Genomic DNA, 115,343 nt, shown 5'->3' on the forward strand with positions numbered 1-115,343 from the left:
CTATGTGCGGAAGGGATAAGTGCTGAAAGCATCTAAGCATGAAGCCCCCCTCAAGATGAGATTTCCCATAGCGTAAGCTAGTAAGATCCCTGAAAGATGATCAGGTTGATAGGTTCGAGGTGGAAGCATGGTGACATGTGGAGCTGACGAATACTAATAGATCGAGGACTTAACCATATAATATGTAGCAAATGTTATCTAGTTTTGAAGGAATATACCTTCAATAGTTTGGTGATGATGGCAGAGAGGTCACACCCGTTCCCATACCGAACACGGAAGTTAAGCTCTCTAGCGCCGATGGTAGTTGGGACCTTGTCCCTGTGAGAGTAGGACGTCGCCAAGCAAGAACCTAAGTTATTTTGACTTAGGTTTTTTTGTGTTTATTTTTATTTACCGAATGCTATAATCCGTAAATTTAATAAAGCTACAGACGAAAAAAGAATGAAGTAGAGACTCTTTAAAATAATAGTAATGATTTTTTGTGTTTCTGATTTTCCTAATGTCGCTAAAGTAATACTTAAAATAGGACACATTATTTCTATCATAAGTATATATTTTAAATAATGAGATGCTATAAATAAATATTTAATAATTACAGAAATTACTGCAATAGAGAAAAATAAATAGGATAATAGCCAAGTTCTTTCTTTAACAGTTATCCTCCTTAGAAATTAAATCGTTATAATAATACAAGAGTGTATATATTTTGATTAAAAACATACTGAAGTGCTATTTAAACGATAAATACATAAAATAGATCTCTAGAAATATATATTCTAATTCCCTTTTCTTCTTGTATATAGTTGCAATTCTTCTTTTGAATATAACTAAAACACGAACGTTATTGACTGCTAATAAAAAAACATTCGATTATTTATTGACATTGTTTATGAAATATTGTTAATATAGCCATAGAAACAATAATATAAGACCTCATATAATCGCGGGGATATGGCCTGCAAGTCTCTACCTAACGACCGTTATTCGTTAGACTATGAGGGAAAGTCACTCGGTATTTTTCTATTCACAAGGGATACGTATGCCTGAGTAGAGCGCTTTCTCTCATAGTAAAAGAGAAACTGTTCTATTTCAGGCTTTTTTTATTTGAATCGGGGGGATTCTAATATGAAATCACTAGTTGGAGTCATAATGGGAAGTACGTCAGACTGGGAAACAATGAAATATGCTTGTGACATTTTAGATGAATTAAATATACCGTATGAGAAAAAAGTTGTATCCGCTCATCGGACTCCGGATTATATGTTTGAATATGCAGAGACGGCTCGTGAACGTGGATTGAAAGTTATTATTGCTGGAGCTGGTGGAGCAGCACATTTACCAGGAATGGTTGCAGCGAAGACAAATCTTCCTGTAATTGGAGTTCCAGTTCAATCAAAAGCATTAAACGGCTTAGATTCATTATTATCCATCGCCCAAATGCCAGGAGGTGTTCCAGTTGCAACTGTTGCAATTGGTAAAGCCGGTTCAACGAATGCTGGATTACTTGCCGCACAAATACTTGGATCATTTCATGATGATATACATGATGCATTAGAATTGAGACGAGAAGCGATTGAAAAAGATGTGCGTGAAGGTAGTGAGCTAGTATGACGAGAATCATTTTACCTGGAAAAACAATCGGTATTATTGGAGGCGGCCAGCTAGGAAGAATGATGGCATTGGCAGCTAAGGAGATGGGATATAAAATTGCTGTTTTAGATCCTACAAAGCATTCGCCATGTGCACAAGTTGCTGATATTGAAATTGTTGCACCATATGATGATTTAAAAGCAATTCAGCATTTAGCAGAGATAAGTGATGTTGTCACATATGAATTTGAGAATATTGATTATAGATGTTTACAATGGCTTGAAAAACATGCGTACTTACCACAAGGTAGTCAGTTGTTAAATACAACACAAAATCGTTTTACAGAAAAGAATGCGATTGAGAAGGCTGGGTTACCAGTAGCAACGTATAGATTAGTTCAAAATCAAGATCAGCTTACAGAAGCAATTGCTGGGTTATCATTCCCTTCCGTCTTAAAAACGACGACAGGTGGATATGATGGGAAAGGACAAGTTGTTTTAAGAAGTGAAGCTGATGTTGAGGCAGCAAGGAATCTTGTGGATAAAGCAGAATGTATTTTAGAGAAATGGGTGCCTTTTGAAAAAGAAGTATCAGTTATTGTGATTCGTAGTGTAAGTGGTGAAACAAAAGTGTTTCCAGTAGCAGAAAATATTCATGTAAATAACATTTTACATGAATCTATCGTTCCAGCTCGCATTACAGAAGAGCTTTCTCAAAAAGCAATTGCGTATGCAAAGGTACTTGCGGATGAATTAGAACTTGTGGGAACACTAGCTGTAGAGATGTTTGCTACAGATAATGGTGAGATTTATATTAATGAATTAGCGCCAAGACCTCACAATTCAGGACACTATACACAGGATGCATGTGAAACGAGTCAATTTGGTCAACATATTCGAGCAATCTGTAATTTACCTCTAGGAGAAACAAATTTGTTAAAACCAGTTGTCATGGTAAACATTTTAGGCGAACATATAGAAGGGGTCCTAAGACAAGTGAATAGATTAACCGGGTGCTATTTACACTTGTATGGAAAAGAAGAAGCAAAAGCACAGCGAAAAATGGGGCATGTTAATATTTTAAATGATAATATTGAAGTCGCTCTAGAGAAAGCGAAGAGTTTGCATATTTGGGACCATCAAGAACAACTGTTGGAGGGAAAAAGATGATTAGTCGTTATACACGCCCTGAAATGGGTGCGATTTGGACGGAAGAGAACAAATTTAAAGCGTGGTTAGAAGTTGAGATTTTAGCTTGTGAAGCATGGGCTGAGCTTGGCGATATTCCAAAAGAAGATGTTAAAAAAATTCGTGAACATGCATCATTTGATATTGATCGTATTTATGAAATTGAAAAAGAAACACGTCATGACGTAGTTGCATTCACTCGTGCTGTATCAGAAACGCCAGCATTAGGCGAAGAACGTAAATGGGTTCATTACGGTTTAACATCTACAGATGTAGTAGATACAGCATTATCTTACATCTTAAAACAAGCGAATGAAATTATATTAAAAGACTTAGAGAACTTTGTAAGCATTTTAGCTAACAAAGCGAAAGAGCATAAATACACAATCATGATGGGAAGAACACACGGTGTTCATGCAGAACCAACGACATTTGGTTTAAAACTTGGTCTTTGGTATGAAGAGATGAAACGTAACGTAGAGCGTTTCAAACAAGCTGCTGATACAGTTCGTGTTGGTAAACTATCTGGTGCGGTTGGTACATATGCAAATATCGATCCATTCGTAGAAAAATATGTTTGTGAAAATTTAGGATTAGAAGCAGCACCAATTTCAACACAAACATTGCAACGTGATCGTCACGCACACTACATGTCAACACTTGCACTAATTGCAACATCTATCGAAAAGATGGCAGTTGAGATTCGTGGTTTACAAAAGAGTGAAACACGTGAAGTTGAAGAAGCTTTCGCAAAAGGTCAAAAGGGTTCTTCTGCAATGCCACATAAACGTAATCCAATTGGTTCTGAAAATATGACTGGTTTAGCTCGTGTTATCCGCGGTTATATGATGACAGCTTACGAAAATGTTCCATTATGGCATGAGCGTGACATTTCTCACTCTTCGGCAGAACGCGTAATTTTACCAGATGCTACAATCGCATTAAATTACATGTTAAATCGCTTTGGTAATATTGTTAAAAACTTAACTGTATACCCAGAGAATATGAAACGTAATATGACAAGAACATACGGCTTAATTTATTCTCAGCGCGTAATGCTTACACTAATCGACAAAGGTATGGTACGTGAAGAAGCTTATGATATCGTACAGCCTAAAGCGATGGAAGCTTGGGAAACACAAGTACAATTTAAAGAGCTTGTAGAAGCTGATGAGCGTATTACAAGCAAGTTAACACAAGAAGAAATTAATGAATGCTTCAACTATGAGCATCATATGCAACACGTTGATACAATCTTTGAACGCCTTGGATTAAACGAAGCGTAAAATTTCATATGGCACAGAATAGAGTCATTCTGTGCCATTCTTTATAAAAATATTATTCACATTTTTCAAACTACAGGGGGCTTGCGAAATGCAAAAGCTAGAATTGCTGTATGAAGGTAAGGCAAAAAGAATTTATCGTACAGAATCAGCAGATATGGTTTGGGTAGAGTACAAAGATAGTGCGACTGCTTTCAATGGGGAGAAAAAAGAGACGATTACAGGAAAAGGTCGTTTGAACAATGAAATTACAACTTTATTGTTCAGAAAGTTACAAGAAGTGGGAATTAAAACACATTTTGTTGAGAAGTTATCTGAAACAGAACAACTTGTTAAAAAAGTGAGTATTATTCCTTTAGAAGTTGTCACAAGAAATGTAATTGCAGGAAGTCTTTCAAAACGATTAGGAATGGAAGAGGGAACTGTACTTGCAGAACCAATCGTAGAATTTTACTTCAAAGATGATGATTTAGGAGATCCGCTTGTAACGGAAGATCATATTCGTGTATTAAACGTTGCATCGCCAGAGCAAGTAAGTGTATTACGAGATATGGCTCTACAAATCAATCAAGTGTTGATTGATCATTTCGCAAGCTGTCGTGTAAGATTAGTAGATTTCAAATTAGAGTTTGGTGTAACGGAAGAAGGAGAAATCATTTTAGCGGATGAAATTTCACCAGATACTTGCCGTTTATGGGATGAAACGAGCAATGAAAAGTTTGATAAAGACGTATTCCGTCGTGATCTTGGAAATTTAACAGATGCTTATGAAGAGATTTTAAAACGTTTAGGGGGAATTTCACATGTATAAAGTTAAGGTATATGTAACATTAAGAGAAAGCGTATTAGATCCACAAGGAACAGCAGTAAAAGGAGCACTTCATAGTCTTTCATTCACAGAAGTACAAGACGTTCGAATCGGAAAGTACATGGAACTAACAATTGATAAATCTGTATCTGATTTAGATAGCAAGGTAAAAGAAATGTGTGAAAAACTATTAGCGAACGTTGTAATGGAAGACTTCCGTTATGAAGTTGAGGAGGTTGTCGCACAGTGAAATTTGCCGTAATAGTATTTCCGGGTTCGAACTGTGATGTCGATATGTTCCATGCAATTAAAGATGAGCTTGGCGAAGAAGTAGATTACGTTTGGCACGATACAGAGAATTTAGATGAATATGATGCAATTCTACTACCAGGTGGATTTTCTTATGGTGACTACTTACGCTGCGGTGCTATCTCTCGCTTTGCTAATGCAATGAAAGCAGTGCAAAAAGCTGCTGAGCAAGGAAAGCCGATTTTAGGTGTATGTAATGGATTCCAGATTCTTGTTGAATCAGGATTACTACCAGGAGCGTTAATAAGAAACGAAAACTTAAAATTTATGTGTCGCACTGTTCAGTTACGTGTTGAAAATAATGAAACGATGTTTACATCACAATATGAAAAAGATGAAATAATTAATATTCCAATCGCGCATGGTGAGGGGAATTACTATTGTGATGGAGCGACTCTTAAACAATTAGAAGAGAACAATCAAATCGCATTCCGTTACGTAGAAAACCCTAACGGTAGCGTTTCAGATATTGCTGGTATTGTAAATGAAAAAGGAAATGTACTTGGTATGATGCCGCACCCAGAGCGTGCTGTAGATGAATTACTTGGCGGTGCTGAAGGGTTAAAAGTCTTTCAATCTATCTTAAAACAGTGGAGGGAAACATATGTCGTTAATGCTTGAACCAAATCCAACACAAATTAAAGAAGAGCGTATATATGCGGAAATGGGGTTAACAGACGAAGAGTTTGCCATGGTTGAAAAGATTTTAGGTCGTCTGCCAAATTATACAGAAACAGGGTTATTCTCTGTAATGTGGTCTGAACATTGTAGTTATAAAAATTCAAAACCAGTGCTTCGAAAATTCCCAACAACAGGTGAGCGTGTTCTACAAGGGCCTGGGGAAGGTGCTGGAATTGTAGATATCGGTGATAATCAAGCAGTTGTATTTAAAATGGAAAGTCATAACCATCCTTCAGCTATTGAACCATATCAAGGAGCTGCAACAGGTGTTGGTGGTATTATTCGTGACGTATTCTCTATGGGAGCACGTCCGGTAGCTCTATTAAACTCACTTCGTTTCGGTGAATTACAGTCACCACGTGTGAAATATTTATTCGAAGAAGTAGTAGCAGGAATTGCAGGATACGGTAACTGCATCGGTATTCCGACTGTTGGCGGCGAAGTACAATTTGATCCATGTTATGAAGGAAATCCACTTGTAAATGCAATGTGCGTAGGTTTGATTAACCACGAAGACATTAAAAAAGGGCAAGCACATGGTGCTGGTAACACAGTAATGTACGTAGGAGCATCAACTGGTCGTGACGGTATTCACGGTGCAACATTCGCGTCGGAAGAACTATCTGAAAGCTCAGAAGCGAAACGTCCAGCGGTTCAAGTAGGGGATCCATTTATGGAAAAACTTCTTATTGAAGCGTGTTTAGAATTAATTCAATCTGATGCACTTGTTGGAATTCAAGATATGGGTGCGGCTGGTTTAACATCATCATCTGCAGAAATGGCAAGTAAAGCAGGAATGGGTATTGAAATGTACTTAGATGATGTACCACAGCGTGAAACAGGAATGACACCATATGAAATGATGCTATCTGAATCACAAGAGCGTATGTTAATTGTCGTGAAAAAAGGTAGAGAACAAGAAATAGTAGATTTATTTGAGAAGTATGATCTTGCAGCGGTTACGATGGGGAAAGTAACAGAAGATAAAATGCTTCGTTTATTCCATAAAGGTGAAAAGGTAGCTGAAGTTCCAGCAGATGCTTTAGCAGAAGAAGCACCAATTTATCATAAGCCATCAAAAGAAGCAGCATACTTTGCTGAATTCCAAGCAATGAAAATGGAAACGCCAAAAGTAGAAAATTATAAAGAAACGTTATTCGCTTTATTACAGCAACCAACAATTGCAAGTAAAGAGTGGGTATACGATCAATACGATTACCAAGTTCGCACAAGCACAGTTGTTACGCCAGGTTCAGATGCTGCAGTTGTACGTGTACGCGGTACAGAAAAAGGATTAGCAATGACGACAGATTGTAACTCTCGCTACATTTATCTAGACCCAGAGATGGGCGGTAAAATTGCAGTAGCAGAGGCAGCGCGTAATATCGTATGTTCTGGCGGAGAGCCACTTGCAATTACAGATTGCTTAAACTTCGGTAACCCAGAAAAACCAGAAATCTTCTGGCAAATTGAGAAATCAGTAGACGGTATGAGTGAAGCTTGTCGCACATTACAAACACCAGTTATCGGCGGAAACGTATCGATGTATAACGAGCGTAGTGGTGAAGCTGTATATCCAACACCAACTGTTGGGATGGTTGGACTTGTGCATGACTTAAAACATGTAACAACACAAGAGTTTAAGCAAGCTGGTGATTTAGTGTATGTAATTGGTGAGACGAAAGCTGAGTTTGGCGGAAGTGAATTACAGAAAATGATTCACGGCAAAATTTTCGGTCAATCACCAAGTATCGATTTAGATGTAGAATTAAAACGCCAAAAACAAGTATTAGAAGCAATTCAAGCTGGTCTTGTTCAATCTGCACATGATGTTGCTGAAGGTGGTTTAGCAGTTGCGATTTCAGAAAGTGCAATTGGTGCTAAAGGCTTAGGTGCTACTGTGAAATTAGATGGAGAAGCAACAGCAGCATTATTCGCTGAATCACAGTCTCGCTTCGTGATAACTGTAAAACGTGAAAATAAAGAGGCGTTTGAGAAAGTGGTAGAAGCAATCCAAGTTGGAGAAGTAACAAGTACAAATGAAGTAACAATTCATAATGAAGAAAATGAAGTATTACTTACAGCAAATGTAGATGAAATGAGAAAGGCTTGGAAAGGGGCAATCCCATGCTTGCTGAAATAAAGGGGTTAAACGAAGAATGTGGCGTTTTCGGAATTTGGGGGCATGAAAATGCAGCACAAGTTTCATACTACGGATTGCACAGTTTACAGCACCGTGGGCAAGAAGGCGCAGGCATTGTCGTAAATAATGGGGAAAAAATCGTCGGTCACAAGGGGTTAGGTTTAATATCAGAAGTGTTTTCAAGAGGTGAGCTAGAAGGATTAAATGGAAAATCAGCGATCGGACATGTACGATATGCAACAGCTGGTGGAAGTGAAGTTGCTAACGTTCAACCATTGTTGTTCCGTTTTTCCGATCATAGTATGGCGTTAGCTCATAACGGAAATTTAATTAACGCAAAAATGCTTCGTCGTGAATTAGAAGCAGAGGGCAGTATTTTTCAAACTAGTTCAGATACAGAAGTACTTTTACATCTTATTAAACGTAGTACGAAAGATTCTTTAATTGAAAGTGTAAAAGAAGCTTTAAACAAAGTGAAAGGTGCGTTTGCGTATCTTTTACTAACTGGAAATGAAATGATCGTTGCATTAGATCCGAATGGGTTCCGTCCGCTTTCAATTGGAAAGATGGGGGATGCTTACGTTGTAGCATCTGAAACATGTGCTTTTGATGTAGTAGGTGCAACATACATTCGTGATGTAGAACCGGGTGAATTACTTATCATTAATGATGAAGGAATTCACGTAGATCGTTTCACAAACGATGTAGAACATGCAATTTGTAGTATGGAATACATTTACTTTGCACGACCAGATTCTAATATTGCAGGCGTTAACGTTCATGCAGCACGTAAGAATATGGGGAAACGTTTAGCGGCAGAAGCTCCTATTGAAGCAGATGTTGTTACTGGTGTACCAGACTCTAGTATTTCAGCTGCGATTGGCTATGCGGAGGCGACAGGTATTCCATATGAGTTAGGATTAATTAAAAATCGTTACGTTGGACGTACGTTTATTCAACCTTCTCAGGAACTGCGAGAGCAAGGGGTTAAGATGAAACTTTCCGCAGTAAGAGGTGTAGTTGAAGGGAAACGAGTTGTTATGATTGATGACTCTATCGTAAGAGGAACGACAAGTAAACGAATTGTTCGTATGCTTCGTGAAGCTGGAGCGACAGAAGTTCACGTAAGAATTGCTTCACCACCTCTGAAATATCCATGTTTCTATGGCATTGATATTCAAACGAGAAAAGAATTAATTGCAGCAAATCATACAGTAGAAGAAATCCGTGAAATGATCGGAGCAGATTCTTTAACATTTTTAAGCGAAGATGGATTAGTAGATGCAATTGGACGTCCATATGAAGGGAAATATGGTGGCCTATGCATGGCTTACTTTAATGGGGACTATCCAACAGCTCTTTATGATTATGAGCAAGAGCTTTTAGAAAGTATGAAATAAGAAAAGTGAAACAAGCTTCTACTTCTTTTGATGTAGAAGCTAGCTCCTTTCTTAAAATAGCCCGCCCTGGATGGGGAGAAATTAAAAGACGAGGTGTAAATAACGATGGCGAATGCATATAAGCAAGCAGGAGTAGATATTGAAGCTGGATATGAAGCGGTATCTCGCATGAAAAAACACGTACAAACAACTATGAGAAAAGAAGTACTAGGCGGTTTAGGCGGTTTTGGAGGTATGTTTGATCTATCAAAATTTGCATTAGAAGAACCTGTATTAGTATCTGGAACAGATGGCGTGGGAACGAAATTGATGCTCGCTTTTATGGCAGATAAACATGACACAATTGGTATTGATGCAGTAGCAATGTGTGTAAATGATATTGTTGTCCAAGGAGCAGAGCCGCTTTTCTTCCTTGATTATATTGCTTGTGGTAAAGCTGAACCTAGTAAAATTGAAAACATCGTCAAAGGTATATCAGAGGGCTGTCGCCAAGCTGGTTGTGCATTAATCGGTGGAGAAACAGCTGAAATGCCAGGAATGTATTCTACGGAAGAATATGATTTAGCTGGTTTTACAGTTGGGATTGTTGATAAAAAGAAAATTGTAACAGGTGAAAAGATTGAAGCTGGTCACGTGCTAATTGGCTTAGCATCTAGCGGTATTCATAGCAATGGTTACTCTTTAGTAAGAAAAGTGTTACTAGAAGATGGGGAACTATCTTTAGAGCGTATTTATGGCCGCTTAGAACTACCTCTTGGTGAAGAATTATTAAAACCAACGAAAATTTATGTCAAACCTATTTTAGAACTATTGAAGAAACATGAAGTATACGGTATGGCGCATATTACAGGTGGTGGATTTATTGAAAATATTCCACGCATGTTGCCAGAAGGAATCGGTGCCGAGATTGAACTAGGATCTTGGGAAATTCAGCCGATCTTTAGTTTGCTTCAAGAAGTTGGAAAACTGGAAGAAAAAGAAATGTTCAATATTTTTAACATGGGTATTGGTATGGTAGTAGCAGTGAAGGAAGAAGATGCAAAAGATGTTGTTCGTCTTCTTGAAGAGCAAGGAGAAATGGCTCGTATTATTGGACGTACTATACAAGGAGCTGGCGTTACTTTTAATGGGGGCACAGCACTATGAGTAGATTAGCAGTTTTTGCTTCTGGAAGCGGATCTAACTTTCAATCTCTCGTTAATGCGGTAGAAGAAAAAAGATTGGATGCAGAAATTAGTTTATTAGTATGTGATAAACCAGAAGCACGCGCTGTTGGACGGGCAAATTATCATCATATTCCGTGTTTTGCTTTTTCAGCGAAAGCATATGAGTCAAAAGAAGCGTTTGAAAAAGAGATATTAAAGAAGCTAGAAGAATATGAAATTGATTATGTTATTTTAGCTGGATATATGCGGTTAATCGGGCCGACGTTACTAGAAGCATACGGCGGGAAGATTATTAATATTCATCCATCATTACTACCGAGCTTTCCGGGTAAAGATGCTGTCGGTCAAGCGTTAGAAGCAGGTGTGAAAGTAACTGGAGTAACAATTCATTATGTAGATGCAGGTATGGATACAGGGCCAATTATTGCGCAAGAAGCAGTGGTTGTTTCTGAAGGGGATACGAGAGAAAGTTTACAAAAGAAAATTCAACAAGTTGAACATAAATTATACGTAAATACAGTGAATCAAATTGTTCAGTCTGTGAAAGAATCAACTGTTAACTAACATACAACCAGGGGTGAAGGATAAATGAAAAAGCGTGCATTAGTAAGTGTTTCAGATAAAACAGGAGTAGTAGAATTTGTTAAAGGGTTACTAGAACAAGGGATTGAAGTTATTTCAACAGGTGGTACGAAAAAGTTATTAGAAGAAAACGGTTTACAAGTAATTGGTATTTCTGAAGTAACTGGTTTCCCTGAAATTATGGATGGCCGTGTGAAAACGTTACATCCAAATATTCATGGTGGTCTATTAGCAGTTCGTGATAATGAAACACATGTAACACAAATGAATGAATTAGGTATGGAGCCAATTGACTTTGTTGTTGTTAACTTATATCCATTTAAAGAAACAATCGCTAAGCCTGATGTAACATTTGCTGATGCAATTGAAAATATTGATATCGGTGGCCCGACAATGATTCGCTCTGCTGCGAAAAATCATAAATTCGTATCTGTAATTGTAGATCCAGTAGATTATGATATTGTGTTAGCAGAACTGAAAGAGAACGGTGAAGTAGCAGAGGAAACAAAACGTAAACTAGCAGCGAAAGTATTCCGTCATACAGCAGCGTATGATGCGTTAATTTCTAACTACTTAACAGAGCAAATGGGTGAAGAAAGTCCAGAAACATTAACTGTGACATTTGAGAAAAAGCAAGACTTACGTTATGGCGAGAACCCACATCAAAAGGCAACTTTCTATAAAGCGCCATTCGCGGCAACTTCTTCTGTTGCATACGCAGAACAATTACACGGTAAAGAATTATCGTATAACAATATTAATGATGCAGACGCAGCACTTAGCATCGTAAAAGAATTTACAGAACCAGCAGTAGTAGCAGTAAAACATATGAATCCATGTGGTGTTGGAGTAGGAACTGATATTCACGAAGCATATACTCGCGCTTATGAAGCAGATCCAGTATCAATTTTCGGCGGTATTATTGCAGCAAATCGTGAAATTGATAAAGCTACAGCAGAAAAGTTACATGAAATTTTCTTAGAAATTGTTATCGCACCTTCGTTCTCGCAAGAAGCTTTAGAAGTGTTACAAAGTAAGAAGAACTTACGTTTATTAACTATAAATATTGAAAAAGCGACAAGTGCAAGCAAAAAACTAACTTCTGTACAAGGTGGACTTCTCGTTCAAGAAGAAGATACGTTATCATTAGATGAAAGTACAATTTCAATTCCAACGAAACGTGAACCTTCAGAGCAAGAATGGAAAGATTTAAAACTAGCTTGGAAAGTTGTAAAACATGTGAAATCAAACGCAATTGTTTTAGCGAAAGATGACATGACAATTGGCGTCGGTGCGGGACAGATGAACCGTGTAGGTTCTGCAAAAATCGCAATTACACAAGCTGGTGAAAAAGCACAAGGTAGCGCACTTGCATCTGATGCTTTCTTCCCAATGCCAGATACATTAGAAGAAGCAGCAAAAGCAGGAATTACAGCAATCATTCAACCAGGCGGATCAATCCGTGATGAAGATTCTATTAAAGTGGCAGATACTTATGGGATTGCTATGGTGTTCACTGGCGTACGTCATTTCAAACACTAATAGAGGATGTTTAAAAAGTCCGGTTAAGATAACCTTCGCATGCCGTCGTTGCATCGCCAGTGCGGTACTCATGTAGGAAAACTACACTCCGTGTCCTCCTGGCAAATGCGCCTAGACCTGCTCGGTGCTCTTGATCCTCCTTTTTAAACCTTTATTGATATGGATGTTTAAAAAGTCCGGTCGAGATAACCTTTTATTGATATGAAAAAGCAAACTAGGAGCATAGCTTCTAGTTTGTACTTATTTAATTATTGGGGGATGAAATATGAATGTTTTAGTAATTGGCCGCGGTGGGCGTGAGCATGCTTTAGCTTGGAAGTTTGCACAATCTGAAAAAGTAGAAAAGGTATATGTAGCACCAGGTAATGAAGGTATGAGAGATGTTGCAACACCAGTTGATATTGATGAAAATGATTTTGATGCATTAGTTTTATTTGCAAAAGAGAATAATGTTGAGTTAACTTTCGTTGGACCAGAAATTCCGCTTATGAATGGAATTGTTGATTGTTTTAAAGAAGAGGGACTTCGCGTATTTGGTCCGAATAAAGCGGCTGCTGTTATTGAAGGTAGTAAAGCTTTTACAAAAGAGCTTATGAAAAAGTATGATATTCCAACTGCGGCGTACGAAACTTTTACAGATTATGAAGAAGCAGTACAGTACATTCAAAAAGTTGGTGCACCAATCGTTATTAAAGCTGACGGCCTAGCTGCGGGTAAAGGGGTAACGGTAGCAATGACGCTTGAAGAGGCATTACAAGCTGTGAAAGAAATGCTACAAGATGTGAAATTCGGCGCGGCAAGTAAGAAGATCGTTATTGAAGAGTTTTTAGATGGACAAGAATTTTCATTAATGGCATTCGTGAATGGAACAACTGTACATCCAATGGTAATCGCCCAAGATCATAAAAGAGCTTTTGATGGTGATAAAGGTCCAAATACGGGCGGAATGGGTGCATATTCTCCAGTACCACAAATTCCAGAATCAGCAGTTCAAGAAGCGATTCAAACCGTATTACATCCAACTGCTAAGGCGATGATTGCAGAAAACCGTTCGTTTACAGGTATTTTATACGCAGGTCTTATTTTAACAAATGATGGTCCGAAGGTAATTGAATTTAATGCACGCTTCGGTGATCCTGAAACAGAAGTTGTATTACCTCGCTTAGAAAATGATTTAGTTGACGTATGTAACGCTGTATTAGATGAAAGTGAACTAACGTTACAATGGTCAGAAGAAGCTGTAATCGGTGTTGTACTTGCTTCTAAAGGATATCCAGAAGCATATAAAAAAGGTGATATTATTAGTGGACTAGATGCACTGCAAGATGTGATTGTTTTCCATGCAGGTACAGCAATGAAACATGGGGACTTTGTAACGAACGGTGGCCGTGTATTATTTGTTGCTTGTAAGGCAAATAGTTTACAAGAAGCAAAAGATAAAGTATATAAAGAAATCGGTAAAATTGAGAGTGATGGTCTATTTTATCGAAGTGATATAGGATATCGTGCAATTGGGCATGAGATGACGAAAAGTTAATATGTAAAAATCCCGCTGAGGAATCAGCGGGATTTTTTATGCATCTTTATCTTTTTTTAATTTCCCTTTTTGCTTTGCCATTTCTCGAAGTAAATACTCGATGTGTGCATTGACGCTACGAAATTCATCATTTGCCCATTTTTCGATGACTGCGTGTAATTCAGGATCAATACGTAATGGAAAGCTTTTCTTTTTAGCCATAATTACTTATAGCCCTTAGTATAGGCTTCCTGTATTAATAACTGGTTGCGCACCTTTATCTGAAACGATGGCAACTAATAAGTTGTTTACCATATTTGCTTTACGCTCGTCATCGAGTTCTAGTACGCCTTCTTCATCTAACATATGGATGGAATCTTTCGCCATCTTCACAGCACCTTCAACAATTTCTTTTCTAGCAGCTAATACTGCTTTTGCTTGCTGGCGTTGTAGCATTGCATGGGCAATTTCTGTTGCGTAAGCTAAGTGCGTTAAACGAGTTTCTAATACTTCTACACCAGCAATTTCAAGACGCGCCTCTAACTCACGTTTTAATTCTTCAGAGATTTCTTCAGTATTTCCGCGTAACGTAACGCAGGTTTCATCTTGGAAATTGTCATAAGGATATTTTGTTGCAACATGGCGGATTGCCGTTTCGCTTTGAATTTCTACAAATCGATCATAATGTTCAACACCAAACATTGCTTTTGCAGAATCAACAACTTTATATACGATAACAGCTGCAATTTCAATTGGATTTCCATCAACGTCATTTACTTTTAATTTTTTACTGTTAAAGTTTTCAACACGTAAAGATACAGTTTGACGGAATGCGAACGGAATCGTTAAAAATAAACCGTTTTGACGAATTGTTCCTAAATAATTACCGAAGAACGTAATAACCTTCGCTTGATTCGGTTGAACAATACCGATACCTGTAGCGAGAACTGCGGCTAATATAATAGTTAGTGCCGCTCCTATGAAAATTTCTTGGGCAAGGAAAAATACACCGATAGCAGCTAAAATCAAAATTCCAATAATACCGAGAAAACCATTTACATAAAATACTTGTTTTTCTTTCATATGATCGCCTCCTGATATAAAAATGATATCACTTTTATATCATTTTAAGCAAGAGGTATGCACCTAATTTTCTGAATTTTATTGATTGATATCTTTTATATACATTTTAAGGTCGAAAAAGAGAATGTACGTTCTGTTTTATGGTAAAATAAAGAAGACTTAACCGCCCACTGCAGCAGCTAAGTCCCTTTGAGAGCATCTTGCATCGTGACAAATGATTCAAAGCGGTTTTGCCAGGATTATATTTTCAATCGCTGACTCAATCTCTTTGTCAGAAGCGTCATAACTTCCTTTTGACTTTGGCTTGTCATGAGTGGAAGTTTGATTCACTTCTTCTTTAGCATGTCCTTTTTCAGCAAAATTCATGCTAGGCATTTTAAATGCCCCCATATTCATGTATTTTCCGAATTTCCACATTTCAACAACAGGGCAGAAACGAACAATTCCTTCTGCAACTTTCATTGCACCAATCCATAGAAAAATGTTAGACCAAGTGCACCACGGCTTGCGTACAAGTTTAGTTGCACTACATCCGAAGAGGACAAGCCCAAGTGTAATTCGAATTAGAGCGTTTATTGTCCCGATATTTTGCTTCATTAGAAAAACACTCCTTTTTATGAAAGTTGAAATAGATAATACTATTTCTTTTATTAGTATCCCGTTTGATTTTTGGGATATGTAATCCAACATTTGACGTGGAAAAAGATGTTGGAATGTGCGTGTGTGTAAGTAACTTTTTTTGTTATAATGAAAGAATGCATAAAAGGAACTTCAAAATTAAATCCTCTAGTTTAAAAAATATGGAAGAGGTAATTCCAAACTTAATTCTCCGTTTTAAACAAATATTTAAGATGAAGTTAAAACAATAATGATGAAAATAAACTGTTATTTTGAACAGAAATATATATAACTAGAGAAAAGGAAGGGTGTTTTCATGTACGATATTTCCGGATGGAAACATGTATTTAAGCTTGATCCAAATAAGGAGTTAAGCGATGAACATTTAGAAATGATTTGTGAGTCTGGAACTGATGCGGTTATTGTAGGCGGAAGTGATGGAGTTACAATTGATAACGTATTACACATGCTAGTTAGCATTCGTAGATATGCAGTTCCTTGTGTATTAGAGGTTTCTGATGTAGAAGCAATTACACCAGGATTTGATTTTTATTACATCCCAAGTGTTTTAAATAGCCGAAAAGTAGAATGGGTAACAGGTGTTCATCATGAGGCATTGAAAGAATTTGGGGATATTATGGACTGGGACGAAATTTTTATGGAAGGGTATTGTGTTTTAAATCCAGAAGCGAAAGTAGCCCAGCTTACAGAAGCGAAATGTGATTTAACAGAAGATGACGTTATTGCATATGCTCGTTTAGCAGACAAGTTATTACATTTACCGATATTTTATTTAGAATATAGCGGTACGTATGGAGATGTTGAACTTGTTAAAAATGTAAAAGCAGAATTGAAACAAGCTAAGTTATACTATGGCGGTGGTATTTCTAATGCAGAACAGGCGAAAGAAATGGCACAATATGCTGATACAGTAGTTGTTGGAAATATTATTTATGATGATATAAAATCGGCGTTAAAAACAGTTAAAGCAGTAAAAGGAGAGTAGGTGCAGGCGTATATGAGTATGACAGATAGATTATTAAACGGTTTAAATCCACAGCAACAAAAAGCAGTCCAAACAACGAATGGACCACTTCTATTAATGGCAGGTGCAGGTAGTGGTAAGACACGTGTGTTAACACATCGTATTGCGTATTTACTTGGTGAAAAAGGTGTAGCACCATGGAATGTACTGGCTATTACCTTCACAAATAAAGCAGCTCGTGAAATGCGTGAGCGTATTGATACACTTGTGGGACCAGAAGCAGAAGATATTTGGATTTCGACGTTCCACTCTATGTGTGTACGTATTTTACGACGGGATATCGATCGTATTGGTATTAATCGTAACTTTACAATCTTAGATTCAGGCGATCAGCTAACTGTAGTCAAAAAAATTATGAAAGAGCGCAATATTGATCCGAAGAAATTTGAGCCGCGCTCTATTTTAGCGGGTATTAGTAATGCGAAAAATGAACTGTTATCTGCGGATAAATATGCAAAAAAAATTACAATGGCTGATCCATATGAAAAATTAACGAGCGATGTATACACAGAGTATCAAAAACGTCTTTTGAAAAATAATTCATTAGACTTTGATGATTTAATTATGACCACGATTCAGTTATTTGAACGTGTTCCAGAAGTATTAGAGTTTTATCAGCGTAAGTTCCAATATATTCACGTTGATGAGTATCAAGATACGAACAAAGCGCAATATCTTCTTGTTAAACATTTGGCAGCGCGTTTTAAAAATCTTTGCGTTGTAGGTGACTCTGACCAGTCTATTTATCGCTGGCGTGGTGCAGATATTTCTAACATTTTGTCGTTCGAAAAAGACTATGAGAATGCACAAGTAATTTTGTTAGAACAAAACTATCGTTCGTCACAAAATATTTTAAATGCAGCGAATGCTGTTATTGAAAAAAATACGAATCGTAAGCCGAAGAAATTATGGACAGACAATCAAGTTGGAAGTAAAATCTCGTATTATCGTGCTGCAACTGAAAAGGACGAAGCGTATTTTGTTGCGAAAAAAATTCGTGACGATATTCAAATGGGGAAACGAAAATATACTGATTTTGCAGTGTTATATCGTACGAATGCTCAGTCTCGTATGGTCGAGGAGATTTTCCTTAAATCTAACATTCCGTACAAAATTGTCGGAGGTACGAAGTTCTACGATCGTAAAGAGATTAAAGATATTTTGGCGTACTTACGTTTAATCGGTAATCCAGATGATGAAATTAGTTTTGCACGTATTATTAACATGCCAAAGCGTGGTATTGGTGCGACTTCTATCGATAAAATTATTAATTACGGTGTGCAAAACGGAATTTCATTAACTGCTGTATTTGATGAAATTGAGCATGTTGGAGTAAGTGCAAAAATTACAAAGGCAGTAAAAGAATTTGCGAATTTATTAAATAACTGGGTAAATATGCAAGAGTATTTATCTGTTACAGAATTAGTAGAAGAAGTTATTGAAAAAACAGGCTATCGCGATATGTTGAAAAATGAACGTTCTTTAGAAGCGGAAGGTCGTTTAGAAAACTTAGACGAGTTCTTATCTGTTACGCAAACATTTGAATCTCAAAGCGAAGATAAGAGCCTTGTTGCATTCTTAACAGATTTAGCACTTGTTGCTGATATTGATCGTGTAGATGAAGACCCAACTGCTGGTGAAGAAGTTATTTTAATGACGATGCACTCAGCGAAAGGATTAGAGTTCCCGGTTGTGTTTATTGTTGGCTTAGAGGAAGGGATATTCCCTCATACTCGTTCTCTTATGGAAGAGGATGAAATGCAAGAAGAACGTCGTCTTGCTTATGTAGGTATTACCCGTGCAGAAGAAGAGCTATATTTATCTAACGCGCAAATGCGTACTTTATTTGGTAGAACAAGTATGAACGCTGCGTCTCGATTCATTACAGAAATCCCGACAGAACTAGTGGAATCATTAAATGAAACAGCGCCAAAGCGTGAAACATCGTTTGGTGCAAAAGGCAGAACGGCAAGTAGCGGCAAAACGACAATCACAACGACAACACGCTCTCGTTCAGCTTTCGCGCGCCCTGCAGCTAAGACGACAGGCGGCGAACAAATTGGCTGGGCAGTAGGAGATAAAGCTTCCCACCAAAAATGGGGAGTCGGTACAGTTGTAAGTGTAAAAGGTGAAGGTGATGCAAAAGAATTAGATATTGCATTCCCAAGCCCAATTGGTGTTAAACGTTTGTTAGCAAAATTTGCACCTGTGACGAAACAATAGAAAGGAATGAGGATATGTCAAAAGAGATAGCAAAAAAACGTATAGAAGAACTGCGTGATTTATTAAATACATTTAACTATCAATATCACGTATTAGACAATCCTTCTGTTTCTGATGCGGAATATGACCGTAATATGCAGGAGCTTATAAAATTAGAAGCAGAGAACCCAGAGTTTATGAGTGAAGATTCTCCCTCCGTTCGCGTTGGGGGGACTGTTCTTGATATATTTGAAAAAGTAACACATAAGTCACCAATGTTAAGTTTAGGAAATGCATTTAACGAAGGAGATTTACGTGATTTCGACAGAAGAGTACGTCAAGGAATTGATAGTGCGAATGTAAGATATATATGTGAATTAAAAATTGACGGGCTTGCCGTTTCGCTTCATTATGAAAAAGGACGCTTCATTCAAGGGGCGACACGTGGTGATGGTGTAACGGGTGAAGATATTACTCAAAATTTAAAAACGATTAAAGCTATCCCACTTCGTTTAAATGAAGAAGTAACGTTAGAAGCACGAGGCGAAGCTTATATGCCGAAGCGTTCATTCGTTAAACTAAATGAAGAAAAAGAGCAAAATGGAGAAGATGTATTTGCGAATCCGCGTAATGCAGCAGCAGGTTCAATACGTCAACTTGATCCGAAAATTGCAGCGAAGCGTAACTTATCTATGTTTGTGTATGGTCTTGCGAATGTAGAAGAAAAAACAATTCCATCACATAGTGAATCGCTTGATTTCTTAGGTGAACTTGGATTTAAGACAAATCCAAATCGCCGTACATGTGAAACAATTGAAGAAGTTATAGCTTATGTAGAAGAATGGCAAGAAAAACGTCCGCATCTTGATTATGAGATTGATGGAATCGTTATAAAAGTAGATGATGTTGCCCTTCAAGAAAGTCTAGGAACTACAGCGAAGAGTCCAAGATGGGCGATTGCTTATAAATTCCCGGCTGAAGAAGTTGTAACGAGATTAACAGGCATTGAATTAAGTGTTGGCCGAACAGGAGTTGTAACACCGACTGCAGAACTAGAGCCAGTGAGAGTTGCTGGTACGATTGTTCGTCGTGCTTCTTTACATAACGAGGATTTAATTCGTGAAAAAGACATTCGAATTGGTGACTACGTTGTTGTGAAGAAGGCTGGAGATATTATTCCTGAAGTTGTGAACGTTATTTTTGATAAGCGTACTGGTGAGGAAGAAGAATACCGCATGCCAACTCATTGTCCAGCATGTGAGAGTGAACTTGTTCGTTTAGAAGAAGAAGTAGCACTTCGTTGTATAAATCCAACTTGTCCTGCTCAAATTCGAGAAGGGTTAATCCATTTCGTTTCAAGAAATGCAATGAATATTGATGGACTTGGAGAACGTGTCATTACACAACTCTTTGATGCTGATTACATTCGTACATTTGCTGATTTATATGCATTGACGAAAGAGCAATTATTACAGTTAGAACGTTTTGGTGAAAAATCAGCAACAAATTTAATACAAGCAATTGAAAATTCTAAAGAAAACTCGTTAGAGCGATTATTATTTGGTCTTGGAATTCGCCACGTTGGAGCGAAAGCAGCACGTACATTTGCAGAGCACTTTGAAACGATGGATGAGCTTGTAAAAGCAACGGAAGAAGAACTAAAAGCAATTAATGAAATTGGCGAAAAAATGGCTCAATCTGTTGTGACATATTTTGATAATGAAGATGTATTAGAGTTATTACAGCAGTTTAAAGAGTATGGCGTGAATATGACATACAAAGGTATAAAAATTGCAGATTTACAAAATGTTGAATCTTACTTCGCAGGAAAAACGGTTGTTTTAACAGGTAAGCTAGAAGTTATGGGACGAAGTGAAGCGAAGAAGAAGATTGAGGCATTAGGTGGAAAAGTAACGGGAAGTGTTAGTAAGAGTACGGATTTAGTTGTTGCAGGTGAAGCGGCTGGTTCGAAATTAGCACAAGCGGAGAAACATAATGTTGAGGTTTGGAATGAAGAGAGGTTCTTACAAGAGCTAAATAAGTAAGAGGTGCAAACTTACCATGAAAAAAATAGCATTAGCGGTATTAAGCCTTGGCCTACTTGTAAGTGGGTGTAGTGCAGGTGCCGACAAAGATGAAAAAGTGGCTGAGAAATCGGGGAAAGCAAAAGAACAATCAGTTGTTCCAAAATACGCTATTTCGGATGAATATTATAAGACGACTATTCCATTTGATGGTGGAAATGCACGTGGTTTAGTGGTGCAAGGGTTAAATAGTCGTCTTGATATAGATGAATTTGAAACAGGGTTAATGCGAATTGCAAAAGAATCATTTAGTACGAAAGATAATTTTTTAAAAGGCGGAAAAGCTCTAGATACTCAAACTATACAGATGCTTGTTAAAAGAAAACGTACAGATGCTGAACAAAAGGAACTAGAGGACAAATTAAAAAAAGATGCAGTTAAATTTCCTAATATAGGATTAAACCCTGCATTAGGAACAGGATCCGAATCACTAGAAGTGAAAAATAAAAAAAATCCAATATATATTTCAAATATTTTAGAGCATGATTATTATGTGAAAAAAGGCGATAACGGCGAGGAACGCGTTGGTATGGTAGTTGGATTAGCAATGAATTCTGTTCAATATTTTAACGAAGAGCATGGTTATCCACGTGAAGCTGCAATCCCGGATGAAAAGATGTTAGCTGAAGGGAAAAAAATGGCGCAAGAAATTTTGAAAGTCATACATCAAAAAGAACCTGAAACCAAAAATATTCCAATAACATTTGCGATTTATCGCCAAGCTCCAAAGTCTTCGCTCGTGCCAGGTAACTTTGTTTCTTATGCAAATGCCGAAAAAGGTAGTGAAACGGTTGAAGATTGGAAACAAATTAATGAAAAATATTATTTGTTCCCATCAGAGCAAGCGAAAACAGATAATAAACGTGAAGACCTTGCAAGAGTATCCAACTTTAAGGCAAAACTAAGCGATTATTTCCAAGGCGACTATACAGCTGTTATTGGTACTGGTATGTATAGAGATGATGAATTAAGAGAAATGAAGCTTGATATTCCTGTCCAGTTTAATGGAAAAGCTGAAATAGTTGGTTTTACACAATATGTGGCAGGGCTTGTTATGGAATACTTCCCGAATTATATGAAAGTACAAGTAACGATTAAATCTGTAGAACGCCCAGAAGCTATTATTATACGTGAAGCAAAACAAGATGAACCACTTGTGAAGATTTTAGATTAAATATGAAGGCTGTTCCTCTATGGAACAGCTTTTTTTCTTATGTAATTTTGTTATAATTTAAAATGTTGTAAAAAATAGGGGTAAGGGGTAAAGCTCATGGAAGAATTAAGTTTTCAAGTCATTATTTTATTAATTGCATTCGGTTTTTTAGCAGCTTTTATTGATTCCGTTGTTGGAGGAGGAGGGTTAATTTCGCTTCCTGCGCTTATGTTTGTTGGCTTATCGCCAGCTTCGGCAATTGCAACGAATAAATTAGCGGCAACAATGGGGACGTTTACGAGTGCGATGTATTTTATTCGATCAGGAAAAGTTGATTTTAAAATTGTAGGAAAGTTAATCCCGTTAACTATTGTTGGAGCTGTTGCAGGTGCTTTAGTAGTAAAATTTATTCCACCGGATATTTTACGCCCATTAGTACTTGTAATGTTGGTATTTATTGCTATTTATATTATTGCAAAAAAGAATTGGGGAAGTGTGTCTACCTATAAGAAGATGACGCAAAGAAAAACATTAATATTTTTCTTTGCTATTTTAATGATAGGATTTTATGATGGATTTTTTGGACCAGGGACAGGGTCGTTTTTAATTTTTGCATTTTTATTAATTGGCTTGGATTTTATTCAAGCGGCAGCATCTGGAAAACTTTTGAACTTTGTTAGTAATATTGTATCTTTAATTACTTTTTTATTTTTAGATATAATTCATTTTGAATACGGTATTATCATGGGATTATCAATGATCTTAGGTGCTTATTTTGGATCGAAGTTTGCGGTTCAAAAAGGTGTTGGATATGTAAGGACTTTATTTTTATTAGTTACTATATTATTGATCGGGAAAAATGTTTTGGAATATACTCATATTTTGTAGATTCATACGCATGTATGAATCTCTTTTTTTTATTATATTTTAAAAATTTATTAATTTTTAAAATATAAGTCTAGGAATATTTGAATAAATCTAAATTATCGTGTAGAATAATGTTGTAAAATGTAAACGTTTTTCTAAGGGGAGGCTAAAAAAAATGGTAGTAGCATACAAACATGAGCCATTTACAGATTTTTCAGTGGAGGCTAACAAATTAGCGTTTGAAGAAGGTTTAAAGAAAGTAGAATCTTATCTTGGACAAGACTATCCATTAATTATTGGGGGAGAAAAAATCACTACAGAAGACAAAATTGTTTCTGTAAACCCTGCAAATAAAGAGGAACTTGTTGGTCGTGTTTCAAAAGCAAGCCGTGAGTTAGCTGAAAAAGCAATGCAAGTAGCGGATGAAACATTCCAAACTTGGAGAAAATCAAAGCCAGAAATGCGTGCAGACATTTTATTCCGTGCTGCAGCAATCGTTCGTCGCAGAAAACATGAATTCTCTGCTATTCTTGTAAAAGAAGCAGGTAAGCCATGGAATGAGGCAGATGCTGATACAGCAGAAGCAATCGACTTTATGGAATATTATGGTCGTCAAATGTTAAAATTAAAAGACGGTATTCCAGTAGAAAGCCGTCCAATTGAATATAATCGTTTCTCTTACATTCCATTAGGAGTAGGTGTTATCATTTCTCCTTGGAACTTCCCATTCGCAATTATGGCAGGTATGACAACAGCTGCTTTAGTTTCTGGTAACACAGTATTACTAAAACCAGCTAGTACAACTCCTGTAGTAGCAGCGAAATTTATGGAAGTATTAGAAGAAGCTGGCTTACCAGCTGGCGTAGTAAACTTCGTTCCAGGTAACGGTTCTGAAGTTGGTGACTACTTAGTAGATCATCCTCGTACACGTTTCGTAAGCTTCACGGGATCTCGTGATGTAGGTATCCGCATCTATGAGCGTGCAGCGAAAGTAAACCCAGGACAAATTTGGTTAAAACGCGTTATCGCTGAAATGGGCGGTAAAGATACAATCGTTGTTGATAAAGAAGCAGATCTTGAATTAGCAGCTAAGTCTATCGTTGCATCAGCATTCGGATTCTCAGGACAAAAATGTTCTGCATGTTCTCGTGCAGTAATCCATGAAGATGTATATGATCATGTATTAAATCGTGCTGTTGAATTAACAAAAGAATTAACAGTTGCTAACCCAGCAGTATTAGGTACAAACATGGGTCCTGTTAATGACCAAGCTGCATTCGATAAAGTAATGAGCTATGTTGCAATTGGTAAAGAAGAAGGTAGAATCTTAGCAGGTGGCGAAGGAGACGATTCTAAAGGCTGGTTCATCCAACCAACAATCGTTGCTGACGTTGCAGAAGATGCTCGCTTAATGAAAGAAGAAATCTTCGGACCAGTAGTAGCATTCTGTAAAGCGAAAGACTTCGATCATGCACTTGCAATTGCAAATAATACGGAATACGGTTTAACAGGTGCTGTTATTACTAACAACCGTGACCATATTGAAAAAGCACGCGAAGACTTCCACGTTGGTAACTTATACTTCAACCGTGGATGTACTGGTGCAATCGTAGGTTACCAACCATTCGGTGGCTTTAACATGTCTGGTACAGACTCTAAAGCTGGTGGACCTGATTACTTAGCACTTCACATGCAAGCAAAAACTACTTCTGAAACTTTATAAGAAATAGTAGAGGAGCTCTTCACAGAATGTGAAGAGCTCCTTTTAAAATTGAAATCCTATATATTACCATCGTTCGAAGGGAATGAGCTAAAACCTATTAATAGCGGGATAAACATGTGAACAGAAATAAAATGATGAGAAAAGTTGACTTATTAGTCATATTTTTTAGTATTCATTTTGAGAATTTCCTGTATAATACAATTTGAAAGAAAATCTATGGTTCGACAAGGAACACTCCTTTCGGTTTTGCTCACTGAAAGGAGTGTTTTTTTATGTAGCTAAAAATTCTTGCGTGCTTATTACATTTGCATATACGCCATTTAAACTAGCTAAAATTGTATTGTGAATGTAAACAGCTGGTATAGTAGCGTTCTTAAAAGACAGGTCTTTTGTAGCACAAGCATCATGTATAACGGTACATTGAAATCCAAAATCGAATGCAGCCCTTACTGTAGCATCGATACACATATGAGTCATCATCCCACATACAACGACATGTTCAATATTTAAACGTTTTAATTGCTCTAGAAGATTAGTTTCTCGGAAGCTATTTGGATAATGTTTGACTATAACTGTTTCTTCTCTAAGTGGACGGACGCTTTCGTGAATATGTACACCTTCTGTATTAGGTAGGAAAAAAGTAGCGTCATCTTTTATAGCTACGTGTTGGATATGAAAAATAGGTTCGCTGTTTGTTCTAAAGTGTTGTAATAACTGATTAGCATATTCGCTTGCTTCTACTGGATTACGCAATTCCATCTTTCCATTTGGAAAATAATCGTTTTGAATATCGATGAGTAAAAGAGCTGTTTTCATATATTTATCTTCCTCCGAGTTTCATATTCAAATAAATTTATTCAATTCGTAGAGAAGATTCTCCTGTTTAAAAATATGAGGAAGAAGAATTTTAAATAACCTTGAAAGTTACTATTTTCTCATGAATTTTCATCTGAAAATTTTAATAAAGGGATAATTAATATTTTTCTAAAAAATGTATTGACTCTTATTATTCTGAGTTCTATAATGAGAATTAATTAAACGACAATTAAATCGATACATTCTTATCCAGAGAGGTGGAGGGACTGGCCCTACGATACCTCAGCAACGGGTTTTTTTAATACCGTGCTAACTCCAGCAAGCCATATAAAGGCTTGGAAGATGAGAAGATGTGAACGAGTACATATAAGTGCTCTCCTTCTTATCTTTATGGTTGATAAGAAGGAGAGCACTTTTTATTTTACCTCGAAAGCTCTACTTCAAGTTTTTACAGCATATAGGAGGGGAAAAAATGATTTCTTTTAACAATGTAAGTAAAGTGTATGAATCAGCTGGGCAATCTGTTCATGCGGTGGAGGATGTAACATTATCAGTTGAGAAAGGCGAAATTTTTGGCATTATTGGTTTTAGTGGCGCTGGAAAGAGTACGTTATTACGCTTAGTAAATATGTTAGAGAGACCGACGGCAGGAACGATTTCAATAGATGATAAAGATATTACATCATTATCGACGAAAGAATTACGTAAACTGAGACAAAGAATTGGAATGATTTTCCAAAATTTTAATTTATTTAATTCAAGAACAGTATTTGGAAATATTGCTTATCCATTAAAGTTAGCGAAAGTACCAAAGAATGAGATAAAAGAAAGAGTAAATGAACTGCTGAAGTTTGTAGGGTTAGAAGATAAAGCAAACTATTACCCAGAGCAGCTATCAGGTGGACAAAAGCAGCGTGTGGGCATTGCTAGAGCACTTGCGACATCGCCAGATATTCTTATATGTGATGAGGCAACATCAGCCTTAGATCCAGAAACAACGACAGAAATTCTAAACTTATTAAAGAAAGTAAATAGAGAATACAATTTAACAATTCTTCTTATTACACATGAAATGCATGTTGTGAAAGAAATTTGTCACCGTGTAGCTGTAATGGAGAAGGGAAAAGTTATTGAAGAAGGAAAACTGTTTGATGTTTTCACGCAACCAAAAACAAAGACGACTCAAAACTTTGTACGTTCTGTCATTAATGATCATTTACCGGAAAGTGTTCTAGCGAAAATTCAAAATGGTGGTCAAATTTATCGTCTAACATTTACTGGTGAGGAGACAGGACAGCCGGTACTATCATATATCGCAAAAAACTATAACGTCGATGTAAATGTACTGTACGGAAATATTATTGAACTTCAAAATGTGCTATTTGGAAATCTTCTTGTAGAGTTGCAAGGTGAGCAGAGGGAAATTCAAAAAGCATTACAACATCTAAGACTGCAAGTGCAGCTGAAGGAGGTAGAAGCTCATGCGAGTTGATTGGAGTATATTTTGGCCGCGCATACTAGATGCGACGGGGGATACCCTCTTAATGGTAATTGTAACCCTTATATTTGCTACAATTCTTGGTATACCGCTAGGTTTACTTTTATATGTAACGAGAAAAGGAAACTTTTTAGAAAATAAATGGGTCTTTTCTATTCTTAACATCATAATTAATACAATTCGTCCGGTACCATTCATTATCTTTTTAGTAGCGTTAAGTCCACTAACGAGAAGTGTTATCGGAACGACGATTGGAACAGCAGCAGCAATTTTCCCGATGACGTTAGTCGCATCAATTGGTATTGCTAGAATGGTTGAAACAAACCTTGTTTCCGTTCCGAAAGGAGTAATTGAAGCAGCGCAAGCAATGGGCGCCTCGCCAATTAGAATTGTTTTTGAAATCCTTGTACCAGAAGCGTTAGTACCATTAATCTTAGGTGTCACATTTATGACAGTTGGTTTAATTGAATTTTCTGCAGTTGCTGGGCTTGTCGGTGGTGGCGGTCTTGGTGATTTAGCAATGACATATGGTTATCAACGTTTTGATACATCAGTTATGTTCGTAACGGTCGTGTTACTTATTATTCTCGTACAGATAGCTCAAAATTTAGGGAATTACTTTGCGAAAGTCTTGTTACGCAGATCATAAAAAGGAAGAGAGGAAAAGAGAATGAAGAAAATTTTAGCATTTGCATTATCAGCGATTGTAGGAGTCTCAGCATTAAGCGGCTGCTCAAGTGGAGACACGGGTGCAGGAGCGAAAGAAAAAGTAGTTCGCGTCGGTGTAACTGGAACGGATGGAGACGCTTGGGAAATTTTGAAGAAAAAAGCTGAAAAAGAAGGGATTAAGATTAAACTGGTGGAGTTCTCTGATTATACAACTCCAAATAAAGCTTTAGCTGATGGAGATATTGAATTAAACTCATTTCAGCATATTGCTTTCTTAGAGCAATTTAAATAGGAACATAAGTTAGATATTACAGCTGTTGGTACAACACAAATTGCACCAATGGGTTTATACTCTGAAAAATATAAGAAATCAAATGAAATCCCAGATGGTTCAGAAATTGCAATTCCAAACGATCCAACGAACCAAGCACGTGCATTAAAACTTCTTGATGCAGCTGGATTATTAAAGCTGAAAAAGGATTTTGGTCTATTTGGAGATCCAAGTGGTATTGCTGAAAATCCGAAGAAATTAAAAATTACACCGGTTATCGCACAGCAACCACCTCGTGTGTTAAAAGATGTAGCGGCATCAGTTATTAATAACGGTGTTGCTGGTCAAGCTGGATTAGATCCAGCGAAGGATCCTATTTTCTTAGAAGATCCAAAGAATGAAAATGCGAAGCCTTATATTAATATTTTCGCAGCTCGTACGAAAGATAAAGATGATCCAACACTGAAAAAAGTAATTGAATTATACCATTCAAAAGAAGTAACAGATGCAATTAAGAAAGAAACAAATGATGGTTCAATTTCAGTAGATCTTTCACTTGAGGAGCTTGAAAAAATCGTAAAATAATGATTGGGTTTAATGGACTAACAGAAGGAACCCCTCCGCTGTTAGTTCGTTCAACATATAAACTTAACAAACAAACCCTAATTCTGTACCTTCCAATTTTGTATAACGTAGAATCCAATGTTTGTTAAGTAGAGTAATGGACCAGGAGTTTTCCTGGTCTTTTTTTATGAATGAAAATAGCTAGCGAACAGTAAGGTAATCCAAATTATAATGGGATAAGAAAATAAGCTGAAAAGGAGTGTAATTACGAATTGCTTTTGATGAATTAAGTGTTTTTTGGATAAAAAAAAGAAAATAGAAAAGAGAGTAATGAAAAATGCTGATATTACGCCGGGGTTATAGGAGCGATAAATGAAAAACAAAATAATATGTTGAACAGAGTTAAAGAAGATGGCCCCTTGTATAAAAATAATCCAGCATATAGAAGACAAGAAGTTAAGTTGATATAGAAAGACGATAAGTAATACAAAGATTGTTAATACGGAAATGGCAATGAAAAATTGTTGGCTAGTTATAAGACGGATTGAAAATTGATTAGCAAGATATTGTGGCATTTGGAAAGCTTCTTCAAGGTTATGAATGAAAAATAATAAGGGAATGATCCAGAGTATAGTAGTGGAATGCTTTTTCATCAACTTACATCACTCCAATAAAGTATAGAAAGCCTAAAAAAGGCCCTCTATACAGAGATAGTTATTCAATTATGATATTTTTTAAATTAACTTCATGATGATCTCGTTCTTTCGGATAAGCAGCTAGCTCCTCTTGCAAAATATTTAATATTTGCTTAGCTGATTGCTGGATTGGATTAGGTAGCTCTTCTAATATATGCATCCCGACTTTTACTTTTGTACGAATTACCCTTCGTAGTAGTTCCTCATGCATGCACTACACCTCCAAACCGAATGTTTAGTATATCTTCTTCAAATTTTGCCCCTTGAATAGAAAGGTGTGTTAACGTTTTTGGCAATGTAATATTTCGTTTCACAGAGCCAGCTCGAATAATTAGCTCATCACCTTTTTGATTTAATGAAAGTTCACTTTTGTTTGAGAAGGGAATAGAAAGAATGAAAATATAATCATCGCCATCTTTTCTTACATATTGTGTGCGGCCGTTAAATTTCACTTCAGTAGGACAATGATCAGTTTTAAATAAAGCATCTCCTACACGCTCTAACATAGGTAAACCAACAACTTCTTGTTCAAACATTGGAGCTTCGTAAATAGGAAGTGGATCAAAACTATTTTGAATTAATGTTTTATATTTCTTCTGTGTATCTTTCCATGCTTGAAAATAAGGATCGGTGACGGTGTTAGGGATGACGCGATTAATCATAATGGCATCTACGTTATAATCGTATAAATTTAAATAAGTAAAGCTACGCTGAGCTTCTTTAATGACCATTTTTTCAGGATTTACAACGATGCGGATACTTGTTACTTCTCGGTTTGATAAAATATCTCTCATTTCTCCAAGCTGTTCAAGTGTATTTGTTAATTCGTCCATAATATCATCGGTTGGAAGAGGGACACCAAGGAGTGGTTGAGCTACAGGACGAACGACTTTTAAAACTTTTCTTTTAATAGGAAACAATTTTTCCATCCACCAGCCGAGCATGTCTGGAAAGCTTAGCATTGCTAATGTTTCTCCTGTTGGAGCACAATCAATAATGATAACATCATATGTGTTTTGTTTATAATAATCGAGTACGCGAAGTAAGCTAATTAAATCTTCCATACCAGGAAACATCGTTAATTCTTCTGTTGTAATATCATCGGCTGCTTTGGAAGTGAAGAGTAGTGTAATATATTTCTGTAATTTTCCCCATCCTTTTTCCATCTCATAAATCGTATTAATTTCTTGTGCCCACAAATTTTTACGAATTTCTAATGGCTCAGAAGATAGCTTTATACCAAATGAATCTCCTAAACTATGAGCGGGATCTGTACTCATGACTAAAGTTTTTAATCCTTGTTTTGCGCTTTGAATTGCTGTTGCTGCTGAAATGCTAGTTTTTCCTACGCCGCCTTTACCTGTATACAAAATAATTCTCATCATTCATATCTCCTTTGTTTCGAATATCGAATATTACGAGTGTCGAAGTAAATGATTGAATAAAAACCCAGATAGGGTTTTATTCAATCGGAATGTTTTTCATTTTAGGTGTAGAAACTTTTTCTTCTGTTTTTTGCTGTGACGTAGCAATGTGATTCATAATCTTTTGGAAGATTTGTAGTAAGAATGCTTTTTCTTCTTCTGACAATGCTTCTGTCACTAAGCTAAAGTAGTGGGCTGCATTTTGTTTTACTTCTTGAACGAGCATTACGCCGTTTTCTGTTAACCGAATTAATACAATACGTCGGTCGTTTTCATCACGGTAGCGCTCAATATATCCCTTTTTTACAAGGCGATTTACAACGCCCGTCGTTGTACTCATCGGTATATCAAGAAGGTCAGCAATTTTCGTCATTGTAATATCTGTATTTCGTTCCATCCAAAGTAAACAAAATACTTCTGTTTTAGAAAGTGTTAAATCTAGGCTTACCCATTCTTCAGGATAGAAAAGTTTCTTGGCGTTATCTAGCAGTAAGTCTAAAAAATGTTCATATTGCAACAATTAATTCCACTCCCGTATATTTCGAGGTTCGTAATATTTATTTTTATTTTATGTAGAATAGAAAAAATTGTCAATGGTTTTAATTATTTTTTCAGATTAGACAGAAAACTTTCTTTAAAATAGTATTCTTTTATGATAGATTTATAAATATAAAACTAGAATTTACATAAAAATCCATCATGGTAAATATACTTATCTATAATGGGTATACAGCTAACGAGGGGGAGAACGATGAGAAGACGTAATACGCAAGCGTTCACATTTTTAGCATGGACTTCATTTGTTTGTGCGCTTTCAGGTATGCTAATTGGGATTTATACGTTAGATGAAACGCTTAGTGTAAAAGGATACTATTTAATTGGAACATTATTTTTAACGATGTCTTGTTTTGTATTACAAAAAACAATTCGTGATAATGAAGAAGATAACGAGAGATTTCCAAAAAATAAACCGTTAGATAAAGAGTAAATTGTAAAGAAAGGCATTTGCCTTTCTTTTTTTATGTAAAAATGGCGTAAGTACTCTGTGTTGACTTGCTTGAAGTACTGAAAATTTGGTATCATCAATAGTATTGTAGATTGAACGATATATTATGGAGGTGGCCTAGCCGTGTCAAGAATTTCCGTTGAGAATGTAAAGCACGTAGCACATTTAGCACGTCTTGCAATTACTGATCAAGAAGCAGAAAAATTTCAAAAACAACTAGATGCAATTGTTACATTTGCAGAACAGTTAAATGAATTAGATACAACAGATGTAAAACCAACAACTCATGTATTAACTATGAAAAATGTTATGCGTGAAGATGTACCAGAAAAAGGTTTACCAGTTGAAGAAGTATTAAAAAATGCACCGGATCACAAAGATAATCAAATCCGTGTTCCAGCAGTATTAGAATAGAGGAGGGGAATTTCGATGTCATTATTTGATCATTCAGTATCAGAGTTACATAAGAAGTTAAACAACAAAGAAATTTCCGTTACGGATTTAGTAGAAGAATCTTACAAACGTATTGCGGATGTTGAAGATAACGTAAAAGCCTTTCTTACATTAGATGAAGAAAATGCACGCGCAAAAGCGAAAGAATTAGATGCAAAAATCGGCGCTGAAGATAATGGTTTATTATTCGGTATGCCAATTGGTGTAAAAGATAACATTGTAACTAACGGTCTTCGTACAACTTGTGCAAGCAAAATATTAGCAAACTTCGATCCAATTTATGATGCGACAGTTGTGCAAAAGCTAAAAGCTGCTGACACAATTACAATCGGTAAATTAAACATGGACGAGTTCGCAATGGGTTCTTCAAATGAAAACTCAGGATTCTACGCTACGAAAAACCCATGGAACTTAGATTACGTTCCAGGCGGATCTAGTGGTGGTTCTGCAGCAGCTGTAGCAGCAGGAGAAGTACTATTCTCTCTAGGTTCTGATACGGGTGGTTCTATCCGTCAGCCAGCTGCATATTGCGGTGTTGTAGGTTTAAAACCAACTTACGGACGCGTATCTCGTTACGGATTAGTAGCATTCGCATCTTCACTTGACCAAATCGGACCGATTACACGTACAGTAGAAGACAATGCATACTTATTACAAGCTATTTCAGGTATTGACCGCATGGATGCAACTTCTGCAAACGTTGAAGTTGGAAACTATTTAGCTGGTTTAACAGGCGATGTTAAAGGTTTACGCATTGCTGTACCGAAAGAATACTTAGGCGAAGGTGTTGGCGAAGAAGCTCGTGAGTCAGTACTAGCTGCTTTAAAAGTATTAGAAGGTATGGGCGCAACTTGGGAGGAAGTATCTCTTCCACACTCTAAATACGCTCTAGCAACGTATTACTTACTATCTTCTTCTGAAGCATCTGCTAACCTTTCACGCTTTGATGGCGTGCGTTACGGTGTTCGTTCTGATAATGTAAATAACTTATTAGATCTTTACAAAAACACACGTAGTGAAGGTTTCGGTGATGAAGTTAAACGTCGTATTATGCTTGGTACATTTGCTCTTAGCTCTGGTTACTATGATGCATATTACAAAAAAGCACAACAAGTACGTACATTAATTAAGAACGACTTTGAAAATGTATTTGCTAACTATGATGTTATTATTGGACCAACAACACCAACTCCGGCATTTAAAGTGGGAGAAAAAGTTGACGATCCAATGACAATGTATGCAAATGACATTTTAACAATTCCAGTAAACTTAGCGGGTGTTCCAGCGATTTCAGTTCCATGTGGATTCGGTGCTAACAACATGCCACTTGGTCTACAAATCATTGGTAAACACTTCGATGAAGCGACAATTTACCGCGTTGCACATGCGTTTGAGCAAGCAACAGACTATCATACAAAAAAAGCAAGTCTGTAAGGAGGCGAGCATAGATGAATTTAGAAACAATTATTGGTTTAGAGGTTCACGTTGAGTTAAAAACAAATTCGAAAATTTTCTCTGCGAGTCCAACAGAATTCGGAGCGGAGCCAAATACACAAACAAGTGTAATTGACTTAGGATACCCAGGGGTACTTCCTACTTTAAATAAAGAAGCAGTTAACTTTGCGATGAAAGCTGCAATGGCATTAAACTGTGAAATCGCAACGGAAACGAAGTTTGACCGTAAAAACTATTTCTATCCAGATAACCCGAAAGCTTACCAAATCTCTCAATTTGATAAGCCAATTGGTGAAAATGGTTGGATTGAAATCGAAGTAGACGGTAAAAAGAAACGTATCGGTATTACACGTCTTCATTTAGAAGAAGATGCTGGTAAATCAACGCATACAGCTGATGGTTCATTAGTAGACTACAACCGTCAAGGTATGCCTTTAATCGAGATCGTATCTGAGCCAGATATGCGTACGCCAGAAGAAGCATATGCATACTTAGAGAAGTTAAAATCAATCATTCAATACACTGGTGTATCTGATTGTAAGATGGAAGAAGGTTCCTTACGTTGTGATGCGAACATTTCTCTTCGTCCAGTTGGACAAGAGAAGTTCGGTACAAAAGCGGAACTGAAAAACTTAAACTCATTCACTTACGTACAAAAAGGTCTTGAGCACGAGCAAGTGCGCCAAGAAAAAGAACTGTTATCTGGTGGTATCATCCAACAAGAAACACGTCGTTATGATGAAGCAACGAAGAAAACAATCTTAATGCGTGTGAAAGAAGGATCTGACGATTACCGTTACTTCCCGGAGCCAGACTTAGTTGAACTTTACATTGATGATGAGTGGAAAGAAGCAGTTCGAGCTTCTATTCCAGAACTTCCAGATGCACGTAAAGCTCGCTACGTTGCAGAACTAGGCTTACCAGCTTATGATGCACACGTGTTAACATTAACGAAAGAGATGTCTGATTTCTTTGAAGCAACTGTTGCAGACGGTGCTGATGCGAAATTAACATCGAACTGGTTAATGGGTGAAGTACTTGCATACTTAAACAAACAACAAAAAGAATTAAAAGACGTTGCATTAACGCCTGCTGGTTTATCTAAAATGGTTCAATTAATTGAAAAAGGTACAATTTCTTCTAAAATCGCGAAGAAAGTATTTAATGAATTAATTGAAAAAGGTGGAGACCCAGAAGAAATCGTTAAAGCGAAAGGTCTTGTTCAAATTTCTGACGAGGGTACACTTCGTAAAGTTGTAACAGAAATTCTTGATAATAATGAGCAATCTATCGAAGACTTTAAAAACGGTAAAGACCGTGCAATTGGCTTCTTAGTTGGTCAAATTATGAAAGCTACAAAAGGACAAGCAAATCCACCGCTTGTTAACAAAATCTTACTTGAAGAGATTAATAAGCGATAATAGTAGTAACTTTTAAAGATTAAGCAGAAAAACACCCGTACATGGGTGTTTTTCTAGGTTAATCAAACGTTTGTTTAAATGAGACAAAATCGTTTAAACAAACGTTTGATTAACTGTCAAAAGTGGAAAAATGTTTGTATAGCAACTATGGTATGATAGTTGCAAAAAGGTGGGAATAATGATAAATCTAAACATAGAGGTTTTTTTCATCTCATGAAATAATAGATAGTTATTATTCGTTATATGTAAATTTTTATGGAAGAATGGATAGAAATAAAGTGAAACTTTAATCAGTGGGAGGTTCATCCAACACTGATTATTAGCCCTCACCAATCGGGCATTTACTGCCCGCAAATAGCGGGATAAATTTTGGGGTCAAATAAAAAACCATTGAAATGAATATTTACTTTTGATGGACTACACGAATCGGGTTCTTACTGCCTGTTTGAGCGGGATAAAAGAAGGATAGCAAGATGAGAGGAGGTAGGCATGGGAATACTGAATAGAAGTTCAGTATGTTCTTTTTCGATACATAAAGAAATTTCCTGTGCTAATAAATGATGAAGCGAGCAAGAATTATTTATAATCCTACTTCTGGGCGTGAGCTATTTAAGAAGAGCTTACCAGAAGTATTACAAAAATTAGAACAAGCTGGCTATGAGACATCTTGTCATGCGACAACGGGTCCTGGAGACGCTACTGTGGCGGCGAGGCAAGCTGCGGATCGTAAGTTTGATGTTGTTATTGCGGCTGGTGGCGACGGTACGTTAAATGAAGTAGTAAACGGTTTAGTTGGGCATGAATTCCGTCCGAAATTTGGAATTATTCCAGTTGGAACGACAAATGACTTTGCACGTGCAATTGGTGTACCTCGTTCTATTGAAGAGGCAGCAGATATTATTTGCGAAGGAAAAACAGTGCCATTAGACCTTGGTAGAGCGAACGATACATATTTTATTAACATCGCTGGTGGCGGTCGTATTACAGAATTAACATACGAAGTACCGAGTAAGTTAAAGACAGTATTAGGGCAGCTTGCTTATTACCTAAAAGGTATCGAGATGTTACCATCATTGCATCCGACATATGTTGAAATTGAGTATGATGGAAAGTTACTACAAGAAGAAATTACGATGTTTTTAATTACGAATACTCGTTCAGTAGGTGGATTTGAAAAGGTAGCACCGTATGCATCTATTAACGATGGGTTATTTGACCTATTAGTACTGAAAAAAGGTTCTATCGCTGATTTAATTAAAGCAGCAACACAAGCACAACGTGGTGAACATATTAATAATCCAAAAGTGTTATATACACAAGCGAACCGCATTAAAGTACATTCACCAGATAAACTAATGATTAATTTAGATGGTGAGTATGGTGGAGATGCACCGATGGAATTCGAAAATATATATCATTGTTTAGAACTATTTGTTCCTGAACATCAAGAGGATGCCCTGTAAAGGCATCCTTTTTTACTTTGTTAAAATGAATTGTAAATTGGGAGTTAGTTTGATTTTTATGGTATTTTTACAATTCTTTTATTTTACATCCATATTTTATTGATACACTGGAGGAGATAAGAAACGAGAGGTAGGATGCTATGGAGAAGGTAAAGGCGATATTATTTGATAAAGATGGGACATTAATGGATTTTCATTCAATATGGATAAAAGTAGCTGAAGAACTTGTAGCTGAATGTATAAGTTTATATCATTTACCAAGTACAATGCGGCAGACCTTATTAGAAGAGATTGGTGTAGAGGGAGCATTTGTTAATCCAAGGAGTGCAATAGCTGCTGGAACAAGCCTTGATGTAGCGAAGGGGCTTTGTAATTATATTGAGTCTGCTAGAGAAGAAGAGATGCATCAGTGGGTAAGTGAGAAGTTATTTTCCCTTATGTATGAGCATCGTTCGCATATGAAAATGACAGCAGACTTACCGAAAGTGTTACAGGCATTAAAAGATAAAGGATTTATATTAGGGGTTGTCACGGCGGATGATTTCGCACCAACAGAATTATTTTTAAAACAATATAAGTTGGAGAACTTTTTTGATTATATTATAGCCTCGGATACATTCCCTGCGCAAAAACCAGATAAAAAGATTATAGAAGTGTTTTGTGAGAAATTTAATTTAGAATCATGTGAGGTTGCGGTTGTTGGAGATACGCCAACTGATTTACATTTAGCTAAAAATGGCGATTGCTATGCAATTGGGGTGCTATCTGGTACAGGAGACCGTCCAACATTAGAACCACTTGCTGATTTAGTGTTAGATTCTGTTGGAGAGTTTATTTCTCAATCGGGTGAGTTTTTCTGGGAGAAAGAAAAGTCTAATGTGTAAGGAAAATAAGTCTATAAAGACTCTTAATGAGTCTTTATAGACTTATTTTTTATGCCTGGATACAAAGAATATAGGATAAATGCTAGAAAAGAAAGTTGGCATATATTTTGCAATAAAAAGAGAAAACAATGTAAAGAAAAGGATGGGGTACGCAATGAACACAAAAAAATTTGCTAAAGTAAATGAACAAATTCCAGGACCGAAAGCGGCATCTTTATTAGAACGCCGTCAAAATATAGTACCAAAAGGAGTAAGTAACGGCATCCCAACGTTTGTACAATCTGCCAATGGTGCTCTTGTAACAGATGTTGATGGCAATCAGTACATTGATTTTGCAGGAGCAATCGGGACAATTAACGTAGGGCATTGTCATCCAACGGTTAAAGAAGCGCTCCATAAACAAGTCGATCAATACATTCATACTGGATTTAACGTCATGATGTATGAGCCATATATTGAATTAGCAGAAAAGCTTGCGGCATTGGCACCAGGAAGTTTCGATAAGCAAGTCCTGTTTTTAAATAGTGGTGCAGAAGCAGTTGAGAACGCGGTGAAAATCGCTCGTAAATATACGAAGAGACCTGGTATTATCGCATTTTCTAAAGGTTTCCACGGGCGTACATTAATGACAATGACGATGACAAGTAAAGTGAAGCCATATAAATTTGGGTTTGGTCCCTTTGCTCCAGAAGTATATAAAGCGCCATTTCCATACGAATACCGTCGCCCAGAGGGATTAACGGAAGAGCAGTATGATGATTTTATTATTGAAGAGTTTAAGAACTTCTTCATATCGGAAGTAGCACCAGAAACAATTGCAGCTGTTGTAATGGAACCTGTTCAAGGGGAAGGTGGATTTATCGTCCCAAGTAAGAAATTTGTTCAAGAAGTACGCCGCATTTGTTCAGAGAACGGCATCTTATTTGTAGCGGATGAAATACAAACAGGCTTTAGTCGTACAGGAAAATATTTTGCAATTGATCACTATGATGTCGTTCCAGATTTAATTACAGTGTCTAAATCATTAGGTGCTGGTGTACCGATAAGTGGTGTCATTGGACGTAAAGAAATTATGAATGAGTCTGCACCAGGTGAACTTGGTGGAACGTATGCAGGAAGTCCATTAGGATGTGCGGCTGCATTAGCTGTTCTCGATGTAATAGAAAATGAGAAATTAAATGATAGAGCGATAGAATTAGGAAAAGTCGTAATGAACCGATTCGAAGAGATGAAAAATAAATATCATTGCATCGGTGATGTGCGTGGGTTAGGCGCAATGTGTGCATTTGAGGTCGTTCAAGATCGTAAGACGAAAGCACCTGACAAAACGTTAACGGCTAATCTATGTGCAGAAGCAAATAAGCGTGGGTTACTGTTATTATCAGCAGGGACATATGGAAATGTTATCCGTGTGTTAATGCCTTTAGTTATTACAGATGAGCAACTTGAAGAAGGTTTAACAATAATTGAAGAATCATTGCAAGCTTGTTATGAGCAAACAAACATCGCTCGCGTTTAAAAACTGAAGTATAAATAGCAAACATTCTAGCTGACTCTATATTAAATGCAGAAAATTCACTTTATAATAAAGGTAGTGAAGTGGATCGATGGATTTGAAGTTAGGGGTGGCTAGGATGGTTGCAGAAAAGGAACGAGTGTTAATGGATTTAAAAGATGTATTTGAATATGCGTTTGACGAAATTTTTGTTACAGATGAGCAAGGGATCGTTGTACGTGTAAATAGTACATGTGAAAGGCACTACCAACTAGCTGCAGAAGAGTTAGTTGGTAAGCATGTAAAAGAACTACAAAAGGATGGAATCTTTTATCCATCAGCGACATTAGAAGTGATTGAAAAAAAGAGGCCAATTGAACTCGTTCAAACGACAAAATCAGGAGAGTATTTACACGTTCGTACAAGGCCTGTTTTTGATGATGAGGGAAATTTAAGAAGAGTGATTAGTTATTCTCGCGACCTTACTGAACTCTATCAATTACGTCAAAAGGTAGAGGAAATGGATAATCAGCTAAAAACATATAAAAAAGAATTAAGAGAAACATATGAGCATGAAGGACTTATTTTTAAAAGTCTAGCTATGCAAAAAATAGTCGATACAATCAAAAAAGTATCTGTAGTGGATAGTACTGTTCTCGTTTTAGGCGAGACTGGAGTAGGAAAAAGTCGATTAGTACGCCATTTACATGAAGTGAGTCACCGTAAGCATGAAAGTTTCTATGAAATTAATTGTGCGGCATTACCAACTAATTTAATTGAATCGGAGCTTTTTGGATATTCAGGTGGATCTTTTACAGGTGCGAATCGTGAAGGGAAAAAGGGACTATTAGAATCCGCGCATAAAGGAACTCTTTTTTTAGATGAAATCGGTGAAATGCCGCTTGAAATTCAAGCGAAGCTTTTGCAAGTATTGCAAGAAAAAACATTTCGTCCTATAGGCGGAAGAGAATTAAAAAAAGTAGATGTTCGAATTGTGGCGGCAACAAATAGAGATTTAAGCGAGATGGTGAAACAAGGAACATTTCGGAAAGATTTATACTATCGTTTGAATGTCATTCCAATTGCAATTCCCCCGCTTAGGGAAAGAACAGAAGATATTTTGCCGCTTATTTATCATTACTTGCAGCACTTTAATAAAAAGTACGGACGTGATGTGAAACTAGCGCCGAGTACGTTACAAATGTTTGTTGGATATCCGTGGGAAGGGAACAATAGAGAAATAGAGAATGTAATTGAGAGAATTGTTATTACTGTTGATGATGTTGTAACGGTAGAGGATTTGCCACTCTCTATGCAAGAGGCTGCAGTTGAACAATCGGGGCAAAGCCTTTATAAAATGCTGGAAGAGGTAGAGAGAAATATAATTCTTAAAGCGTATAAAACGTATGGATCAAGTTATAAAGTGGCTGAGTTTTTGCAAATTAGTCAATCTGCTGCTACTAGAAAAATTAAGAAGTTCATAGAGGAGGAAGAAAACATTGGATAAAAAGGCGACTTTCGTAAGTATAGATAAAAAGGCGATGTATATAAATGGTGAGTGGATTACACTACAAGAACAAATTGAAGTAAATAATCCTGCGACGAAGGAAATATTTGCAACTGTACCAAAAGGCGGAGTAACAGAGGCAAAGCAAGCTGTTGATGCTGCACATGAAGCTTTTAAAACGTGGTCTAAGTTAACGGCAGCAGATCGTGCAACGAAGTTAAAAAAGTGGTTCATGCTTATTGATGAAAATAAAGAAGAGATCGCAGCGATTATGACGAAGGAACAAGGGAAGCCGTTTGCAGAAGCGCTTGGTGAAGTAAATTATGCAAACAGTTTTGTTGAATGGTATGCAGAAGAGGGGAAACGCGTATATGGTGAAATGATTCCTGCTGCTCATCCGAATAAGCGCATTTTAGTTATGAAGCAACCAGTTGGCGTTATGGCAGCTATTACACCTTGGAACTTCCCAGCTGCTATGATTACGAGAAAGGTAGCCCCAGCGCTTGCAGCAGGCTGTACAGCCGTTGTGAAACCGGCAAGTCAAACGCCATTAACTGCATTGAAATTAGCTGAATTAGCCCATGAAGCAGATATTCCAAAGGGCGTAATCAATATCGTAACAGGTAGTGCAAAAGCAATTGCTGATACATGGATGGAAGATGGTCGCGTTCGAAAAGTGTCCTTTACAGGGTCAACGGAAATCGGGAAAGAGTTAATGGCTAGTGCGGCGCAAACGATGAAAAAAGTTTCGCTTGAGTTAGGGGGACACGCTCCGTTTATCGTAATGAATGATGCAGATTTAGATAAAGCAGTAGAAGCGGTGATTGGTTCGAAATTCCGTAATGCAGGACAAACGTGTATATGTACAAACCGAGTATTCGTTCAAGAAGAAGTATACGAAGTATTTGTAGAGAAGTTCCAAAAGGCAGTAGGGCAGTTGAAAGTAGGAGACGGTTTCGGTGACGGAACGACTGTCGGGCCACTTATTGATGAGAATGCAGTTTCAAAAGTACAAGAACATATTGAAGATGCTATTCAAAAAGGTGGAACAGTTTTATATGGTGGTCAAAAGGTCGCAGAGTTAGAGGGACATTTCATTCAACCGACTGTAATTGGGTTGGCAAATGATACGATGCTTTGTATGAATGAAGAAACATTTGGACCAGTGGCACCAGTTGCGAAATTTAAAACAGTTGATGAAGTAATCGAACGTGCAAACAATACACCATACGGTTTAGCTGCGTATATTTTCACGAAAGACATTAGCCAAGCATTCCAAATTAGTGAAGCGTTAGAGTACGGTATTATCGGTCTAAACGATGGACTTCCATCAGTTGCACAAGCACCATTTGGTGGATTTAAAGAAAGTGGTATCGGTCGTGAAGGAGGCCATTTCGGCATCGAGGAATATTTAGAAATTAAATATATTTCATTGGGACTATAAGTAGTATACTAGAATCTCTATAAGGTAACAGAGAAGGAGATTCTAGTATGGTATATTGGCTATTATTACTTGTTACAATTATTTTTGAAGTAGCTGGAACAATTGCGATGAAACTATCAAATGGTTTAACAAAGCTCGTTCCAAGTGTACTGATTTTCGTGTTTTATGGGATTTGTTTCAGCGTGTTTGCCATCGTTGTGAAAAAGATTCATTTAAGTATTGCTTATGCTATTTGGTCTGGCGTTGGAACATTACTTATTACAATCATTAGTGTGTACTTTTTTAAAGAGCATATTAGTTTATTTCAAGCATTTTGTATTCTTTTTATTGTTTTGGGTGTCATTGGGCTTAAGGTTTCATCGGCATCATGAAAGCTATCTTTTGTAGAAGATAGCTTTTTTCTATTTGTGCAGTTAACAATTAATACGACAAAATATGACAAGAAAGAGTAAAGCGTTTTGTTATGATACATATGAAATATTGTCTTATGTGGAGGAAAGAGTATGTTAAAAAAGGTAAGTCAAATTGTTTTAATTTTTGGCATAGCTTTTAGTTTAAGTGCTTGCACTGAGACTAAAGATAGTAATGAAAGTAAACAAGAAGATGTTCAAGATAAAGTGTATAAAATAGGGGAGACAGTAGACGTAGATGGTTTGCAAGTAACTATCGATTCAGTTAAATTAGGATATCCGGATTATGATGAGAATAAAAAGAAAGAGGAGATTTTGGGGATTATTTTCAAAGTAGAAAATAATAGTAAAAAGGAAATACCTTTTGCATTTTATGAATTTGAGATTACCGATAAGAAAGGTACAAGATTTAAAGAATATAATAACCCTGATAGCTTTATTAGTAAAAAGTTAGCACCAGATGAAAAAATTCAAGATATCATGCTATTTGACGTAGCGAAAGAAAATACGTATATCGCTACGTATAGACCGGAGTTTACGCATGAAAATAGAACGATAAAATTTGAATTGAGACCAAATAAATAAAGAAACACATTGGATTATCCAATGTGTTTCTTTATGGTAATAAATTTAAAACGCCCAGTTACCTTTACGGAAGATAGGCTCATGTCTGCCATCAGCAGTAATACCGTCAATATCAAGCTCAGCTGATCCAATCATGAAGTCGTTGTGTGTGATACTAGCGTTTGCGCCGTTTTCAGCAAGTTCTTCTTTAGACATTGTTTTTCCGCCAACTAAGTTAAATGCATAAGCATTTCCGATTGCAAGGTGGCAAGATGCATTTTCGTCAAATAGTGTATTGTAGAATAAAACATTTGTGTTTGAAATTGGTGAGTCATGAGGTACTAAAGCTACTTCTCCTAAGAAGTGAGAACCTTCATCTGTTTCTACTAAATGTTTTAAAGCTTCTTCACCAGCTTCAGCTTTATAGTCTACGATACGCCCGTTTTCAAATGTTAACGTGAAATTATCGATAATATTACCTGCAAATACTAACGGTTTTGTACTAGAAACTTGGCCGTTTACACCTGTTTTAAGTGGCATTGTAAATACTTCTTCAGTTGGAATATTAGCCATAAATGGTACGTTCTTTTCATTTAAGCTACCAGCACCAGCCCATACATGTTTTTCTGGAAGTTCGATTGTTAAATCTGTTCCAGGACCTGTATAGTGAAGAGCTTTATAATGCTTTTCGTTTAAGTAATCCACTTTTGTATGTAATGTTTCATCATGTTCTTTCCATGCTTCTACAGGATTTTCTAAATCAGCACGAGTAGCTTTGAAAATAGCATCCCATAACTTTGCTTCTTGTTCTTCTGGCGCTACGTCAGGGAATACTTTCGCAGCCCATTCTTTCGTAGGAACAGAAATGACACACCAACTTACTTTATCTGCTTGTACGTAATCACGGTATACTTTCATTGCTTCTCCAGCTACTTTATGAGCTGTTGCAATACGCGATGCTTCTACACCTTTTAATAAATCAGGGTTTTCTGCATAGATAGACATAAATGCAGCGCCTTCTTTTGCTAATTCTTCACGAGCATGTGCTTTCCAAGATGGAAATTCAGCGAAAGCTTCTTCAGGAGCTAGATCGAACTTTAAGCGTGTTAACGTCTCATCATTCCAATCTACATATACGTGTTTTGCACCAGATTTATATGCTTTTTCTGTAACGAGGCGTACAAATTGTACAGCTTCAAGAGGTGCACTAATTGATAAAGTTTGTCCAGGTTGAATATTAACACCAACATTAACTGCAAGAGCAGCATATTTCTCTAACGTTTGTTCAAATGACATATGTATAATCTCCTTTAATTTGAAAGATTTCTTACTATATATAATACAAGAAAATTCTAAAAATATATATAAATATAAAGTAAAAAGAGAGCTCAAAATGTATTGAGCCCTTATATTTACTTAATTGAAGAAGCAAACTGCTCTACAGTCGTTGTATGGTGTATACGAACGCGCTTCATCTTTAACAATTCATCAGGTTCACCCTTCGTAATGAATTGCCCAGGCTTTGTCGTCGTCGCAAATTGATAATACTTCTTCGTTTCTGTAACAACCTTATCATCTACATGACCGAATGGATAAGCAATCGCGATAACAGGCTTACCTGTTATTTTTTCTAGTTTTTCTTTTGAACCTTTTAACTCTTCCTCATAGTTTGTAATTTTCGGTAAGTCTGCATGTGTTGCAGTATGAGATTGCACCGAGAAAATGCCGGAATCAACCATTTCTTTTATTTCAGAAGTAGACAATGCTCCTTCTACATCAACGTTATCAACAATCATATATTCTGTTGCTGCCGGTTTAAAAGTATCATCTTTTAGCTTTTGTAAAACGCGAAATGCATTCATATTATTTTTCATACCGTCATCAAATGTAACGAAAATCGGCTTATTTACTTTATTTATATCACCCCAGCGTTCAAACGTTAAAAGCGTATAACCATTGTCTTTTAAATGTTTCATTTGTGCTTCAAAGTTAGCTGGTGATACGAATAAGTCTTTAATACCTTGACCATGATAATCATCGATTGCGTGATACATAAGAACAGGAACCTTTTGTTCGAAAGTAATAGTAGATTTCGTAAGCGGGATTGTTTTCCCATCTTCTTTCATTCCTGTTGCTTCAATTTGGAACTCACCGCGTTTTCCTTCAAATTCTTTTATGTCAAAAGGAATTGTAAATTGTTTCTCCTTTTCTTTAGAAGAAAAAGATTTAGCACGTTCCTTTCCATCAGCTGTGCGCCAAATTTTATATTGTACTTCATTTAAAGAATCTTTTAAGTCTGTAATATGAATACTTGTGTTTGTAGATTCGTGTGTGATGGGAGTATAAGAAATTTTACCTTGTTCTTGTAGAGCCTCTTTTTGTATAGCTACTTCTTGAACCTTTTTCTCTTTTTTAGGTTCTTGGCTTACATTGCTAGTATTGCAGCCTGCTAGAATGGCAGACGTACATAAAGCAATTGCTGCGTATTTTCTCATAAAAATCACCTTCTATTGTGTAGTATGTTGCATATTGACATTAAAATCCCCACCGCTATAAGAGTGGTGGGGATTTACCCTTGTTCATCATATCATTTGAAGAAAATGAGGGGAATATGATTTTTAGGAGGCTATTAAGGTAATAGATTAGTGACTTTGAATAGATGTATTTTTTTGTTTCTTATTAGAATTAATAATAATATAACCGACTACAAAGATAAGAGGAATAATGAAGACATAGATAGGCATTCCCCATACATAATAGCTTTTCAGCGTTAAGACTAGTAAATGTAAGAAATCGAAAATTGCGTGGGCTTTCATAATATCCTCCAATGTTTTTTGAAAATTATAACATTTTTAACTTGTTATTTGTATAATTTGGAAAGTGATTTAAGCTAATTTTAAAGTAAGAAGAATACATATACTTATGCAATTTTGCATAAGTATATGTATTTTATTAAAATATAAAGATTTTATACTATAATGAAAACCGCTATAAAACTAAGTAAGAATAATGTATGGAGTGGAGAATAGAAATGAAATATAAAAAAATAATATATATCTTTTTCATATCGCTATTTATAGTTGGTTGTCAAAGTGAAGTGAGTAAAGCGAATAGCGTGGAAGAGTATATTCCATCGCATCTTATGAATGCGGAAGTGACGGCGGATATTATGACAATAGAGATGGAACCAGATACTCTTAAAAAGGTAGGGAGTATTGGTCAAAGAATGAGAGAGCATCTAGCGAGTAATATGGAATGGTATTTAAAATATGTAGAAGAACATGCAGAGAAAAAAAGTTTTCCATATCACCCTAATTTCGGTGTTACAAAAGAAGAGTATGAGTTTGTACTAAATGCAATTGATCAAAGTAAATTGGTTAATACAAAAGATGGAAAGCTGAAATTCAAGAAAAAAAATGATCATGAAGTAGAGATTTTTTCAAGTGAAAGTATAAAGCTCCTTAAATATGTAGTTATTAATACGAAGAAGAATACAGTAAAAACATCTCTAGGCGAATGTGAATATTTTGGAGAAATACTGGCGTCACCAGAACAGAAGTTAACTGGTCCTTGGCACGGAAAACAATGGATGTTAAAAAAAGATGATTTAATATATATATTTTCTTTAGGGAAAATGGAAGCAGAAAATAAATCAATTATTGATATTTCGGTGAAAGGTAAATATAAGGGGGAAATTATTAATAAGGAAGAGGCATTAGAGTTTTCTTCAGTTTCTTAAATGATGATAATAAAAAAATCACCTTGCTGTCTAAGCAAAGGTGATTTTTTATTAAATAAACAATCCAGCGATTGTCGCAGATAAAATAGAAGCAAGTGTTGATGCAAATAGCATTTTCCAACCAAATTTAGAAACAACGCTTCCTTGTTTTTCAGAAAGGGCACGGATTGTACCAACGATTGCACCAATTTGGCTAATACTTGCGAAGCTAATTAAGAATACTGTAACGATTCCAACTGTACGTGGAGCTAATGTTGTAGCTGTGTCTTTTAAATCAAGGATTGCTACAAACTCATTTAAAACAATCTTCGTACCCATAATACCACCAGCTGGGATAATATCTTGAGTTGGAATACCCATTAAGAATGCGAATGGAGAAAGTACGTAACCGAAGATTTGTTGTAAAGTAACAGCATGTCCCATTGCGCCTGAAGCTGCACTAATTACGTAGTTTACAACTTCCATCACACCGATAAAGGCGATCATTAATGCGGCAACGATACCAGCTACTTTTAAACCATCAAGCGCACCGTTAATCATTGCGCCGATAAAGCTGTCTCCGAATAGAGTTCTATCAAATTTCTGAATCACTTCATCTTCTTTCTTCGTATCAACTGGTGTTAATAACGAACAAACGATTAAGCTTGAGAATAAGTTTAGCGGAAGAGCTGCCAGTACGTATTTTGCATCTAACATCATTACGTATGATGCTGTAACAGAAGCAGAAACGGAGCTCATCGCAGAACAACAAATGATAAACATACGGTTTTTATTGAAATGCTGTAAATCGTTTTTAATAACGATTAACGCTTCACTTGAACCGAAGAATACAGAGTTTACTGCGTGGAATGACTCAACACGTGGTAAACCAGTAATTTTTGAAATAGCACCGCCGACAACGCGAACGATGAATGGTAAAACACCTAAATAACTAAAGATTGAAAGTAGTGCTGAGAAAAATACGATAATTAATAATACGTTTAAGAAAAAGACAAAATCTCTGTGAATTCCATTAAAGAGAAAATCGACACCTGTCGTACCAAGTTTAATTAGTTTGTTGAAAACTTTACTAATGAAAATAATGATTTGTTGACCAATCTTTGTAGCAAACATAAACCAACCGATTAAAATTTGGAAACCAATCATAATTGCAATTGCACGGAAGTTGATTTTACTTTTGTTGTTTGACAAAGCAAAACATAAACCTAACACGGCAATAATACCGATAATGCTCATTACATATTGCATGTAGTTGCCCCTTTCAGAAGTTCGTATAAAGTTTGTACATAAAACGCTCGTTATATTACTAAAAATAAAGGAATGAGGTTTTATGTCATACGTAAGATGTCTGACCTTTTAGAAAAATAAAAATAAAAAAAGACCCATATGGATTCACTTTCATCTATGAGAGAAAGCTAATCAATATGAGTCCTTTTTTGCGCATAGGCTAATATTCATTAGTTTTCCCCATAGTCCAGCAATTTAAGGTTGCCGGGTAGAAACTCTCGATCCATATTATCAAGTATATATGAGGTAACATCGTCCGTATTAAATTAGTAGTAGCGTAACATTAACAGAGAAGTATCGTCAATAGCTTTTTTTCTTCCAATAGAAAAAGACCATATAAGTATGATAAAATGTAACGCAGTGTTATGAAAAAGAGAGGTCGGAAAATGAGTACTAAAATGACGCCACCAGTTGAGAAAAACGAGTTTATAGATGTAGTATTTGAAGATTTAACACATGATGGTGCCGGTGTTGCGAAAGTAAAGGGCTATCCTATTTTCGTTAAAAACGGATTACCAGGTGAAGAAGCGCAAATTAAAATTATTAAAGTGAAGAAAAACTTTGCATTTGGTCGTTTAATGAAGCTTCATACAGAAAGTCCATATCGTAAAGATGCTGAATGCCCAGTATATAATCAGTGCGGCGGTTGTCAGCTTCAGCACTTAACTTATGAAGGACAATTACAAGCGAAAGAAAAACAAGTACGTGACGTTATGCAGCGTATCGGAGGACTAGCTGATGTTCCTGTTCATCCTGTACTTGGCATGAAGAATCCGTGGGTATACCGTAATAAAGCACAAGTACCAATCGGAGAACGTGAAGGCGGACTTGTAGCTGGTTTTTATCGCCAAGGAACGCATGACATCATTAATATGGAATCATGCTTAATTCAGGCAGAAGAAAACGATACATTAATCCAAGAAGTAAAACGTATTTGTGAAAAGCACGGTATCACTGCGTACAACGAAGAGCGTAACAAAGGAACACTTCGTCACGTAATGGCTCGTTACGGACAAGTAACAGGAGAAATTATGCTTGTCTTCATTACGCGTACAGCAGAATTGCCGAACAAAAAAGCAATTATTGAAGAAATTGCAGCGAAATTCCCAGAAGTAAAATCAATTGTTCAAAACGTAAATACGAAGCGTACGAATGTAATTTTCGGAGACAAAACGACAGTACTGTACGGATCAGAATACATTTATGACTTTATCGGTGACATTAAATTTGCGATTTCAGCACGTTCATTCTATCAAGTAAACCCAGAGCAAACGAAAGTGCTTTACGATAAAACGTTAGAATACGCAAAATTAAATGGTAACGAAACAGTAATCGATGCCTATTGCGGAATCGGATCAATCTCGTTATTCCTAGCGCAAAAAGCGAAAAAAGTGTACGGCGTTGAAATCGTCCCAGAAGCAATCGAAGACGCAAACCGAAACGCAGCACTAAACAACATGACAAACGCTGAATTTGGCGTAGGAGAAGCAGAAGTAGTCATTCCAAAATGGTACAAAGAAGGCGTAATCGCCGACACAATGGTCGTAGACCCACCGCGTAAAGGCTGTGACGAAGCATTACTAAATACAATCATCGACATGAAGCCAAACCGCGTCGTATACGTATCGTGTAACCCAGCAACATTAGCACGTGATTTAAAAGTACTAGAAGAAGGCGGATATAAAACGCAGGAAGTACAACCTGTTGATATGTTCCCGCATACGACGCATGTGGAGTGTGTGGCTTGGCTTAAGTTAGTATAATAGGAAAGCAGTTGATATAGGGGAAATCTATACCATCTGCTTTTTGGTTTACAAAAATACCATTCATAAGCGATTTTAGTTAAAATAAATATTGCTGATTTTCACAAATTATAAATTGAGATTTTGAAATTGTATTCATAGTGAGAGGATTTGAATTTGAAATGATAGATAATTTTTGGCGTGAATTACCACGACCATTTTTCGTACTTGCACCAATGGAAGATGTGACAGACGTTGTTTTCCGTCACGTAGTAAGTGAAGCAGGTCGTCCGGACGTATTCTTCACAGAGTTTACAAACTCGGATAGCTATTGTCATCCAGAAGGTATGAAAAGTGTACGTGGCCGTTTAATTTTTACAGAAGACGAACAGCCGATGGTGGCACATATTTGGGGAGACAATCCCGAATACTTCCGTCAAATGAGTATTGGTATGGCAGAACTAGGATTTAAAGGCATCGATATTAATATGGGTTGCCCAGTACCGAATGTAGCATCAAGAGGAAAAGGTAGTGGCCTTATTCTACGTCCAGACGTTGCAGCAGAACTTATCCAAGCAGCAAAAGCGGGTGGACTACCTGTCAGCGTAAAAACAAGACTTGGCTTTAAAGAGTTAAGCGAGTGGGAAGATTGGTTAACGCACATTTTCAAACAAGATATTGCAAACCTTTCTATTCACTTACGTACAAGAGAAGAAATGAGCCAAGTAGATGCGCACTGGGAACTAATTCCGGAAATTAAAAAATTACGTGACCGCATTGCACCAAATACGTTAATAACAATCAATGGAGACATCCTTGATCGTAAAATGGGGCTGGAACTTGCTGAAAAATACGGCATTGATGGTGTAATGATCGGACGAGGCATCTTCAAAAATCCATTTGCGTTTGAAAAAGAGCCAAGGGAACATAGCAGTAAAGAGCACCTAGATCTTTTAAGACTACAACTTGATTTACAAGATCAATATGCAGAAGTACTGCCACGCTCAATCACAGGGCTTCACCGCTTCTTCAAAATTTATGTAAAAGGCTTCCCAGGAGCTGCTGAATTGAGAAATCAATTGATGAGTACGAAATCGACTGATGAAGTGCGTGGGTTGTTGGATAAGTTTGAGGATAGTGTTGGTGTGGCTCAGGATAGTGAGACGGTTTAACTTTTAAGCAGTTAAATCATTTCATATGTAGTGCATGACATGAGTGAGTTGAAAATAAGCGTAGAGCTGGAAAAGAACAGTGTATTTGAGAAATCAAAACACTGTTTTTTTTCTTTTAGTTAATGTTAAGAGAGAAATCTTTTTATAGGCATATAAAAAACATGTAAGAGCGCTGTAGATACAATGATAGAGAAAAGTTCGGGTAAGACTATAAAACATATCTTTAAAATGTTAAAGTATTAATTTAGCGGACAATAACTAAAAGGTTAGATTAAACATGATAATTTAAAGTAGGTTATAGCATAAACTTTAACCGCTGAATAAATAATCAACATTTCAGGAGGAAACCCAATGGCAATGAGCAACAACGATATATTAAAAAGAGTACGATACGCTTTAGATATAAAAGATATAGATATGGTAGAAATCTTTAAACTAGGCGGGATGGAAGTAACGAAAGAAGACGTAGTTGATATGCTTACAAAAATAAAGAGAGCTCCTCAGCATGAAGCTGAAAATGATGAGGTAGCTGAAGATGAGTACGTAAAAACGTGCGATATGATGATGTTAGAGGCATTTTTAAATGGATTTATTACTTTAAAAAGAGGAAAGCAAGATCCGAAACCAGGGCAGCCTGCACCTGTACAGAGCAAGGAGAGTGCCAATAACCTTCTTCTAAAGAAAATGAAAATCGCACTATCTTTAACGAGTGAGGATGTACTTGATATATTAGATAGCGTAGGCGTTACGGTAACAAAAGGAGAGTTAGGCGCTCTATTAAGAAAGAAAGGCCATAAAAATTACAAAGAGTGTGGCGATAGATACGCAAGGAATTTCATTAAGGGATTAGGTGTAAAGTATAGAGGATAATGAGTTCGTTAAAGCAGTAAATGATATAATAGGTAGAGTAGGACGTTCGTATCCTACTCTTTTTTATTTGTAAAAATACTATGCTAGGTGATGAAATGGTACATACATATTTAGGTGAGACAATTAATTTTCATATAACTTATAAGAAGAAAAAGTCCGTGCGTCTTTTTGTGGATTCGTATGGAAATGTGGAAGTACAGGCTCCGAAAGGAACACCTGTTGAATACTTAGTCCAGTTGCTAGAGGAGAAGTGGGATTGGATTCAGACAACACGTAAGGAAATGGCGGAGCGAGCGCATGGACCACAGGAAAAGGATTATGATCAAGGAGAGGGCTTTTTGTATTTAGGGAATACGTATCCGATACAGATTTCCCAAGATGCAAGCATTGAGCAAGACAATGCGATTTTTGAAGGGGATAAGTTACATATTTATGTGAAAGAGCTTAAGGATGAGAAAATACAACAAGCTTTAAAACGATTTTATTATAAGCAGTGTAAATCTTTAGTAGAGAAGAGTATTAAAGCGCATCAAAGTAATTTCAAAACAAAACCACGTTCTATTCGTATTACAGATAGTAGTCGTACTTGGGGTACTTGCGATTCGAATTTACAACTAACATTCAATTGGAAGCTAGCAATGGCACCACAGCGAGTAATTGACTATGTAGTTGTTCATGAAATGTGTCATATGGTTCATTTAAATCATGATCGATCTTTTTGGCGTCTTGTCGGGAAGATAATGCCTGATTATAAAGAAATGGAGAATTGGTTAGCGTTATCTAGTTGGAAGATGACGGTTTAGGAAGGGATATCGATTTTTGTCTGTAAATCGATATTTCTTGTCGAATCGTTGATATATTGTGAGTTTTGATAGATATATTTTAAAAATCGTTGATATATTGTAAGTTATGATAGATATATTCGAAAAATCGTTGATATAATTTCATTTACCACAGGATTGTTCAACAAATTGAAAAGAGAAGAGGTCACAGCAGACATCTCCTCTTTTCGAGTATATAGATTATCGCCCAAACTTCACAATGAAAGTATCTGCTGTTTTCTCCATCTCATACCCAAGATACCCCTCCGAAAGCAAAGCCTGCTGTCCACTAGCATCACTCATTAGAATACTTTGAATATCCGTCCAATCGCTTTCTTTATCTCCGCGTAATTTCTTCACAAAAACATACCGCAGACTACCACCATACTTCTCCTTTAGCGCAGCAATCGCCATCCCTTGCGCAAACTTATCCTTCAAACTCGGGATGTTAAAAGGAGCAACGGTGCAGCATACATAATCATATTTGCTGTCTTCTTTTTGCAATTCGTCCATGATGACGTTTGCTAATATTTTTTGCATCCCATTTCCTCGGCAGTTCGGATGAACGTTTGAGATTTCTTGATAGATGACGCGGTGTAGCTCACTTTCTGGCAAACCAATATCGAGCCCTAAATGTTCATCATCGATAGGAGGGACGAGTAGAGCGCGAAATGCGATGAGTTCGTTTTCGATAAAAGCGCCGATCATCATGCCGTTTCCTTCTAGAATGTATTGAAATTCTTCTTGTGAGAGTGGTTGTAAACGACTTTTATCTTCTAGTGCTTCAACTACGATGTTTTGTAGTGATAAAATTTGTTCGATGTGCTCTAGTGATAGTAATGTAACGTGAAATGATTCGTTATTTTGTTTTAATGTTCCTTCGTATAGAACCGTCATATGATAGTCCTCCTTTAGCGTACAACGTCTTGAAAGACGGTTAGTTCTTGTAGTGTATCTTCGTTTATTTCAATGCCGAGTCCAGGCTTTTCGTTTAAGCGAATGAATGGTACATCGTAATGTAAGTTTCCGATGTCTTTTGTGAATTTTAATGGCCCTGTTAGCTCTACGCTCGTAATAATTTTTTTTGAGAAAGCGACATGGAATCCTGCGGAAGAGGCAACAGATGATTCGACCATTGATCCCACTTGGCATTCAATGCCTGCCATTTCTGCTTGATGAGCGAGCTTTACAGCTGGATATATGCCGCCGCATTTCATTAGTTTTATATTTACTTTATCAGCAGCTTCTAATTTAATAATTTGGCGCATTTCACGAGAACTTTTTAAGCCTTCATCAATCATAAGCGGGAGGTCTGTCTTAGAACGGATATGAGCCATGGCATCAATATCGTCCGCGATAACAGGTTGTTCAATCCAGTCAATGTTTAAATGTCCTAATGAACGAAGTGCTGTTAATGTGTTTGCGCTATTTTTCCAGCCTTGGTTTACATCAACGCGAATAGCGATGTCATTTCCTACACGTTCTCGTACAGCTTCAATACGTTTCACATCTTCTTTTACATTCGTACCAACTTTCATTTTGAAAGATTGGTAACCTTTTTGAATCATAGAAGCAGCTTCTTCAGCCATGTTTTCTGGATCGGCAATACTTAAAACGTGAGTGACAGGGAATTCTTCATGGTAGCGCCCGCCAATTAATTGATATACAGGTTGATTTAGTTTTTTGCCCATTATATCAAAACAAGCAATATCAATTGTGGCTTTCGCTGTTGGAACACCGTAAATTGTATTGTCCATCATGTCGTGTATTTTTTCGATATTCATTGGATTTTGCCCAATTAGAGCAGGGGCTAGCGTATGTTTTAAAGTATGGAAAGTACTTTCCCACGATTCACCTGTGACGTGATCATCAGCAACGCCTTCACCGTAACCAATAATACCTTCATCTGTTTCCATTTTGACGATAATAGAGGGCATATCAGAATAAGAGCCATAACTAATAACAAACGGATTGCGAAGCGGTAAACGAATTGCGTAAAGATGAATAGCTGTAATTTTCATTGAATAGAAACCCCTTCCTGTTTACAATAGTTTTATACATTTGATATAGTTGACGTTAAATAGTCGTTAATTGATGATAAGGAGTTAGAGAAAATGATGATAAAAATTGCAGTTGTCGGTTCAAAGGAATTTATGGACAACCTTTTTCCTATTGCTCAAAAATTAGAAGGAATAGAAATTGATCCATATATTTACCTTCATCCGGCGGAATCTTCTGAACTATTAAAGTGTTTAAAGCCTTGTGATGTCATCTTTTTCTCAGGTGCTTTACCTTATTATATGGCAAAAGAAATAAGAGAACAATTACGAATTCCAAGTACATACTTACAGCAAGACGAGACAACTGTCGCATCTTCAATTCTTTCTATCATGTATCATCAAAGTATTCAACCACATAACATTTCCATCGATTTAGTAGACCGCTCTTTTATTACAAATGTGTTCCATGATATCGGTATAAAAGAAAGTCCGCAAGTGTTGGATTATGAAAATATGCTGTGGAGTAAAGATGAGATAAATAGAGTTATCAATTTTCATGTAGCTAAATATCAATCTGGAGAGGCTCATTTAGCTTTAACTAGTATTCACGCTGTTTACGACGAGCTTCAAAAAATAGGTGTTCCTTCAGAGCGTATGATTGATCCAACACAATCCATTATACATGGGCTAAAAGATGCAAAAATAAAAGCTGAGTTAGCAAAAAGCTATTCAGCTACTGTTGGTGCTTGTATTATTTCTTCCTTAGAATTACGAACGAGTTTGCTTGAAAAACTAGATGTCATTTCAAAAGAACTACGTGGTTCATTTAAACAAGTGGATGAAATGACATGCATTTTGTATACAACTCGTGGTGATATCGAATCGATTATTAAAACAAATGCGATAGATAACTTGTTTGCGAGCATAGAAGGAACGATAGCTATTGGATTTGGTTATGGAAAAACCGTGAAAGAAGCGGAGCAAAATGCAAAAATCGCTCAAAGTTTTGCAAAGGATAATCTAATAGATCGTTGTTTTTATATACTAACAAGTGATAAAGATTTGTTTGGTCCGTTCCCGAAAGAACAGAGAGTACAAAGTTTGAAAAATGATAATCCGGAACTAATGAAAATAGCGAAGGAAACAAAGCTTAGTCCGGCCAACTTGTCAAAAATCATTCAATTTAGTCAATCGCACCCGTCATTGAAGTTTACAGCAGCTGACCTTTCTGAGTATTTACAAGTGACTCGAAGATCGACAGAAAGGTTGTTAAAGAAATTAGTTGATTACGGGTATGCTCATATTTGCGGCGAGGAAATGCCCTATCAACAAGGGCGACCTCGCGCACTATATGAACTGAATTTACCGCTATTTTTAAGCTTCTAGTTGAGCTTTTTGTTTCTTTAGTAGTTCTGCTTTTTCAATGTCTGATAGTTTTACAATTGTGAAGCCTGTTATACCATAAATGATTGAGATAATAGGTACGATGAAATTCAAAATAGCATAAGGAGCATATTCAAATGCACCTACGCCAAGTGTTGCGAGAATAAATACACCGCACGTATTCCAAGGAACGAAGACAGAAGTTAATGTTCCACCATCTTCTAATGCTCTGGATAAGTTTTTTGAATGTAGTCCTTTTTCCGTGTAGGCATTTGCGTACATTCTTGAAGGGACAACAATTGAAATATATTGTTCAGAGCAAGTAAGGTTTGTTGCAAAACAAGATGCGATAGTAGAAGCGATAAGCCCTTTTGCTGATTTCGCTAACTTTAAAATTTGATTTACAATTGAGCGAAGAATACCTGTATGTTCTAATACTCCTCCGAAAGTCATAGCGACAATTGTCATAGAGACTGTATTCATCATCGAATCTAAGCCACCGCGGTTAAATAGTTCGTCTACTAGCTTGTTTCCAGTGTCTATAACAAATCCAGCTTGGAGTGCACCGACAGATGCTGAGACAGAACCACCTTGAATAAAGACTTGTGATAAGAATCCTAAAATAATACCGACGAGAATCGCTGGTATAGCAGGGACTTTTTTAGCGACCAATACCATAACGACTACGGGTATAATGAGTAGAAAAGGCGAGATAACAAAGTTTTGTTGCAATACTTGTAACGTTTGATCGATGCTCTTCGCATCAATATTGTTAGCGCCAAAGCTTTTTCCTAAGACTGCGTAGACGATAAGAGTAATAATTAAACCTGGAACTGTAGTAAATAACATATGACGAATGTGTGCGAATAAATCTGTATTTGTTAATCCTGCGGCTAAGTTAGTTGTGTCTGAAAGCGGTGACATTTTATCGCCAAAATAAGAGCCTGAAATAATGGCACCAGCAACCATTGGGGCTGGAATTCCCATACTTAGGCCAATTCCCATTCCAGCAACACCAATTGTGCCCATTGTAGACCAAGAGCTACCAATTGCTAATGCTACGATAGAACAAATGACGGTAATGGAAACTAAAAATAGTGATGGAGTTAAAAGTTTTAAACCGTAATAAATCATCGTTGCGACGATTCCACCGCCAATCCAAGCACCAATTGTTAAGCCAACAAGAATAATAATGACGATAGCGGGTAATGCAAGACGAATCCCTTTATACATTGCTTCTTCAAGATCATTCCATTTGTAACCGTAACGCCAAGCGACAATAGAAGCAACGGTTGTACCAATAATAAGTGGAACGTGAGGGGTTTGTTTTAATACAACAATTGTAACCATCATAACTGCAACGGTAATGATAATAGGGATAATCGCTATTCCAAAAGGTATTTCTTTTTTCATAAAGTTCCTCCTTGTTACGTATGTTTGTTTGTATTTTTAGAATTGTCGTAAAATAGACGTTTATTAGGTTATGATAACTAAAAGTTTATGTAAGCGTCAACATAAAAAACAGAAAATAAGGAATGTTCTAGTTGTTTGTTTAGTTTGTAATATAAGTGCAGAGTAAGCTTTTTAAGTATTTAAAAATAAATAATTGACTTTTTTCTTAAAATTCAATATGTTCATAAAAACATCTGTTTTTCATAAGTATAATTAACCCGAATCGTTTGTAATGTGGGAAGGAGACTGGAACGTTGAAAACATTAGAACTACAAGAGCGCTTAACGGAGATTTTTCAGCATTTACACGAAAACCCTGAAGTAAGTTGGAAAGAATATGAAACGACAGCGTATATTACTGACTTTTTAAAAGAAGAAGGAATTTCATATAGAACATTTGATGATTGTCCAGGTGTAATTGCTGAGATTGGAGGCGGGAATCCAGTTATTGCGATTCGTGCTGATATGGATGCACTTTGGCAAGAAGTAAATGGAGAATTTAAAGCGAACCATTCATGTGGCCATGATGCTCATATGACCATTGTAATGGGACTTATTTTACAATTGAAAAATATGAGATGGAAAAGTGGTACGGTTAGATTTATTTTTCAGCCAGCAGAAGAGAAGGGGAATGGTGCTTTGAAGATGGTGGAGAAAGGTGCTGTAGATGATGCTGATTTCTTATTTGGCGTCCATCTAAGACCAATTGAAGAACTATCTTTGAAACAAGCAGCCCCATCTATTCGTCATGGAGCAGCAGGATTTTTAGAGGGTATGATTCATGGGGAGGATGCACACGGGGCAAGACCACATCAAGGTGTGAATGCAATTGATGTCATTTCCATGATTAATATCGGTTTGAAAAATATTTGGCTGCCACCGCAAAGTTCTTATTCAGTAAAAATGACGAGATGCCAAGCTGGTGGTGATAATTTAAATATTATTCCGGGAAATGGTCATTTCAGTTTAGATGTAAGAGCAGAGAGTAATATACTATTAGAAGAATTAAAGAAAAAGATTGAGCATGTAATAGAATCAGCTGCATCGATGGGATCAAAAACTTCATACGAATGGATGGATCTTGCACCAGGAGCAGAGGTTTCCGAAGAAGCAGAGCGCTTTATGCGTAAAGGTATTCTCGAAGTGTATGGGGAAGAGAGATGCACAGGGCCTCTCTATACGACAGGAAGCGATGATTTCCATTACTATACAGTGAAAAGACCACATTTAAAAGCTGTCATGCTTGGACTAGGAGCAGACCTACAACCTGGATTACACCATCCGTATATGAGGTTTGATCATAGTTGTATTATGGATGGGGTAGAAATATTGAAACAAACTGTATTGAAAGTGTTAGAAGACAGGGGCTAGAGAGCTCCTGTTTTTTTGTCGTGAATTGTCGGTAAATCGATATATTTGAAAAATCGTTGATATATTTGAAGTTATGATAGATATATTGAGAAAATCGTTGATATATTTGAAGTTACGATAGATATATTAAGAAAATCGTTAATATAATTTCACGTACCTATTAATTTGATGAAAAATGAGCCTCCAGTACATGGTGTATAATAATAAGTACCATTTTTTAATAGGAGAAAACGAATGAACGAACAATATTACGATGCAGTTTTACATATAAAAACAGTCGGTGAGCAAAAAGGGTTTAACAAGTCTATGCATTATCATCGCTATGAACCGACACCGTATAGCGGGTTAGATGAGTTATTGAATCAATATGAAATACGAAGTAGCGACCGAATTGTAGACTTTGGGTGCGGAAAAGGGCGATTAAACTTTTATATGCATCATAAATGTGGTGCTTCAGCAGTTGGAATTGAAATGAATGAAGAGTTTTATAAAGAAGCGATGGATAATCGAGATCGTTATGCACGAAAGGCACGAAACAGTAAGGGGAAAATTCAATTCCAATGTTGTTTAGCGCAGGAATATGAGATTGATCCACATGATAATAGGTTTTATTTCTTTAATCCATTTTCTGTACAAGTGTTTATGAATGTAGTAAATAACATTTTGCTTTCAGTAGAAGAAACGGGGAGAGAAGTGGATATTATTTTATATTATCCTTCTGAGGACTATATTTTCTTCTTAGAAAATCAGACTGCGTTTGATCTGAAGAAAGAAGTTAGATTGTCAGGTGCTTATGAGAAGAATGGGAATGAGAGGTTTTTAGTTTATACATTAGGGTAATAAAAAAACAGGTGCCAAGGCACCTGTTTTTTTATTAGTTACGGATTAAGTAATCAAATGCACCTAAAGCTGCGTTTGCACCTGAACCCATAGAGATGATGATTTGTTTGTACGGATTATTTGTACAGTCACCTGCAGCAAACACTCCTGGTACGTTTGTAGCGCCGTGCTTGTCTGTTACGATTTCACCGCGAACGCGTTCAACTGTTTCGCCTAACCAGTCTGTGTTTGGTACAAGACCGATTTGTACGAATACACCTTGTAATTCAACGTGATGAACTTCTTCAGTTTCACGATCGATGTAAGAAATACCGTTTACTTTATCAGTACCAGTGATTTCTTTCGTTTGAACGTTTTTCAGAACAGTTACGTTTGGTAAGCTGTTAAGACGCTCTTGTAATACAGCATCAGCTTTTAATTCTGGCATGAATTCAAGAACAGTTACGTGCTTAACGATACCTGCTAAGTCGATAGCTGCTTCAATACCAGAGTTACCTCCGCCGATAACTGCTACGTCTTTTCCAGTGAATAATGGACCGTCACAGTGTGGGCAATATGCTACACCTTTATTTTTGAACTCAGCTTCACCTGGTACGCCAACATTACGCCAGCGAGCACCTGTAGAAACGATTACGCTCTTACTTTTCAGAATAGCGCCGTTTTCAAGTTCCACTTCAATAAGTTCTTTTTTCTCTAAACGTTTCGCACGTTGTAGATTCATTACATCGATGTCGTATTCTTTTACGTGCTCTTCAAGGCTTGCTACTAGCTTAGGACCTTCAGTCTTTTTCACGCTGATGAAGTTCTCAATGCCCATAGTATCCATTACTTGACCACCGAAGCGCTCAGCAACGATACCAGTGCGGATGCCTTTACGTGCTGCGTAAATTGCTGCACTTGCACCAGCAGGGCCGCCACCAACAACAAGAACATCGTATGGATCTTTATCAGAAAGCTCTGATGCATCTGGACCGTTACCCATTTTAGCTAAAATTTCTTCAAGTGTCATACGACCGCTTCCGAAAGATTCGCCGTTTAGGTAAACAGTTGGTACTGCCATAATGTCTTTGCTTTCTACTTCCTCTTTGAATGCAGCGCCATCAATCATAGTATGTGTAATACCAGGGTTAAGAACGCTCATTACGTTAAGAGCTTGTACAACATCAGGACAGTTATGACAACTTAGGCTGATATAAGATTCAAAATGATATTCGCCTTGAATGTTTTTAATTTGATCGATTAATTTTTGTTCAACTTTTGGAGCGCGTCCACTTACTTGTAGTAAAGCTAACACTAATGATGTAAATTCGTGTCCTAATGGAATACCAGCGAATACGACACCAGTGTTTTCACCAGGGCGGTTTACGCTAAAGCTTGGTGTTCTCTCTAATTCAACTTTTTCTACTGTAATCTTAGATGACATAGTAGCTAATTCGTCTACTAGAGATAACATATCTTTAGATACGTTATCGTCTCCTGCGCTTACTTTAAGTAAAATATCGTTCTCCATTAATTGAAGGTATTGGGATAGTTGTGTTTTTATATCTGCATCTAGTATCATTTTGATCGAACTCCTTAGATTTTGCCTACAAGGTCAAGGCTTGGTTTAAGTGTTGCAGAACCCTCTTGCCATTTAGCTGGGCAAACTTCACCTGGGTTGTTACGTACGTATTGAGCAGCTTTAATTTTGTTAACAAGAATGCTTGCGTCACGGCCGATACCGTCAGCATTGATTTCCATAGATTGGATAACGCCGTCTGGATCGATGATGAATGTACCACGAGCAGCAAGACCTTCTTCTTCCATTAAAACGTTGAAGTTTGTAGTGATTGTGCGAGTTGGGTCACCAATCATGATGTACTCGATTTTGCCGATAGTTTCTGAGCTATCATGCCATGCTTTGTGAGTGAAGTGAGTGTCTGTAGATACAGAGTATACTTCAACGCCTAAGTCTTTTAGAGTTGCGTATTGGTTTTGTAAGTCTTCAAGTTCAGTTGGGCAAACGAATGTGAAGTCAGCTGGGTAGAAACAAACTACACTCCATTTTCCTTTTAAACTTTCGTCAGTAACTTGGATAAATTCTCCATTATGGTAAGCATTAGCTTTAAACGGTTTTACTTCTGTGCCGATTAATAACATATTAAAATTCCTCCTAAATGTTGGTTTTGAGCATCAAAAAATAGTGTGCTCATAAAATATATTTTTTAATTAACTATAATAATTCTAATTCGATATTAATTATCATATAGAAGTGGTTATTTTGTCAAGAGAATAAACCAACTTTATACCGATTTAATTAATATTTATTCTCAATTAAGGCTAACAGAGAATGGAAAGGTAACTTTAAGTTTATAAATTTTCAATGATTGTTTGAAAGAGTAGTGTGTATGTTAGAGATATGGTGTAAGTGTAAATTCTTAGGAAGGAAATATTTCTTAGAAGTTATGTATTTGAAAAGGAACTGCTTACTTCTATTTTACAAAGAATTGTGCGATAAATAAAATAAAATGAATCGAAATCTTTTTGAACAATTTTTGTCATCTCGAATATATAATTAGGAAGTATATTACGCTGATAGTTAGAAATATTGACTCAAAGTGCTAACGAGATATAATAAAACCTAGATATACCTTTCAAAAAGAAGAATACATATTTATAGGATGAAAAAATTCAACCTATTATTTTTTATAGCTTTTAGAAAACGCTTACAATTAGTGTGGAGGGGAAACCATGTCTAAGTTCATGAAGTATTTTTTAATGGAAGCTAAAGATGTGATTGCATATGTGAAAGAGAAATTATCTAAGTTTGAACATGCAAAGGGGTTACAGTGTAAAGAAATAGGTGATGGCAATTTAAATTATGTGTTCCGCGTTTGGGATGAAAAAGAGAACATGTCTGTCATCGTAAAGCAAGCTGGGGATACAGCTCGCATTTCAGATGAGTTTAAGTTGTCGACGAATCGTATTCGCATAGAATCAGATGTTTTGCAGTTAGAGGATGAGTTAGCACCTGGACTTGTTCCTAAGGTGTATTTATTTGATAGTGTGATGAACTGTTGCGTAATGGAAGATTTATCGAATCACACAATATTACGTACAGCACTTATAAATCATCAAATATTTCCGCGGCTTGCTGACGACTTAACTACTTTTATGGTAAATACACTTTTATTAACATCGGATGTTGTAATGAATCATAAAGAGAAGAAGGAACTTGTGAAGAATTATATAAATCCTGAATTATGTGAGATTACAGAGGACCTCGTATATTCAGAACCATTTACAAATCATAATAAGCGTAATGAGTTATTTCCTTTAAATGAGGGATGGATTAGGGAGCATATTTATAGTGATAAAGAGCTTCGGATGGAAGTAGCGAAACGTAAATTTTCTTTTATGACGAATGCACAGGCGCTTATTCATGGTGATTTACATACTGGTTCTGTTTTTGTAAGAGATGATTCTACAAAGGTTATTGATCCTGAGTTTGCTTTTTATGGACCTATGGGATATGACGTCGGGAATGTAATGGCGAATTTAATGTTTGCTTGGGTGAATGCAGATGCAACGATGCTACCTGGAGCTGAGAAAGATACGTATATGGATTGGTTACAAACTACGATGGTAGAGGTAATTGATTTATTTAAGAAGAAGTTTTTAGATGCTTGGGATATTCATGTGACCGAGATTATGGCGAAGGAAGAAGGCTTTAACGAAGCCTATTTACAATCTGTATTAGAGGATACAGCTGCAGTGACAGGTCTTGAATTAATCCGCCGTATTGTTGGATTAGCGAAAGTAAAAGATATTACTTGTATTGAGAATGAGGAAGCACGTGCTAGAGCGGAGCGAATTTGTCTTAAAGTAGCGAAGAGTTTTATTTTACGAGCGAATCAATATAGAACGGGTACAAGTTTTGTAGAAACGTTAAAAGAACAGTCAATGCACTACGCGGAGTAAGGGGAGAATATGATGGAAGAGCAATTAATACCAATTCAGTGGAAAGATGATGCTTTAGTTTTGTTAGATCAAACGTTATTACCAAATGAAATTGTCTATGAATCTTTTAAAACAGCTGAAAGTGTGTGGGATGCGATTCAAGTAATGAAAGTACGAGGTGCACCCGCGATTGGTGTTTCAGCTGCTTATGGAGTGTATTTAGGGATAAAGGAATTTGCTGAAAGTACGGAAGAAGGATTTATGGATGAAGTAAGAAAGGTATGTACATACTTGGCGACATCAAGACCGACTGCCGTAAATTTATTTTGGGCACTTGAAAGAATGGAAAGTGTAGCGACAGATAATATTCATTTATCAATCTCACAGCTGAAAAATAGATTACTAGAAGAGGCAAAAGAGATTCATAGAGAAGATGAAGAAATTAACCGTCAAATTGGAGAACATGCATTAACATTATTCCATGATGGAATGGGAGTATTAACACATTGTAATGCTGGTGCGTTAGCGACAACTAAGTATGGTACCGCGACAGCTCCCATGTACTTAGCGAAAGAAAAAGGATGGGACTTAAAAATCTATTCTGATGAAACACGCCCTAGATTACAAGGTTCAACGTTAACAGCATTAGAACTGCAGCGAGCAGGCATTGACGTTACTGTTATTACAGATAATATGGCAGCTATGGTCATGTCACAAGGGAAGATTGATGCGGTAATTGTTGGATGTGATCGTGTGGCAGCAAATGGTGATGTAGCAAATAAAATTGGCACGTTAGGCGTATCTATTTTAGCTAAGTACTACAACATTCCGTTTTATGTAGCAGCGCCAACACCGACAATTGATTTAAAGACATCGACAGGAAAAGAAATTCCGATTGAAGAAAGAGATGCTTCTGAAGTGATTAATCGCTTCGGAAAATATTCAGCTCCGAAAGAAAGTAAAGTATATAATCCAGCATTTGATGTTACTCCACATGAAAATGTAACAGCGATTATTACAGAAAAAGGGATTGTAAAGGCACCGTTTACGGAGAATTTAAAAAAGCTATTTCAATAAGTAGATAAATGTAAAAGTCAGTCATCATAAGCTTCATACTTAGGGGGATGTATATGTTATTACAAAAAGAAAGAGAAGAAATTGTAGCGTATGGAAAGAAAATGATTTCTAGTGGTTTAACAAAGGGAACGGGCGGTAATATTAGTATCTTTAATCGTGAACAAGGTCTTGTTGCGATTAGCCCAAGTGGTTTAGAGTATTATGAAACAAAGCCTGAAGATGTAGTTATATTAAACCTAGATGGTGAAGTAGTAGAAGGAGAGAGAAAACCATCAAGTGAATTAGATATGCACCTTATTTACTATAGGAAGCGTGAAGATATAAATGCGCTTGTGCATACACACTCTCCTTACGCGAAGACGATTGCATCATTAGGATGGGAGCTTCCTGCTGTATCGTATTTAATTGCTTTCGCAGGACCGAATGTGCGCTGTGCACCGTATGAAACATTTGGTACGAAGCAATTAGCGGAGGCTGCTTTTGAAGGCATGATTGATCGCCGTGCTGTTTTACTTGCAAATCACGGTTTAATTGCTGGTGCAAATAATATAAAAATGGCGTTTACTGTTGCAGAAGAGATTGAGTTTTGTGCTCAAATTTATTATCAAACGAAAAGCATTGGGGAACCAAAGCTATTGCCAGAAGATGAGATGGAGAATTTGGCGAAGAAGTTTGAAGGGTATGGGCAGCAGTAGAATGAAACAAAAACACCCTCAAGAAATCTTGAGGGTGTTTTTTAAGCTTTTTTAAGCAACAAATACATAAAGTAAGGAGCCCCAATTAAAGCAACGACAATACCTGCTGGAATGCCATTAGGATCAACGATATTTCGTCCGATTGTATCTGCTAATAATAATAGCCATCCGCCGATTAAAAGGGCGATAGGCATGAAGATTTGATGTCTTGGACCTACTAAAGATTTCGCGATATGAGGAGCCATTAATCCGATAAAGCTAATTCCTCCTGTTACGGAAACAGCTGCGGCTGCAAGTGCAACGGCTGCAACTAATAAGTACCTGCGTTCTTTTTCAATTTCAATTCCAACGCCAATTGCGACTGGTTCGTTTAATGCTAAAATGTTTAATCGATTTGCTTTATAGAAAACAAACGGAATGAATACGATTAACCATGGGAGCATTGCTAAAACGAAAATCCAGTCATCTCCCCAAATATTTCCGGCAATCCATTTTGAGATAAAGTCCACTTTCATACGATCAGCGGATGAAATAAGGACAATCATCGCTCCAGATAGTGCAAATGCAAAACCGATACCAGTTAATGTTAATCGTATTGGTTGAAGTCCAGTTGATTTACTATATGAAAACACGTAAATTAGAACAGCTGTCAGAAATGCCCCAATAAATCCAACGACAGGTAGTAAGTAAAGAAATGAACCTACGTCTATTGGAAAGTATAAAAAGAAAATAGCAACAGCAACACCAGCCCCAGAGTTAATACCAAGAATACCAGGTTCAGCTAAATCATTTCGGGTAATTCCTTGCAGAATAGCCCCTGATAAAGCGAGAGCCATACCAGCTAATAATGTAATGACAATTCTAGGTAGTCTTAAAGAGTATAAAACAAACTCCTCTTTAAAAGTCCCTTGCCCCATTAATGTTGGGAGTAGTCGATCATAAGATAAAGATGCTGAACCAAGTCCCATTCCAACTACAATGGTTGTGATGATTACTATAAGTAAAGCGAGTATAATGAGACGCTGTTTTCTTAAAATAGATTGCATCATGAGAATGTTTTTCCTCCTTTACGTACAATGAATAGGAAGAATGGTAACCCTACAATCGCGACAATTGCCGCAACTGGTGTTTCGTATGGAGCGTTAATAGTACGTCCGATTGTATCTGCAAGTAGCATAAAGGAAGCTCCAGCAATTGCTGACATCGGTATAACAAATCGGTAATCTGGACCGACAATTGGGCGTACCATGTGAGGTACCATTAAGCCGATGAATGCCATATTTCCAACAAGAGCTACAGATGCACCTGCAAGTAAGATAATAATGATAAATAAAATAGTTTTAATAACAATAATTTTTTGACCTAGTCCAATAGCCACTTCCTCACTGAAACTAAGAACTGTCAATTTTTTTGCTAGTAAGATAGCGATAAAGATACTAATTGAAATGACCGGAATAATAATTTTTAATTGGCTCCAAGTTGTTCCAATTACGCCCCCAGCAGTCCAAAGTGATACATCTTGTGAAATTTTAAAGTAAATGCCGATTCCTTCTGAAATTGCGAGTAGAAATGCTGAAACTGCAGCGCCCGCTAATACAATTCGAAGAGGAGAAAGGCCGCCTTTTTTCACCATACCAATTCCAAATACCATAATTGCGCCAATTGCAGCACCGATAAAGCAAGCTAATGTTAAGTAAAGATAGCTGATGGAAGGGTTGAAAGCAAGTGTCAGTGCAAGCGCAGCATTTGCTCCACCAGATAGCCCTAATAATCCAGGATCCGCAAGTGGATTTCGTGTTAATCCTTGCATAATTGCCCCAGAAACGGCTAATCCAGCTCCTACAAAAATAGCAGCAACTTCACGTGGTAAACGTATTTCTCGAATAATAGATATTTTGTCTCCTTTAGCGGAGGAAGTGAGTGCTAACCATACATCTTTTATCGAAGTATCTGCAGCACCTAATACCATTGCAACCATAAAAATAAGAAAGAATGCAATTAAGCTTAAAATTAGTTTGTATGTAAAAGCTATAGAACGTGGATTGTCATGATCTTTTGTCATTCGTTTCACATCTTTTCTGTTCATAGAATAAAGGAAGAGGAATTCTTAAATTAAGAATTCCTCATGTTTGTATTATTTACCAAGAAAGCTCTTCTTGAAGAAGTCTAGTTGGAAATCTAATGTAAGTGGATCATTGAAATAGAATTCCATCATGTTTGCTTCATATACGCGATTATTTTTTACTGCTGGGATGTTTTTATATGATTCTGTCTCTTGGAATGAGTTATCAGTATCTTTGTTTTTACTTACGATTAAGTAATCACCAGCAAATTCAGGTAATACCTCAGTAGATAATGCGTAGTAACCTTCTTTTAATGCTTTTTCTTTTACTTTTTCAGGCATTTTTAATTTCATTTCTTGGTACAGGATTTCTGTTCCACGGCCCCAGTTCTCGCCGTATACATAAAGCTGTTTGTTGAAGTTTTCTACAACAGAAACTGTTGCGTCTTCACCGATTTTTGCTTTAATTTCTTTACCAGCTTCTTGTGCACGTTTCTTGAAGTCATCAACCCAAGTTTTTGCTTCTTTTTCTTTATTTAATAACTTACCGATTTCTAAATGCTGTGTTAAGTAATCAACTTTTCCGTAAGTGTATGTTACAGTAGGCGCGATTTTCTTTAACTTATCGACATTTTTAACATTTGATAAACCGATGATTAAATCTGGATTTAGTTCAGCGATTTTTTCAACATTTTCATCAGATACTTCAGCAACATCTTTAAGTTTGCTATCAAAACGTGGGTTTTGTTTAGACCATGAATCTAACCCAACAAGATTTACACCTAATGACATTACGTTACCAGCGAATGATGATAATACAACAACGCGTTTTGGATTTGCAGGAACTTCTACTTTTTTACCATCTTCAGATTGGTATGTAATTGTTTCTGATTTGCTACCTTTTGCATCGTTCTTTTTGTCTGTAGAGCTATTGCTACAAGCGCTCATAACAAGAACGAAAAGGACTGTTAGTGAAATAAATAACTTTTTCATCGTCTTTCTCCTTTAACATAGATGATATGTGTATACAATAATTTGTTTAACTGCAATCTTTTTGAAATAGTAGTGGTAATGCAAAATAATTTATTAAAAATCTTGAATATGAGATTTTATAATATAGTAATAACCATATTAATGAAAGAAGATGTAATCTCAAATTTGCTAATTATTAACAAAATGATAATGATTATCACTATTGATTCTTTAAATAATATAATTTTATATAGGTGTATTGTCAATAGTAATTTTGATTGTAAATTTTGCGGAAACAGGTTATATTTTATTGAGAATGATAATCAACGATTAATAGCTGAGGAGTGAGCACGAATGAATCGAGAAGAATTGTTTGATGTAACCGTGATAGGCGGAGGACCTGCAGGGCTTTATTCAGCTTTTTATAGTGGACTCAGAGAAATGAGAACGAAAATAATAGAATTTCAACCACATTTAGGTGGAAAAATACATGTGTATCCGGAAAAAATGATTTGGGATGTAGGAGGACTATTGCCAGTTACAGGTGATAAGTTAATTGAACAACTTGTACAGCAAGGGTTAACATTTAAGCCGGAAGTTGTATTAGATACAAAAGTAGAATCGATTATTCGTAATCAAGATGGTACTTTTACATTAAAAACAAGTACTGGCGAAGAACACTTTTCAAAAACAGTTATCGTCGCAACAGGAAGTGGTATATTGAAACCGCAAAAGTTATCTATTGAAGGTGCTGAGCGATTTGAAGTATCGAATTTAAATTATACAGTTAAATCTTTAAAGCGTTTTAAAGGTAAAACAGTTATTATTTCCGGTGGAGGCAATTCTGCTGTTGATTGGGCAAATGAATTGGAACCAATTGCGAAAAAAGTGTATGTAACTTATAGAAAGGAAGAATTATCTGGTCATGAAGCACAAGTAAAACAACTTATGAACAGCTCAGCGGAGTGTTTCTTTAATACATCGATTACAAAATTAATTGCCGGTGATAATCATGAAGCGATCGAATATGTAGAATTAACAAATCATGAAACAGGTGAGGTTTCTCATTTACCTATTGATGAAGTTATTATTAATCATGGATATGAACGCGACATTACATTATTAGAAAATAGTGAGTTAGACGTTGCAATTATAGATAATTATTATATTGCAGGTAATGCAAATAGTGAGTCTTCAGTAGATGGATTATATGCTGCTGGAGATATTTTAAAGCACGAAGGGAAACTACACTTAATTGCAGGTGCATTCCAAGATGCTGGAAATGCTGTGAATAAAGCAAAACAATTTATCCAACCAGATGCAAGTGAGTACGGAATGGTTTCTTCTCATAATGAAGTATTTAAGAAGAGAAATCGCGAACTGATTAAGCAGATGATGAAATAATAAGGAACAAGTATACCCCCACGTATTTCTCTATTCAAGTGAATGAGAGATGTACGTGGGGGTTTTCCTGTTTACTATATTTTCTATCATTATAATGACACCGGTTTCATCAGTTCATATGATATGAACATTTTATTGGTAAAGCATCCTAGAAAACAATTTAGCTATGTTTTGCTTACACAGAACATGGCTAAATTACGCTGTCCCTTTAGCGCGTTTATTAGGAAATGGCATATTTAGTATAGAAGCAATATACTGTTTTCCGTGTTTTCGAGCCAATGATTCTAATATTTGACGGACGCGTTTTGTAAGATGACCTTGTTTTTGGATGGCTTCACAATATGCGTCATAGAAGGCATATTTAGCCCAAAGGAAATCATCTTGTTGGAATAAGAAATGATTTTTGTACCATTCACCAATTGTATGATAACAATTGTTTTCATGTATTGCTGTGCTTTGAGAAAGAAAACGATCAGATAAAGATACATTCAAATGAGAAATTGTGTTTTCTGTTTCAACTTGCAGTGTTTTTTCTAACATTGTAATGATGTGACGAGTAGCCATATGTTAACTCTCCTTTGTGTAAATGGGTAATACCATTCTATATTTAAAAAATTCTTACTATATAATACTATACAATATATGGAATGCATCTACCTGCTTTTTGAACTGCATTTACAAAATCTTTTTTATTTGTTTACAAAAATAAAGTAAAGTAAGATACAGTATAGATGAAAAAATAATAAAGGAATGAACGCATTGTATATAACAATAGAAGAGACTGCGGAGTATTTAAATTTACCAAAATCGTATATTGAAGAGTTAATTCAGCAAAAGAAAATTCGTGCGCTATTCGATGGAGAGCAATATTTAGTAAATAAAGAACAATTCAATACGCATTTAGAACAAATGGAGAAATATAAGCAATTAGTGGAAGAAATATTGAACGAACCAATTCCAGAAGATATGGATGTTAAAGACGAAGATTAAACTATGGGAATTCCCTTATGAAGATATGCAGAAATGTATCTTCATAAGGGATTTTTTGTTTGAAGATATCAAAAACATAAGGAGTTCTTAGCCTTTCTTCAAATTTTGATAGGTAGTAGTCTACCATGTTAAAAGCATATTTTTTTCTAGCTAGGACAAACATAGAGAACGTAACCTGTACAGATACATATACTATCAGTGCAAAAGCTTATAAATTAATGGAAGGGGTTTTCTCGTGAGTTTATTTCATTGTGATTTTTTGAAAGACTTAATTGGATCTTTTGTGAGAGTAAACAGGGGTGGTCCAGAATCTCAAAAAGGAACAATAATATCAGTATGTCAGGACTACTTCGTATTGAAGAATGAAAAAGGTGAGCTTTATTACTATCAACTTAAACATCTAAAAAGTATTACAAAAAATGCGAAAGAATGTGGATCAAGTGATTGTGAGTGGGAAGATTGCGCCTGTGCAGAAGATTTTGAAGCACTACTTGAAAGTTTCAAATATTGCTGGGTGAAAATTAATCGCGGCGGTCCAGAGAAAGTGGAAGGCATTTTGCAAGATGTTTCTTGTGACTTCGTAACATTAATCGTAAAAGAAGAAATTATATTAATTGCAATAAAGCATATTAAAAGTGTTAACTATAATGCTTTAGCATGCGGAGAGAGCGATGAGAGCGACGATAGTAAGGAAAGTAGCGATAATTCAGGTCGTGCTCGTGCACAAAGACAATCAAGTAGAGGAAGATAATAAGAAAGGGGGATACGAAATTGGAGAATGTATTATGCTGTGACCAAATTAAATGTTTAGTTGGTGAGACTGTAAAAGTAAACCTTCGTGGACCAGAAAGTCGAGTTGGTGAGCTCGTATCGTTAGGAAAAGATTATCTAACGTTACAGTTACCTCATGGTGAATTAGTATATTATCAGTTGAAACATGTGAAGAGTCTAGTGAAGAAAGTGAAAGAAAGTAAATGTGGCGATTGCTATAGTTCATGTTTCTGCTCTGATGAGGATACTTTTTTAGATATATTAAAAGACTTGAAGTATAAGTGGGTAAAAATTAATCGTGGCGGTCCAGAGTGTGTGGAAGGTTTATTAAGTGAGGTACACCATGGCTGTATTACACTAGTAAACGGTGATGAAGTTATTTATGTAATTAAGTCTCATATTAAGAGTGTGAGTCAAGTAGTTAAATGTAAAAAGAATGAAGATGAATAATGTTTAATAAATAAGAGGGGCATTATGAGGGAAAGAGAAGAACAATTTCTTATTTCGATAGTATGAAAAGGAATTACTTACTATTAAAACAGAACTTTGCCCTGATTATTTTTTTAGAAATGGAAGACAGATAAGAAGAAATTCGTAGGAAGGAGGATATAGATGAATGAGTTAAACAAAAGTATTGGAGAAAATATATATGTTAAATTAATCGGTGAAAAAAGATTTAAAGGTGTATTAATTGATGTAGGAAATGATATCGTTGTTCTTTACAATGGACAAGACTACGTATATATATCTTTATATCATGTACAATATTATAAGTTTTTAAGATCAAATGATGAAGAAATCTCAAAACCAGATGTGGATTCTGTAATTAAGAGAGAGTCTCCTTCAATTTCTTTGAGGAAAGTATTAAGTACATCTAAAGGGATTTTTACGGAAATTTATGTAGCCGGAAATGCTCCAATACATGGTTATGTTACAAGTGTGATGAACGATTATATTGTTTTTTATAGTCCAGTTTATAAAACTGTATATATATCTTTAAAACACTTGAAATGGTTAATTCCGTATAAAGAAAATCAAGTGCCTTATGCCCTCAATAAAAATGAACTCCCCGTGAATCCGTTAAATATTACGTTAGCTCGAACGTTTGAAGAACAGCTTATTAAAATGGCTGGGAAAATTATGGTGTTTGATTTAGGTGAGGAGTCCAATAAAATTGGAAAAATGGCGAAAATTGATGAAGGTCATATTGAAATATCAAAAGCACGTGATGCGAAAATGTATGTAAATATTCAACATGTAAAATCTGTCCATTGTCCGTAAGCTAGTTGAAAGGGCTGGCTTTTTCTTTTATATGCAGAAGAAAAGGTCGAGCCTATTTGTTTTAGTTTAATTTGGAGATGAGGGGAAAATGAATTGAATATAAGCATAGTATAGTGTGATTTTTTAAAAGGTAACTTTGCACTAACTTATAAACATTGTGTACGAGCTATCTTATTATATATTCAATTTATTTTTTGAGGAGGAGCTGCTCAACTAATTTATTAAAGGGGTTTTGTTTGTGGAGCAGTTTCCGAATTCGTTATCAATTACATTGCTTGGTAGTGCTGGTGGAGCAGCAAAAGCAGTTTTAGCAATTTTAAATCAAGCGATAGCAAATGAAAAAGATCCAATTTATGAAGTATTAAAGAATGCCAAATTTCATTTGGTGGATATAAAACAAAAAGATAGGACTTATTATGATGAGTTGTTTTCGAATCTGAAAGGTCAATTATATTTATATGAAATAAACCTTCAAAATGTAGTGGAATTTAAACAACATTTAAAAGAAAAAAGAACGAGTGTTGTGATTGATGTTTCAGGGGCAGATACAATTAGAGTATTAAGCTGCTGTAATGAACTAGGAATTTGTTATATTAACTCAGCCTTGGAAAATGAGGCAGTAGATCAGGACGATAGCTTAATTGGCTTTCAGCTTACGGAAAGATATACAAGGTTTGAGAAGGAGAAAGAGAAATTTACAAATACAAAAGCGATTATAGGTTCAGGTATGAATCCAGGTGTTGTTCAATGGATGGTTGTTGAGCTTATGAAGGAACGACCAAATGAAAGGCCAAGAGCATGTTATATTGTAGAACATGACACGTCATTTTTGAATGATACAGCACTTATAAAGCCACATACACTTTATGCTTCATGGGCAGTAGAGCGATTTTTAGATGAAGCGATCTGGAGTTATCCGATGTATATGAGCCATCATCGTCCTCTTTACTTTTATGAAGATGTATATGCTTCAGAGTATAAAGTGAAGTTAGGAGAAAAAGAATTCTATGGTTGTTTAATGCCACATGAGGAAGTATTAATTTTAGGGAAAAACTTTAATATGGAAGTTGGTTTTCTTTACCGAATTAATGAGTATACAACAAATATAATTAGACAGAACTTAGATCAAGTAGAAGATTTATGGAACTGGAATCGTAAAGTGTTTAATCCAGCGGAAGAAGAGGTTGCTGGAGAGGACTTGGTCGGTGTGTTACTCGTTTATGAAAATAGTGAGACATATATGTATAATGTGATGAATAGTAGCCAAGTTTTTCGTAAATATAAAACGAATGCAACGTATTTTCAGGTAGGGTGCGGGATTTATGCGGGCTTGTCCAGTTTACTTTTAGATCAATTTGAACAAGGTGCTTATTACGTTGAGGAGTTGTTATTAAATACAGAAAGTAAGTACGGTGAGTATTTAAATTTATATATGAAGGATTTTGTAATAGGGCATAATAATTTTACGGATGGATTGTTACATGACAGGGTAAGATGGATGTAAGTTGTTACCAAAAGGAAGGAGAGATCTCCTTCCTTTCAGTATTATAAGGTTAAATATTGCCCTGAAAGCAATTTCATACTTATACTTTAAGGAGATAACAATGAAAGTTTTTTGTATCGATCAAGGGGAGTTTTTATATGAATAAATACAAGAGCTTGATTTATGAAGAAAGAAGAGCCTTAAAGGTATTTATATTATTATTTTATATTATATTCTTTTTATATGACGCTATATATTATTTTGTATATCCTGCTATGAATATTAGTGGAACAGCGGTAGGTTGGCCAGAAGGTAGTCTTGGGATAGGTGTGCCTATATTTGTAATAGCATTATTTCCTATTTCTATATATCTTCAAAAAAGAGGGTATGTATATTCTGTAAAATATTTATTTTTATTTGGGTACATGTTTATCAATCTTGTGAATAATTTAATGATTTATTTGCGAACGGATAGACCTTTTGAACATGGCAGTATGGTAGAAATGTTATTAATTTTATTTGCCCCAGTTTTCGTGAATAGAAAATACTTTTATTTAGTGTCCTTTAGTGTAATTGGAAAGTACGTATTTTTCACATTGCTATTACAAGATTTAAAAGTGATAATTCCACTTGTTTTATGTGTATTTTATTTCATTATTTCACATTCTTTATTAAAACGATTTCAATCTTATGTAAGAACAGTGGTTGAAATGATGAACAATATGAAAGAGACGGAAAATTTAGCTGTGATTGGGACTATGTCTACAACAATTGCTCATGAAATTCGAAATCCGTTAACAGCGTTAAAAGGGTTTACGCAAATGCAAAAAGAAAGAAATCCAACTGATACGATGAGCTACGACATTATGCTACAAGAAATTGAAAGAGTCAATGGATTTGTTAGTGAATTGATGTTGTTAGGAAAACCAAAGCCAACAAATTATGAAAGGTGTAATATACGAGACATCCTTCTATATGTTGTGCATCTAATGGAAAGTTATGCAACGCAATATAGAGTTAAATGTCATTTACAAGTAGATGGGAATTTACCGGCTATAAACGGTGATGATAAGCAATTAAAACAAGTGTTATTAAATATCATTAAAAATGGAATAGAATCAATGCCAGAGGGTGGAGAAATTCATATCCGTGCATATCAAAAAACGCAAGGACATTTGTGTATTTCTGTTGAAGACCAAGGATTTGGTATAGAGAATGAGAAGTTGGAAAAAATTGGAAAGGCGTTTTACACAACAAAGGAGACTGGTACAGGACTTGGATTAATGATTACATATAAAATTATTAAGGAACATCAAGGGAGTATCACGATCCAAAGTAGTGTAGGAGTAGGAACGAAAGTAGAAATTTTTTTGCCGACCTTTTAATGTATTGGGAGAAAAGATTTTTCAGAAAAGTGTTCTTGTTGTGTAAATATAAACATTTTATAAAATGTTTCAAGAAGGGTTTTTTTTATAAAATACTTCGTTTATAATGGAGGAAAATATCGACATGAGATTGATTGCTCATGTAGCGGTTCAGTAGTGTTATGAAAAGATAAGAAGGGGTGCACACGCATCCTTTTTTCTATGCAGATATTATGAAAGAGGTGGTATGATGGAATTAACATTAAATTCGACTGTATGTTTACACACGATTCAATTTCGAAAAGAGCAAAAGAATTATATTGTAAAAGATACAATTACAGGAGAAAAATATGAAATGCCGCCACTTTGGATTGATGCATTGGCAATGATGCGTGACGGTTTTTTATTGGGGGAAATTGAGGAGAAATTAAAAGAAGAGTATCCATCCGAAGAAGTGAATATGTTAGCATTCACGAGGCAACTGTTAGAACTAGAACTTGTTGAAATGGTAGATGGAGAAGAGATAGCTTGCACAAAGAAGAAAGAGATAGATTGTTTAGCTTGGGTGCGTCCTCGTGTGGAACAATTCTTTCTTAATTTAAATAGAAAATATAGAAGCAAAGACCAGTAGTGGCCTTTGCTTTTTTTATAGGCTATGTTTAAAAAATAACAGCAAATGCTCTTGCGAAAGCACCGTCACTATTTTTAATTTTTAAAGGTGCTGCTGAGAAAAAGAAACGTTTTTCTTCGATAGCATCTAGATTTGTTAAGTTTTCAATTAAGTAAATATCATTCCCTAGTAATATGTGATGAATCGGTGATGTTTCTGTTGTGACTTCATCAGGAGAAATGAAATCTAAACCGATAGATTTTACTTTTAATCGCACTAGTTCTTTAGCTAATTCTTCAGAAAGATAAAATGCTTCCTTCTCATAAGCTTCTGTATTCCATTTTGTGGATAGATTAGAATGAAAAATAACAATATCACCTTCTTTTATGTCAGTATTATGCAATACTGTCTTAGGTAATTTTCGCTCTTGAATATGTGTTACATCTATAAGAACAGCTTCACCTACAAATTGATCCAGCGGTAATTGATCGATGGTCGTTGCGCCTGAAATAAAATGCGCAGGAGCATCACAATGCGTGCCAACATGAACGACAGAATGAAAATCTGTAACTTGATATCCTGATTCTTCAACACTTGTAACAGCTTCTAGTTGTATTTTGGGTGTTCCAGGAAATTGAGACATATTATTTTCAAATGTTTGTGATAAATCAATTACTTTCATTTTACATACCTCCAATATATGTTTTTCAAATAATAAAAAGCTCATCCTTCAGTATCAAGAAAGATGAGCTTTACATGCTAGTTGAGTTTTATCTTCCAAAATGCATTGCATTTTGCAGGAATTAGCACCTATTCAGTTTGTATAAACTGAGGTTGCTGGGCTTCAAAGGGCCGGTCCCTCTGCCTCTCTTGATAAAGAAGTATTCAGTTTTTAAAATCGGAATTTTCCGATAGTTAAATTGTAATTCATTTCCTTTTTGCGTGCAATACAAAATAGGTATTCACCCAAATAAAGCTGCTCGCATATTGTAGCTTATGTAAATAGAATGCTGCGAAGGAGTGAGTGCAGTGACAGGAAATGTATTAAATTATTATGCTGGTGGTAATACAGCTAGGGGATTTCACAATTTATACGAAGAGAATTTAAAAGGATTAGACAGATTATTTATCTTAAAGGGTGGCCCAGGAACGGGAAAATCTTCTTTAATAAAGGCAATAGGTCGTGAATGGATTGAAAAAGGATATGATATTGAATTTTTACATTGTTCTTCTGATAATAAATCGGTTGATGGTGTAATTATCCCAAAATTAAAAGTAGGAATTGTTGATGGGACATCGCCGCATGTTATTGAGCCAAAAATGCCAGGAGTTGTTGAAGAGTATATAAATTTAGGAATTGCTTGGGACTCAGATAAACTAAGAAAGCAGAAGTTAGAAATTGAAAGATTTGTTTCAGAAGCAAGCAAAGCTTTTCAGTCTGCTTACGCACGTTTTAAAGAGGCATTGGTTATACATGATGAGTGGGAGAAGATATATATTGATAATATAGATTTTAATAAAGCAAATGAACTAACCAATCAACTAATCCAGAAATTATTTGCAGATAAAAGCGGGAGACAATCGCTTGTAAAACATCGTTTTTTAGGAGCTGCTACACCGAAAGGAGCAGTTGATTTTGTTCCTAATTTAACAGAAGGGTTACCACATCGTTATTTTATAAAAGGGCGCCCAGGCTCTGGAAAATCAACGATGCTCAAAAAGTTAGCTAAGGCAGCTGAAGAAAAAGGGTTTGAAGTTGAAGTATATCATTGTGGATTTGACCCGAATAGTCTTGATATGGTTATCGTAAGAGAATTAGGATTTGCAATTTTTGATAGCACCGCACCACATGAATATTTTCCAAGTCGCGAGGGTGATGAAATTATTGATATGTATGCCCTTATTGTTACGCCAGGGACGGATGAGAAATATGCGAAGGAAATTCGTGATGTCTCCATTCAATATAAAGCAAAAATGAATGAGGCGATGTCTTTCTTAGCGAAAGCAAAATCGGTTCGTGATAAATTAGAACGAATTTATATTGCTGCTATGGATTTTTCAATAGTAGATGCATATAAAGAGGAGATTCAAAAAGAGTTTGAACGAATTGCTGCTACTGTAATTGAAAAGCAACAATAGACGTTTCATTAGGCTGTCAGTAATTTCTGACAGTTTTTTTAGTATGTAGTAAAATTAATAGTGTATTGTCGAATTTCCAAGGAAATAATCAAAAAATGGAGATGTTATGAAATGAGAGAGAAAATCGAGTTGGAGTTAGAAAGAATTGAAAAAGAGAATGATGTAAAAATTTTATTTGCGGTGGAATCAGGGAGTCGTGCTTGGGGGTTTCCATCGAAAGATAGCGATTATGATGTTAGGTTCGTTTATATACATCCGGTAGAATGGTATTTATCAATTCATGACAAACGAGATGTAATTGAATATCCAATTAGTGATGATTTAGATATAAGTGGTTGGGATATTAAAAAGGCGTTGCAACTATTCGCGAAGTCGAATCCTGCTTTACTTGAGTGGATTCGATCACCAATTTTTTATTCGAAAAACTCTAATTTTCCAGAACTACTTCAACAGATGAGTGAGAAGAATTTTGATCCAAAAGCAACGATATATCATTATTTACATATGGCTTCGAAAAATTATCGTGAATTTTTGCAAGGTGAGAATGTAAAGCTGAAAAAGTACTTTTATGTATTACGTCCCATTTTAGCTTGTAAGTGGCTAGAAGAGAAAACGACTTTACCTCCTGTAGAATTTGATCGATTAATTACAGAATTATCATTAGAACGTAGCGTATTAGATGAAATTGAAAAGTTGTTAATAAAGAAAAAAGCAGGTACTGAATTAGATGTTGGATTGAAAATTAAGGTGCTAAATCAATTTTTAGAAGAACAAATTCATTACTATCAGCAATATGTAAAAGGAATTGAAAAGGGATCAGGAATCGATATTGAGAGTTTAAATACATTGTTTCGAGATATGTTGTTTGAAGCATATGAAAAAGAGCACAAGTAAGTTTGTGCTCTTTTTATTTTGTAGGAATGAAGAAAACAGATATAGCTGCGATAAGACCTGCAAAGGAGAATAAGTAAAAATTCCATGCTAAGTCATATTGCATTGTCATAATAATACCGACGAGAATTGGGCCAGCAATTGCACCAACTCGGCCAAGCCCCAGTCCCCAGCCTAAGGAGGTAGCTCGGATATGTGATGGGAAGTATTGTGTTACATATGCATTTAATATTTGAGTAATACCGACTGATCCAATACCAGCAAGGCCAATTAAAAGATAAATGATTGTAACAGATGGTTTGATTGTTAATAGTCCGATACATATGGCTGCCATAAGATAAGAGATGCTAATAACAATTTTTGCTCCTATACGATCAGCAATTGCTCCAGCGAATAATGCGCCGATAGCTGCGGTAATATTTAGCATAAGTAGAAATGACAGACTAGACCCAAGAGGATATCCTGCCTGGCGCATCATCTGTGGTAACCAAGTGTTTAAACCATATATTAAAAACATTCCCATTATATAAGTGATCCAAAAAAGTAGCGTTGCTTTTATGTATTCTTTTGAGAATAAAGTAAAAAATCCATTTTTCTTTCGTATAGTAGATGGGTCTTGATGAGTTTTATCTTTTACATGAAATTCAATTTGAAAACGATTAAGAATTTGGTTCACTTCTTCTTGGCGATTACGTGATAATAAAAATTGAATGGACTCGGGTAAATAGCGAATAATGAAAGGAATGAGGAGTAGTGGAATCATTCCGATACCAAACATAATTCTCCATCCGAAATCTTCTAACATAAGCATGGACAAAATAGCACCTAACACGATACCTAAAGGATAGCCAGTAAACATAAGAGCATAAATAAAAGATTGCCTTTTTTTTGGTGAATATTCAACAGTAAGTGCTGAAGCTGTTGGGATAACACCGCCTAATCCGATTCCTCCTATAAATCGAGATAATCCAAATAACTCAGGAGAAGGAGCGATAGCCGCTAAACCCATTGTGATAGAAAAAAGTGCTAAACAGCATATAAGCGTCCATTTACGGCCAATTAGATCTGTAATCGTTCCAACTAGAATAGCCCCAATAAACATCCCAAATAAAGCATAGCTTGCAATTGTACCAGCATGCGCTGGTGATAGCGCCCAGCTTTTGTCTTCTAGGAGCTTTGGTAGAACGGCACCGTAAATACCTAAATCATATCCATCAGCTAAAATGGCTAGCCAACAAATAAAAACAACAAGTTTTGTAATAGAGCTTGGAAAGATAGTTTCTGTAGATTCTAGATGAGGTGGAGCTGAAGGTTGCATAATATTCACCCCTTTTAATTTGTAGATGAATATATTATTTTATTTAATGTTAATATTTTCCTCCTTGTGTCGAATTTTATCTGAAAAGGGTTTATAACAAATAAAGAAGTTCAACAGTAATTTTGTTGAACTTCTTTATTTGTTTACTCATTATCAACTCGTTTTAACGGTTGATCTGCTGGGCCTTCAAGAACGTCCCCCTCAATAGAAAAACGAGAACCGTGGCAAGGGCAATCCCAAGTACAATCACCATTATTCCATTCAACTTCACAGCCGAGATGTGTACAAGTTGTATCGACGATATGTAATTTTCCTTCTTTGTCCTTATAAGCACCTGCTCGTTTACCGTTAACATGTACGACAGATCCTTCACCAACTTCGAGATCTTCTGGCTTACGTAATGCGGTTTCAATCTTTCCTTCAATTAAATGTTTCGCAACATCAATGTTTTGGGAGAGGAACGTTTTTATATCTGGATTTGCATGGAAGCGTGATGGTGCATACAGTTCTTTATAGGGACTGTGAACTTTTAGGATGGAGTCCTTCAGTAGGTGAGCGGCAGCAGTTCCAGTTGTCATTCCCCATTTGCGATATCCAGTTGCAACAAATATATTTGGATTTCTTTCGTTAATATGTCCGATATAAGGAAGCTTATCTAGAGTGATTAAATCTTGTGCTGACCATCTATAAGGAACTTCGTCTATTCCAAAAGTTGCTTCAGCAAAAGAATAGAGTGCTTCATAATGAAGCATCGTATTTATTCCTTGTCCTGTTTTATGACTCTCTCCGCCAATCAAAATTAATTTTTCTCCATTGTTTGTTATATAGCGTAAGGAGCGCTTTGGATCATCAATACTTAAATACATGCCACCTGGATAATCTGTTTTTGCTTTTATTGCAAGAGCGTAGGAGCGTTCTGCGTACATTCGCGTAAAGAAAAAGCTATTCGCATCATAAAAAGGAAAATGTGAACAAGAGACGACATATTCACAAGTGATATGATGGCCCTCTTTTGTAATTATTTGTGGATAATCTCCCTTTTCCACATCCATAGCTGTTGTTTGTTCGTAGACCTTTCCGCCCATCTCCACAAACTTTTCTAAAAGTGTTTTTAAATAAAGAAGGGGATGGAATTGTGCTTGATTTTTCATTACAAGCGCAGATTGTACTGGAATAGGAATCGATAGAGATTGAACATAGTCACAAGGTATATTTAATTTTTGATAAGCTTCATATTCTTTCGATAAATTTCTTAATCCGTTATCAGTAGTTGTATATAAATATGAATCTTCATTTGAGAAATTACAGTCGATTTTATATGTTTGAACAGTTTTATTTATGAATTGTAGAGCCTGATTATTTGATTCATAGTAAAGCCGGGCCTTTTCTACACCGAAATGATTTATTAATTCATCATAAATAAGATCATGTTGTGCTGTTACTTTCGCTGTTGTATGCCCAGTCGTTCCATTTAAAATACGACCAGAATCAATTAAAACAACATCGATGCCTTCTTTTGCAAGTAAATAGGCAGTAGTAATACCTGTAATACCAGCACCGATAATAGCAACTTTCGTCTTTATATTTTCGGATAAACGAGGGAAAGTAGGAAACTGAGTAGATTCAATCCAATAAGATAGCGGCAGTTGTGGAAATGTATCACTTGTCATTGTGGAAACCTCCTGATTTTAGAACAATTTTCCTTTTAATATTTCCATATTATATGAAATTCATGTGTGTTGTTTTAGAAGTAGTCTATTTTTATTAAAAGAGGTTATAAATTATTTTGATATAATTAATTAGGTGGGGCATTATGATGTAGTAGGATTTATATAAAACTAAATTCAAGTGATTCTGTTTGTTGATTACATAGGGAGTTATTGAATGAGATAGAGTCTATGGCGTTTAAGAAAATGTCTATATATAGTGGGTAAATCCTTATGGAATCTATACATTTTCTTTAGTGAAATAAAGTATGATTATAAAAATATAACCACCTTTTATTACTAGGTCATAAAAGGTGTTGACAATATAGAAATTCTATTGTTATGATTCATCATGTGGAAAGGTTGATAGAGAGTAAAAAGAGAAATGTTTTTCATTGATAATAAAAGCGAAAAATAAGTGACGATAGAGTGAGTATATTTTCCTTATAGTAGATGCTTTTTGGATCATCTAGTAAAATCAATCTGGAAGCAAGAATTGATATATGTAAGTTGCGCAAGGCGCGGCATAAGAAAGGAGCAAAAGGATGAAGGAGCTTCATACGTTTGGGTGGTATGCAGCACGTGTATCACCACATTTGCCGAAAAAAGCATTTAAACCAGTGCCTACTCGTTTATTTGGTGGACTGGCTTATTTGCTTGTGGCATTGGCGGGATTAATATCGATTGGTGTATTTGAATTGAATGTGTGGGCGAATCTAGGAATTGCGATTGTTCTTGGATTATGTTTTGCTTCACTAGGATTTTTAGGGCATGAAATTTTACATGGAACTGTTGTAAGAAAGGCATGGCTTCGTGACTTCTTAGGCGCGATTGCATTTATGCCATTATCAACAGGGCCAAAGCTTTGGAGAAAGTGGCATAATGCAACGCATCATGTTCATACACAGCATGAAGAGAATGATCCAGATGCATGGCCGACACTTGAGAAACTTAAGAAGAGTAAGTTTTTGAGTTGGGTATATCGTATGCCTTTACATGTACGTTCATTCTTTAGTTTTCTGTCACTAACAATTCAATTTACATTGCATTCGACTCGAATGTTCTTTCATTTTATAAAAGAGTTCAAGTCATCCAATCAAAAATCTGTATGGCTTCAACTTCTTTTGCCTTGGACAGTTTGGATTAGTTTATTGTTTATTATGGGACCTGGAAAATGGTTATTTGCATATGTCATTCCGTTGTTAATTGCTAACTTTATTGTAATGGCATATATCGCAACAAATCACCGCTTAAATCCAATTGTTCCAGTAAATGATCCGTTAGCAAACTGTTTGTCAGTAACAGTGCCGCGCTGGGTAGACGTTTTACATTTCAATTTCTCATATCATACAGAACATCATCTGTTTCCCGCTATGAGTTCTAAATACTATCCGTTAGTAAAAGAGAAGATTAAAGAAATGTGGCCGGAACGCTATCATGAGATGCCGATGACAAAAGCTTTGGCAGCGCTATGGAATACACCACGTGTGTATTATCAAGGAAGTGAATTAGTGGATCCGCATAGAGAGCATTTTTATGGTTCTTTAGGAAATGGACTAGATCCTCATAATATTTCATATCGTGAGGAACATATAGAAGAAGAAAAGAGTATTAAAAAAGTAAATCAGTAAAAATTAATATATTTTTGCAATGAAAAAGCAAGCCATCTCAGGCTTGCTTTTTCTTATAAAGAAACTTCCTTTTTGTTCCTTTTATGGACTTGGACGGAGTTAGTTTCTTTTCGTTGTAGTCGTTTTTCTAAAAGATTAACAAAATAAGTAAATAGAAGAACAAGTATGAGATAGTATGCACCAACGATTATGTAAGTATCTAATTGTTGGAAATTACCTGCTGCAATTGATAAACCTGAACCCCATAATTCGGACATTCCTACATAAGCAACAAGTGAAGAATCTTTTAATCCGATAATAAATTGGTTTCCTAGAGGAGGAAGAGACAGACGAAATGCTTGTGGTAATATAATTCGTCGCATAGCTAAAGGATAAGGCATGCCTAAAGAGCGAGCTGCTTCTAATTGTCCCCGGTCAACGGATTGAATAGATCCACGGAAAATTTCCGTAATATATGCTCCGTTATGAATTGCTAAAGCGATTGCACCTGCCCAAAAAGGGGTGAAAACAACAACGGATGTAATTCCAAAATAGAGAATGGCAATTTGAACAATTAAAGGTGTACCACGAATAATAGCAATGTAGACATGAGCGATACTATTTAAAACTTTATTGTTAGAGATTCGAAAGAAAGCGAATAATAATCCAATTAATGAACCGAGTACTAGGGAAGTTAATGTTAATTGTAATGTGACAATAGTAGCCTTTAAGAGTGTGGGATAGGAAGAGATAAAAATTTCAAACATGCGTTTCACCTCATATTGTATAGATTTTAGTAGAGAATGAAATGCCCCACATAAAATGAACATTTAATCAGTGGGGCATTGTTTATGAATCTTTTGAATGGCTAACTTACTTCGTTTTTTCCTCTTCACCGAGAATATTACGCCCGAACCATTTTTTACTGATCTTTTCATACGTACCATCTTTAATGATTTCATCTAACGCTTTATTTACTTTCTCAACCATTTCTTTATCATCTTTGCGAATAGCAATTCCCATTTCATCAAGATTTAATGGTTTTCCGGCTTCTTTTATCTTCGATTTTCCTTCTTTTATCATACGTAGACCAACCATTTGATCCGTAATTACTGCGTCAACACGCCCAGGCTCTAAGTCCATAAGAGCAGTAATATCGCTGTCATATTCTGTGATTTGATCTGTATATTTTGCAACAAGATTTTTAAAGGTACTAGCTTTTACAACACCAATTTTCTTACCTTTTAAATCTTCTGGAGAAGAGATAGCGGTATTCTTTTTAGCCACAAAAATTTGGGCGCCAGAGCGATAGTACGGATTTGAGAAACTAACAGCTTTTAAGCGCTCCTCTGTAATTGCCATACTACCCAGTATTACATCATATTTCTTCGCTTGAAGACCTTGAATCAGCGTTTCCCATGGGTTTGTAACGGGCGTAGCCTTCATGTTCATCTTTTTAGCAAGAGCTTCACCGATTTCTACATCAAAGCCGACAAGTTTGCCGTCATTTTCTTTATAGTTAAAAGGTTTGTATAATCCACTCATCGCATAGCGAAATTCTTTTTCACTATTTGATGAAGTAGTAGAGCTTTCTTTGCTACAAGCTCCTAGTATGAAGGATGTACATAGTGTAATGCTCGCAACAATGGTTAATAGTTTTCTTTTCATAAAACCCCTCCTATATATTGATCATACGGATGGTTTTTTAGTATGTTATTGAAATATTTTATTTGGATGATTAGTTGTGCACCGTATGAATGTATTCCTTTTCGTTTGAAACAAAAGTTACATTATAAAACGTTGCGTAAAAATTGTTTTGCCCGTTCATGTGATGGAGCTGAAAAGAATTGTACTGGCGGAGCATCTTCTACAATCTTTCCATCGTCCATAAATATGACGCGATCAGCTACATCTTTTGCGAAATTCATTTCATGAGTAACAATAACCATTGTCATCCCTTCTTCAGCAAGTTCTTTCATAACTTGCAATACTTCTCCAACAAGTTCAGGGTCTAAAGCTGAGGTAGGCTCATCAAATAGCATAATCTTAGGGCTCATTGCAAGAGCTCGTGCAATGGCAATGCGCTGTTTTTGACCACCTGAAAGAAGATGAGGAGTTACATCCGCTTTATCTTGAAGGCCGACTTTTTGGAGAAGTTGATTTCCAATATCCTGTGCATTTGCTTTCTCTAATTTTTTTACGTGAATAGGTGCTTCTATGATGTTTTCTAGTGAGGTCATATGAGGAAAGAGGTTAAAGTGCTGAAAAACCATACCGACATTTTCACGGACTTTATTTAAATTTGAATGCTTTGGATCAATTCGCTCACCTTGTAAGTGAATTTCGCCTTCATCGTACATTTCTAAAAAGTTAAGACAGCGAAGTAATGTACTTTTACCAGAACCACTGGCACCAATTAAAACAACAACTTCTTTTTCTTTTACTTCTAAATCAATTCCTTTTAACACATCAAGTGAACCGAATGATTTTACTAGATTTCGAACTTGAATCATACAAAACCCCCAGTTAAAAATATATTTTACAAATGTTGCCCTGTATTTCTGTTATTAGTCACAAATTGTCAGAATCCTTTATTTTTTTCGTGCAATTTGATATTCAAAGAAATAATGATTTTTAAAATCTTTATATCCTTCTATAATGAAAATATGGATAATAATATATAGGTAGTATTTATATTGCTTATAAAAAGGGGGAAAGGGAAGATGGAAAAAGAAAGAAAAACATTTTCTTTTGGATTACGTACACAACTTATGCTATTCACTACAGTTTTAGCTTTCATTACATATTCAACAAGTATATTTTTTATTTACGTGATATACGATTATTTTCAAAGTTATGTAAGTCAAACTGTATATAATATTATCGTTATGTTATTAGGGGTAGTATGGTCTGGAATTTTAGCATATGGAGCAGCCGTATTTTTAATTAAACCGCTTCGCAAGTTAGAGGAAGCGGCAAGAAAAGCAGCTGAGGGTGATATTCGTGAAGATGTTCCATTACCGAAGACAGATGATGAAATTAAATCTTTAAGTGTTGCATTTAATATGATGTTAGGAAACTTAAGGGGCATGGTAAAAAATATTGATACAACATTTTCGTATACAAATAATCAAGTACAGCAGATTAGAAAACAAACAGGCGAAGCAACGAGACAAGCGCAAGGTGTATCTGAGACACTTGCAGAGATTTCTTCAGGCGCTGAGCAATCAGCGGCATCAATTCAAGCAATTGTTTCTGCTGTTGATACAACGACTTCTATTGCAAGTGAAGTAGAAGAAAAAGCGAAGCAGTCTGATACATTGTCTTCAGAAATGGTTGAAGCTTTAGGGCATAGTACTCGTGTCTTTACGTCTTTAATTCAAGGTATTCAAACATTGGCAAAAGAAAATGAAGATTCAATGCAAAATGTACAGAAGTTAGAAGAACGAATGAAACAAGTAGAACATATTGTGTCTGTTGTGAGTGCGATTGCTAGCCAAACGAATTTATTAGCACTAAATGCTTCTATTGAGGCAGCTCGCGCAGGAGAGCATGGAAGAGGCTTTGCGGTTGTTGCGGAAGAAGTACGTAAACTTGCTGATGAAAGTGATCATTCTGCAAGAAACATATCGCAGTTATTACGGAATATGCAAGATGAAGTACAACAAGTTGCAATGAAAATGACAGAACAAGTGAAAATAGCTAAAGAAGAGGCGAAACGTGGGGAAGCTACGGAATTAATTTTAAAAGAAATGTCATCAAGTGTTATGGAAGTAGCCGATGCAACTCAGCAAATTAGTAGTTATATGAATGAACAAGTGAGCCACATTCATCAAACAGGAGCACAAACAAAAGCTGTAGCAGCAATTGCTGAAGAAACGTCAGCTGGTTCGCAAGAAGTAGCACGTGTGACGCTACAACAATCTAAAAATATGATAGTAATCGATCAATTATTAAAGGATTTAGAGAAGCAAGCAACTGATTTGAAACAAACAATTGAACGATTTTCAATGTAAAAGGAAGAACAGAATGCTGTTCTTCTCTTTTTTATTTAGTTTGATTTAATATTTACAGTTAAACTATGAACGTTTCCGCAACATTCTTTTCTCTCCCTTTCGGATGAAAATTATAGCGAGCTATAATATTAAAAGGGGTGTCTTTTATGAAAAAAGAAAAAAGACAACGGTTAATTAAACAATTTGTAAAGGAGTATGAAATAGATAAGCAAGAAAGATTAGTAGAATTGTTAGCAAAAAAAGATGTATTAGTAACACAAGCTACGGTTTCTCGCGATATTCGTGAGTTAAACTTAACGAAGGTACCTTCTCAAGAAGGATTAATGATATATAAAGTTTTCTCAGAAGAGCATTTACAAACTGATATAAAGTTAAAGAAAAAATTACGAGAAGTTGTTGTAAAAATTGATTGTGTAGATCAATTAATGGTTATTAAAACATTACCTGGTAATGCACATGTTATTGGTGTTTTATTTGATGAGTTAGATTGGAAAGAAAAAATAGGATGTATATGTGGAAATGATACATGCCTTATAATTTCACAGTCGAAATCAGATAGGGAGATTATAGAAGAAAGATTAAATTTAATTATTTAGATGCAAAAATCCTGTTTTTAATAAAATTAAAAACAGGATTTTTGTTTAAATACGGAAGTTAAATATTCAACATATATGCGTAATATATGTATTTTTTATTGAGAAAGCAAGATAGTTTGTTATAAAAATACATATTCGTATGATTTTAAAAAAATAACTTGTTTAATATTTCACAATGATAATGTGGATGCTTTCACAAAGATGAAAGTACAGAGCATTTATTATGTACTTGTAAGACATCAAACATATTTAAAAGGAGGTACAACAAATGAAACATCCGATACATGTTACTTCAGAAATTGGGGAATTACAAACGGTTTTATTAAAACGACCGGGTAAAGAAGTGGAAAACTTGACGCCAGATTATTTGCAGCAATTATTATTTGACGATATTCCATACTTACCAATTATTCAAAAAGAGCATGATTATTTTGCACAAACGTTACGCAATCGGGGTGTTGAAGTTCTTTATTTAGAAAAACTAGCCGCGGAGGCGTTAGTAGATAAAAAACTTCGAGAAGAATTTGTTGATCGTATTTTAAAAGAAGGACAGGCCGACGTAAATGTTGCACATCAAACTTTAAAAGAATATTTACTTTCCTTTTCAAATGAAGAATTAATTCAAAAAATTATGGGCGGTGTACGGAAAAACGAAATTGAAACAAGTAAGAAGACACATTTATATGAATTAATGGAAGATCACTATCCGTTTTACTTAGATCCAATGCCTAATTTATATTTTACTCGTGATCCAGCAGCTAGCGTGGGCGATGGCTTAACGATAAATAAGATGAGAGAACCAGCGCGTAGACGTGAATCATTATTCATGGAGTACATCATTAAATATCATCCAAGATTTGCAAAACATAATGTACCAATCTGGTTAGATCGTGATTATAAATTTCCAATTGAAGGTGGCGACGAGCTAATTTTAAATGAAGAAACAATTGCAATTGGAGTATCTGCTCGTACTTCAGCTAAAGCAATTGAACGTTTAGCTAAAAATCTTTTTAGCCGACAAAATAAAATTAAGAAAGTGTTAGCAATAGAAATTCCAAAATGTCGAGCATTTATGCATTTAGATACAGTATTTACAATGGTTGATTATGACAAGTTTACAATTCACCCAGCCATTCAAGGGCCAAAAGGGAATATGAATATTTATATTTTAGAAAAAGGATCAGATGAGGAAACTCTTAAAATTACACATCGTACTTCTTTAATGGAAGCATTAAAAGAGGTATTAGGCTTAAGTGAATTAGTTCTTATTCCATGTGGAGGAGGAGATGTAATTGCTTCTGCTCGTGAACAATGGAATGATGGCTCGAACACATTAGCAATTGCGCCAGGTGTAGTTGTTACATATGATCGTAACTATGTATCTAATACGTTATTACGTGAACACGGTATAGAAGTGATTGAGGTGCTAAGTTCGGAATTATCTCGTGGTCGTGGGGGTCCACGTTGCATGAGTATGCCAATTGTTCGTAAAGATATTTAGTATAAATAACGGAGAAAGTAGGGATGAATTATGTTAATGACTAGACCAAATTTAAAAGGAAGAAGCTTTCTAGCAGAAAAAGATTTTACACAAGAAGAATTGTTATATTTTCTAGATTTGGCAGCAGAATTAAAAGAGAAAAAGAAAAATGGTATCCCGCATCATTATTTAGAAGGTAAAAATGTAGCGCTCTTATTTGAAAAAACTTCTACTCGTACGCGTTGTGCATTTACAGTAGCATGTACAGATTTAGGGGCAAATCCTGAATATTTAGGGAAAGGTGATATTCAACTTGGGAAAAAAGAATCTGTAGAGGATACAGCAAAAGTGTTAGGGCGTATGTTTGACGGAATTGAGTTTCGTGGATTTAATCATGAAACTGTAGAATCTTTAGCACGAAATTCTGGTGTGCCAGTTTGGAATGGATTAACAGATATGTGGCATCCAACACAAACACTAGCAGATTTATTAACAATTAGAGAACATATAGGGAAATTGAAAAATGTGAAGCTCGTTTACGTTGGCGATGGGCGAAATAATGTTGCTAATAGCTTACTAGTTGGTGGAGCAATCGTTGGAATGGATGTACGTATTTGTACACCGGAATCTTTATGGCCTGCACAAGAAGTAATTGATTTAGCAAAAAAATATAATGAACAAGTAATGATAACAAGTAATGTGGAAGAAGCTGTTGCGAATGCAGATGTAATTTATACAGATGTATGGGTGTCTATGGGGGAAGAAGAAAAATTTGCTGAACGTGTCGAGTTATTGAAACCTTATCAAGTAAATATGAAAATGATTAAAGCAACAGGGAATGAAAACGTGATTTTCTTACATTGTTTACCTGCATTTCATGATGTTGAAACGATGTATGGCGAAGAAGTTTATGAGAAATATGGGTTGAAAGAAATGGAGGTAACTGACGAAGTATTCCGCAGTAAACATTCAAAAGTATTTGATCAAGCTGAAAATAGAATGCATACAATTAAAGCGGTTATGGCAGCTACTTTAGGAAACATGGAGTAAAGAAGAAAGGGAGTCTTCCTTTCTTCTTTCTCCTCCTTTAGACACTATCATTCACTATTGCTTTTGTATTGTTATTGCAATTAAAGAGAGGTGAGTGGAATGGGTGAAGATAAGAAATTAGGGTTGTTTACACTAACGGCTCTTGTAGTTGGGTCTATGATTGGCGGTGGAGCCTTTAATTTAGCGAGTGATATGGCAAAAGGTGCTGGTGCTGGAGCCATTATTATTGGCTGGGTTATAACAGGAATTGGGATGATCGCACTCGGATTATCTTTTCAAAATCTAACTGTAAAACGGCCAGATTTAGATGGTGGTATTTTTAGCTATGCAAAAGCAGGGTTTGGTAATTTTATGGGGTTTAATAGTGCGTGGGGATACTGGCTATCTGCTTGGCTTGGGAATGTAGCTTACGGTACATTATTGTTTTCTTCATTAGGATATTTCTTCCCGATCTTTGAAGGCGGTCAAAATGTAGAATCCATTATTGGTGCAAGCGTATTATTATGGTGTGTTCACATGTTAATTTTACGTGGAGTTCAATCAGCAGCACTTGTGAATTTAGTAACTACAATCGCAAAATTAGTACCTGTATTTGTATTTATTGTCATAGGAATCTTTGCGTTTCATATTGATACGTTCTTAGATGGATTTTGGGGGCAAACTGGTTCTTTTTCATGGGGAGCAGTTGGCAGCCAAGTTAAAAGTACAATGCTTGTAACTTTATGGGTATTTATTGGGGTAGAAGGGGCTGTTGTTTTATCCAGTCGAGCAAAAAATAGAAGTGATGTAGGGAAAGCAACCGTTATTGGCTTAATTGGTACACTCATCATTTACATTTTAATCACATTATTGTCTCTTGGACTTATGCAGCAAGCAGACATTGCAGGTTTGAAAAATCCGGCTATGGCTTATTTGTTTGAAAGTGTTGTTGGAAAATGGGGTGCTATCTTTATTAATTTAGGTTTAGTCATCTCTGTATTAGGTGCTTGGTTAGGTTGGACTTTGCTCGCTTCTGAAATTCCATATTTAGCGGCTAAAGATGGAGTATTTCCAAAATGGTTCGCAAAAGAAAATAAAAATAAGGCTCCAGTAAATTCATTATGGATAACAAATGGTTTAATACAAATATTCTTGTTAACATTCGTCGTTTCTGATCAGGCGTATAACTTTGCATTCTCTTTAGCATCTTCAGCTATTTTAATCCCATATGCTTTTTCAGCATTTTATCAACTGAAGCATAGCTTAAAGTCTGAAGAAGCAGATCGAAATAAAAATATAATAATTGGCTTGATTGCAAGTATTTATGGCGTGTGGTTAGTTTATGCAGCCGGTTTAGAGTATTTATTATTAACAATGACTTTATATGCGCCAGGTATTTTTATTTTTTACAATGTTCAAAAGCAAAAGAGTTCGAAGCAAATATTTACTCGAGTGGAATTAGCATCATCCGTAGCAATTGGTGCTTTAGCATTCTTTGCGATTTATGGATTAATTACAGGCAGTATTACTTTATAAAGCGCTGTGAAAGCGAAATCAACTGGAGGGCTGGAATATGGCACGAAGAAAAATTGTAGTTGCACTAGGGGGAAATGCGATACAGTCTGGAGAAGCTACTGCGGGAGCGCAGCAAGAAGCGTTGGAAAAAACGGCAGAACAACTTGTGAAAATAATGGAAAATGATGTGGATATAGTAATTGCGCATGGAAATGGCCCACAAGTGGGGAATATTTTATTACAGCAAAAAGCTGCAGAAACGGAAAAGACACCTGCAATGCCATTAGATACTTGTGGGGCAATGAGCCAAGGGATGATTGGATATTGGATGGAAAATGCAATTGAAAAGGCATTGAAAAAACGGAATATAAACAAAGATGTAGCAACGGTTATAACACGTGTTGTTGTGGATAAAAAAGATGAGGCATTTAAAAATCCAACTAAACCAATTGGTCCTTTTTATACAGAAGAAGAGGCCAGAAAATTAATGGATGAAACAAAAGCAGTGTTTAAAGAAGATGCTGGTAGAGGATGGAGACGTGTTGTTCCATCACCGAAGCCTGTAAGTATTCATGAACATAAAGTGATTAATTCTTTGGTCGAAGATGGAAACATAGTAATAGCTGTGGGCGGAGGTGGAATTCCAGTAATTGATTCTGAAGAAGGGTTAAAAGGAACTGAAGCGGTTATCGATAAAGATTTCGCTGCGCAGAAATTAGCAGAATTAGTAGATGCCGATACGCTCGTTATTTTAACTGCAGTTGATTATGTGTATGTAAATTATAATCAACCGAATCAAAAAAAATTAGAGCATGTCACAGTGAATCAATTAGAAGAATATATTGAAGAACAACAATTTGCTGCGGGAAGCATGCTTCCAAAAATCGAAGCTGCTATTAATTTTGTTAATACAAATCCAAAAAGAAAAACGATTATTACGTCTTTAGAAAAAGTATATGAAGCACTAGAAGAAAAAGCCGGTACTATTATTTCAAAACAGAATGTATGCATGTATGTTTAAATTATTATGTACGCTACTTAGTAGTAAAAAAAGAATGAGGTTAATAACTTCATTCTTTTTATTTATTAATATTTTTTGTACTCATTGTTCATAAAGTTTTCATGATGAAATCTGAATATACAAGTTAATTATGATAAAATTCAAATTGAATACGCTTTCTTGATTTTTCGCTCCAACATACAGCAAGAGAGAGGGAATTTTATGAATAGACGGAACGTAGTGAAAGACTTAAAGCAGTTCGAATTATTTGCTCATTTAACAGAAAAAAAATTGAAAGGCTTAACAGAGTTTGTTTATTGGCGAACTTATAAAAAAGGTCAATTTTTATTTTTTGAAGGGGATTCAAGGGAAAGAATTTACTTCATGTTAGATGGTTTTGTAAAGTTAGAGCGGGTTAATCAAAATGGGAACTTATTATACGATGACTATGTAAAGCGGTATTCTATTTTTCCTTATGGTGGTATGTTTACAGACAGAGGATATAACTATACAGCAGAAGCAATGACGGATGTGGAGGTATATTATATTCCAACGGTAATCTTTGAAGATATGGTAAAGTCCAGCAGAACACAATTGATGTACGTTGTTCAGCAATTATCATCTATATTAAAATTGAACGAAAATCGAGTGCAAAATATTACAATTCCTAATGCACAAGATCGTGTTATCCAAACGTTAAATTATTTAATGCAGGATTTAGGAGAACAGAGTGGAGAAAAGATTGTAATTTCATGTCCACTTACAACAATTGAAATATCCAAAATATCTGGAACATCTCGAGAGACAGTTAGCAGCGTATTAAAACAATTAAAAAATGATAGCATTGTTACAATTTTAGATAAAAAAATTACAATACATGATCCAACATATTTTGAAGAAATCTCTATGTGAAAATTGTATATTGATTTTTTAATTCATAGTGTATATTAATAAGGTTCTTTATATATTTATAAGGAACTTTTTTACGTTATCCTCTATAAAAAGATTGTATAGTATGGTAATAATAGCTAAAATCGATAATAAAATACAAAGTGAAGGGGAGAAAGAATGATTCGTATTGAGTATGATCGATTAGTAGCTATTTGTTACAGTATAGGGGTTTTGTTATTATTAAAAATTCCAAATGATAATGAATTAATTGGGGAAAAACTATTCAATGTCTATAAGATTCCGATACATACGTATGTTTATATGGATTATAAAGTCTCAAATATATTGATTGTTTCTTTCATACTACATGTAATTGCATTTATATTATTTTTAAAATGGCTAGGAAAAAAGGAGTCTAGTACATTTAGAAAAATGAATAAAATAAAAGTAGTAGGTACTAGTATTTTGATTGTAATGATGCCGTTTATTTTAAATACAATCCTCCAGACATTGAATAAAACATGGTATTATGCAGGAAAAACAGGGGTAGAAGCAATAGAATATAAAAAAGAAGATAGCCAGTGTAGAATGGAGAAAAATGGAGAGAATATCCAACCGAAGTGCATTGTTACTTTAAAAAATTATCGTAATCATTCACAAGCATTAAAAGTTGTTTTATATGATAGTGCAAACGAGAATTCAAAAAGCTATCCAGTACCGAAACCAGTCTATTTACAAAAACATGAGACAAAGCAATTTGAATTTCAAGTTCCTGTTTCTTATAATAGAGGTATTGAAAAAGATAAAGTACCAAATATTAAATTACATTCATTGCATGAAAATGATACGAAATACAATTAATCTGTAAGTAAAAGTTTATGAGTAGGAGCAAGAATTTGAAACGATATAGAAAATCAACTTGAATCATCCAACATACTGCGAGGTAACGGTATATTGGATGATTTTTTTATGTTATCCCCTTTTTTCACGTATGAAAAGGAGGAATACTTTGTTGGAAATGAAAAACATCACAAGGATCATACATAGTTTTTACTTTACGTAATCTGTGAAAGTTAGAGCCATAATAACTAGTTTGCCAATTTTTAATGTCGATATCGGGCCAGTTCACATAGTCACCTAGTGTATAAGGATCTAAGCTTTCTCGTAAACCTTTAACCCAGCGTATATTTCGATTTTCTTCATCATCGCATTTCCAAGAGGTAATGTATTCTTGAGCGATAATTGCTTTACGATGAAAATAAGCCGTTTCATTCGGCGAAATATTTTCAACAGCACCTATGAGCGATTGATGCCAAATACTAGCATCTTTATTTGGTGCATGAGAAAGAAAGGATTGCATGATTTGAATGCCTTTAAGGGGAATAGGTTTATAGACATAGGAACCAGAGCGCTTAAAATTTTCAGGGATGTTACCTCCATTAAAAAATTCAACAGCCTTTATATAAGGAACTTCTTCTATAAAGAGAGAGGGGCTACCAGTTTCAAGAAGAGGGGATAATAGGGAATGGAGTTCAGAGGGAGAACCGACAAACTCGCCTTGTGCTTCAATTTTATTTCGGTGCTTGGCGAATAATTCAATCGATGAAGTGAGACGTTCATCTATATAAGGTGCCCAGTTTTGCCACGCTTGAAATGCAGCAATAAAGTCTTCCCATTCCCATGTAATTGAGAAAATTGATACATTTTTTATCGGGTGGACTCGAAAAGTTAAGGAAGTGACAATTCCGAAGTTTCCACCACCGCCACCACGGCATGCCCAAAAAAGGTTAGAGTTTTCTTGTTCATTTGCACGAATGAGTTTTGCACCAAATTTTCCACATGCTTTTACCATTTCCACTTCCATTAATTGATCACATGTTAATCCATATAAGCGCGAAAGCATACCAATGCCACCGCCAAGTGCTAATCCAACAACTCCAACGCTTGCACTTGTACCAGCAGGAATTGTAACACCGTAATTCCAAAGTTCTTTATAAACAGTGCCAAGATTTGCACCAGCCTCAATTGTTGCTGTTAATTTCTCTGTATTAACAGTAATGCGATGCATTTCACTCACATCAATAATAAGTCCTCTATTTAAAAGAGAAAAATTTTCATAGCTATGACGTCCACTTCTTAACCGAAATGGTATATGACGTTCACGTGCCCATTTTAAGGCGTTACAGACATCCTTGTTATTTTGACAAAAAACAATAATACAAGGGAGTTTTGGAATACTTAAATTTAAATTCATTCGGGCTACGTCGTAGTCAGGATCTGTGGGAACAACGATACGACCTGTTAATTTTGTTTGCTTCAATTTATTACTCCTTTCTAAAATAATCAGAGTTTTTTATTAATATATGAAAAATGTCTGTAATACGCGTGGACAAGGAGAGGTGAAGAATGAGATTTACCTTTGTGAGAAATAAATAAAGCATAAGAATAAAGAATCTACATAGAGTTCAATGAAAACAGTTGCAAACTGTTCATATTTTGTTATGATAGTGTTACGAAAACGTTTGCATAAAATTTCCGATGGGATGCAAAAGGAGAGAATGACTATGAATAAGACATGGTGGAAAGAAGCGGTTGCTTATCAAATTTATCCACGAAGCTTTATGGATTCAAATGGTGATGGTATTGGAGATTTACAAGGTATTATTGCAAAACTGGATTATTTAAAAGATTTAGGTATAGATGTAATTTGGATTTGTCCAATGTATAAGTCGCCTAATGATGATAATGGTTATGATATTAGTGATTATCAAGATATTATGGATGAGTTTGGTACAATGGCAGACTTTGATGCTTTACTAGATGAAGTTCATAAGCGTGATATGAAGCTTATTATTGATTTAGTTATTAATCATACGAGTGATGAACATCCATGGTTTATTGAATCACGTTCATCTAAAGATAATCCGAAGCGTGATTGGTATATTTGGCATGATGGTAAAGATGGTGCGGAGCCAAACAACTGGGAAAGTATTTTTAATGGTTCGGCATGGGAATATGATGAAGAAACAGAACAATATTATTTACATTTATTCTCACGTAAACAACCAGATTTAAACTGGGAGAATAAAGAAGTTCGCGAAGTACTATACGATACGGTTAATTGGTGGCTTGATAAAGGTATTGATGGTTTCCGCGTTGATGCGATCAGTCATATTAAAAAAGAAGAAGGCCTCAAGGATATGCCAAATCCAAAAGGGTTAAAATATGTGCCATCTTTTGATAAACATATGAATGTGAAAGGTATTCAACCTTTATTAGAAGAGCTAAAAGAAAATACATTCTCTAAGTACGATATTATGACTGTTGGTGAAGCAAATGGTGTTAAGATTGAAGATGCTGAGCTTTGGGTTGGAGAAGAGCAAGGTAAGTTCAATATGGTATTCCAATTTGAACATTTAAGTTTATGGGATGCAGAGAAGAAGAAAGACCTTGATGTTGTAGGATTGAAAAAAGTATTAACGAAATGGCAAAAAGGATTAGAAAATAAAGGATGGAACGCTTTATATATTGAGAATCACGATAAACCACGTATTGTTTCAACATGGGGAGATGATAAACAATATTGGCGTGAAAGTGCAACAGCTCTAGGGGCGATGTATTTCTTTATGCACGGTACACCTTTTATTTATCAAGGCCAAGAAATTGGTATGACAAATGTTCAGTTACCAAATATTGAAGATTACGATGATGTAGCAATTAAAAATTTATATCGCGAGAAAATTGCAGAGGGCGTACCACATCAAGATATGATGGAGATTATATGGGCTTCTTGCCGCGATAATTCACGTACACCTATGCAGTGGAATGATGAGATGAATGCTGGTTTCACAACAAGTACACCTTGGTTTAGCATGAATCCAAATTACAAAGAAATTAATGTTGAAAAGCAAAAAAATGAAGAAAAGTCTATTTTCAATTTCTATAAGAAAATGATTGCCCTGAAAAAAGAGCACGATGTACTGAACTATGGTACGTATGATTTACTTTTAGAAGACGATCCACAAATTTATGCATATACACGTACGTTACAGGATGAAAAAGTCATTGTAATTAGTAATATCTCAAAAGAGGAAGCTGTGTATAATGAGGGTTCATTTGCACTAGAACGCAAACGTTTGCTTTTAAATAACTATGAAGTTGCGGAACATGAAGAAGTAACAACAATTGCTTTAAAGCCTTATGAAACAAGGGTTTATCGCATTTCATAATAAAAAAGGATGCTCTTTGAGCATCTTTTTTTATGAAAAAAAATAAATTTCTATTGCAAAGTGAAAACGCTTTTATTAAAATAGATTTATGAAAACGGTTGCGTAAAGATAAAAATAAAGTAACATAAGGAATCGTTTTCATAAAGGGAACAGAAATTATAATTTAAATCATTATGTTTTTATAAATAAAGGGGAGGAAGAACAGATGAAAATTACGTCTTTTGATTTTTGGCAAAAGTTCGGGAAAGCGTTATTAGTTGTTGTAGCCGTAATGCCAGCAGCTGGTTTAATGATTTCCATCGGTAAGTTAATTGGTATGTCTGCTGGGGATGTTAACGCAGTTCATACAATCGCTCGCGTAATGGAAGACATCGGTTGGGCAATCATTACAAATCTACACATCTTATTCGCAGTAGCAATTGGGGGATCTTGGGCGAAAGATCGCGCAGGTGGTGCATTTGCAGCGCTATTAGCATTCGTCTTAACAAACCGAATTACAGGAGCTATATTTGGGGTAAACGCTGAAATGTTAGCGGATTCAAAAGCGAAAGTTTCTTCAGTAATAGCGGGAGATTTAATTGTAAAAGATTACTTTACTTCTGTACTTGGTGCACCTGCATTAAACATGGGAGTGTTCGTAGGGATTATCACAGGTTTCTTAGGAGCTACTTTATATAACAAATATTATAACTATAATAAACTGCCACAGGCATTAGCATTCTTTAATGGAAAACGATTTGTACCATTCGTTGTAATTCTTTGGTCTACAGTTACTGCGATTGTATTATCACTTCTATGGCCATTCATCCAAAGTGGGTTAAATGAATTTGGTCGCTGGATTGCAGCTTCAAAAGATAGTGCACCAGTTGTTGCACCGTTTGTATATGGAACGTTAGAGCGTTTATTATTACCATTTGGTTTACACCATATGTTAACGATTCCGATGAACTATACAGAGCTAGGCGGAACATATACGATGCTAACTGGTTCAAAAGTTGGACAAGTTGTAGCAGGACAAGATCCATTATGGCTTGCATGGATTACAGATTTAAATAATTTATTAGCAAATGGAGATACGAAGGCATATAACGATTTATTAAATAACGTTGTACCAGCTCGTTTCAAAGCTGGACAAGTTATCGGCTCAACAGCAGCTTTAATGGGAATTGCATTTGCGATGTTCCGTAACGTTGATAAAGAAAAGCGTGCAAAATATAAACCAATGTTTTTATCAGCAGCATTAGCAGTATTCTTAACAGGTGTAACAGAACCAATTGAATTCATGTTCATGTTTATTGCTCCAGTATTATATGTTGTATATGCTATTACAACAGGACTTGCATTCGCGCTAGCTGATTTAATTAACTTACGTGTTCATGCATTTGGATTTATTGAGTTAATTACTCGTACGCCAATGATGGTTAACGCAGGTTTAACAAGAGACTTAATCAACTTTGTTATTGTTTCATTAGTGTTCTTCGGTCTTAACTTTACACTATTTAATTTCTTAATTAAAAAATTCAATTTACCAACACCAGGGCGTGCAGGTAACTATATTGATAATGAAGATGAGGCATCAGAAGGAACAGGAAATGTACAAGACGGTTCATTAGCAACAAAAGTTATCGATTTATTAGGTGGAAAAGAAAATATTGCTGACGTAGATGCTTGTATGACACGCTTACGTGTAACAGTAAAAGATTTAGATGTTGTTGCACCAGAAGCACAGTGGAAACAAAATGGTGCTTTAGGGCTTATTGTAAAAGACAAAGGTGTACAAGCGGTATATGGTCCGAAAGCTGACGTATTAAAGTCAGACATTCAAGATATGTTAGGTGCGTAATAATATGAAATTGCTAACTTTAAACTGTCATTCTTGGCAAGAAGAGAATCAAATAGAAAAGATACAATACCTTGCTAAAGTAATTCAAGAAGAAGAGTACGATGTCATCGCATTGCAAGAAGTAAGTCAGTCCATACAAGCTGAAAATGTATGCGGTAACAAGAAAAAAGATAATTTTGGACTTTTACTATTAGAAGAGTTAAAAGCGCTACATGTAAAAGATTACAATATTACTTGGGATTTCTCTCATATTGGTTATGATGTGTACGAAGAAGGATTAGCAATTATAACGAAGCATAATATTATAAAAGAAGATACGTTCTTCATTTCAGAAAACGAGGATACAACGTATTGGAAAACGCGTAAAATTGTAAGTACAACAATTGCTTATAATGGTAAGGATATAACGTTTTACTCTTGTCATCTCGGTTGGTGGAATGATGAAGAAGAGTCATTCAAAGGTCAAGTCGATCGTTTGATGGAGCGTGTAGATAGCAATAAGCTCGCCTTCTTAATGGGGGATTTTAATAACAATGCTCGATTGAAAGGCGAAGGTTATGAGTATATGATGCAAAAAGGGTTGTATGACACATATGAATTAGCAATAGAGAAGGATGAAGGAACGACTGTCCAAGGTGAGATTGCTGGTTGGGATGAAAATAAACATAATTTGCGAATCGATCTAATATTGTGTAACCAAAGTAAAAAAGTTCATTCTTCAAAAGTTATTTTTAATGGTACAAACAGAAATGTAATTTCAGATCATTTCGGTGTAGAGGTTCAATTGGATATATAATAGAAGAAATCCTCACAGAGAATAAAAGCTGTGAGGATTTTTTTTAGGAATACAAGTATTTCCAAGAGAAAATACTTGTATTTTTTATGACATTTCATATATATTTGTTATTATTGAATGTAAAACCGATTTGGTCATTTTGTATTCATACTTTGACTCACTTCGTTATATAATGAAGTAAGTGAAAGTTAATGGGAAAAAATAGTACGTTTTTGGTTAATACACGATGTAGAAAGTGATATAATTGCAAAATGTATGTATCATTTTCTAAAGAAGGAAAAATATATAATTAGGTGATAACTTCTATGAAACAGATTTGGCGTATTTATAAGACAGATTTACGGAATGTAGCCAAACATTGGGCTGCAATTGTTATTGTTTTAGGATTAATGATTTTACCATCGTTATATGCATGGTTTAACATTAAAGCTTCTTGGGATCCATATGGAAATACAAAAGAGGTTCCCATTGCAGTTTCTAACCAAGATGCAGGTTCTAATTTAAGAGGGAAAGATATTAATATCGGGAAAGAGATTGTAGACTCCCTTAAGAAAAACAAAAATCTTGGCTGGAAATTTGTAGATGAAAAACAAGCAATTTACGGAGTTGAGCGTGGAGATTATTATGCAAGTATTACGATTCCAAAAGATTTCTCTGAAAAAATTGCAACTGTTCTGGATGAAAATCCACAGAAACCAGAACTTGATTACTATGTAAATGAAAAGGTAAATGCGATTGCACCGAAAATTACAGCAAAAGGTGCATCAGGTATTACGGAAGAAATTAGTAAAAACTTCGTTAAAACAGCGAACGGTGAGATTTTTAAAATCTTCAATGACCTTGGAATCGATTTAGAAACAAACTTACCAAGTATCGAGAAAGTAAAAGATCTTGTCTTTAAGTTAGAAGCGCAGTTCCCAGAAATGAATACATTGATGGATAAGGCGTTAGATGATGCGACTCGAGCAGAGGATGTTGTGAAAGTAGCGCAAAAAGAGTTGCCAGTTGTAGAGAGTGTTATTAATGATGGGCAAGAAGCATTAGGGAATTTAGATAAGTTCTTTGCAAGACAAGATCAAACATTAAAAAACGCTCCAGGAACGATAAGAAATGATTTAGTAGCAGCAAAAGGCGTTATGGATAGTGCAGCTGCATTTACTGACTTTTTAATGAATCCAGGTGTAGAACTAAATATTCCTGACTTGTCTGGAATGAATGGATTACCTGAATTCCCAGCGAGACCAGATCTTTCTAAGTTGAATAGTGATGGTTATAAGAGTATAGCGCAAAATATTAATCAAACAGTAAATAATGTTTTAAGTTCATCACGTGCAGGAACAGCTTATGGGAAAAGTGTTTTAAATGGATTGCAAAATGGTCAGTTTGATCCAGAACAAGCAAAGAGAGATTTAAATGCGGTATCAGAACGATTACAAACTGGTACAGATGGTATTTCATATCTTATTAATTTCTTTACTGAACTTCAAAAATCGGCGACTACTGATTTTGGTCAAAGCTTTTTCAAAGGGCGAGTGGATCACTTAACTAATGTTAAAAAAGGTATGGAAAATGCAAATAACGGTATTAAAGATATTGTAAATGTTATTGGCAAAGGACAAGAAGTAAAGAAAGATGTAACAGATGTAGCGAATCAAAAATTAGATGCAGCAAATGGATTAATTGATCAAGCTGAAAAAGATTATAATGAAACGTTTGTAGCAGATTATAAAAAAGCAGTTAGCACAGTCGATCAAGCTAAAGTTGATGCAAATGCAGTATATGATAATGCAAAAGCAGATTACGATAAAGTAAAAAATGGTATTGAGGGTGCAAAAGCAGATTTACAGAAAGCAAAAGAAGATGTACAAAATAGAGGTATTAACGGTTTAGATTCAACGAAAGTAGCTTTAAATAGCTTAAATGGTCAATTCCAATCTGGAATCGGTTTAATTGATGATATGATTCCAGTTCTAGAAAGTACAAATAAGGTTTTAGCGGATGTAAATAGTGATAAAAACCTTAATAATGGAATCGCAAAATTAAACAAAGCGAAAAGTAGTCTGCAAAAAGGTGTAGATGCAACGAATAAGGGGATTACACTTCTTAACAATGGCCAGAAACCTACAAAAGATGTAATTGAAAGTATTAACAACGCTGCGAAGGGCGGATCAGCTCAATTAACAGATGTATTATCGACGTATGATTCAGAAATTGTACCTAATTTCAATACAGCAATAGCTCGTACAAAAGAGATGTCGAAAAATACAACTCAAATTTTAAATGATGCAGACAAAAAGCTTCCAGATGTTAAAAAATTACTAGAAGATTCATCAAAAGGCTTAGTAGACGGGAAAAAGAAATTGGCAGATATTAAAGCTGAAATGCCGGAGACTGAGAAAAAGATTAAAGAATTAGCAGATAAAATTCGTGATTTTGAATCTGAAGAGGATTTAAAAGACATCATACGTTTATTGAAAAATGATGTTGAAAAGCAAAGTGATTACTTTGCGAATCCAGTAAATTTAAAAGAAAATAAATTATTTGCGATGCCGAACTATGGTTCAGCGATGTCACCATTCTATACAGTGCTTGCATTATGGGTAGGCGCATTATTAATGGTTTCATTATTAACGGTAGAAGTACACGAAGAGGGCGCGAATTATAAGAGCCATGAAATTTACTTCGGACGTTTATTAACATTCTTAACGATAGGTCTTTCACAAGCGTTTATCGTATCGATGGGAGATATATTCTTACTCGGTACGTACGTAGTCGATAAGTTCTGGTTTGTGTTATTTAGTTTATTTATTGGTGGAGTCTTCGTTTGTATCGTATACTCACTCGTTTCTATTTTCGGAAACGTTGGGAAATCGATGGCGATCATTTTACTTGTACTACAAGTAGCAGGATCGGGCGGAACATTCCCAATCCAAATGACACCAGCGTTCTTCCAAGCGATTTATCCGTTCTTACCATTCACATACGCAATTAGCGCAATTCGTGAAACAGTTGGCGGAATGCTTTGGGATATCGTAACACGAGATTTACTTGTGTTAAGTGCTTTCGTAGTAGTTATGATTGTTGCTGCGTTATTACTGAAAACACCAATTAACAAATCAAGTGAAAAATTTGTTGAGAATGCAAAAGGAAGTAAAATCATTCACTAAAATAAAAGGTTCCTACCGATAGAGGTAGGAACCTTTTTGTTTAATCAAATTTTAATTTTTTTAATGCTTCTGCGAATGGGTTATTTAATGGTTCTTCTTCTTTTTTCTGTTGTTTCATATATTTTTGAACGTCGCGTTTATCGGCTTTGTTTCCAGATTCTTTTTTACGTCGTTCTTGGAATGTTGATAATTTCTCACGATAGCCACATTTACATGCGAAAATTTGGCCTGCACCCTCACCACGTAATTCTAGTTTCTTCTTACATTGCGGACAGCGAGCGTTTGTTGTACGAGATACATTTTTACGATGACCACATTCACGATCTTGGCATACGAGCATTTTTCCCTTTTTGCCGTTTACTTCTAGCATTGGTTTACCGCAGTCTGGACAAGACTTCGTTGAAATGTTGTCATGTTTATATTTTTTATCACTCGATTTAATTTCAGAAACAATTTCTTTCGTATAGTTCTTCATTTCCGAAATGAATACTTCTTTCTTTAGTTTTCCTTTTGCAATTGCCTCAAGTTTTTGTTCCCACTCACCAGTTAGTGTAGGTGATTTTAATTCTTCTGGTACTAAATCAAGTAATTGACGACCTTTTGATGTAATGTGAATATCTTTACCACGTTTTTCAATTAAGAAAGAATTGAAAAGTTTGTCGATAATATCTGCACGTGTCGCTACAGTACCTAATCCACCAGTCGATTTTAACGTATCAGCAAGTTGTTTATTTTGCGTATCCATATATTTTGTAGGATTCTCCATTGCTGAAAGTAAAGTTGCTTCATTAAAGCGTGCAGGTGCTTTCGTTTGACCTGATGTTTGCATAAGTAACTTTACAGTTAATGTATCGCCCTTTTCAATGTGAGGTAGAATCTGCTCTTTTACGTCATCAGTTACATCATCGTCTTCAAATCGATTTTCGTATACTTCCTTCCAACCAGCATGTAAAATCGTTTTTCCGCGTGCAATGAATGTTTCATTGCCGACCTTTGTGCGTAACGTTAGTTGTTCGTATTCGAATGCTGGGAATAAAACAGCTAAGAAACGTTTTACAACTAAATCATAAATTTTGCGTTCTTTATCTGTGAATGCTGAGAAGTTAACGTATCCTTCTGTTGGAATAATCGCATGATGATCGCTTACTTTACTATCATCAACAAATGATTTGTTAGGTTTGATAGGCTTTTGTAATACTTTATGTGCGAAGGGACGGTATTCTCCAACACCACATGCTTTTAGACGTTCTGGAAGTGTTCCAACGATATCAGATGAAATGTAGCGTGAATCTGTACGAGGGTACGTTAGTACTTTATGCTGTTCATACAATTTTTGCATAATATTTAATGTTTCTTTAGCAGAGTAACCGAACTTTTTATTCGCATCACGTTGCAATTCAGTTAAATCGTAAAGACCAGGAGAGAATGACTTCTTCTGTTTCTTATCAATTTCCACAACAGTAGCATTTTGTTTATCTAAACGTTTTACAATACCATCGATTTTTTCTTTATTAAAACTACGGCTATTGCCATTTGCATCTTGCCAAGTAAGTTTGAGCTTCTCCATTGTTTGAGCTTCGACGCCGTAGTAAGTTTGAGCTTTGAAGTTCTTTATTTCATCTTCACGACTAGCAATCATAGCAACAGTAGGGGTTTGTACACGGCCGCAATTTAACTGGGCATTAAAGCGAGTCGTTAAAGCACGAGTTGCATTAAGACCGATATACCAGTCAGCTTCTGAACGCGCAACTGCTGAAGCGTATAAATTATCATAGGCTTTACCTGGTTTTAAATTTGCAAAACCATCTTTAATTGCTTTATCGGTTACAGATGAAATCCATAGACGTTTGATCGGTTTATTAATGCGAACCTTATCAATAATCCAGCGAGCGACCAATTCTCCTTCACGTCCAGCATCTGTCGCTACAATAATTTCATTTACATCCTTTCTAAGTAGCTGACTTTTTACAGCATTAAATTGTTTACCAGTTTGTTTAATAACCGTTAATTTCAAACGCTCAGGTAGCATCGGTAAATCTTCTAAATTCCACTTTTTATATTTCACATCATAACTTTCTGGATCTGCTAATGTAACGAGATGACCTAAAGCCCAAGTTACAATATATTTATTACCCTCAAGATAGCCGTTTCCTTTTTTATCACACTTCAGTACACGAGCAATATCTCGTGCAACGGAAGGTTTTTCAGCGATTACAACGCTTTTTGACATATTAAAAACATCCTTTCAAATTTCCATAAGTTAAATATAGCATACATCTTCTTGAGATTCAGTTTCGCTCCATATTTCAGTTGTTTTTAATGGAGTTAACAAAATCCCAACTGATTAAAGTTTCACTTTATCAGTTGCCTCTATATCAAATAGAAAAGTAAAGAACTTGTTATTTTACTAGAATAAGAGTAGACTTTGAAGTAGATGAATAAGAAACACATGGGAGTTTGTGGATACAAACTGAGAGTATGGCTACTAGTCCGTCATTGACCATTTGAACCTGTTGGATAATGCCAGCGTAGGGAGAGTGTAAAAGCACATATTCAGGCACTTTGCGTACGCGCAAAGTGTCTTTTTGTGTATCTCCCATCATTATAGTTAGGAGATGAAAAGGATGAATATGAAAGAAATTAGTAAAGTAGTGGATTTGGTGAGAGAATCTAATCCGCTTGTTCATAATATTACAAATGTTGTTGTAACAAATTTTACTGCTAACGGTTTGTTGGCACTTGGGGCATCGCCTGTAATGGCGTATGCAAAAGAAGAAGTGGCAGAAATGGCTAGCATTGCTGGAGCGTTAGTATTAAATATGGGAACACTTCGTCCTGAAGAAGTAGAAGCGATGTTACTTGCCGGTAAATCAGCAAATGTGAACAATGTACCAGTACTGTTTGATCCAGTTGGTGCAGGAGCAACATCGTATCGGACAGAAGTTGCGAGACATATTCCGGCTGAAATTGAATTAGCGAGTATTCGCGGAAATGCAGCTGAAATAGCGAACGTTATTAATGAGAGATGGGAAATTAAAGGGGTAGACGCTGGTACTGGAAATGGCAATGTTGTAAGTATTGCAAGGCAGGCAGCAGATGAACTAAATACAGTTGCGGTCATTACTGGAAAAGAAGATGTTGTTACAGATGGAGAGAGAACTATTGTTATTCGAAATGGTCACCCTATTTTAACGAAAGTTACGGGAACAGGTTGTTTACTAACTTCTGTAATAGGAGCATTTGTAGCAGTGGAAAAAGATTATGTAAAAGCAGCAGTAGCAGCATTAACGTTTTATGGTGTAGCTTCGGAACTGGCAGCTGCTAAGACCGTGGAAAAGGGACCTGGTAGTTTCCAAATTGAATTTTTAAATCAGTTAGCGAATACTACTTCTAGTGATATTGAGAAGTATGGAAAGATTGAGGAGTTAGAGTAAGAGGGAGTGAAAGAAATGGCACGCATTGAAATAGATAAAATGTCTAAGCTATTGCAAGTGTATTTTATTATGGGAAGTAATAACTGCACGAGGGATCCTTTAGCTGTATTGAAAGAAGCGTTAGATGGTGGAGTGACAATTTTTCAGTTTCGCGAGAAGGGGGAAGGTTCTTTAATCGGAGAAGATAGAGTGCGCTTTGCAAAAGCATTGCAGACGCTTTGTAATGAATATAGTGTTCCTTTCATTGTAAATGATGATGTAGAATTAGCCATTGAATTAGATGCAGATGGTGTTCATGTCGGACAAGATGATGAAGGAATTACATCTGTTCGTGAAAAAATGGGAGATAAAATTATCGGCGTATCTGCTCATACAATTGAAGAAGCACGCTTTGCAATCGAAAATGGAGCAGATTATTTAGGCGTTGGACCTATTTTCCCAACGAGTACGAAAAAAGATACGAAAGCGGTTCAAGGAACGAAAGGATTAGCCTATTTTAGAGAACAAGGAATTACAGTGCCAATCGTTGGTATTGGTGGGATTACAATTGAAAATACAGCGGCAGTTATAGAAGCGGGTGCGGACGGTGTTTCAGTTATTTCAGCAATTAGTTTAGCTGAATCTGCGTATGAAAGTACGAGAAAATTAGCTGAAGAAGTAAAGAGAAGTTTGTAGGGAAGGACGTGTAGTATTTTAAGTGCTACATGGAGAAATAGACTGCCCCAAAATTTAAACAAACATTTGATTAAAAAAGCACAAACCTTTTTAAATAAAGGTTTGTGCTTTTTCTTTAAAACATAATTGAAATTAAGAGCATTCCAATTCCGATAGAAGTAAATGTTGCGATTAAGCCAGGAATCATAAAACTATGATTTAATACGTATTTACCGATACCTGTTGTACCAGTACGGTCAAAGTTAATAGCAGCAACGATTGTTCCATAGTTTGGAATGAAGAAATATCCATTTACTGCAGGGAACATAGCAATCAGTAGCGCTGGTGGAATGCCAAGAGATAGTCCAAGTGGCATTAAGGCACGTACTGTTGCAGCTTGGCTGTACAGTAAAATAGATAGAATGAATAGTGCGATGGCAAATAGCCAAGGTGCACTTGTTACTAAATGCTGAATGGATCCTTGAATCATATTTAAGTTTCCGTTAAAGAAAGTATCTCCCATCCAAGCGATACCGAAAATAGCAACAACTGCTGTTGCTCCTGCTTTAAAGACGTTACCAGACACAATGCTTTCTACATTTGGTTTACAGAAAATAATAATAAGAGCCGCGATAGTTAACATAACCATCTCAATTGTGTTCGGCATGGAAAGACGAGCTAACTTCCCATCAACTATCCATCCTGGACGAAGTGCTTCAAATGAACCAAGAAGTACAACAAGGAAGGTTCCTACTAGGAAAAGGATAACTGATAATTTTGCGCCCTTTACACCTACAAATGCTTTTTTCTCTTCAAGCTTAGGAATCATTCCTTCTTTTAATCGTTTTAAGTATTCAGGGTCTTCATTTAATTCTTTTCCCATCTTACTAGCAACGAATGCAGCTATCATACAAGCGATGAAAGTAGAAGGGATACTTACTTTTAAAATATCTAATAAGGTGATTTTATAGTCAGCTAACATTGCTAAAAGAGCAACTGTGGCAGCTGAAATTGGACTAGCTGTAATTGCTTGTTGAGAAGCGATTACGGCAATCGACATTGGGCGTTCCGGTCTAATCCCTGATTCACGAGAGACTTCTGCAATAACAGGAAGTACAGAATAGGCAACGTGACCAGTACCTGCACATAGTGTGAATAAATAAGTAACAATTGGAGCAAAAAAAGTAATACGCTTTGGATTTTTTCGTAATGCCTTTTCAGCTAGATGAACAAGATAGTCCATTCCTCCAGCAGCTTGCAAAGCACCAGCAGCTGTAATTACTGCCAAAATCATAAGCATTACATCGATAGGAGGCGCGGTTGGTTGTAGGTGGAAGACAAAAACGAGTATTGCCATACCAACTCCACCCATTACTCCTAAACCAACTCCGCCTAGGCGTGCACCAATAAAAATACAGAGTAACAAGGTAAGAAATTGTAGCCAAAACATGATAAACTACCTCCGAAATTCATTAGTTAAGATATATTCGAATAGTTTAATTTGAATGAAAATTAAATAAATACCCGAAGAAATCCTTGTTATTTATACATTTTTTATTATATAACACAAAAAAAGTAACATTCACGTACTTTTTGAAATTATTTCGAAAAAGCAATGCATTAAAAATTTGTATTTATATCTCTAAATAAGTAGACATTTTGATTTATATGTTGTAATCTTTGAAAGAGAATAAATTAATTCTCATAGAACTCCCATATCGTTCAACTCGTTCAGCGAGAAAGGCAAACTGATGGAAACATGAGGACGCAAAACTACAGGAGCTAAGGTCGAAAGGCTACGCTAGCCAGTTACCGGACGGATAGGGTTGGTCTTGGCCAATGCTTTTACATTGGCTTTTTTTTATTCTCGAACATATTGAGAAACATTTTCAAACAAAATATCCATATATTTTGTTTTTTTGTTTGTGTTGATTAAGGAAGGTGGATATTAATGAAAAAATATTGGCATAAGTTATCGTTCCTTCAAAAGAACGTCTTATTAACCGTATTAGTTATTTTGACACTTGTTGGAAGTATGGGTGCATTAAGTTTCAATATGTTTCAAAATAGTATGATGTCTTTATTTGAAAGGCAGTCTATTGAAACAGGAGAAATAGTATTGAAAAAACTGGATGTAGAATTAGTTAGAGACATGGCGAAAGATCCTACAGCCGAAAAAGTGAAAAAAGAAAAGTTAACAGAGAAATTAGATGAAGTATCAAAAGAATTGAAAAGCGTTGGACAAACGTATGTTACAGGAGCAAAGCCGAATGAAAAGCGAGAATTACAACTCGTTGGTTTGACTACAGAGTTAACAAATGCGTTTCCTATAAAGCCGGGAGATTATTATGAACAACCCGCTCATTGGATGAAGGCATACGATAAAGTGATTGATACGAAAAAGGCTCAAATGACAGAAGTATATGAAGATGAAATAGGTTCGTGGGTGACAATATTAGAACCAATTACAGATGGAGAAAACAATATTATTGCAATTGTTGCCGCTGACTTAGATGCTTCCATTGTTCCTATTACAAAAGAGAAGTTTATGATACAGGGTTTACTCTTTATCATTATTTCATTAGCAATTGCGACTATTACTCAATTCTTTATCGTGCGTCACTCGCTAGCTCCATTAAAAGATTTACGAGAAGGGTTACGTAAAATTGGTGAAGGTGACTTGAGTATTAAATTAAAAGAAAGACCAGATGATATTGGAATTATTAATGTTTATTTCAATAACACGATTGAAAAGTTTAAAGGGATTATAGATAAAGTAAGGCAAACTGCTGAGCAAGTTTCTTCTTCTTCACAAGAATTGTCGGCGAGTACAGAGGAAAACAGCATGGCAGTTCAAGAGATTGCAAGTTCTATTGAAGGTTTAAGAGTAGGGGCACAGTCTCAAAAAACTTCAGTACAACAATGTTTAGGGATTGTACATGGAATGGAAGATAAGGTAGAAGAGATAACTGGGGCTGCGAAACAAGTTGCGGTTGCTTCTGAAGGTATGGAGCAACATTCAATTGAAGGTAATGAAGTGATTGGACAAATTATTAATCAAATGAGTTTAATTCAAAATGCAGTACAAGATTTATCTTCCATCATTTATTCGTTAGAAACAAGGTCAAAAGAAATTAGTGATATCGTAACTGTAATTACGGGTATTTCAAATCAAACAAATTTATTAGCTTTAAATGCTTCTATTGAGGCTTCACGTGCTGGAGCAGCTGGAAGAGGGTTTGCAGTTGTTGCTGATGAAGTACGAAAATTAGCAGAACAAACTGAAGCGTCTGCAAAAGATATAGCGAAATTAATTGGTGAAACACAAGCTGAGACAGAAGATGCTGTAGTTTCCATGCAAAAAGGTTCAAAAGAAGTAGAAACTGGAATTTCACTTGTTCAAAGTAGTGGAGATTTCTTCGAAAAAATCTCCAAATCAGCGCAATCTGTTACAGATCAAGTAAAAGCTGTTTCGGGTAATTCGAGTGATATTTTACAAAATAGCCAGAATATCGTTCAAGTCGTAAATGAATTATCACATATTGCAAATACTTATGCCAACAGCAGTAGTAATGTTGAAGAAAGCATGAAAGAGCAAGAAATATCAGTACAAGATATTGCAGAATTAGCGACTTCTTTAAGTTGGCTCTCTCAGGAATTACAAGAGCTTATTGGTGAGTTTAAAAGCGAATAAGGAGAAAGTTCAATTCTAATCAAGGGGGTATCTCCGCTACTGATTATGAATTGAACGAATCTGCCCTTTAATAAGGGATAAAAAAGGTGTGAATTTTCACACCTTTATTATATTTAAGAGAGGAATTTACATAAATATGAAATTAGCAATTTCTTATAGTGAGATGGTAAAAGAATTTTTAGGAAAAGTAGAAGGAAGTATTAAAATACCTAAAGATGTGCAAGGAACAGAACTTAGGATAAAAAGGAAAACGGAACTGTTTTCAAATTTGACTCACATTGTAGATTTAATAGGAGCGACTGCAACGTGGTTATATCATATTTCTAAAGAAAAACATATTGTCGTGCTTTATCATGTAAGAGGAAGTTTATTTCCGATTACTATTGAAGTTTCTAATTTTCTCTCCTATGAAAGTTTAAATTTACAAATTGAAGAGCAACTGGAGCAAATTAAAGAAATGAATGAGGAAGAAATAGAAGAGTTTCAAAACGGTAATACGTTATATGAAATGTCACCTATTATTATTGGTGAAACATATTATGAGCTAAAAGACACGAATACATTACAATTTGTATTTAGTAAAAATATGCAAAGTGTAGAAATAATATTTAATAGTGTTAATTGGAAAGAGACAACAATTACTCGTTATGCACAACAAATACAAGGTGTTTTAATTAATAAATTACAAAATAATAATAATCATATAAATAATTTTAATGTTATTACAGAGGCCGAGATGGCACTTTATAGTCAAGTGAATGATACGACAGCAGTATATCCTGAGAAAAGTATCGTCGATATGTTCTATAATACTGTTACTCAATTTCCAAATCGTATAGCTTTATCTTCAAGGGAAGGTACTTTAACTTATGAGGAGCTAAATAAAAAAAGTAATCAAATAGCTCATATGTTAATTAAAAACGGCGTCCAATTAGGAGACTATGTTGGAATATTTATGAAACGTAGCATAGACACAGTAGTAAGTATGGTAGCTATATTAAAAGCTGGTGCAGCGTATGTTCCGATTGATCCAGATTATCCGGAAAGTAGAATACAGTACATTATTCAAGATAGCCAAGCGAAAGTTATATTGATGAAAGAGACGCCTATAACATGTGATGGGGTTCAAACAGTTTCAATGTATGATAGTGAAACTTATGAAGATACAGATGTAAAGTTGTCTATTCATTGTGATGATGTAGCTTATATGATTTATACATCTGGTTCAACAGGGAATCCAAAGGGAACGATGTTAGCTCATAGAGGCGTTGTTAATCTGTATACTTGGATGAAAAAGCAATATGAATTGACAGAAGAGGATGTATTTGCCCAATTTCCTTCCTTTAGTTTCGATGCTTCTGTATGGGAGTCATTTGCTTCTTTATTCTGTGGAGGAAACTTATATGTACTATTAGAGGAAGAGCGATTGTCTGTAGAAGCATTTGCAAATGCAATCTATAAAGTGAAAGCAACTTCAATCTTGGCATTAGCAACAATTTTTGTTCGACAAGTAGCAACTTATTTAGCAGAAGAAGATATATATAAGCTAGCTTCCCTAAAAAGAATTGCGATTGGCGGTGAAATGTTGCCTGTAGAGGTTATTAAATTGTGGAGAGAAAGAATAGGTACAAATGTTGAAATTCATAATGTATACGGACCGACAGAATGTACTGTAGTGACGACAACCTATAAAATACCTAGTCAGTTAAATGAGGATGTTGCGAGTATTCCCATTGGTAAACCATGTGCTAATTATCAAGTTATGATTTTGGATGAGAATATGAATCTTTGTCCAATTGGTGTACCTGGTGAATTATATATAGATTCAGTGGGATTAGCAAAAGGGTATTTTAATAAGCCTAATAAAACAATTGAAGCTTTTATTCCGAACCCTTTTAATCCTATAGTTAATATATATAAAACAGGTGATATCGTTAAGTTGCTAGAGGATGGAAATATAGAGTTTTTACATCGGAAAGATGATCAAGTAAAAATTAGAGGACATCGTATTGAACTAGGCGAAATCCAAAGTAAAATTTCTCAAAATCATAATATAAAAGAAAATGCTGTTTTTGCTAAGAAGAGTAAGGAAGGTAGCCAATATTTAATCGCGTTCTATACAACTTTAAATAAAAAAGAAATACCAGAATTAGTTTATCAGTTACAAGAGCAATTACCAGATTATATGGTGCCATCTAAACTAATTTATATTAATGAATTACCACTTACACCTAATAAAAAGATTGATGTTAAGAAGTTAGCTCAGTTAGAAGAAAAGTATGAACCGGTTCGGCTACAAGAATATGTTGCACCTTCTAATAAAGCAGAAAAACAAATAGCGAACGCCTGGGCGGAAGTATTAGGAATTTCAAAAGTTGGAGTGCATGATGATTTCTTTACAATTGGTGGACATTCATTAAAAGTATTACGAGTCTTAACATTGTTAAAAGAAGATTTCTCACATTTAACAATTCAAGATTTCTTTAAAGAAAGAACGATATATGGATTAGCTCGAATTGAGCGAGAAGTAAAAGTAGAGAAAGAAGAAGTATTTCGTGAATATAAAGTGATTCACGAACCAGATACTATCACGTATGCAAACGTTTTGGAAGAAAACCAGATTTCAAATGTCTTTTTAACAGGAGCTACTGGTTATTTAGGATCACACATATTATATGAATTGTTGAGAGATACATCTGCTACTATTTATTGTTTAGTAAGACCAACTAAAGATGTGCAGCAAAGAATTATAGATACATTAACAGGCTACTTTAATGATATATGTGAAGAATGGTTACAGCGTATACAGGCCGTAGCTGGTGATCTTGGAGAAGAGTATCTTGGGATGAGCGAAGAAGAATTTATGTTCATCAGTTCTAAGATGGATACGATAATTCATTGCGGTGCAGATGTAAGACATTTTGGAGATGTAAAACAATTTGAAAATATAAATGTCCAAGGAACTAGCCGTATGCTAACATTAGCGGAGA

The 115,343-nt window shown here is 35.7% G+C and carries 99 protein-coding genes, 2 rRNA genes, 2 pseudogenes and 6 riboswitches (1 of these 109 running past the window's edge); of the genes and pseudogenes, 72 read left to right on the forward strand and 31 right to left on the reverse strand.

Annotated features, from left to right (window positions below; genetic code table 11):
- Both BLT20_RS21400 and rrf read left to right on the forward strand, forming a co-directional pair.
- Window positions 1-177 (forward strand): 23S ribosomal RNA (locus BLT20_RS21400); the annotation flags it as partial.
- Between the two features lie 50 nt (window positions 178-227).
- Window positions 228-343: ribosomal RNA gene (gene rrf, locus BLT20_RS21405) — 5S ribosomal RNA — on the forward strand.
- A gap of 43 nt (window positions 344-386) precedes the next feature.
- Here the strand turns inward: rrf and BLT20_RS31130 are convergent.
- Entirely contained in the window at window positions 387-659 is a 273-nt protein-coding gene (locus BLT20_RS31130; protein WP_072770309.1) for a hypothetical protein, read from the reverse strand.
- A 254-nt stretch (window positions 660-913) separates the two neighbouring features.
- Window positions 914-1,015, forward strand: a riboswitch (purine riboswitch).
- A gap of 110 nt (window positions 1,016-1,125) precedes the next feature.
- On the opposite strand from BLT20_RS31130, the gene purE reads away from it, so the two are divergent.
- The 12 genes from purE (at window position 1,126) to purD (ending at window position 14,228) form a co-directional block, all read left to right on the forward strand.
- Window positions 1,126-1,611 carry a 5-(carboxyamino)imidazole ribonucleotide mutase gene (gene purE / locus BLT20_RS21415; RefSeq protein ID WP_000839365.1) on the forward strand — a complete coding sequence of 162 codons (486 nt, stop codon included), beginning with the start codon at window positions 1,126-1,128 and terminating at the stop codon, window positions 1,609-1,611.
- Window positions 1,608-2,759 carry a 5-(carboxyamino)imidazole ribonucleotide synthase gene (purK, locus tag BLT20_RS21420; protein WP_000196774.1) on the forward strand — a complete coding sequence of 384 codons (1,152 nt, stop codon included), beginning with the start codon at window positions 1,608-1,610 and terminating at the stop codon, window positions 2,757-2,759. Before purE ends, purK begins: the two co-directional genes overlap by 4 nt.
- The gene (gene purB / locus BLT20_RS21425) at window positions 2,756-4,063 is read left to right on the forward strand and encodes an adenylosuccinate lyase (RefSeq protein ID WP_000625682.1); all 1,308 of its coding nucleotides are present in this window, start codon (window positions 2,756-2,758) and stop codon (window positions 4,061-4,063) included. Before purK ends, purB begins: the two co-directional genes overlap by 4 nt.
- An 88-nt stretch (window positions 4,064-4,151) precedes the next feature.
- Window positions 4,152-4,871, forward strand: a complete 720-nt coding sequence (gene purC / locus BLT20_RS21430) for a phosphoribosylaminoimidazolesuccinocarboxamide synthase (protein WP_001170544.1) — start codon at window positions 4,152-4,154, stop codon at window positions 4,869-4,871.
- Entirely contained in the window at window positions 4,864-5,118 is a 255-nt protein-coding gene (gene purS, locus BLT20_RS21435; protein ID WP_000278823.1) for a phosphoribosylformylglycinamidine synthase subunit PurS, read from the forward strand. The genes purC and purS overlap by 8 nt, the downstream gene beginning before the upstream one ends.
- Complete coding sequence (gene purQ, locus BLT20_RS21440; RefSeq protein ID WP_000666775.1) at window positions 5,115-5,798, forward strand: phosphoribosylformylglycinamidine synthase subunit PurQ; 684 nt, start codon at window positions 5,115-5,117, stop codon at window positions 5,796-5,798. Before purS ends, purQ begins: the two co-directional genes overlap by 4 nt.
- Window positions 5,782-8,001 carry a phosphoribosylformylglycinamidine synthase II gene (gene purL / locus BLT20_RS21445; protein ID WP_000055555.1) on the forward strand — a complete coding sequence of 740 codons (2,220 nt, stop codon included), beginning with the start codon at window positions 5,782-5,784 and terminating at the stop codon, window positions 7,999-8,001. The genes purQ and purL overlap by 17 nt, the downstream gene beginning before the upstream one ends.
- Window positions 7,986-9,401: an amidophosphoribosyltransferase gene (gene purF / locus BLT20_RS21450; RefSeq protein ID WP_000879025.1), complete on the forward strand. Its 1,416-nt coding sequence runs from the start codon at window positions 7,986-7,988 to the stop codon at window positions 9,399-9,401. Before purL ends, purF begins: the two co-directional genes overlap by 16 nt.
- A gap of 105 nt (window positions 9,402-9,506) precedes the next feature.
- Window positions 9,507-10,547, forward strand: coding sequence for a phosphoribosylformylglycinamidine cyclo-ligase (gene purM, locus BLT20_RS21455; RefSeq protein WP_001262439.1), 1,041 nt, complete (start codon window positions 9,507-9,509; stop codon window positions 10,545-10,547).
- Entirely contained in the window at window positions 10,544-11,131 is a 588-nt protein-coding gene (gene purN / locus BLT20_RS21460) for a phosphoribosylglycinamide formyltransferase (RefSeq protein ID WP_000088589.1), read from the forward strand. Before purM ends, purN begins: the two co-directional genes overlap by 4 nt.
- 24 nt (window positions 11,132-11,155) lie before the next feature.
- On the forward strand, window positions 11,156-12,691 hold the full coding sequence (gene purH / locus BLT20_RS21465) for a bifunctional phosphoribosylaminoimidazolecarboxamide formyltransferase/IMP cyclohydrolase (RefSeq protein WP_000745439.1): 1,536 nt from the start codon (window positions 11,156-11,158) through the stop codon (window positions 12,689-12,691).
- Between the two features lie 265 nt (window positions 12,692-12,956).
- On the forward strand, window positions 12,957-14,228 hold the full coding sequence (gene purD, locus BLT20_RS21470) for a phosphoribosylamine--glycine ligase (RefSeq protein WP_001101962.1): 1,272 nt from the start codon (window positions 12,957-12,959) through the stop codon (window positions 14,226-14,228).
- A gap of 36 nt (window positions 14,229-14,264) precedes the next feature.
- Here the strand turns inward: purD and BLT20_RS21475 are convergent, their stop codons facing one another.
- The 3 genes from BLT20_RS21475 to BLT20_RS21485 form a co-directional block, all read right to left on the reverse strand.
- Window positions 14,265-14,429, reverse strand: coding sequence for a type II toxin-antitoxin system antitoxin (locus BLT20_RS21475; RefSeq protein WP_001085171.1), 165 nt, complete (start codon window positions 14,427-14,429; stop codon window positions 14,265-14,267).
- Window positions 14,430-14,444: 15 nt separating this feature from the next.
- A complete protein-coding gene (locus BLT20_RS21480; RefSeq protein ID WP_000660669.1) occupies window positions 14,445-15,290 on the reverse strand; it encodes an SPFH domain-containing protein in 846 nt (281 codons plus the stop codon).
- 219 nt (window positions 15,291-15,509) lie between these two features.
- The gene (locus BLT20_RS21485; RefSeq protein WP_000812346.1) at window positions 15,510-15,887 is read right to left on the reverse strand and encodes a YgaP family membrane protein; all 378 of its coding nucleotides are present in this window, start codon (window positions 15,885-15,887) and stop codon (window positions 15,510-15,512) included.
- Window positions 15,888-16,224: 337 nt separating this feature from the next.
- Between BLT20_RS21485 and BLT20_RS21495 the strand changes: the two genes are divergently transcribed.
- The 6 genes from BLT20_RS21495 to pruA all read left to right on the forward strand — a co-directional run bounded on the left by BLT20_RS21495 (window position 16,225) and on the right by pruA (window position 24,982).
- Window positions 16,225-16,914, forward strand: a complete 690-nt coding sequence (locus BLT20_RS21495; protein WP_000272099.1) for a heptaprenylglyceryl phosphate synthase — start codon at window positions 16,225-16,227, stop codon at window positions 16,912-16,914.
- Between the two features lie 12 nt (window positions 16,915-16,926).
- A complete protein-coding gene (pcrA, locus tag BLT20_RS21500; RefSeq protein ID WP_002164784.1) occupies window positions 16,927-19,176 on the forward strand; it encodes a DNA helicase PcrA in 2,250 nt (749 codons plus the stop codon).
- A gap of 14 nt (window positions 19,177-19,190) precedes the next feature.
- Window positions 19,191-21,200, forward strand: a complete 2,010-nt coding sequence (ligA, locus tag BLT20_RS21505) for an NAD-dependent DNA ligase LigA (protein ID WP_000031455.1) — start codon at window positions 19,191-19,193, stop codon at window positions 21,198-21,200.
- Window positions 21,201-21,216: 16 nt separating this feature from the next.
- Window positions 21,217-22,413 carry a CamS family sex pheromone protein gene (locus BLT20_RS21510; protein WP_000717029.1) on the forward strand — a complete coding sequence of 399 codons (1,197 nt, stop codon included), beginning with the start codon at window positions 21,217-21,219 and terminating at the stop codon, window positions 22,411-22,413.
- A 96-nt stretch (window positions 22,414-22,509) separates the two neighbouring features.
- The gene (locus BLT20_RS21515; RefSeq protein ID WP_000391974.1) at window positions 22,510-23,280 is read left to right on the forward strand and encodes a TSUP family transporter; all 771 of its coding nucleotides are present in this window, start codon (window positions 22,510-22,512) and stop codon (window positions 23,278-23,280) included.
- Between the two features lie 154 nt (window positions 23,281-23,434).
- Complete coding sequence (pruA, locus tag BLT20_RS21520) at window positions 23,435-24,982, forward strand: L-glutamate gamma-semialdehyde dehydrogenase (protein WP_000259555.1); 1,548 nt, start codon at window positions 23,435-23,437, stop codon at window positions 24,980-24,982.
- Window positions 24,983-25,232: 250 nt separating this feature from the next.
- Here the strand turns inward: pruA and BLT20_RS21525 are convergent.
- Window positions 25,233-25,798, reverse strand: a pseudogene (locus BLT20_RS21525) (cysteine hydrolase family protein).
- 242 nt (window positions 25,799-26,040) lie between these two features.
- Window positions 26,041-26,147: riboswitch (SAM riboswitch) on the forward strand.
- Between the two features lie 123 nt (window positions 26,148-26,270).
- Between BLT20_RS21525 and BLT20_RS21530 the strand changes: the two are divergent.
- The 3 genes and pseudogenes from BLT20_RS21530 to BLT20_RS21540 all read left to right on the forward strand — a co-directional run bounded on the left by BLT20_RS21530 (window position 26,271) and on the right by BLT20_RS21540 (window position 28,821).
- Window positions 26,271-27,290, forward strand: a complete 1,020-nt coding sequence (locus BLT20_RS21530; protein ID WP_000622965.1) for a methionine ABC transporter ATP-binding protein — start codon at window positions 26,271-26,273, stop codon at window positions 27,288-27,290.
- Window positions 27,280-27,945 carry a methionine ABC transporter permease gene (locus tag BLT20_RS21535; protein WP_001261870.1) on the forward strand — a complete coding sequence of 222 codons (666 nt, stop codon included), beginning with the start codon at window positions 27,280-27,282 and terminating at the stop codon, window positions 27,943-27,945. Before BLT20_RS21530 ends, BLT20_RS21535 begins: the two co-directional genes overlap by 11 nt.
- Before the next feature lie 21 nt (window positions 27,946-27,966).
- A pseudogene (locus tag BLT20_RS21540) lies at window positions 27,967-28,821 on the forward strand (MetQ/NlpA family ABC transporter substrate-binding protein).
- Between the two features lie 164 nt (window positions 28,822-28,985).
- Here the strand turns inward: BLT20_RS21540 and BLT20_RS21545 are convergent.
- The 4 genes from BLT20_RS21545 to BLT20_RS21560 form a co-directional block, all read right to left on the reverse strand.
- Window positions 28,986-29,453, reverse strand: coding sequence for an HXXEE domain-containing protein (locus BLT20_RS21545; RefSeq protein ID WP_002182395.1), 468 nt, complete (start codon window positions 29,451-29,453; stop codon window positions 28,986-28,988).
- A gap of 61 nt (window positions 29,454-29,514) precedes the next feature.
- Window positions 29,515-29,706, reverse strand: coding sequence for a DUF3926 domain-containing protein (locus tag BLT20_RS21550; protein ID WP_000544106.1), 192 nt, complete (start codon window positions 29,704-29,706; stop codon window positions 29,515-29,517).
- Window positions 29,699-30,880 (reverse strand): ArsA family ATPase, encoded by a 1,182-nt coding sequence (locus tag BLT20_RS21555; RefSeq protein WP_002025228.1) that lies wholly within the window; start codon window positions 30,878-30,880, stop codon window positions 29,699-29,701. Before BLT20_RS21555 ends, BLT20_RS21550 begins: the two co-directional genes overlap by 8 nt.
- 76 nt (window positions 30,881-30,956) lie before the next feature.
- Window positions 30,957-31,439 carry a MarR family winged helix-turn-helix transcriptional regulator gene (locus BLT20_RS21560; RefSeq protein ID WP_000942482.1) on the reverse strand — a complete coding sequence of 161 codons (483 nt, stop codon included), beginning with the start codon at window positions 31,437-31,439 and terminating at the stop codon, window positions 30,957-30,959.
- Between the two features lie 231 nt (window positions 31,440-31,670).
- Between BLT20_RS21560 and BLT20_RS21565 the strand changes: the two genes are divergently transcribed.
- From BLT20_RS21565 to BLT20_RS21615, 11 genes are all read left to right on the forward strand, one after another.
- Window positions 31,671-31,907, forward strand: coding sequence for a YiaA/YiaB family inner membrane protein (locus tag BLT20_RS21565; RefSeq protein ID WP_001254393.1), 237 nt, complete (start codon window positions 31,671-31,673; stop codon window positions 31,905-31,907).
- Between the two features lie 141 nt (window positions 31,908-32,048).
- On the forward strand, window positions 32,049-32,339 hold the full coding sequence (gene gatC, locus BLT20_RS21570) for an Asp-tRNA(Asn)/Glu-tRNA(Gln) amidotransferase subunit GatC (RefSeq protein ID WP_000086999.1): 291 nt from the start codon (window positions 32,049-32,051) through the stop codon (window positions 32,337-32,339).
- 15 nt (window positions 32,340-32,354) lie between these two features.
- On the forward strand, window positions 32,355-33,812 hold the full coding sequence (gene gatA / locus BLT20_RS21575) for an Asp-tRNA(Asn)/Glu-tRNA(Gln) amidotransferase subunit GatA (RefSeq protein ID WP_000051433.1): 1,458 nt from the start codon (window positions 32,355-32,357) through the stop codon (window positions 33,810-33,812).
- Between the two features lie 14 nt (window positions 33,813-33,826).
- Window positions 33,827-35,254, forward strand: a complete 1,428-nt coding sequence (gene gatB, locus BLT20_RS21580; protein WP_001047685.1) for an Asp-tRNA(Asn)/Glu-tRNA(Gln) amidotransferase subunit GatB — start codon at window positions 33,827-33,829, stop codon at window positions 35,252-35,254.
- 557 nt (window positions 35,255-35,811) lie between these two features.
- Complete coding sequence (locus BLT20_RS21585; protein ID WP_000977679.1) at window positions 35,812-36,717, forward strand: diacylglycerol kinase; 906 nt, start codon at window positions 35,812-35,814, stop codon at window positions 36,715-36,717.
- Window positions 36,718-36,857: 140 nt separating this feature from the next.
- Window positions 36,858-37,601 carry an HAD family hydrolase gene (locus BLT20_RS21590; protein WP_000416672.1) on the forward strand — a complete coding sequence of 248 codons (744 nt, stop codon included), beginning with the start codon at window positions 36,858-36,860 and terminating at the stop codon, window positions 37,599-37,601.
- A 154-nt stretch (window positions 37,602-37,755) separates the two neighbouring features.
- On the forward strand, window positions 37,756-39,120 hold the full coding sequence (gene gabT / locus BLT20_RS21595) for a 4-aminobutyrate--2-oxoglutarate transaminase (protein ID WP_001093019.1): 1,365 nt from the start codon (window positions 37,756-37,758) through the stop codon (window positions 39,118-39,120).
- A 115-nt stretch (window positions 39,121-39,235) separates the two neighbouring features.
- Window positions 39,236-40,603: a sigma-54 interaction domain-containing protein gene (locus tag BLT20_RS21600; RefSeq protein ID WP_000225136.1), complete on the forward strand. Its 1,368-nt coding sequence runs from the start codon at window positions 39,236-39,238 to the stop codon at window positions 40,601-40,603.
- Complete coding sequence (gene gabD / locus BLT20_RS21605; protein ID WP_000358124.1) at window positions 40,596-42,047, forward strand: NADP-dependent succinate-semialdehyde dehydrogenase; 1,452 nt, start codon at window positions 40,596-40,598, stop codon at window positions 42,045-42,047. Before BLT20_RS21600 ends, gabD begins: the two co-directional genes overlap by 8 nt.
- Before the next feature lie 47 nt (window positions 42,048-42,094).
- A complete protein-coding gene (locus BLT20_RS21610; protein WP_000263262.1) occupies window positions 42,095-42,418 on the forward strand; it encodes a DMT family transporter in 324 nt (107 codons plus the stop codon).
- Between the two features lie 132 nt (window positions 42,419-42,550).
- A complete protein-coding gene (locus BLT20_RS21615) occupies window positions 42,551-43,042 on the forward strand; it encodes a DUF4352 domain-containing protein (RefSeq protein WP_000915110.1) in 492 nt (163 codons plus the stop codon).
- Window positions 43,043-43,087: 45 nt separating this feature from the next.
- On the opposite strand, the gene BLT20_RS21620 is transcribed toward BLT20_RS21615, so the two are convergent.
- The 3 genes from BLT20_RS21620 to BLT20_RS30620 all read right to left on the reverse strand — a co-directional run bounded on the left by BLT20_RS21620 (window position 43,088) and on the right by BLT20_RS30620 (window position 45,837).
- On the reverse strand, window positions 43,088-44,317 hold the full coding sequence (locus BLT20_RS21620; RefSeq protein ID WP_000007349.1) for an aminopeptidase: 1,230 nt from the start codon (window positions 44,315-44,317) through the stop codon (window positions 43,088-43,090).
- Between the two features lie 116 nt (window positions 44,318-44,433).
- A complete protein-coding gene (locus BLT20_RS21625) occupies window positions 44,434-45,516 on the reverse strand; it encodes a polysaccharide deacetylase family protein (protein WP_001233731.1) in 1,083 nt (360 codons plus the stop codon).
- Window positions 45,517-45,663: 147 nt separating this feature from the next.
- Complete coding sequence (locus tag BLT20_RS30620) at window positions 45,664-45,837, reverse strand: hypothetical protein (RefSeq protein ID WP_000643592.1); 174 nt, start codon at window positions 45,835-45,837, stop codon at window positions 45,664-45,666.
- Between the two features lie 215 nt (window positions 45,838-46,052).
- Here BLT20_RS30620 and BLT20_RS21630 point away from each other — a divergent pair, with 215 nt between their 5' ends.
- Window positions 46,053-46,760, forward strand: a complete 708-nt coding sequence (locus BLT20_RS21630; RefSeq protein WP_000875593.1) for a hypothetical protein — start codon at window positions 46,053-46,055, stop codon at window positions 46,758-46,760.
- Between the two features lie 51 nt (window positions 46,761-46,811).
- Here the strand turns inward: BLT20_RS21630 and BLT20_RS21635 are convergent, their stop codons facing one another.
- Window positions 46,812-48,008: a NupC/NupG family nucleoside CNT transporter gene (locus tag BLT20_RS21635; protein WP_001200484.1), complete on the reverse strand. Its 1,197-nt coding sequence runs from the start codon at window positions 48,006-48,008 to the stop codon at window positions 46,812-46,814.
- A gap of 202 nt (window positions 48,009-48,210) precedes the next feature.
- A riboswitch (purine riboswitch) is annotated at window positions 48,211-48,312 on the reverse strand.
- A 121-nt stretch (window positions 48,313-48,433) separates the two neighbouring features.
- On the opposite strand from BLT20_RS21635, the gene rlmD reads away from it, so the two are divergent.
- From rlmD to BLT20_RS21655, 4 genes are all read left to right on the forward strand, one after another.
- On the forward strand, window positions 48,434-49,810 hold the full coding sequence (gene rlmD / locus BLT20_RS21640) for a 23S rRNA (uracil(1939)-C(5))-methyltransferase RlmD (RefSeq protein ID WP_000105019.1): 1,377 nt from the start codon (window positions 48,434-48,436) through the stop codon (window positions 49,808-49,810).
- A 161-nt stretch (window positions 49,811-49,971) separates the two neighbouring features.
- Complete coding sequence (locus tag BLT20_RS21645; protein WP_000566712.1) at window positions 49,972-50,961, forward strand: tRNA dihydrouridine synthase; 990 nt, start codon at window positions 49,972-49,974, stop codon at window positions 50,959-50,961.
- 351 nt (window positions 50,962-51,312) lie between these two features.
- Window positions 51,313-51,831, forward strand: coding sequence for a YehS family protein (locus tag BLT20_RS21650; RefSeq protein WP_001251702.1), 519 nt, complete (start codon window positions 51,313-51,315; stop codon window positions 51,829-51,831).
- Between the two features lie 95 nt (window positions 51,832-51,926).
- Window positions 51,927-52,634: a M48 family metallopeptidase gene (locus BLT20_RS21655; RefSeq protein WP_000233754.1), complete on the forward strand. Its 708-nt coding sequence runs from the start codon at window positions 51,927-51,929 to the stop codon at window positions 52,632-52,634.
- Window positions 52,635-52,853: 219 nt separating this feature from the next.
- Here the strand turns inward: BLT20_RS21655 and BLT20_RS21660 are convergent, their stop codons facing one another.
- The gene (locus BLT20_RS21660; protein ID WP_000217549.1) at window positions 52,854-53,549 is read right to left on the reverse strand and encodes a hypothetical protein; all 696 of its coding nucleotides are present in this window, start codon (window positions 53,547-53,549) and stop codon (window positions 52,854-52,856) included.
- 14 nt (window positions 53,550-53,563) lie between these two features.
- Complete coding sequence (locus BLT20_RS21665) at window positions 53,564-54,673, reverse strand: mandelate racemase/muconate lactonizing enzyme family protein (RefSeq protein ID WP_000704479.1); 1,110 nt, start codon at window positions 54,671-54,673, stop codon at window positions 53,564-53,566.
- Between the two features lie 93 nt (window positions 54,674-54,766).
- Between BLT20_RS21665 and BLT20_RS21670 the strand changes: the two genes are divergently transcribed.
- Complete coding sequence (locus BLT20_RS21670; protein ID WP_000972799.1) at window positions 54,767-56,038, forward strand: hypothetical protein; 1,272 nt, start codon at window positions 54,767-54,769, stop codon at window positions 56,036-56,038.
- On the opposite strand, the gene nhaC is transcribed toward BLT20_RS21670, so the two are convergent.
- Window positions 56,027-57,448, reverse strand: a complete 1,422-nt coding sequence (nhaC, locus tag BLT20_RS21675; protein WP_000711522.1) for a Na+/H+ antiporter NhaC — start codon at window positions 57,446-57,448, stop codon at window positions 56,027-56,029. The two genes, BLT20_RS21670 and nhaC, sit on opposite strands and share 12 nt — an antisense overlap.
- A gap of 293 nt (window positions 57,449-57,741) precedes the next feature.
- Between nhaC and BLT20_RS21680 the strand changes: the two genes are divergently transcribed.
- Both BLT20_RS21680 and BLT20_RS21685 read left to right on the forward strand, forming a co-directional pair.
- Window positions 57,742-58,857, forward strand: coding sequence for a M20 peptidase aminoacylase family protein (locus BLT20_RS21680; RefSeq protein ID WP_000853516.1), 1,116 nt, complete (start codon window positions 57,742-57,744; stop codon window positions 58,855-58,857).
- A 234-nt stretch (window positions 58,858-59,091) separates the two neighbouring features.
- Window positions 59,092-59,697: an SAM-dependent methyltransferase gene (locus tag BLT20_RS21685; RefSeq protein WP_001005622.1), complete on the forward strand. Its 606-nt coding sequence runs from the start codon at window positions 59,092-59,094 to the stop codon at window positions 59,695-59,697.
- 34 nt (window positions 59,698-59,731) lie between these two features.
- On the opposite strand, the gene ahpF is transcribed toward BLT20_RS21685, so the two are convergent.
- Window positions 59,732-61,258 (reverse strand): alkyl hydroperoxide reductase subunit F, encoded by a 1,527-nt coding sequence (ahpF, locus tag BLT20_RS21690; RefSeq protein ID WP_000599516.1) that lies wholly within the window; start codon window positions 61,256-61,258, stop codon window positions 59,732-59,734.
- Between the two features lie 14 nt (window positions 61,259-61,272).
- A complete protein-coding gene (ahpC, locus tag BLT20_RS21695) occupies window positions 61,273-61,836 on the reverse strand; it encodes an alkyl hydroperoxide reductase subunit C (RefSeq protein WP_000924420.1) in 564 nt (187 codons plus the stop codon).
- A 591-nt stretch (window positions 61,837-62,427) separates the two neighbouring features.
- Here ahpC and mtnK point away from each other — a divergent pair.
- The 3 genes from mtnK to BLT20_RS21710 are packed head-to-tail and all read left to right on the forward strand — an operon-like array spanning window position 62,428 to window position 65,408.
- Window positions 62,428-63,657: an S-methyl-5-thioribose kinase gene (gene mtnK / locus BLT20_RS21700; RefSeq protein ID WP_000033074.1), complete on the forward strand. Its 1,230-nt coding sequence runs from the start codon at window positions 62,428-62,430 to the stop codon at window positions 63,655-63,657.
- 9 nt (window positions 63,658-63,666) lie between these two features.
- Window positions 63,667-64,713, forward strand: coding sequence for an S-methyl-5-thioribose-1-phosphate isomerase (gene mtnA, locus BLT20_RS21705; RefSeq protein WP_002025237.1), 1,047 nt, complete (start codon window positions 63,667-63,669; stop codon window positions 64,711-64,713).
- Between the two features lie 53 nt (window positions 64,714-64,766).
- Complete coding sequence (locus BLT20_RS21710; protein WP_000926557.1) at window positions 64,767-65,408, forward strand: L-fuculose-phosphate aldolase; 642 nt, start codon at window positions 64,767-64,769, stop codon at window positions 65,406-65,408.
- 41 nt (window positions 65,409-65,449) lie between these two features.
- Here the strand turns inward: BLT20_RS21710 and BLT20_RS21715 are convergent, their stop codons facing one another.
- The 3 genes from BLT20_RS21715 to BLT20_RS21725 are packed head-to-tail and all read right to left on the reverse strand — an operon-like array spanning window position 65,450 to window position 68,463.
- Window positions 65,450-66,457 carry a FecCD family ABC transporter permease gene (locus BLT20_RS21715; RefSeq protein WP_000983751.1) on the reverse strand — a complete coding sequence of 336 codons (1,008 nt, stop codon included), beginning with the start codon at window positions 66,455-66,457 and terminating at the stop codon, window positions 65,450-65,452.
- A complete protein-coding gene (locus tag BLT20_RS21720; protein ID WP_002025239.1) occupies window positions 66,454-67,494 on the reverse strand; it encodes a FecCD family ABC transporter permease in 1,041 nt (346 codons plus the stop codon). The genes BLT20_RS21715 and BLT20_RS21720 overlap by 4 nt, the downstream gene beginning before the upstream one ends.
- A 48-nt stretch (window positions 67,495-67,542) precedes the next feature.
- Complete coding sequence (locus tag BLT20_RS21725) at window positions 67,543-68,463, reverse strand: iron-hydroxamate ABC transporter substrate-binding protein (RefSeq protein ID WP_073339853.1); 921 nt, start codon at window positions 68,461-68,463, stop codon at window positions 67,543-67,545.
- Between the two features lie 333 nt (window positions 68,464-68,796).
- On the opposite strand from BLT20_RS21725, the gene BLT20_RS21735 reads away from it, so the two are divergent.
- A complete protein-coding gene (locus tag BLT20_RS21735; protein ID WP_001078299.1) occupies window positions 68,797-69,846 on the forward strand; it encodes an NAD(P)/FAD-dependent oxidoreductase in 1,050 nt (349 codons plus the stop codon).
- Window positions 69,847-70,041: 195 nt separating this feature from the next.
- Here BLT20_RS21735 and BLT20_RS21745 read toward each other — a convergent pair whose 3' ends face one another.
- On the reverse strand, window positions 70,042-70,410 hold the full coding sequence (locus tag BLT20_RS21745; RefSeq protein ID WP_000235476.1) for a hypothetical protein: 369 nt from the start codon (window positions 70,408-70,410) through the stop codon (window positions 70,042-70,044).
- 186 nt (window positions 70,411-70,596) lie between these two features.
- On the opposite strand from BLT20_RS21745, the gene BLT20_RS21750 reads away from it, so the two are divergent.
- The 7 genes from BLT20_RS21750 (at window position 70,597) to BLT20_RS21780 (ending at window position 76,366) form a co-directional block, all read left to right on the forward strand.
- The gene (locus tag BLT20_RS21750) at window positions 70,597-70,836 is read left to right on the forward strand and encodes a helix-turn-helix domain-containing protein (RefSeq protein WP_002025240.1); all 240 of its coding nucleotides are present in this window, start codon (window positions 70,597-70,599) and stop codon (window positions 70,834-70,836) included.
- A gap of 235 nt (window positions 70,837-71,071) precedes the next feature.
- A complete protein-coding gene (locus BLT20_RS21755; protein ID WP_000051525.1) occupies window positions 71,072-71,587 on the forward strand; it encodes a spore coat protein B in 516 nt (171 codons plus the stop codon).
- A gap of 20 nt (window positions 71,588-71,607) precedes the next feature.
- The gene (locus BLT20_RS21760) at window positions 71,608-72,057 is read left to right on the forward strand and encodes a spore coat protein B (RefSeq protein ID WP_000432509.1); all 450 of its coding nucleotides are present in this window, start codon (window positions 71,608-71,610) and stop codon (window positions 72,055-72,057) included.
- Window positions 72,058-72,219: 162 nt separating this feature from the next.
- The gene (locus BLT20_RS21765; protein WP_001004284.1) at window positions 72,220-72,888 is read left to right on the forward strand and encodes an LSm family protein; all 669 of its coding nucleotides are present in this window, start codon (window positions 72,220-72,222) and stop codon (window positions 72,886-72,888) included.
- A 238-nt stretch (window positions 72,889-73,126) separates the two neighbouring features.
- Window positions 73,127-74,392, forward strand: coding sequence for a hypothetical protein (locus BLT20_RS21770; protein WP_000434719.1), 1,266 nt, complete (start codon window positions 73,127-73,129; stop codon window positions 74,390-74,392).
- Between the two features lie 137 nt (window positions 74,393-74,529).
- Complete coding sequence (locus tag BLT20_RS21775; RefSeq protein ID WP_001046103.1) at window positions 74,530-75,756, forward strand: ATP-binding protein; 1,227 nt, start codon at window positions 74,530-74,532, stop codon at window positions 75,754-75,756.
- A gap of 229 nt (window positions 75,757-75,985) precedes the next feature.
- Entirely contained in the window at window positions 75,986-76,366 is a 381-nt protein-coding gene (locus BLT20_RS21780) for a hypothetical protein (RefSeq protein WP_000424116.1), read from the forward strand.
- 28 nt (window positions 76,367-76,394) lie between these two features.
- On the opposite strand, the gene BLT20_RS21785 is transcribed toward BLT20_RS21780, so the two are convergent.
- Window positions 76,395-77,027, reverse strand: coding sequence for a cyclase family protein (locus BLT20_RS21785; RefSeq protein ID WP_000862981.1), 633 nt, complete (start codon window positions 77,025-77,027; stop codon window positions 76,395-76,397).
- 85 nt (window positions 77,028-77,112) lie between these two features.
- Window positions 77,113-77,225: riboswitch (SAM riboswitch) on the reverse strand.
- A gap of 149 nt (window positions 77,226-77,374) precedes the next feature.
- Between BLT20_RS21785 and BLT20_RS21790 the strand changes: the two genes are divergently transcribed.
- Entirely contained in the window at window positions 77,375-78,484 is a 1,110-nt protein-coding gene (locus BLT20_RS21790; protein WP_000147462.1) for a PRK06851 family protein, read from the forward strand.
- A gap of 111 nt (window positions 78,485-78,595) precedes the next feature.
- Window positions 78,596-79,378: a nucleotidyltransferase domain-containing protein gene (locus BLT20_RS21795; protein WP_001208237.1), complete on the forward strand. Its 783-nt coding sequence runs from the start codon at window positions 78,596-78,598 to the stop codon at window positions 79,376-79,378.
- Window positions 79,379-79,391: 13 nt separating this feature from the next.
- Here BLT20_RS21795 and BLT20_RS21800 read toward each other — a convergent pair whose 3' ends face one another.
- Window positions 79,392-80,693: an MFS transporter gene (locus BLT20_RS21800; protein WP_001183082.1), complete on the reverse strand. Its 1,302-nt coding sequence runs from the start codon at window positions 80,691-80,693 to the stop codon at window positions 79,392-79,394.
- Window positions 80,694-80,836: 143 nt separating this feature from the next.
- Window positions 80,837-82,363 carry an FAD-dependent oxidoreductase gene (locus BLT20_RS21805; protein WP_000199985.1) on the reverse strand — a complete coding sequence of 509 codons (1,527 nt, stop codon included), beginning with the start codon at window positions 82,361-82,363 and terminating at the stop codon, window positions 80,837-80,839.
- Between the two features lie 581 nt (window positions 82,364-82,944).
- Here BLT20_RS21805 and BLT20_RS21810 point away from each other — a divergent pair.
- Complete coding sequence (locus BLT20_RS21810; RefSeq protein ID WP_000661226.1) at window positions 82,945-84,030, forward strand: Delta(10) desaturase DesB; 1,086 nt, start codon at window positions 82,945-82,947, stop codon at window positions 84,028-84,030.
- Window positions 84,031-84,083: 53 nt separating this feature from the next.
- Here the strand turns inward: BLT20_RS21810 and BLT20_RS21815 are convergent, their stop codons facing one another.
- From BLT20_RS21815 to BLT20_RS21825, 3 genes are all read right to left on the reverse strand, one after another.
- Complete coding sequence (locus tag BLT20_RS21815) at window positions 84,084-84,839, reverse strand: amino acid ABC transporter permease (protein WP_002025246.1); 756 nt, start codon at window positions 84,837-84,839, stop codon at window positions 84,084-84,086.
- Between the two features lie 43 nt (window positions 84,840-84,882).
- Entirely contained in the window at window positions 84,883-85,677 is a 795-nt protein-coding gene (locus tag BLT20_RS21820; RefSeq protein ID WP_000823765.1) for an ABC transporter substrate-binding protein, read from the reverse strand.
- A gap of 122 nt (window positions 85,678-85,799) precedes the next feature.
- Window positions 85,800-86,522 (reverse strand): amino acid ABC transporter ATP-binding protein, encoded by a 723-nt coding sequence (locus BLT20_RS21825; RefSeq protein WP_000616927.1) that lies wholly within the window; start codon window positions 86,520-86,522, stop codon window positions 85,800-85,802.
- 210 nt (window positions 86,523-86,732) lie between these two features.
- On the opposite strand from BLT20_RS21825, the gene BLT20_RS21830 reads away from it, so the two are divergent.
- From BLT20_RS21830 to BLT20_RS21865, 8 genes are all read left to right on the forward strand, one after another.
- Entirely contained in the window at window positions 86,733-88,025 is a 1,293-nt protein-coding gene (locus BLT20_RS21830; RefSeq protein WP_000410233.1) for a methyl-accepting chemotaxis protein, read from the forward strand.
- A gap of 146 nt (window positions 88,026-88,171) precedes the next feature.
- Window positions 88,172-88,621 carry an arginine repressor gene (gene argR, locus BLT20_RS21835; RefSeq protein ID WP_000711826.1) on the forward strand — a complete coding sequence of 150 codons (450 nt, stop codon included), beginning with the start codon at window positions 88,172-88,174 and terminating at the stop codon, window positions 88,619-88,621.
- 268 nt (window positions 88,622-88,889) lie between these two features.
- Window positions 88,890-90,122, forward strand: coding sequence for an arginine deiminase (gene arcA / locus BLT20_RS21840; RefSeq protein ID WP_000682331.1), 1,233 nt, complete (start codon window positions 88,890-88,892; stop codon window positions 90,120-90,122).
- 30 nt (window positions 90,123-90,152) lie between these two features.
- Window positions 90,153-91,151: an ornithine carbamoyltransferase gene (gene argF, locus BLT20_RS21845; protein ID WP_000930299.1), complete on the forward strand. Its 999-nt coding sequence runs from the start codon at window positions 90,153-90,155 to the stop codon at window positions 91,149-91,151.
- A 99-nt stretch (window positions 91,152-91,250) separates the two neighbouring features.
- A complete protein-coding gene (gene arcD / locus BLT20_RS21850) occupies window positions 91,251-92,666 on the forward strand; it encodes an arginine-ornithine antiporter (protein ID WP_000503412.1) in 1,416 nt (471 codons plus the stop codon).
- A 37-nt stretch (window positions 92,667-92,703) separates the two neighbouring features.
- On the forward strand, window positions 92,704-93,666 hold the full coding sequence (gene arcC, locus BLT20_RS21855) for a carbamate kinase (RefSeq protein WP_000113951.1): 963 nt from the start codon (window positions 92,704-92,706) through the stop codon (window positions 93,664-93,666).
- 201 nt (window positions 93,667-93,867) lie between these two features.
- Complete coding sequence (locus tag BLT20_RS21860; protein ID WP_001081902.1) at window positions 93,868-94,557, forward strand: Crp/Fnr family transcriptional regulator; 690 nt, start codon at window positions 93,868-93,870, stop codon at window positions 94,555-94,557.
- Between the two features lie 156 nt (window positions 94,558-94,713).
- Entirely contained in the window at window positions 94,714-95,397 is a 684-nt protein-coding gene (locus BLT20_RS21865) for a hypothetical protein (protein ID WP_000619187.1), read from the forward strand.
- A gap of 124 nt (window positions 95,398-95,521) precedes the next feature.
- Here the strand turns inward: BLT20_RS21865 and BLT20_RS21870 are convergent, their stop codons facing one another.
- Window positions 95,522-96,856, reverse strand: coding sequence for an FAD-binding oxidoreductase (locus tag BLT20_RS21870; protein ID WP_000814900.1), 1,335 nt, complete (start codon window positions 96,854-96,856; stop codon window positions 95,522-95,524).
- 244 nt (window positions 96,857-97,100) lie between these two features.
- Between BLT20_RS21870 and BLT20_RS21875 the strand changes: the two genes are divergently transcribed.
- From BLT20_RS21875 to BLT20_RS21890, 4 genes are all read left to right on the forward strand, one after another.
- On the forward strand, window positions 97,101-98,765 hold the full coding sequence (locus BLT20_RS21875) for a glycoside hydrolase family 13 protein (protein ID WP_001044710.1): 1,665 nt from the start codon (window positions 97,101-97,103) through the stop codon (window positions 98,763-98,765).
- Window positions 98,766-98,970: 205 nt separating this feature from the next.
- On the forward strand, window positions 98,971-100,608 hold the full coding sequence (locus tag BLT20_RS21880; RefSeq protein WP_000705560.1) for a PTS transporter subunit IIBC: 1,638 nt from the start codon (window positions 98,971-98,973) through the stop codon (window positions 100,606-100,608).
- A gap of 4 nt (window positions 100,609-100,612) precedes the next feature.
- Window positions 100,613-101,404, forward strand: coding sequence for an endonuclease/exonuclease/phosphatase family protein (locus BLT20_RS21885; RefSeq protein WP_000771997.1), 792 nt, complete (start codon window positions 100,613-100,615; stop codon window positions 101,402-101,404).
- A 305-nt stretch (window positions 101,405-101,709) separates the two neighbouring features.
- Window positions 101,710-104,571 carry a YhgE/Pip domain-containing protein gene (locus tag BLT20_RS21890; RefSeq protein ID WP_000810102.1) on the forward strand — a complete coding sequence of 954 codons (2,862 nt, stop codon included), beginning with the start codon at window positions 101,710-101,712 and terminating at the stop codon, window positions 104,569-104,571.
- A gap of 40 nt (window positions 104,572-104,611) precedes the next feature.
- Here the strand turns inward: BLT20_RS21890 and topB are convergent, their stop codons facing one another.
- On the reverse strand, window positions 104,612-106,801 hold the full coding sequence (gene topB, locus BLT20_RS21895; protein WP_000047281.1) for a DNA topoisomerase III: 2,190 nt from the start codon (window positions 106,799-106,801) through the stop codon (window positions 104,612-104,614).
- Window positions 106,802-107,010: 209 nt separating this feature from the next.
- A riboswitch (TPP riboswitch) is annotated at window positions 107,011-107,123 on the forward strand.
- Between the two features lie 72 nt (window positions 107,124-107,195).
- On the opposite strand from topB, the gene thiM reads away from it, so the two are divergent.
- Window positions 107,196-108,005 (forward strand): hydroxyethylthiazole kinase, encoded by an 810-nt coding sequence (thiM, locus tag BLT20_RS21900; RefSeq protein ID WP_001056115.1) that lies wholly within the window; start codon window positions 107,196-107,198, stop codon window positions 108,003-108,005.
- A gap of 15 nt (window positions 108,006-108,020) precedes the next feature.
- A complete protein-coding gene (gene thiE / locus BLT20_RS21905) occupies window positions 108,021-108,680 on the forward strand; it encodes a thiamine phosphate synthase (RefSeq protein ID WP_000090957.1) in 660 nt (219 codons plus the stop codon).
- Between the two features lie 115 nt (window positions 108,681-108,795).
- Here the strand turns inward: thiE and BLT20_RS21910 are convergent, their stop codons facing one another.
- A complete protein-coding gene (locus tag BLT20_RS21910; RefSeq protein WP_000498700.1) occupies window positions 108,796-110,109 on the reverse strand; it encodes an anaerobic C4-dicarboxylate transporter family protein in 1,314 nt (437 codons plus the stop codon).
- Window positions 110,110-110,391: 282 nt separating this feature from the next.
- A riboswitch (cyclic di-GMP riboswitch) is annotated at window positions 110,392-110,476 on the forward strand.
- 134 nt (window positions 110,477-110,610) lie between these two features.
- Here BLT20_RS21910 and BLT20_RS21915 point away from each other — a divergent pair.
- A complete protein-coding gene (locus BLT20_RS21915) occupies window positions 110,611-112,353 on the forward strand; it encodes a methyl-accepting chemotaxis protein (RefSeq protein WP_000761079.1) in 1,743 nt (580 codons plus the stop codon).
- 136 nt (window positions 112,354-112,489) lie between these two features.
- Window positions 112,490-115,343 carry the 5' portion of a non-ribosomal peptide synthetase family protein gene (locus BLT20_RS21920; protein WP_000761484.1) on the forward strand. The gene runs 728 nt beyond the window's last position, so 2,854 of the gene's 3,582 nt are visible here — the first part of the coding sequence; its start codon is at window positions 112,490-112,492; its stop codon lies off the right edge, out of view.

The sequence above is a fragment of the Bacillus sp. cl96 genome (assembly GCF_900100505.1).
In the GTDB taxonomy this organism is placed as follows: Bacteria; Bacillota; Bacilli; order Bacillales; family Bacillaceae_G; genus Bacillus_A; species Bacillus_A cereus.

Excerpts from the sequence above, each read along its gene's own strand:
- purE (WP_000839365.1), top strand. The coding sequence starts at position 1,126 with ATGAAATCACTAGTTGGAGTCATAATGGGAAGTACGTCAGACTGGGAA.
- purK (WP_000196774.1), top strand. The coding sequence starts at position 1,608 with ATGACGAGAATCATTTTACCTGGAAAAACAATCGGTATTATTGGAGGC.
- purB (WP_000625682.1), top strand. The coding sequence starts at position 2,756 with ATGATTAGTCGTTATACACGCCCTGAAATGGGTGCGATTTGGACGGAA.
- purC (WP_001170544.1), top strand. The coding sequence starts at position 4,152 with ATGCAAAAGCTAGAATTGCTGTATGAAGGTAAGGCAAAAAGAATTTAT.
- purS (WP_000278823.1), top strand. The coding sequence starts at position 4,864 with ATGTATAAAGTTAAGGTATATGTAACATTAAGAGAAAGCGTATTAGAT.
- purL (WP_000055555.1), top strand. The coding sequence starts at position 5,782 with ATGTCGTTAATGCTTGAACCAAATCCAACACAAATTAAAGAAGAGCGT.
- purF (WP_000879025.1), top strand. The coding sequence starts at position 7,986 with ATGCTTGCTGAAATAAAGGGGTTAAACGAAGAATGTGGCGTTTTCGGA.
- purM (WP_001262439.1), top strand. The coding sequence starts at position 9,507 with ATGGCGAATGCATATAAGCAAGCAGGAGTAGATATTGAAGCTGGATAT.
- purN (WP_000088589.1), top strand. The coding sequence starts at position 10,544 with ATGAGTAGATTAGCAGTTTTTGCTTCTGGAAGCGGATCTAACTTTCAA.
- purH (WP_000745439.1), top strand. The coding sequence starts at position 11,156 with ATGAAAAAGCGTGCATTAGTAAGTGTTTCAGATAAAACAGGAGTAGTA.
- purD (WP_001101962.1), top strand. The coding sequence starts at position 12,957 with ATGAATGTTTTAGTAATTGGCCGCGGTGGGCGTGAGCATGCTTTAGCT.
- BLT20_RS21475 (WP_001085171.1), bottom strand. The coding sequence starts at position 14,429 with ATGGCTAAAAAGAAAAGCTTTCCATTACGTATTGATCCTGAATTACAC.
- BLT20_RS21480 (WP_000660669.1), bottom strand. The coding sequence starts at position 15,290 with ATGAAAGAAAAACAAGTATTTTATGTAAATGGTTTTCTCGGTATTATT.
- BLT20_RS21485 (WP_000812346.1), bottom strand. The coding sequence starts at position 15,887 with ATGAAGCAAAATATCGGGACAATAAACGCTCTAATTCGAATTACACTT.
- BLT20_RS21495 (WP_000272099.1), top strand. The coding sequence starts at position 16,225 with ATGTACGATATTTCCGGATGGAAACATGTATTTAAGCTTGATCCAAAT.
- pcrA (WP_002164784.1), top strand. The coding sequence starts at position 16,927 with ATGAGTATGACAGATAGATTATTAAACGGTTTAAATCCACAGCAACAA.
- ligA (WP_000031455.1), top strand. The coding sequence starts at position 19,191 with ATGTCAAAAGAGATAGCAAAAAAACGTATAGAAGAACTGCGTGATTTA.
- BLT20_RS21510 (WP_000717029.1), top strand. The coding sequence starts at position 21,217 with ATGAAAAAAATAGCATTAGCGGTATTAAGCCTTGGCCTACTTGTAAGT.
- BLT20_RS21515 (WP_000391974.1), top strand. The coding sequence starts at position 22,510 with ATGGAAGAATTAAGTTTTCAAGTCATTATTTTATTAATTGCATTCGGT.
- pruA (WP_000259555.1), top strand. The coding sequence starts at position 23,435 with ATGGTAGTAGCATACAAACATGAGCCATTTACAGATTTTTCAGTGGAG.
- BLT20_RS21530 (WP_000622965.1), top strand. The coding sequence starts at position 26,271 with ATGATTTCTTTTAACAATGTAAGTAAAGTGTATGAATCAGCTGGGCAA.
- BLT20_RS21535 (WP_001261870.1), top strand. The coding sequence starts at position 27,280 with ATGCGAGTTGATTGGAGTATATTTTGGCCGCGCATACTAGATGCGACG.
- BLT20_RS21545 (WP_002182395.1), bottom strand. The coding sequence starts at position 29,453 with ATGAAAAAGCATTCCACTACTATACTCTGGATCATTCCCTTATTATTT.
- BLT20_RS21550 (WP_000544106.1), bottom strand. The coding sequence starts at position 29,706 with ATGCATGAGGAACTACTACGAAGGGTAATTCGTACAAAAGTAAAAGTC.
- BLT20_RS21555 (WP_002025228.1), bottom strand. The coding sequence starts at position 30,880 with ATGATGAGAATTATTTTGTATACAGGTAAAGGCGGCGTAGGAAAAACT.
- BLT20_RS21565 (WP_001254393.1), top strand. The coding sequence starts at position 31,671 with ATGAGAAGACGTAATACGCAAGCGTTCACATTTTTAGCATGGACTTCA.
- gatA (WP_000051433.1), top strand. The coding sequence starts at position 32,355 with ATGTCATTATTTGATCATTCAGTATCAGAGTTACATAAGAAGTTAAAC.
- gatB (WP_001047685.1), top strand. The coding sequence starts at position 33,827 with ATGAATTTAGAAACAATTATTGGTTTAGAGGTTCACGTTGAGTTAAAA.
- BLT20_RS21585 (WP_000977679.1), top strand. The coding sequence starts at position 35,812 with ATGATGAAGCGAGCAAGAATTATTTATAATCCTACTTCTGGGCGTGAG.
- BLT20_RS21590 (WP_000416672.1), top strand. The coding sequence starts at position 36,858 with ATGGAGAAGGTAAAGGCGATATTATTTGATAAAGATGGGACATTAATG.
- gabT (WP_001093019.1), top strand. The coding sequence starts at position 37,756 with ATGAACACAAAAAAATTTGCTAAAGTAAATGAACAAATTCCAGGACCG.
- BLT20_RS21600 (WP_000225136.1), top strand. The coding sequence starts at position 39,236 with ATGGTTGCAGAAAAGGAACGAGTGTTAATGGATTTAAAAGATGTATTT.
- BLT20_RS21610 (WP_000263262.1), top strand. The coding sequence starts at position 42,095 with ATGGTATATTGGCTATTATTACTTGTTACAATTATTTTTGAAGTAGCT.
- BLT20_RS21615 (WP_000915110.1), top strand. The coding sequence starts at position 42,551 with ATGTTAAAAAAGGTAAGTCAAATTGTTTTAATTTTTGGCATAGCTTTT.
- BLT20_RS21620 (WP_000007349.1), bottom strand. The coding sequence starts at position 44,317 with ATGTCATTTGAACAAACGTTAGAGAAATATGCTGCTCTTGCAGTTAAT.
- BLT20_RS21625 (WP_001233731.1), bottom strand. The coding sequence starts at position 45,516 with ATGAGAAAATACGCAGCAATTGCTTTATGTACGTCTGCCATTCTAGCA.
- BLT20_RS30620 (WP_000643592.1), bottom strand. The coding sequence starts at position 45,837 with ATGAAAGCCCACGCAATTTTCGATTTCTTACATTTACTAGTCTTAACG.
- BLT20_RS21630 (WP_000875593.1), top strand. The coding sequence starts at position 46,053 with ATGAAATATAAAAAAATAATATATATCTTTTTCATATCGCTATTTATA.
- BLT20_RS21635 (WP_001200484.1), bottom strand. The coding sequence starts at position 48,008 with ATGCAATATGTAATGAGCATTATCGGTATTATTGCCGTGTTAGGTTTA.
- rlmD (WP_000105019.1), top strand. The coding sequence starts at position 48,434 with ATGAGTACTAAAATGACGCCACCAGTTGAGAAAAACGAGTTTATAGAT.
- BLT20_RS21645 (WP_000566712.1), top strand. The coding sequence starts at position 49,972 with ATGATAGATAATTTTTGGCGTGAATTACCACGACCATTTTTCGTACTT.
- BLT20_RS21650 (WP_001251702.1), top strand. The coding sequence starts at position 51,313 with ATGGCAATGAGCAACAACGATATATTAAAAAGAGTACGATACGCTTTA.
- BLT20_RS21655 (WP_000233754.1), top strand. The coding sequence starts at position 51,927 with ATGGTACATACATATTTAGGTGAGACAATTAATTTTCATATAACTTAT.
- BLT20_RS21660 (WP_000217549.1), bottom strand. The coding sequence starts at position 53,549 with ATGACGGTTCTATACGAAGGAACATTAAAACAAAATAACGAATCATTT.
- BLT20_RS21665 (WP_000704479.1), bottom strand. The coding sequence starts at position 54,673 with ATGAAAATTACAGCTATTCATCTTTACGCAATTCGTTTACCGCTTCGC.
- BLT20_RS21670 (WP_000972799.1), top strand. The coding sequence starts at position 54,767 with ATGATGATAAAAATTGCAGTTGTCGGTTCAAAGGAATTTATGGACAAC.
- nhaC (WP_000711522.1), bottom strand. The coding sequence starts at position 57,448 with ATGAAAAAAGAAATACCTTTTGGAATAGCGATTATCCCTATTATCATT.
- BLT20_RS21685 (WP_001005622.1), top strand. The coding sequence starts at position 59,092 with ATGAACGAACAATATTACGATGCAGTTTTACATATAAAAACAGTCGGT.
- ahpF (WP_000599516.1), bottom strand. The coding sequence starts at position 61,258 with ATGATACTAGATGCAGATATAAAAACACAACTATCCCAATACCTTCAA.
- ahpC (WP_000924420.1), bottom strand. The coding sequence starts at position 61,836 with ATGTTATTAATCGGCACAGAAGTAAAACCGTTTAAAGCTAATGCTTAC.
- mtnK (WP_000033074.1), top strand. The coding sequence starts at position 62,428 with ATGTCTAAGTTCATGAAGTATTTTTTAATGGAAGCTAAAGATGTGATT.
- mtnA (WP_002025237.1), top strand. The coding sequence starts at position 63,667 with ATGATGGAAGAGCAATTAATACCAATTCAGTGGAAAGATGATGCTTTA.
- BLT20_RS21710 (WP_000926557.1), top strand. The coding sequence starts at position 64,767 with ATGTTATTACAAAAAGAAAGAGAAGAAATTGTAGCGTATGGAAAGAAA.
- BLT20_RS21715 (WP_000983751.1), bottom strand. The coding sequence starts at position 66,457 with ATGATGCAATCTATTTTAAGAAAACAGCGTCTCATTATACTCGCTTTA.
- BLT20_RS21720 (WP_002025239.1), bottom strand. The coding sequence starts at position 67,494 with ATGAACAGAAAAGATGTGAAACGAATGACAAAAGATCATGACAATCCA.
- BLT20_RS21725 (WP_073339853.1), bottom strand. The coding sequence starts at position 68,463 with ATGAAAAAGTTATTTATTTCACTAACAGTCCTTTTCGTTCTTGTTATG.
- BLT20_RS21735 (WP_001078299.1), top strand. The coding sequence starts at position 68,797 with ATGAATCGAGAAGAATTGTTTGATGTAACCGTGATAGGCGGAGGACCT.
- BLT20_RS21745 (WP_000235476.1), bottom strand. The coding sequence starts at position 70,410 with ATGGCTACTCGTCACATCATTACAATGTTAGAAAAAACACTGCAAGTT.
- BLT20_RS21750 (WP_002025240.1), top strand. The coding sequence starts at position 70,597 with ATGAACGCATTGTATATAACAATAGAAGAGACTGCGGAGTATTTAAAT.
- BLT20_RS21765 (WP_001004284.1), top strand. The coding sequence starts at position 72,220 with ATGAATGAGTTAAACAAAAGTATTGGAGAAAATATATATGTTAAATTA.
- BLT20_RS21775 (WP_001046103.1), top strand. The coding sequence starts at position 74,530 with ATGAATAAATACAAGAGCTTGATTTATGAAGAAAGAAGAGCCTTAAAG.
- BLT20_RS21780 (WP_000424116.1), top strand. The coding sequence starts at position 75,986 with ATGGAATTAACATTAAATTCGACTGTATGTTTACACACGATTCAATTT.
- BLT20_RS21785 (WP_000862981.1), bottom strand. The coding sequence starts at position 77,027 with ATGAAAGTAATTGATTTATCACAAACATTTGAAAATAATATGTCTCAA.
- BLT20_RS21795 (WP_001208237.1), top strand. The coding sequence starts at position 78,596 with ATGAGAGAGAAAATCGAGTTGGAGTTAGAAAGAATTGAAAAAGAGAAT.
- BLT20_RS21800 (WP_001183082.1), bottom strand. The coding sequence starts at position 80,693 with ATGCAACCTTCAGCTCCACCTCATCTAGAATCTACAGAAACTATCTTT.
- BLT20_RS21805 (WP_000199985.1), bottom strand. The coding sequence starts at position 82,363 with ATGACAAGTGATACATTTCCACAACTGCCGCTATCTTATTGGATTGAA.
- BLT20_RS21810 (WP_000661226.1), top strand. The coding sequence starts at position 82,945 with ATGAAGGAGCTTCATACGTTTGGGTGGTATGCAGCACGTGTATCACCA.
- BLT20_RS21815 (WP_002025246.1), bottom strand. The coding sequence starts at position 84,839 with ATGTTCATTTTATGTGGGGCATTTCATTCTCTACTAAAATCTATACAA.
- BLT20_RS21820 (WP_000823765.1), bottom strand. The coding sequence starts at position 85,677 with ATGAAAAGAAAACTATTAACCATTGTTGCGAGCATTACACTATGTACA.
- BLT20_RS21825 (WP_000616927.1), bottom strand. The coding sequence starts at position 86,522 with ATGATTCAAGTTCGAAATCTAGTAAAATCATTCGGTTCACTTGATGTG.
- BLT20_RS21830 (WP_000410233.1), top strand. The coding sequence starts at position 86,733 with ATGGAAAAAGAAAGAAAAACATTTTCTTTTGGATTACGTACACAACTT.
- argR (WP_000711826.1), top strand. The coding sequence starts at position 88,172 with ATGAAAAAAGAAAAAAGACAACGGTTAATTAAACAATTTGTAAAGGAG.
- arcA (WP_000682331.1), top strand. The coding sequence starts at position 88,890 with ATGAAACATCCGATACATGTTACTTCAGAAATTGGGGAATTACAAACG.
- argF (WP_000930299.1), top strand. The coding sequence starts at position 90,153 with ATGTTAATGACTAGACCAAATTTAAAAGGAAGAAGCTTTCTAGCAGAA.
- arcD (WP_000503412.1), top strand. The coding sequence starts at position 91,251 with ATGGGTGAAGATAAGAAATTAGGGTTGTTTACACTAACGGCTCTTGTA.
- arcC (WP_000113951.1), top strand. The coding sequence starts at position 92,704 with ATGGCACGAAGAAAAATTGTAGTTGCACTAGGGGGAAATGCGATACAG.
- BLT20_RS21860 (WP_001081902.1), top strand. The coding sequence starts at position 93,868 with ATGAATAGACGGAACGTAGTGAAAGACTTAAAGCAGTTCGAATTATTT.
- BLT20_RS21865 (WP_000619187.1), top strand. The coding sequence starts at position 94,714 with ATGATTCGTATTGAGTATGATCGATTAGTAGCTATTTGTTACAGTATA.
- BLT20_RS21875 (WP_001044710.1), top strand. The coding sequence starts at position 97,101 with ATGAATAAGACATGGTGGAAAGAAGCGGTTGCTTATCAAATTTATCCA.
- BLT20_RS21880 (WP_000705560.1), top strand. The coding sequence starts at position 98,971 with ATGAAAATTACGTCTTTTGATTTTTGGCAAAAGTTCGGGAAAGCGTTA.
- BLT20_RS21885 (WP_000771997.1), top strand. The coding sequence starts at position 100,613 with ATGAAATTGCTAACTTTAAACTGTCATTCTTGGCAAGAAGAGAATCAA.
- BLT20_RS21890 (WP_000810102.1), top strand. The coding sequence starts at position 101,710 with ATGAAACAGATTTGGCGTATTTATAAGACAGATTTACGGAATGTAGCC.
- topB (WP_000047281.1), bottom strand. The coding sequence starts at position 106,801 with ATGTCAAAAAGCGTTGTAATCGCTGAAAAACCTTCCGTTGCACGAGAT.
- thiM (WP_001056115.1), top strand. The coding sequence starts at position 107,196 with ATGAATATGAAAGAAATTAGTAAAGTAGTGGATTTGGTGAGAGAATCT.
- thiE (WP_000090957.1), top strand. The coding sequence starts at position 108,021 with ATGGCACGCATTGAAATAGATAAAATGTCTAAGCTATTGCAAGTGTAT.
- BLT20_RS21910 (WP_000498700.1), bottom strand. The coding sequence starts at position 110,109 with ATGTTTTGGCTACAATTTCTTACCTTGTTACTCTGTATTTTTATTGGT.
- BLT20_RS21915 (WP_000761079.1), top strand. The coding sequence starts at position 110,611 with ATGAAAAAATATTGGCATAAGTTATCGTTCCTTCAAAAGAACGTCTTA.